Annotated in this window: 102 protein-coding genes and 1 pseudogene (2 of these 103 cut by a window edge); 54 read left to right on the top strand and 49 right to left on the bottom strand. The window is 62.4% G+C overall.

The genetic code is table 11. The annotated features are described in order from the left end of the window. A protein-coding gene (locus M0D64_RS03765; RefSeq protein WP_266256670.1) for an NAD(P)(+) transhydrogenase (Re/Si-specific) subunit beta crosses the window boundary here: on the top strand, positions 1 to 616 show its 3' portion. Its footprint begins 32 nt before the window's first position; the window shows 616 of its 648 coding nt (coding positions 33-648); the start codon falls outside the window, past its left edge; its stop codon occupies positions 614 to 616. Between the two features lie 59 nt (positions 617 to 675). Here the strand turns inward: M0D64_RS03765 and M0D64_RS03760 are convergent, their stop codons facing one another. Continuing rightward, positions 676 to 981, bottom strand: coding sequence for a hypothetical protein (locus M0D64_RS03760; protein ID WP_266238787.1), 306 nt, complete (start codon positions 979 to 981; stop codon positions 676 to 678). Positions 982 to 1,077: 96 nt separating this feature from the next. Then, positions 1,078 to 2,025, bottom strand: a complete 948-nt coding sequence (locus tag M0D64_RS03755) for a LysR family transcriptional regulator (protein WP_154563573.1) — start codon at positions 2,023 to 2,025, stop codon at positions 1,078 to 1,080. A 385-nt stretch (positions 2,026 to 2,410) separates the two neighbouring features. Here M0D64_RS03755 and oxlT point away from each other — a divergent pair, with 385 nt between their 5' ends. From oxlT to M0D64_RS03740, 3 genes are read left to right on the top strand one after another with little or no spacing between them, the layout of a single operon-like run. Beyond that, complete coding sequence (gene oxlT / locus M0D64_RS03750) at positions 2,411 to 3,751, top strand: oxalate/formate MFS antiporter (protein ID WP_266256669.1); 1,341 nt, start codon at positions 2,411 to 2,413, stop codon at positions 3,749 to 3,751. A gap of 30 nt (positions 3,752 to 3,781) precedes the next feature. Continuing rightward, a complete protein-coding gene (locus M0D64_RS03745; protein WP_266256668.1) occupies positions 3,782 to 4,762 on the top strand; it encodes a LysR family transcriptional regulator in 981 nt (326 codons plus the stop codon). Then, positions 4,752 to 6,203 carry an aldehyde dehydrogenase family protein gene (locus M0D64_RS03740; protein ID WP_266256769.1) on the top strand — a complete coding sequence of 484 codons (1,452 nt, stop codon included), beginning with the start codon at positions 4,752 to 4,754 and terminating at the stop codon, positions 6,201 to 6,203. The genes M0D64_RS03745 and M0D64_RS03740 overlap by 11 nt, the downstream gene beginning before the upstream one ends. 90 nt (positions 6,204 to 6,293) lie before the next feature. On the opposite strand, the gene M0D64_RS03735 is transcribed toward M0D64_RS03740, so the two are convergent. From M0D64_RS03735 to M0D64_RS03720, 4 genes are all read right to left on the bottom strand, one after another. Then, complete coding sequence (locus M0D64_RS03735; RefSeq protein ID WP_154563581.1) at positions 6,294 to 7,271, bottom strand: 2-dehydropantoate 2-reductase; 978 nt, start codon at positions 7,269 to 7,271, stop codon at positions 6,294 to 6,296. A gap of 266 nt (positions 7,272 to 7,537) precedes the next feature. Beyond that, positions 7,538 to 8,158, bottom strand: a complete 621-nt coding sequence (locus tag M0D64_RS03730) for a LysE family translocator (RefSeq protein WP_266256667.1) — start codon at positions 8,156 to 8,158, stop codon at positions 7,538 to 7,540. A gap of 153 nt (positions 8,159 to 8,311) precedes the next feature. Beyond that, positions 8,312 to 8,875 carry a hypothetical protein gene (locus tag M0D64_RS03725; protein WP_266238791.1) on the bottom strand — a complete coding sequence of 188 codons (564 nt, stop codon included), beginning with the start codon at positions 8,873 to 8,875 and terminating at the stop codon, positions 8,312 to 8,314. A gap of 255 nt (positions 8,876 to 9,130) precedes the next feature. After that, positions 9,131 to 9,715, bottom strand: a complete 585-nt coding sequence (locus tag M0D64_RS03720) for a YigZ family protein (protein WP_266256666.1) — start codon at positions 9,713 to 9,715, stop codon at positions 9,131 to 9,133. A gap of 165 nt (positions 9,716 to 9,880) precedes the next feature. Here M0D64_RS03720 and M0D64_RS03715 point away from each other — a divergent pair, with 165 nt between their 5' ends. Then, complete coding sequence (locus tag M0D64_RS03715; protein WP_266256665.1) at positions 9,881 to 10,507, top strand: LysE family translocator; 627 nt, start codon at positions 9,881 to 9,883, stop codon at positions 10,505 to 10,507. A 71-nt stretch (positions 10,508 to 10,578) separates the two neighbouring features. Here M0D64_RS03715 and M0D64_RS03710 read toward each other — a convergent pair whose 3' ends face one another. Both M0D64_RS03710 and M0D64_RS03705 read right to left on the bottom strand, forming a co-directional pair. Next, positions 10,579 to 10,947 (bottom strand): hypothetical protein, encoded by a 369-nt coding sequence (locus M0D64_RS03710; protein WP_266256664.1) that lies wholly within the window; start codon positions 10,945 to 10,947, stop codon positions 10,579 to 10,581. Between the two features lie 342 nt (positions 10,948 to 11,289). After that, entirely contained in the window at positions 11,290 to 11,970 is a 681-nt protein-coding gene (locus M0D64_RS03705; protein WP_266256663.1) for a TetR/AcrR family transcriptional regulator, read from the bottom strand. Between the two features lie 65 nt (positions 11,971 to 12,035). Here M0D64_RS03705 and M0D64_RS03700 point away from each other — a divergent pair, with 65 nt between their 5' ends. Beyond that, complete coding sequence (locus M0D64_RS03700) at positions 12,036 to 12,674, top strand: glutathione binding-like protein (protein WP_266256662.1); 639 nt, start codon at positions 12,036 to 12,038, stop codon at positions 12,672 to 12,674. 22 nt (positions 12,675 to 12,696) lie between these two features. On the opposite strand, the gene M0D64_RS03695 is transcribed toward M0D64_RS03700, so the two are convergent. Then, a complete protein-coding gene (locus M0D64_RS03695; protein WP_093632986.1) occupies positions 12,697 to 12,954 on the bottom strand; it encodes a DUF2866 domain-containing protein in 258 nt (85 codons plus the stop codon). A gap of 310 nt (positions 12,955 to 13,264) precedes the next feature. Between M0D64_RS03695 and M0D64_RS03690 the strand changes: the two genes are divergently transcribed. Next, positions 13,265 to 14,380 carry a diguanylate cyclase gene (locus M0D64_RS03690; RefSeq protein WP_266256661.1) on the top strand — a complete coding sequence of 372 codons (1,116 nt, stop codon included), beginning with the start codon at positions 13,265 to 13,267 and terminating at the stop codon, positions 14,378 to 14,380. Positions 14,381 to 14,427: 47 nt separating this feature from the next. On the opposite strand, the gene M0D64_RS03685 is transcribed toward M0D64_RS03690, so the two are convergent. The 3 genes from M0D64_RS03685 to M0D64_RS03675 all read right to left on the bottom strand — a co-directional run bounded on the left by M0D64_RS03685 (position 14,428) and on the right by M0D64_RS03675 (position 18,901). Continuing rightward, positions 14,428 to 16,176, bottom strand: a complete 1,749-nt coding sequence (locus M0D64_RS03685; RefSeq protein WP_266256660.1) for a penicillin-binding protein 2 — start codon at positions 16,174 to 16,176, stop codon at positions 14,428 to 14,430. A 120-nt stretch (positions 16,177 to 16,296) separates the two neighbouring features. Beyond that, positions 16,297 to 16,920 carry a trimeric intracellular cation channel family protein gene (locus M0D64_RS03680; protein WP_266256659.1) on the bottom strand — a complete coding sequence of 208 codons (624 nt, stop codon included), beginning with the start codon at positions 16,918 to 16,920 and terminating at the stop codon, positions 16,297 to 16,299. Positions 16,921 to 17,356: 436 nt separating this feature from the next. Then, the gene (locus tag M0D64_RS03675) at positions 17,357 to 18,901 is read right to left on the bottom strand and encodes a methyl-accepting chemotaxis protein (protein ID WP_266256658.1); all 1,545 of its coding nucleotides are present in this window, start codon (positions 18,899 to 18,901) and stop codon (positions 17,357 to 17,359) included. Between the two features lie 1,342 nt (positions 18,902 to 20,243). On the opposite strand from M0D64_RS03675, the gene aepX reads away from it, so the two are divergent. The 3 genes from aepX to M0D64_RS03660 are packed head-to-tail and all read left to right on the top strand — an operon-like array spanning position 20,244 to position 24,208. Further along, complete coding sequence (gene aepX, locus M0D64_RS03670) at positions 20,244 to 21,965, top strand: phosphoenolpyruvate mutase (RefSeq protein WP_266256657.1); 1,722 nt, start codon at positions 20,244 to 20,246, stop codon at positions 21,963 to 21,965. Continuing rightward, positions 21,962 to 23,128, top strand: a complete 1,167-nt coding sequence (gene aepY / locus M0D64_RS03665; protein WP_266256656.1) for a phosphonopyruvate decarboxylase — start codon at positions 21,962 to 21,964, stop codon at positions 23,126 to 23,128. The genes aepX and aepY overlap by 4 nt, the downstream gene beginning before the upstream one ends. A 12-nt stretch (positions 23,129 to 23,140) precedes the next feature. After that, the gene (locus tag M0D64_RS03660) at positions 23,141 to 24,208 is read left to right on the top strand and encodes a 2-aminoethylphosphonate aminotransferase (RefSeq protein ID WP_266256655.1); all 1,068 of its coding nucleotides are present in this window, start codon (positions 23,141 to 23,143) and stop codon (positions 24,206 to 24,208) included. Between the two features lie 66 nt (positions 24,209 to 24,274). On the opposite strand, the gene M0D64_RS03655 is transcribed toward M0D64_RS03660, so the two are convergent. From M0D64_RS03655 to M0D64_RS03640, 4 genes are all read right to left on the bottom strand, one after another. Continuing rightward, complete coding sequence (locus tag M0D64_RS03655) at positions 24,275 to 24,427, bottom strand: hypothetical protein (protein WP_166618176.1); 153 nt, start codon at positions 24,425 to 24,427, stop codon at positions 24,275 to 24,277. A gap of 122 nt (positions 24,428 to 24,549) precedes the next feature. Beyond that, positions 24,550 to 25,254, bottom strand: a complete 705-nt coding sequence (locus M0D64_RS03650; protein ID WP_266256654.1) for a PIG-L family deacetylase — start codon at positions 25,252 to 25,254, stop codon at positions 24,550 to 24,552. Between the two features lie 185 nt (positions 25,255 to 25,439). Beyond that, the gene (locus M0D64_RS03645; RefSeq protein WP_266256653.1) at positions 25,440 to 26,957 is read right to left on the bottom strand and encodes a UdgX family uracil-DNA binding protein; all 1,518 of its coding nucleotides are present in this window, start codon (positions 26,955 to 26,957) and stop codon (positions 25,440 to 25,442) included. A gap of 199 nt (positions 26,958 to 27,156) precedes the next feature. After that, positions 27,157 to 27,861 (bottom strand): SDR family NAD(P)-dependent oxidoreductase, encoded by a 705-nt coding sequence (locus M0D64_RS03640; RefSeq protein WP_266256652.1) that lies wholly within the window; start codon positions 27,859 to 27,861, stop codon positions 27,157 to 27,159. A 173-nt stretch (positions 27,862 to 28,034) separates the two neighbouring features. Here M0D64_RS03640 and M0D64_RS03635 point away from each other — a divergent pair. Then, positions 28,035 to 28,184: pseudogene (locus tag M0D64_RS03635) on the top strand (LysR family transcriptional regulator); the annotation flags it as partial. A 163-nt stretch (positions 28,185 to 28,347) separates the two neighbouring features. Here M0D64_RS03635 and M0D64_RS03630 read toward each other — a convergent pair. Next, on the bottom strand, positions 28,348 to 28,935 hold the full coding sequence (locus M0D64_RS03630) for an NTP transferase domain-containing protein (protein ID WP_266256651.1): 588 nt from the start codon (positions 28,933 to 28,935) through the stop codon (positions 28,348 to 28,350). Between the two features lie 150 nt (positions 28,936 to 29,085). Between M0D64_RS03630 and M0D64_RS03625 the strand changes: the two genes are divergently transcribed. Beyond that, entirely contained in the window at positions 29,086 to 29,655 is a 570-nt protein-coding gene (locus M0D64_RS03625; RefSeq protein ID WP_266256650.1) for a cysteine hydrolase family protein, read from the top strand. Between the two features lie 83 nt (positions 29,656 to 29,738). Here M0D64_RS03625 and M0D64_RS03620 read toward each other — a convergent pair whose 3' ends face one another. The 7 genes from M0D64_RS03620 to M0D64_RS03590 form a co-directional block, all read right to left on the bottom strand. After that, positions 29,739 to 31,961 (bottom strand): xanthine dehydrogenase family protein molybdopterin-binding subunit, encoded by a 2,223-nt coding sequence (locus M0D64_RS03620; RefSeq protein WP_266256649.1) that lies wholly within the window; start codon positions 31,959 to 31,961, stop codon positions 29,739 to 29,741. Further along, on the bottom strand, positions 31,958 to 32,971 hold the full coding sequence (locus M0D64_RS03615; RefSeq protein WP_266256648.1) for a xanthine dehydrogenase family protein subunit M: 1,014 nt from the start codon (positions 32,969 to 32,971) through the stop codon (positions 31,958 to 31,960). The genes M0D64_RS03620 and M0D64_RS03615 overlap by 4 nt, the downstream gene beginning before the upstream one ends. Before the next feature lie 13 nt (positions 32,972 to 32,984). Continuing rightward, on the bottom strand, positions 32,985 to 33,746 hold the full coding sequence (locus tag M0D64_RS03610; protein WP_266256647.1) for a (2Fe-2S)-binding protein: 762 nt from the start codon (positions 33,744 to 33,746) through the stop codon (positions 32,985 to 32,987). Between the two features lie 370 nt (positions 33,747 to 34,116). After that, positions 34,117 to 34,800: a Fe2+-dependent dioxygenase gene (locus tag M0D64_RS03605; protein WP_266256645.1), complete on the bottom strand. Its 684-nt coding sequence runs from the start codon at positions 34,798 to 34,800 to the stop codon at positions 34,117 to 34,119. Beyond that, entirely contained in the window at positions 34,797 to 35,558 is a 762-nt protein-coding gene (locus M0D64_RS03600; protein ID WP_266256644.1) for a tetratricopeptide repeat protein, read from the bottom strand. Before M0D64_RS03600 ends, M0D64_RS03605 begins: the two co-directional genes overlap by 4 nt. A gap of 8 nt (positions 35,559 to 35,566) precedes the next feature. Then, positions 35,567 to 37,816 carry a TonB-dependent siderophore receptor gene (locus tag M0D64_RS03595; protein WP_266256643.1) on the bottom strand — a complete coding sequence of 750 codons (2,250 nt, stop codon included), beginning with the start codon at positions 37,814 to 37,816 and terminating at the stop codon, positions 35,567 to 35,569. A gap of 333 nt (positions 37,817 to 38,149) precedes the next feature. After that, positions 38,150 to 39,061 carry a LysR family transcriptional regulator gene (locus tag M0D64_RS03590; RefSeq protein WP_266256642.1) on the bottom strand — a complete coding sequence of 304 codons (912 nt, stop codon included), beginning with the start codon at positions 39,059 to 39,061 and terminating at the stop codon, positions 38,150 to 38,152. Positions 39,062 to 39,151: 90 nt separating this feature from the next. Here M0D64_RS03590 and M0D64_RS03585 point away from each other — a divergent pair, with 90 nt between their 5' ends. Further along, a complete protein-coding gene (locus tag M0D64_RS03585; RefSeq protein WP_266256641.1) occupies positions 39,152 to 40,240 on the top strand; it encodes a zinc-binding dehydrogenase in 1,089 nt (362 codons plus the stop codon). Positions 40,241 to 40,378: 138 nt separating this feature from the next. Here M0D64_RS03585 and M0D64_RS03580 read toward each other — a convergent pair whose 3' ends face one another. Together M0D64_RS03580 and M0D64_RS03575 are read right to left on the bottom strand one after the other, a co-directional pair. Beyond that, positions 40,379 to 41,842 (bottom strand): amino acid permease, encoded by a 1,464-nt coding sequence (locus M0D64_RS03580; protein ID WP_266256640.1) that lies wholly within the window; start codon positions 41,840 to 41,842, stop codon positions 40,379 to 40,381. A gap of 237 nt (positions 41,843 to 42,079) precedes the next feature. Next, positions 42,080 to 43,372 carry an aspartate carbamoyltransferase gene (locus tag M0D64_RS03575; protein WP_054038849.1) on the bottom strand — a complete coding sequence of 431 codons (1,293 nt, stop codon included), beginning with the start codon at positions 43,370 to 43,372 and terminating at the stop codon, positions 42,080 to 42,082. 409 nt (positions 43,373 to 43,781) lie between these two features. On the opposite strand from M0D64_RS03575, the gene dapA reads away from it, so the two are divergent. The 4 genes from dapA (at position 43,782) to M0D64_RS03555 (ending at position 46,956) form a co-directional block, all read left to right on the top strand. Continuing rightward, the gene (dapA, locus tag M0D64_RS03570; protein ID WP_266256639.1) at positions 43,782 to 44,711 is read left to right on the top strand and encodes a 4-hydroxy-tetrahydrodipicolinate synthase; all 930 of its coding nucleotides are present in this window, start codon (positions 43,782 to 43,784) and stop codon (positions 44,709 to 44,711) included. A 261-nt stretch (positions 44,712 to 44,972) separates the two neighbouring features. After that, entirely contained in the window at positions 44,973 to 45,953 is a 981-nt protein-coding gene (locus M0D64_RS03565) for a M23 family metallopeptidase (RefSeq protein WP_266256638.1), read from the top strand. After that, positions 45,946 to 46,344, top strand: coding sequence for a hypothetical protein (locus M0D64_RS03560; RefSeq protein ID WP_266256637.1), 399 nt, complete (start codon positions 45,946 to 45,948; stop codon positions 46,342 to 46,344). The genes M0D64_RS03565 and M0D64_RS03560 overlap by 8 nt, the downstream gene beginning before the upstream one ends. Positions 46,345 to 46,521: 177 nt before the next feature. Further along, positions 46,522 to 46,956 (top strand): polymer-forming cytoskeletal protein, encoded by a 435-nt coding sequence (locus tag M0D64_RS03555; protein WP_154560046.1) that lies wholly within the window; start codon positions 46,522 to 46,524, stop codon positions 46,954 to 46,956. Positions 46,957 to 46,988: 32 nt separating this feature from the next. On the opposite strand, the gene M0D64_RS03550 is transcribed toward M0D64_RS03555, so the two are convergent. The 3 genes from M0D64_RS03550 to M0D64_RS03540 form a co-directional block, all read right to left on the bottom strand. Next, entirely contained in the window at positions 46,989 to 47,795 is an 807-nt protein-coding gene (locus M0D64_RS03550) for a hypothetical protein (protein ID WP_266256636.1), read from the bottom strand. Between the two features lie 122 nt (positions 47,796 to 47,917). Further along, positions 47,918 to 49,987 carry a bifunctional diguanylate cyclase/phosphodiesterase gene (locus M0D64_RS03545; protein ID WP_266256635.1) on the bottom strand — a complete coding sequence of 690 codons (2,070 nt, stop codon included), beginning with the start codon at positions 49,985 to 49,987 and terminating at the stop codon, positions 47,918 to 47,920. Between the two features lie 100 nt (positions 49,988 to 50,087). Beyond that, positions 50,088 to 50,519 (bottom strand): rhodanese-like domain-containing protein, encoded by a 432-nt coding sequence (locus M0D64_RS03540; RefSeq protein ID WP_266256634.1) that lies wholly within the window; start codon positions 50,517 to 50,519, stop codon positions 50,088 to 50,090. 124 nt (positions 50,520 to 50,643) lie between these two features. On the opposite strand from M0D64_RS03540, the gene ftrA reads away from it, so the two are divergent. The 12 genes from ftrA (at position 50,644) to M0D64_RS03480 (ending at position 63,624) form a co-directional block, all read left to right on the top strand. After that, the gene (gene ftrA, locus M0D64_RS03535; protein WP_266256633.1) at positions 50,644 to 51,621 is read left to right on the top strand and encodes a transcriptional regulator FtrA; all 978 of its coding nucleotides are present in this window, start codon (positions 50,644 to 50,646) and stop codon (positions 51,619 to 51,621) included. A 428-nt stretch (positions 51,622 to 52,049) separates the two neighbouring features. Further along, a complete protein-coding gene (locus M0D64_RS03530) occupies positions 52,050 to 52,943 on the top strand; it encodes a hypothetical protein (protein WP_266256632.1) in 894 nt (297 codons plus the stop codon). A gap of 152 nt (positions 52,944 to 53,095) precedes the next feature. Next, a complete protein-coding gene (locus M0D64_RS03525) occupies positions 53,096 to 53,863 on the top strand; it encodes a hypothetical protein (RefSeq protein ID WP_266256631.1) in 768 nt (255 codons plus the stop codon). A gap of 42 nt (positions 53,864 to 53,905) precedes the next feature. Further along, positions 53,906 to 55,123 (top strand): DUF2252 domain-containing protein, encoded by a 1,218-nt coding sequence (locus M0D64_RS03520; RefSeq protein WP_266256630.1) that lies wholly within the window; start codon positions 53,906 to 53,908, stop codon positions 55,121 to 55,123. A 378-nt stretch (positions 55,124 to 55,501) separates the two neighbouring features. Further along, entirely contained in the window at positions 55,502 to 55,945 is a 444-nt protein-coding gene (locus M0D64_RS03515) for a hypothetical protein (protein ID WP_154560038.1), read from the top strand. Between the two features lie 17 nt (positions 55,946 to 55,962). Continuing rightward, the gene (locus M0D64_RS03510) at positions 55,963 to 56,388 is read left to right on the top strand and encodes a hypothetical protein (protein ID WP_154560037.1); all 426 of its coding nucleotides are present in this window, start codon (positions 55,963 to 55,965) and stop codon (positions 56,386 to 56,388) included. 356 nt (positions 56,389 to 56,744) lie between these two features. Further along, on the top strand, positions 56,745 to 58,103 hold the full coding sequence (locus tag M0D64_RS03505) for a GH1 family beta-glucosidase (protein ID WP_266256768.1): 1,359 nt from the start codon (positions 56,745 to 56,747) through the stop codon (positions 58,101 to 58,103). Positions 58,104 to 58,166: 63 nt separating this feature from the next. After that, positions 58,167 to 59,408: an ABC transporter substrate-binding protein gene (locus M0D64_RS03500; RefSeq protein ID WP_266256629.1), complete on the top strand. Its 1,242-nt coding sequence runs from the start codon at positions 58,167 to 58,169 to the stop codon at positions 59,406 to 59,408. A 9-nt stretch (positions 59,409 to 59,417) separates the two neighbouring features. Next, positions 59,418 to 60,359 (top strand): carbohydrate ABC transporter permease, encoded by a 942-nt coding sequence (locus M0D64_RS03495; protein ID WP_266256628.1) that lies wholly within the window; start codon positions 59,418 to 59,420, stop codon positions 60,357 to 60,359. Continuing rightward, positions 60,359 to 61,270, top strand: a complete 912-nt coding sequence (locus M0D64_RS03490; RefSeq protein WP_266256627.1) for a carbohydrate ABC transporter permease — start codon at positions 60,359 to 60,361, stop codon at positions 61,268 to 61,270. The genes M0D64_RS03495 and M0D64_RS03490 overlap by 1 nt, the downstream gene beginning before the upstream one ends. A 41-nt stretch (positions 61,271 to 61,311) precedes the next feature. Next, positions 61,312 to 62,520: an ABC transporter ATP-binding protein gene (locus M0D64_RS03485; RefSeq protein ID WP_266256767.1), complete on the top strand. Its 1,209-nt coding sequence runs from the start codon at positions 61,312 to 61,314 to the stop codon at positions 62,518 to 62,520. A 48-nt stretch (positions 62,521 to 62,568) separates the two neighbouring features. Continuing rightward, a complete protein-coding gene (locus tag M0D64_RS03480; RefSeq protein WP_168435663.1) occupies positions 62,569 to 63,624 on the top strand; it encodes a substrate-binding domain-containing protein in 1,056 nt (351 codons plus the stop codon). Positions 63,625 to 63,698: 74 nt separating this feature from the next. Here the strand turns inward: M0D64_RS03480 and M0D64_RS03475 are convergent, their stop codons facing one another. The 5 genes from M0D64_RS03475 to M0D64_RS03455 form a co-directional block, all read right to left on the bottom strand. Beyond that, positions 63,699 to 64,556 carry a PA4780 family RIO1-like protein kinase gene (locus M0D64_RS03475; protein ID WP_266256626.1) on the bottom strand — a complete coding sequence of 286 codons (858 nt, stop codon included), beginning with the start codon at positions 64,554 to 64,556 and terminating at the stop codon, positions 63,699 to 63,701. Between the two features lie 177 nt (positions 64,557 to 64,733). After that, positions 64,734 to 65,048 (bottom strand): HipA domain-containing protein, encoded by a 315-nt coding sequence (locus tag M0D64_RS03470; protein ID WP_266256625.1) that lies wholly within the window; start codon positions 65,046 to 65,048, stop codon positions 64,734 to 64,736. Next, on the bottom strand, positions 64,964 to 65,701 hold the full coding sequence (locus M0D64_RS03465; RefSeq protein ID WP_266256624.1) for a HipA N-terminal domain-containing protein: 738 nt from the start codon (positions 65,699 to 65,701) through the stop codon (positions 64,964 to 64,966). Before M0D64_RS03465 ends, M0D64_RS03470 begins: the two co-directional genes overlap by 85 nt. Then, positions 65,688 to 66,161 (bottom strand): helix-turn-helix domain-containing protein, encoded by a 474-nt coding sequence (locus tag M0D64_RS03460; protein WP_266256623.1) that lies wholly within the window; start codon positions 66,159 to 66,161, stop codon positions 65,688 to 65,690. The genes M0D64_RS03465 and M0D64_RS03460 overlap by 14 nt, the downstream gene beginning before the upstream one ends. Before the next feature lie 107 nt (positions 66,162 to 66,268). Then, positions 66,269 to 67,177 carry a LysR family transcriptional regulator gene (locus M0D64_RS03455; protein ID WP_266256622.1) on the bottom strand — a complete coding sequence of 303 codons (909 nt, stop codon included), beginning with the start codon at positions 67,175 to 67,177 and terminating at the stop codon, positions 66,269 to 66,271. Between the two features lie 124 nt (positions 67,178 to 67,301). Here M0D64_RS03455 and M0D64_RS03450 point away from each other — a divergent pair, with 124 nt between their 5' ends. From M0D64_RS03450 to M0D64_RS03440, 3 genes are all read left to right on the top strand, one after another. After that, complete coding sequence (locus M0D64_RS03450; protein ID WP_266256621.1) at positions 67,302 to 68,489, top strand: M20 aminoacylase family protein; 1,188 nt, start codon at positions 67,302 to 67,304, stop codon at positions 68,487 to 68,489. 121 nt (positions 68,490 to 68,610) lie between these two features. Then, a complete protein-coding gene (locus M0D64_RS03445) occupies positions 68,611 to 69,789 on the top strand; it encodes a porin (RefSeq protein WP_154560026.1) in 1,179 nt (392 codons plus the stop codon). Positions 69,790 to 69,803: 14 nt separating this feature from the next. Beyond that, the gene (locus M0D64_RS03440; RefSeq protein ID WP_266256620.1) at positions 69,804 to 71,111 is read left to right on the top strand and encodes an MFS transporter; all 1,308 of its coding nucleotides are present in this window, start codon (positions 69,804 to 69,806) and stop codon (positions 71,109 to 71,111) included. A 10-nt stretch (positions 71,112 to 71,121) separates the two neighbouring features. On the opposite strand, the gene M0D64_RS03435 is transcribed toward M0D64_RS03440, so the two are convergent. Continuing rightward, positions 71,122 to 71,487, bottom strand: coding sequence for an antibiotic biosynthesis monooxygenase (locus M0D64_RS03435; RefSeq protein WP_266256766.1), 366 nt, complete (start codon positions 71,485 to 71,487; stop codon positions 71,122 to 71,124). Between the two features lie 475 nt (positions 71,488 to 71,962). Between M0D64_RS03435 and M0D64_RS03430 the strand changes: the two genes are divergently transcribed. After that, positions 71,963 to 73,675, top strand: coding sequence for a SulP family inorganic anion transporter (locus M0D64_RS03430; RefSeq protein ID WP_266256619.1), 1,713 nt, complete (start codon positions 71,963 to 71,965; stop codon positions 73,673 to 73,675). 49 nt (positions 73,676 to 73,724) lie between these two features. Here the strand turns inward: M0D64_RS03430 and M0D64_RS03425 are convergent, their stop codons facing one another. The 3 genes from M0D64_RS03425 to M0D64_RS03415 form a co-directional block, all read right to left on the bottom strand. After that, positions 73,725 to 74,084: a hypothetical protein gene (locus M0D64_RS03425; protein ID WP_266256618.1), complete on the bottom strand. Its 360-nt coding sequence runs from the start codon at positions 74,082 to 74,084 to the stop codon at positions 73,725 to 73,727. 69 nt (positions 74,085 to 74,153) lie between these two features. Beyond that, complete coding sequence (locus tag M0D64_RS03420) at positions 74,154 to 74,792, bottom strand: LysE family translocator (RefSeq protein ID WP_266256617.1); 639 nt, start codon at positions 74,790 to 74,792, stop codon at positions 74,154 to 74,156. Between the two features lie 228 nt (positions 74,793 to 75,020). Beyond that, positions 75,021 to 75,896 (bottom strand): LysR family transcriptional regulator, encoded by an 876-nt coding sequence (locus M0D64_RS03415; RefSeq protein ID WP_266256616.1) that lies wholly within the window; start codon positions 75,894 to 75,896, stop codon positions 75,021 to 75,023. Positions 75,897 to 76,051: 155 nt separating this feature from the next. Between M0D64_RS03415 and M0D64_RS03410 the strand changes: the two genes are divergently transcribed. From M0D64_RS03410 to M0D64_RS03385, 6 genes are all read left to right on the top strand, one after another. Then, positions 76,052 to 76,486 carry a VOC family protein gene (locus tag M0D64_RS03410; RefSeq protein ID WP_266256615.1) on the top strand — a complete coding sequence of 145 codons (435 nt, stop codon included), beginning with the start codon at positions 76,052 to 76,054 and terminating at the stop codon, positions 76,484 to 76,486. Between the two features lie 426 nt (positions 76,487 to 76,912). Further along, complete coding sequence (locus M0D64_RS03405; protein ID WP_266256614.1) at positions 76,913 to 80,137, top strand: efflux RND transporter permease subunit; 3,225 nt, start codon at positions 76,913 to 76,915, stop codon at positions 80,135 to 80,137. Positions 80,138 to 80,178: 41 nt separating this feature from the next. Next, positions 80,179 to 81,402, top strand: coding sequence for an efflux RND transporter periplasmic adaptor subunit (locus M0D64_RS03400; RefSeq protein WP_266256613.1), 1,224 nt, complete (start codon positions 80,179 to 80,181; stop codon positions 81,400 to 81,402). Between the two features lie 59 nt (positions 81,403 to 81,461). Further along, the gene (locus M0D64_RS03395) at positions 81,462 to 82,973 is read left to right on the top strand and encodes an efflux transporter outer membrane subunit (RefSeq protein WP_266256612.1); all 1,512 of its coding nucleotides are present in this window, start codon (positions 81,462 to 81,464) and stop codon (positions 82,971 to 82,973) included. A 79-nt stretch (positions 82,974 to 83,052) separates the two neighbouring features. Beyond that, on the top strand, positions 83,053 to 83,739 hold the full coding sequence (locus M0D64_RS03390) for a heavy metal response regulator transcription factor (RefSeq protein ID WP_007176723.1): 687 nt from the start codon (positions 83,053 to 83,055) through the stop codon (positions 83,737 to 83,739). Then, the gene (locus tag M0D64_RS03385; RefSeq protein ID WP_171927522.1) at positions 83,736 to 85,160 is read left to right on the top strand and encodes a heavy metal sensor histidine kinase; all 1,425 of its coding nucleotides are present in this window, start codon (positions 83,736 to 83,738) and stop codon (positions 85,158 to 85,160) included. The genes M0D64_RS03390 and M0D64_RS03385 overlap by 4 nt, the downstream gene beginning before the upstream one ends. On the opposite strand, the gene dinB is transcribed toward M0D64_RS03385, so the two are convergent. The 4 genes from dinB to M0D64_RS03365 form a co-directional block, all read right to left on the bottom strand. After that, positions 85,157 to 86,323, bottom strand: coding sequence for a DNA polymerase IV (gene dinB, locus M0D64_RS03380; RefSeq protein ID WP_266256611.1), 1,167 nt, complete (start codon positions 86,321 to 86,323; stop codon positions 85,157 to 85,159). The genes M0D64_RS03385 and dinB overlap by 4 nt on opposite strands. Positions 86,324 to 86,604: 281 nt before the next feature. Next, positions 86,605 to 87,750: a substrate-binding domain-containing protein gene (locus M0D64_RS03375; RefSeq protein WP_154560015.1), complete on the bottom strand. Its 1,146-nt coding sequence runs from the start codon at positions 87,748 to 87,750 to the stop codon at positions 86,605 to 86,607. Positions 87,751 to 87,869: 119 nt separating this feature from the next. Then, complete coding sequence (locus tag M0D64_RS03370; RefSeq protein ID WP_154560014.1) at positions 87,870 to 88,871, bottom strand: ABC transporter permease; 1,002 nt, start codon at positions 88,869 to 88,871, stop codon at positions 87,870 to 87,872. Further along, complete coding sequence (locus M0D64_RS03365; protein ID WP_266256610.1) at positions 88,868 to 90,526, bottom strand: sugar ABC transporter ATP-binding protein; 1,659 nt, start codon at positions 90,524 to 90,526, stop codon at positions 88,868 to 88,870. The genes M0D64_RS03370 and M0D64_RS03365 overlap by 4 nt, the downstream gene beginning before the upstream one ends. 250 nt (positions 90,527 to 90,776) lie before the next feature. Here M0D64_RS03365 and deoC point away from each other — a divergent pair, with 250 nt between their 5' ends. The 7 genes from deoC to M0D64_RS03330 all read left to right on the top strand — a co-directional run bounded on the left by deoC (position 90,777) and on the right by M0D64_RS03330 (position 100,283). Beyond that, complete coding sequence (deoC, locus tag M0D64_RS03360; protein ID WP_266256609.1) at positions 90,777 to 91,787, top strand: deoxyribose-phosphate aldolase; 1,011 nt, start codon at positions 90,777 to 90,779, stop codon at positions 91,785 to 91,787. 16 nt (positions 91,788 to 91,803) lie between these two features. Further along, positions 91,804 to 94,197, top strand: coding sequence for an aldehyde dehydrogenase family protein (locus M0D64_RS03355; protein ID WP_266256608.1), 2,394 nt, complete (start codon positions 91,804 to 91,806; stop codon positions 94,195 to 94,197). 162 nt (positions 94,198 to 94,359) lie between these two features. Further along, entirely contained in the window at positions 94,360 to 95,325 is a 966-nt protein-coding gene (gene rbsK, locus M0D64_RS03350) for a ribokinase (protein WP_266256607.1), read from the top strand. Positions 95,326 to 95,359: 34 nt separating this feature from the next. Beyond that, a complete protein-coding gene (locus M0D64_RS03345) occupies positions 95,360 to 96,424 on the top strand; it encodes an ABC transporter permease (protein ID WP_266256606.1) in 1,065 nt (354 codons plus the stop codon). A gap of 124 nt (positions 96,425 to 96,548) precedes the next feature. After that, positions 96,549 to 97,553, top strand: a complete 1,005-nt coding sequence (locus tag M0D64_RS03340) for an autoinducer 2 ABC transporter substrate-binding protein (protein WP_171927515.1) — start codon at positions 96,549 to 96,551, stop codon at positions 97,551 to 97,553. A gap of 96 nt (positions 97,554 to 97,649) precedes the next feature. Next, positions 97,650 to 99,206, top strand: coding sequence for a sugar ABC transporter ATP-binding protein (locus tag M0D64_RS03335; RefSeq protein WP_266256605.1), 1,557 nt, complete (start codon positions 97,650 to 97,652; stop codon positions 99,204 to 99,206). 15 nt (positions 99,207 to 99,221) lie between these two features. Next, on the top strand, positions 99,222 to 100,283 hold the full coding sequence (locus M0D64_RS03330; RefSeq protein WP_266256604.1) for an ABC transporter permease: 1,062 nt from the start codon (positions 99,222 to 99,224) through the stop codon (positions 100,281 to 100,283). Positions 100,284 to 100,346: 63 nt separating this feature from the next. On the opposite strand, the gene M0D64_RS03325 is transcribed toward M0D64_RS03330, so the two are convergent. After that, positions 100,347 to 101,072 (bottom strand): DeoR/GlpR family DNA-binding transcription regulator, encoded by a 726-nt coding sequence (locus M0D64_RS03325; protein ID WP_266256603.1) that lies wholly within the window; start codon positions 101,070 to 101,072, stop codon positions 100,347 to 100,349. Positions 101,073 to 101,319: 247 nt separating this feature from the next. Between M0D64_RS03325 and M0D64_RS03320 the strand changes: the two genes are divergently transcribed. The 4 genes from M0D64_RS03320 to M0D64_RS03305 all read left to right on the top strand — a co-directional run bounded on the left by M0D64_RS03320 (position 101,320) and on the right by M0D64_RS03305 (position 106,404). Further along, positions 101,320 to 102,228, top strand: coding sequence for a LysR family transcriptional regulator (locus tag M0D64_RS03320; RefSeq protein WP_266256602.1), 909 nt, complete (start codon positions 101,320 to 101,322; stop codon positions 102,226 to 102,228). A gap of 157 nt (positions 102,229 to 102,385) precedes the next feature. After that, positions 102,386 to 103,726 carry an MFS transporter gene (locus M0D64_RS03315; RefSeq protein WP_266256601.1) on the top strand — a complete coding sequence of 447 codons (1,341 nt, stop codon included), beginning with the start codon at positions 102,386 to 102,388 and terminating at the stop codon, positions 103,724 to 103,726. Continuing rightward, a complete protein-coding gene (locus M0D64_RS03310; RefSeq protein ID WP_266256600.1) occupies positions 103,719 to 105,041 on the top strand; it encodes a DUF1254 domain-containing protein in 1,323 nt (440 codons plus the stop codon). The genes M0D64_RS03315 and M0D64_RS03310 overlap by 8 nt, the downstream gene beginning before the upstream one ends. 13 nt (positions 105,042 to 105,054) lie before the next feature. Beyond that, the gene (locus M0D64_RS03305; protein ID WP_266256599.1) at positions 105,055 to 106,404 is read left to right on the top strand and encodes a DUF1254 domain-containing protein; all 1,350 of its coding nucleotides are present in this window, start codon (positions 105,055 to 105,057) and stop codon (positions 106,402 to 106,404) included. A gap of 76 nt (positions 106,405 to 106,480) precedes the next feature. Here M0D64_RS03305 and M0D64_RS03300 read toward each other — a convergent pair whose 3' ends face one another. The 3 genes from M0D64_RS03300 to M0D64_RS03290 form a co-directional block, all read right to left on the bottom strand. Continuing rightward, positions 106,481 to 107,059: a YceI family protein gene (locus tag M0D64_RS03300; RefSeq protein ID WP_154560000.1), complete on the bottom strand. Its 579-nt coding sequence runs from the start codon at positions 107,057 to 107,059 to the stop codon at positions 106,481 to 106,483. A gap of 48 nt (positions 107,060 to 107,107) precedes the next feature. Then, a complete protein-coding gene (locus M0D64_RS03295; protein WP_266256598.1) occupies positions 107,108 to 107,671 on the bottom strand; it encodes a YceI family protein in 564 nt (187 codons plus the stop codon). Between the two features lie 96 nt (positions 107,672 to 107,767). Then, the gene (locus M0D64_RS03290; protein ID WP_154559998.1) at positions 107,768 to 108,322 is read right to left on the bottom strand and encodes a cytochrome b; all 555 of its coding nucleotides are present in this window, start codon (positions 108,320 to 108,322) and stop codon (positions 107,768 to 107,770) included. Between the two features lie 456 nt (positions 108,323 to 108,778). Here M0D64_RS03290 and M0D64_RS03285 point away from each other — a divergent pair, with 456 nt between their 5' ends. Next, positions 108,779 to 110,029: an arsenic transporter gene (locus tag M0D64_RS03285; protein ID WP_171927506.1), complete on the top strand. Its 1,251-nt coding sequence runs from the start codon at positions 108,779 to 108,781 to the stop codon at positions 110,027 to 110,029. A 21-nt stretch (positions 110,030 to 110,050) separates the two neighbouring features. Here the strand turns inward: M0D64_RS03285 and M0D64_RS03280 are convergent, their stop codons facing one another. From M0D64_RS03280 to M0D64_RS03270, 3 genes are all read right to left on the bottom strand, one after another. After that, on the bottom strand, positions 110,051 to 110,296 hold the full coding sequence (locus M0D64_RS03280; protein WP_266256597.1) for a hypothetical protein: 246 nt from the start codon (positions 110,294 to 110,296) through the stop codon (positions 110,051 to 110,053). A gap of 589 nt (positions 110,297 to 110,885) precedes the next feature. Then, the gene (locus M0D64_RS03275) at positions 110,886 to 111,224 is read right to left on the bottom strand and encodes a hypothetical protein (protein WP_171927505.1); all 339 of its coding nucleotides are present in this window, start codon (positions 111,222 to 111,224) and stop codon (positions 110,886 to 110,888) included. Positions 111,225 to 111,418: 194 nt separating this feature from the next. After that, positions 111,419 to 111,658 (bottom strand): hypothetical protein, encoded by a 240-nt coding sequence (locus M0D64_RS03270; protein WP_266256596.1) that lies wholly within the window; start codon positions 111,656 to 111,658, stop codon positions 111,419 to 111,421. Here M0D64_RS03270 and M0D64_RS03265 point away from each other — a divergent pair. The 3 genes from M0D64_RS03265 to M0D64_RS03255 form a co-directional block, all read left to right on the top strand. Then, positions 111,657 to 111,950, top strand: a complete 294-nt coding sequence (locus M0D64_RS03265) for a hypothetical protein (protein WP_097393818.1) — start codon at positions 111,657 to 111,659, stop codon at positions 111,948 to 111,950. The genes M0D64_RS03270 and M0D64_RS03265 overlap by 2 nt on opposite strands. Before the next feature lie 50 nt (positions 111,951 to 112,000). After that, a complete protein-coding gene (locus M0D64_RS03260; RefSeq protein WP_266256595.1) occupies positions 112,001 to 113,569 on the top strand; it encodes an efflux transporter outer membrane subunit in 1,569 nt (522 codons plus the stop codon). 100 nt (positions 113,570 to 113,669) lie between these two features. Continuing rightward, positions 113,670 to 114,608 carry the 5' portion of an efflux RND transporter periplasmic adaptor subunit gene (locus M0D64_RS03255; RefSeq protein WP_233464821.1) on the top strand. Its footprint extends 162 nt past the window's final position, so 939 of the gene's 1,101 nt are visible here — the first part of the coding sequence; its start codon is at positions 113,670 to 113,672; its stop codon lies off the right edge, out of view.

Genomic DNA, 114,608 nt, shown 5'->3' with positions numbered 1-114,608 from the left:
TGGCAGTGGCATGGGGCTCGCCGTCATGGTGGGCGGGTTTGCGTGCTACCTGTCGGCAGCGGCTCAGGCGAATGTCGAGCGTATCGAGCTCTGCGCCGCGGTCTTCATCGGTGCGCTGGTCTTCGCCACCTCCGCCATCGCATTCTGCAAACTGCGTGGCGTGCTGGACCTGAGTAAAGTCGCGCGTCCGGGGCATGGCATCGTCAACGTCTCGGCGCTTCTACTGTGTGGCTGGCTGGGCTACGGCTTCGTCACTGAGCAGGCGCAGCCGTTCGGGCTTGCCGCGCTACTTGCGATGAGCGTGCTGGCCGTTGCGCTAGGCACGCATCTGATGACCAGCCGCGAGTACTCGACGAACGATCGCGATTCACACTGTCATGCGCTTGCCGGACGTTGCGATGGATTTGCGCTGGAGCGGCGCGGGTTGTTGGCGCGCATCGAATGGCATGGCGGCGAAGAGCAGGCGTGGGCGCTGCGCGAGATAACGCCCGGCATGGTGCGCGCGGCAGCATACCGGCACCGTCGCGGCTGGCATGACACTGGGACGGTGAGCGTACAAAAACGCGGATCTGTCCGCCAACGCGCCACTCACCGCTCAATGTGCCGTCAAAGATGAATACACCGATGCGTCGGGCGGCGAGCAGAGCGAACGGCGGAATCGTCCCGCCGAAGCCCTTATTCGCCGGTCGCCGCGAATTCGCTGTAGTACCAGGCTTTCTTGCTCAGGATCATCTGGGCAAGAAACTCGGCGTCGTACGCGCTGTGAAGATGCGCGTGAAATCGCTCGATGTAGGCGGTGATGCGCGCCGCTTCGCTGTTGAATTCCTTCAGCACATCGAGTGTGGCCTGGTCCCAGCGGAACCGCAGGCCAAGGTCGCTGAAGGCCGCGTTGAACGCGCTCAGATGGGCGTCGTCCGGATTGTTCGCGGTGGCGCGTGCAGTACGTGTGCTGGCGTGAGACTCAACCGCAGCGTGGTTCATGATCGGCCTCCTGGGCTGACAAGTAAGGAAACTCACTTGCAGCATAGGGATACTGACCAATCCGCAATAGTTAAAGTTTCATTGGCTTTCCATAGCCTACTGTTTATAGACGCTCAATTCCTTCACGCGCGTGATCTTCTCGATGAGACCCGCGCCTTCCTCCATCAGGAAGCGTTTGAAGGCGACTGCAACCGGTGGCAGGCGCTTGTTCTTCCGATGTACGACGTACCAGTTGAGCATGACAGGAAAGCTCTCGACGTCGAGCACGACCAGATGGCCGAGCTGCAACTCGAGACTGATCGTATGCGCGGACAGGAACGCGATGCCCATGCCGGCGATCACGGCCTGTTTGATCGTCTCGGTGCTCTTGATCTCCATCGCGATCTTGAGATTGGAGAGACGGCCGGCGAAGCCTTCTTCCATCGAATTCCAGGTGTCCGAGCCGCGTTCGCGCACGATGAAGGCCTCGCTCGCCAACTGACTCATCTTGATGTTGCGTTTGTGCGCGAGCGGATGCGTGGGCGCCGCCACGATCACATAAGGGTGCGGCGCGAACGGTTCGTTGGTCGCGTCGGTTTCGTGCGGCGGCCGCACCATCACCGCGAGATCGGTCTGGTTGGTCGCGAGTTGATGCAACAGTTCTGCGCGATTGTGCACGGCGAGATTGAGCACGACGCCCGCGTAACGCTGCGTGAATTCGGCCAGCAGGCGCGGGAAAAAGTAGTCGCCGGCGCTGATCACCGCGACGTTCAGCTTGCCGCCGGAGACGCCCTTGAGCTGACTCATCGCCTCGTCGACTTCGTGGAACTGCTGAATGATCGCGCGGCTGTAGTGAAGCATCTCGGTGCCGGCCGGCGTCAGATAGATTTTTTTGCCGAGCTGCTCGAACAGCGGCAGCCCTGCGTGTTCCTCGAGTTGCCGGACCTGGGTGGAGACGGCGGGCTGCGTCAGATGCAATTCTTCCGCGGCACGCGAGAAGCTGAGGTGGCGCGCTACCGTTTCAAAGACCTTCAATTGCCGCAGAGTGGCATTGCGCATCGTCATGGCCGATGTATAAGCAAATATGAATCGACATAATAACAAACTTTAATTATTAGTTATTCAGCAATGACCCTAGCATGGGGCTGCATAAGAAGCAGAATTGGCGGTGCAGCACTCGGCGCAGTACTCGGGTTAACGCTTGGATTCGAGGCGTAGCAAGGAAGACGGCGAAACGTCGATGCAGTGCCGATACTTAATTGATCGGAATAAAGAAATCGTCTGAAAAACGATGATTCAGGCAGGAACAGGCCTTAAAGAATTCGAATTAAAGACGCAAATATTAAATATTCCCGAATGGCAAGGCTGTTCGGGTCATAAGCATAAGGTGAGACGCATACAGTGCGGCGTGACGGCCGGCCGCACTCAATAAATAGCGGAGACAAGGCTCATGGACGATATCACTCGACAGACCACGACTCGCGCATTCTGGGCGAACCGCTGGTGGCAGCTCGTCATCGGCATGATGTGCATGGCATTGGTGGCCAATCTGCAATACGCATGGACGTTGTTCGTCACGCCGATGAATTCGCGGCATCACTGGGGCGAAGCATCCATTCAGCTCGCGTTCGCTATTTTCATCCTCACAGAAACGTGGCTCGTGCCGGTGGAGGGCTGGCTGGTCGACAAGTTCGGACCGCGCCCCGTGGTTGCCGGCGGTGCGGTATGCGCCGGCCTCGCGTGGGTCATCAATTCGTATGCGACGACCTTGCCGATGCTGTATGTGTCGGCGGTCATTGCCGGGATCGGCGCAGGCGGCGTGTACGGTACCTGTGTCGGCAACGCGTTGAAGTGGTTTCCGGATCGCCGGGGTCTTGCGGCCGGTTTGACTGCTGCAGGTTTTGGCGCGGGCGCGGCCGTCACGGTCATTCCGATCGCCAACATGATCACGCGCTCGGGCTACGAGCACACCTTCTTTTTCTTCGGCATTCTGCAGGGCGTCAGCATACTTTTGCTCGCGCTGCTGTTGAAGAAGCCAAACTTGCGCCAGCAAGCCGCACCGAAGAAGAAGTTCGCGGTCACCAAGGTCGATTACACGCCGGGGCAGATGATCAAGACACCGGTGTTCTGGGTGATCTACGTGTCGTTTGTCGCGGTGGCGGCGGGCGGCCTGATGGCGACCGCGCAAATCGGTCCGATCGCCAAAGACTGGGGGCTCGCACGCATTCCTATGACGATCTTCGGCATGACCCTGCCACTGCTCACGGCCACGCTTTCCATCGACAATATCTGCAACGGCTTCACCCGTCCGCTGTGCGGTTTCATCTCCGACAAACTCGGCCGTGAGAACACGATGTTCGTGATCTTCATCGGCGAGGGCCTCGCATTGCTCGGCCTCATGCAGTACGGCACCAACCCGTATGCGTTCATGACGTTCGCCGCGTTGATCTTCCTGTTCTGGGGCGAAATTTTCTCGATCTTCCCGGCGATTTGCGCCGATACCTTCGGCAGCAAGTATGCGGCGGCCAATGCGGGCACGTTGTACACCGCGAAGGGCACGGCCTCGCTGCTCGTGCCGATTGCTTCGGTACTGTCGGCCACAGGCGGCTGGAGTCTCGTGTTTATCGTTTCCGCCGCCGTCACGATCGCCGCTGGCATCTCGGCGAAGTTCATTCTTGCGCCAATGCGTTCGCGCTGGATCGAGGCGCACAACGAGCCCCAGGGTGTGCTGGCCGTCGCCGGCAGCAAGGCCTCGCGGCTTAGCCACTGGCCTGAGCAATCGGGGGAATAGGGTGACCCATCCACACCCGGCAGTAACGTTATGAATGTTTCGCTGCAGCAACTCAAGGTGTTTGTCGCCGTCGCGCGGGAACGGAGCTTTACGCGCGCGGCGCGCGAGTTCGATCTGACGCAGTCGGCGGTGAGCCGTTGCGTGCGCGAACTGGAAGACGCCGTTGAATTGAAGCTGTTCGACCGCACCACGCGGCAGGTAGAACTGACTCATGCGGGCGCGAGTCTCGAGCGCAGAATCGGCCGCCTGCTCGACGAAATCGAATTGACGCTGCGCGAGGAGCGTGCCGCTTACGACGGACACACTGGCGTGGTCGTGCTGGCGAGCAATCCCGTGTTGTCGTCGAGTTGGGTGGCGCAGGGGCTGGCGCGTTGCGCGTCAGCGTTTCCCGAGCTGAACGTGTCCGTCAAGGATCAATCGCAAAGCAGCGTGCTCGCGAGCGTCGAGCAGGGGGAAGTGGACTTCGGCGTGGTCTCCGTGGCGGAACCCCTGGCCAGCGATCAGTTGCACGCGCAAGTGGTGTTCACGACGCCGCTGCATGTGGTGATGCCATCCGCGCATCCGCTCGCGCGGCAAGCCAGCGTCGCATGGCATGCATTACACGAGTGGGCGCTCGTCACGTTGAATGCCGACGCGGGTGTGCGCGCCGCGCTCGATCTTGCCTTCAATTCGCACGGCCTGAAGCGACGGCCCGTGCAGGAACTCGGCCATGTTGCGGCAGTGTCGCGCATGGTCGAATTGGGCCTTGGCGTCGGCGTTTTACCCGTCGATGGACATTGGCCCACGCCCGGCGCGTCACTGGTGAGCAGGCCGCTCGCTCCCGAGATAAATCTGACGACGCTGCTCGTGCATCGCCGCAATCGCTCCCTCAGACCCAACGCTGCAGCGGCCTGGGCGCAGTTTGCCGCGCTCGCCGGTGTGGCTTCGCCTGCCTCCGGCGCGGCGCCGGCCGATCCGCTGCCGGTCAGCTCACGCAACATCCCAAGCAAGGAGCTTCATGATGGAAACTGAAACCGACCTCAGGCGCCATGATTTGCTGATCGACGGCAAGCGTTTGCCGCCTGGCACCGGCGAATATTCCATCGACATCAACCCGGCGACCGAAGAGCCGATTGCGCTGGTTGCACAAGGCAGTGCAGCCGATGTCGATACCGCGGTGCACGCGGCGCGCGCCGCGTTGAAAGTGTGGAACGCGATACGGGCAGCCGAGCGTGGCCGCATACTGATGCGTCTTGCCGGCCTGATGCGCGCGAATCTGGACGAACTCGCGGCGCTCGAAAGTCTCGACGCCGGCAAACCCATCTCGGCGGTGATGCGCCAGGATATTCCGGCAGCGATCGATACGCTCGAATACTACGCAGGCTGGTGCGACAAGATCAATGGGCAGGTGGTGCCGGTACGTCCCGATGCCTTGACGTACACGCTGCGCGAACCGGTCGGCGTGGTCGCCGCGATCGTGCCGTGGAATTTCCCGCTGATGATCGGCATGTGGAAAATCGCGCCCGCGCTGGCATGCGGTTGCACGCTGATCGTCAAGCCTGCGGAGATTACGCCGCTGACCGCGTTGCGCCTCGGCGAACTCGCGCTCGAGGCGGGTGTGCCGCCGGGAGTACTGAACATCGTCACCGGCAAGGGGCGGGTGGTCGGCGATGCGCTGGTGGCGCATCCCGGCATCGACAAGGTGACCTTCACGGGCTCGCCTTCCGTGGGGCGCGGCATTCTGCAGGGCGCGGCCAGCAACTTTAAGCGCGTCACGCTTGAACTCGGCGGCAAGTCGGCGAACCTGATCTTCCCGGATGCGAATCTCGACAATGCGGTGCGAGCCGCGGCGTCGGGGATTTTCTTCAACACCGGCCAGGTATGTTCGGCAGGCTCGCGCATTCTGGCTCACCGTGACGTCTACGACGAAGTGGTCGAGCGTCTCGCGGCACGTGCGAAGGCGATCAAGGTCGGCGATCCGGCGGCGCGTGAAACGTCGATGGGGCCGCTTATCTCCGCGGCGCAGATGAAAACCGTGCTCGGCTATGTCGAGACAGGGCGCGCCGAGGGGGCATCGCTCGTGACCGGCGGCGTGCGGGTGGGCGAGCGCGGCTTCTTCGTCGAGCCGACGGTGTTCGCCAATGTCGAGCATGAAATGCGCATTTCGCAGGAGGAGATCTTCGGCCCGGTGGCCAGCGTGATTCGCTTCAATGACGAAGCCGATGCGATCCGTATCGCCAACGGCACGTTGTATAGCCTTGCAGCCGGCGTATGGAGCGCGGATATCGGTCGCGTGCATCGGGTCGCGCGTGACCTGAAGGCGGGCACCGTGTGGATCAACACCTACGGCTATACCGATGTGCGCTTGCCTTGGGGCGGTTCCGGCGATTCGGGCTTTGGCCGCGAGCACGGCGACGTGGCGATTGAAAACTTCACCGAGCCCAAGGCAGTGTGGCTCGCGATCGATCAATAGCGATGTAAAAAAAGGATCGAACGCGTGGCGTTCGATCCTTTTCTGAAGCTTGTGAGAGAGGTTAGCTGCAGCGTGCGTTGGCGCTCAATCTCAATCGCCCTGCAATGCCATCCGTTCGCGCAGCTTGATGAGGGCAAGCACGACGTCGATAGTCGGCGTGGGCTCGGCAACGAGACGGCCCATTTCCTGCACCACCGTCAGCAGCGGATCGATCTCCATCGGACGGCGATTCTCCAGATCGACCAGCGTCGAGGTCTTATGCGCGCCGACCGCACCCGCACCGTCGATGCGCTTTTCCACATCCACGCGAAAATGCACGCCGAACTGATCCGCAATGCGCTTGGCTTCCAGCATCATCGTGCGTGATACCGCACGCGTGCCGGGGTCGCTAGTGAGAATGTCGAGCGTGGCGTGGGTCAATGCGCTGATGGGGTTGAAGCAAAGATTTCCCCACAGCTTGAGCCAGATTTCGTCACGGATATTGTCGCGAATCGGTGCGTCGAATCCTGCTGCCTGCATGATCTCGTGCAACTGCTGAATGCGCGGCGTGCGTTCACCGCTCGGCTCGCCGATCGGGAATTTCTTGCCGTACACGTGCTTGATGACGCCCGGCTCGACGATCTCTGCAGCGGGATACAGCACGCAGCCGATCGCGCGTTCTGGTCCGAGTTTGGTCCATTGGCTGCCGTCCGGGTCGATGCTGGCGAGGCGCGTGCCGGCGAATTTTCCGCCGTGCTGATAAAAGTACCAGTAGGGAATGCCGTTGACGCCGGTAACGATGGCCGTGTGCTTGCCGAGGAGCGGCTGCATCGCGTCGACTACGCCGGGCAGCGAGTGCGCCTTCAGCGTGATGATCACGAAGTCTTGCACGCCGAGTTCGCGCGGGTCGGACGTGCAGCGTACCGGCGTGCTGATCGTCTCGCCGTCCATGATCAGGCGCGCGCCGTGTTCGCGCATTGCAGCAAGATGCGCGCCGCGCGCGACGAAACTCACATCCGCGCCGGCACGCGCCAGTTGCACGCCCATCAAACCGCCAATCGCTCCTGCTCCGAAGATACAGATCTTCATGATGCCGCCCCTATGACTATGAGAAGTCGCTTGTCCGATGCCGCGCATGGTTCTGCCGAGGCGGCGGGTCATTCTTCGAGCATAAGGGTGCAGGACGATTACTGACAGTTAAAGTTTCTGCGATCGTGCATTAGCTATTGTTTATGGTTGCAGGAACAGGCCGACTGCCACTCGGGTTTCAACGGAGCTAGAAGGCGTCGTACAGCCGAGGTGTTGCTGGACAGATAATTCGGAAAGCTGAATATCAAGCTTTGAGTTCAAGCGCTTTATGTCCGCCGAACCAGCAGAAAGCTCACGCCGATAGCCGCCAGAAACGTCCCGCAGCAGCGATTGAACCACCGGCGAACCTTGGCGCGAACGAGCCACTTGCCAAGGTGCATGCCGGCCCACGAATACAGCGCGATCGCCACCCATTCGAGGACCAGAAAGCTCGCGCCGAGTACCGCGAACTGCGGCAGCATCGGTTTGGCGATATCGACGAACTGCGGCAAAAAGGCGGTGAAAACCAGAATTGCCTTCGGATTGCCCGCGGCCACGAGACACTCCTGCCGCGCAATCCGCCAGAGCGACGCGTCGTCCTGCTGGATCGCATCGATAGCGGGCGCGTCGCTGCGCCACAACTGAATGGCAAGCCAGATCAGATACGCGGCGCCGGCCAGTTTAATCGCGAGAAAGAACCACTCGGATGCGTGCAGCACGACGGCGAGGCCAGTCGCAGCCAACACCAGCATCAACGCGAACGCGACCAGCCGGCCGGTGCCGCCGACGAAAGCCGTCATGAAGCCGTGACGCGCAGCAACGTTGATCGATAGAAGATTGTTCGGGCCGGGCGCGAGGTTGATCGCGAAGCAGGCGGGCAGGAAGAACAGCCAGGTGGTGATAGACATGACGGCTCGCACGGGGAAGGGGGCAGGGTTGCCGAATCGGGCACGCGAGGCGGCAGGCGCCAGCGGCGCTTCGATTCTGCGCGATTTTCGCGTTTTCCTCGATATTTCCCGATTGTAGCGAATCGGCGGATGGCGCCGATTCAGTCCGTCCACTCAATTCACCGAATTCACGAAGCCTGGGTCGCTGATCAACGCTTCGACACTCAGCTTGACCGTGTCTTCGATAGCGATGGTATTGCTCGTGAATTTAGGCGATTTCTGCCGGACCGTCTTGGTGGTTGAGAACACAACCTTCTGGGTCGCGGCGTCGGTCACGATGTAGCGCATTTTCAGCGTCCAGAACGCCGGCGACCGCGCGTCGTCCACCGTGAACTTCTCGATGCTGCCGCTCAGCACCTTCTTGTCTTCGGTGAGATGAAAGCCCGCGACCTGCAAGCTGCTGGCAATGCTGTTGCGCACGGCCTCGTTGATATCGCTCTTTAGCACGATGCCGGTCATCGCCGTGTTTTCGATCCGGTTCGGCGAAACCTGGCCGTTGCGAGCCGGCATGTAGGCGAAATCGCTGGCGGGCGCGACGCTGAGCCAGCCGGTTGGATGGGCGGCTGCGCGCGGTGCGCAATTCAGGCCGAACCACGACCAGGAGCAGGCGGACAGCATCAACGGCAGTGCGACGACGCCGCAACCCTTGAGCACAGCGGATCTCAGGGCCGGACGCATGGGACCGAGCGACGGCCGCAGAGACTGACTCTGTTGCGGCGACTCGGGCGCTGTGCTGGAAAAAGCGGCGGTCGAGGTCAGAGGAATTGCCTTTTAAGTGGAGTCATTCCGGTACAGAGCAGCATGGTAACAGCGAGCCGATCCCGTGCATCTTCTTAGTTGGGTCCTTAGTTGGGTCCTTAGTTGGGTCATTACCTGGATCAGGGTCCGGAATTCTCTAACGATTGAAGCAGCCCCGCTCGGAGGGCAACGTGATCAAAAAAACCCGGCTTTCCCCTGGGTCATATCCACCAGAGCTAGCCGGGCATCATCTACCGCATTGACGGGCAGGCGGACAGTCATCTTCACCAGCATCCCGTAAGCACTGTCCACAAGTCCATAACCCTCAGCCTCGATCCATCTGCGCACCTTCGCTTCATCGGCATAGCCCACTTCGACGATCAGCGTTACCTGCGCAATCCTCTCCACCCGCGGCGCGTCCAATAGAACCGAGGCAATCGCGTCGGTATACGCTCGCACCAACCCGCCGGCGCCCAGCTTCACGCCGCCGTAATACCGCACGACGGCCGCCAGCACGCCGTCCAGATCATGATGCCGCAGCACTTCGAGAATCGGCCGGCCCGCGGTGCCGGACGGCTCGCCGTCGTCGGACATGCCTGACTGGCCACCTGCCAGCAGCGCCCAGCAGACATGCGTCGCGCCGGGATGCTCATCGCGCAGACGCCGCAACTCGGCCATCGCGGCGTCGCGGTCGGCGACCGGTATCGCGTGCGCGATGAAACGGCTCTTGCGAATCTCGAGTTCCGCGGAGAGCGGCGCGGGCAAGGTGTAGGTGGGCAAGGCAAGGACTTCAGTGGATGAAAAAATGCGCGCCGCATGTGGAGCGTATGCGGCCCTGTGCCCGCAATGGTAACGGATCGTCGGCGGGGAATCGTCGAACGATCTACAATCGTCGGCTGAACGCGCGCCTGTCCGCTGAACCGGGCGCGCCACCCAGGAGACGACATGCTTGATCTTTCTACGCTAGGAACCTTCGTTGCCGTTGTACTAGGGCTCTTTCTGATTCCCGGTCCGGCCGTGCTGCTGGTTTTGACCCGCACGGTGCATGGTGGGCGCAAGGCCGGCATACTCACCGGTCTCGGCATCGCCGTTGGCGATTTCATCCACACGCTAGCTGCATCGATTGGCCTGTCGGCCTTGCTGATGACGTCGGCACTCGCCTTCAATGCCGTGAAATTCGTCGGCGCCGCCTATCTCGTCTATCTTGGCATTCGCGCCTTGCGCGAAAAGCAGGCGAGCGCGCATGTGCCGGCAGTCGCGCCGGTGTCCGCTTCCAAGGCCTTCTTTCAGGCGATCCCTGCCGAAGTGTTGAATCCCAAGACCGCGCTGTTTTTCCTCGCGTTTTTGCCGCAGTTCGTTCGCCCCGAGCATGGTTCTTCGTTCCTGCAGTTCACGACGCTCGGACTGATCTTCGTCGGCATGAGCGCGCTTTATACAACGCTGATCGTGCTGACGATTCGTCCGTTGGGCAAACTCGTCAAGCGCCTGACATGGCTTAGCCGGTGGCAAAACAAGATTATCGGCGTGTTGTTCATTTCGCTCGGCCTGCGCGTCGCCACGCAAACGCGCTGACCCTGCGGCATTGACCCGGGCCGCGCACCGTTTTTCGTTCGAGTGCGCGGAAACACGCTGCGACACTCGAACTAGATATTCCGGCGCTGCCGCCTCAGGCGGCCTTCGCGCGCGTATTCCATCTGGCTCTCGGTGCGCACGGCGAGCTTTTCCTGTTCGGCGCGGCTCATCTGCCGCGTATCGTCGATATCACCCACACGCAGCACTTCCTGCGCGATCCGTATGCGTAACGTCATTAATGGTTCGCCGCGTTCGACCAGCGTGCGGTCGGCGGCGCGCGCCTGCTGGACGCCGCTGTCGATCAGGTTGCGCAACTCCAGCAGCGTGAGCCGCTGCCGTTGAATCTCAAGGATGAGGCGCTGGATGGCCTGCTCGTCGCGCGTGCGCCACCAGGCGCGCAGTTCGGCGAGCGTGGGAGGTTCGAAGGGAGGGAGGCGCATTGTTCAGACGAAAAGTACTGTATATATGTACAGTATATCCTGTCTTTTTACGGAACCGCGTAGCGCGCGTTGACCTGCTCGCAGCCCCTACAGCAGGGGGCGTTACAACGCTCGCTCAGGTGAGCGCGAGCATGATGGAGCTGGAGATCACGATGATGAAAAGACAGGCAGCGGTCAGTACGTCGTACGGATAATTCATGTCGAAACCATGACGTGTCGGGCGAATCAACGCATCATAGGCATAAACATTCCCCGTGACTGTCAAGCATTGCAAAGGCGCGGCGACCCTCGGCCGCCTGTGATCTGAACGGAAATCGAATAACGCGAGCGAACTCCTTCCGCCTAGCGTCCACGTCCCTTCGCTGCAGTTTTGCCCGTTGCCGGCACAGGTAACGCTCCCGCGTTGCCACATATCAACGCCACCCCCGCAACCGCCGTCGCCCGCAGCGACGCGCGCGAATCGCCTGCGCGGGCGCGTAACGCGAGGCTGTGCAAAATCGCCGATGCGATCTTTGCGAGAAGAGGCGGTTGCGCATCGGCGGCCAGTTCGCCTGCGGCCTGCGCCAGCTTGAAGCGTTTCTCGAAGGCCTTGTCGTAGGTGCGCAGTCCCTCGGCTAGCGCTGCGCGGACTTCGGCGTCATCCACCGCTTCGACCGCGGCCGTGCCGATCATGAAGCAGCCGAGCGGATCGCCGTCGGCGGGCAGGTACCACGCGAGCGCGCCGTCATAAACGCGCAGCAGGGCCTGCGGCAATGGCAGGTCTTCGCCGAGTGCATGAACCATCGCGAGCCGGCCGGCCTCGATATAACGTTCGAGCGTGGTCAGATACAACGCATGTTTGTCGCCGAATGCACCGTACAGACTCGGGCGGTTCATACCGGTCGCGGTGCTCAGTTGATCCAGCGAGGTGCCCGCATAGCCGCTGCGCCAGAACACGTCTCTTGCGTCGGCGAGCGCCTGGTCGGAATCATAGGCACGCGGACGGCCGCGCGGGCGAACTTCTTTTTTTGTACTGGTCTGCATAAAAATATGGCGGAAGTGATTTATATGCAATATAGTACAAAAACACCAACGACAGGGGATTCCCCATGGATCTGTACTTCTCGCCGCTCGCTTGTTCACTGGCCACCCGAATCGCGTTGTACGAGGCGGGGGCGCAGGCTGGGTTCATTCAGGTCGACACGAAGTCGAAACAGTTGTCGGACGGCTCGGACTTCTATCCGATCAGTCCGCTCGGACAGGTGCCGGTGCTGCGTACGGACGAAGGCTGGCTATTGACCGAAAACACGGCGATCCTGCCGTATGTGGCCGATCATTTTCCGGCCGCACGGCTCGCGCCTGCTGCGGGCACGGCACAGCGCGCGCGCTTGCAGCAATGGCTGGGTTTTATCAGTACGGAGTTGCACAAGGCGGTGTTCGTGCCGCTGCTGGATGCGCGCGCGCCCGAAGACGTGAAGCGCTATGCGCGCGACAAGGCCGCGTTGCGGCTAGGCGTTCTGCAGGATCATCTGGCGCAAAGCGAGTATCTGCTCGACGCGTTCAGCGTGGGCGACGCGTATCTGGTCACCGTGCTGAACTGGGCGTCGCATGGCGGCATCGATCTGTCGCAATGGCCGGCGGTGGCGGCTTACTACAAGCGGTTGATGCAGCGGCCGAGTGTCGCAAAAGCCGCAGGGGAAGAATTCGCCCTGTTTGAGGAAGAAATGGCGAAGCGCGCGAAAAACTGAGGGCAGGTTGCCGGCAACGGGATTAATCGTCGCCGTGCTGGCAGAAGCGGCGCCCCGGAATGTGCGACACAACCGCCTGGGCGATTTCGAGTGGGGTGCTTTCCGCGGGCACCACGCGGCGGCTCGATTCGGGGGTGTGCTTCATGGTCCATTCGACGAGTCTGTACGAGCGTCCCCAAGGGGGCTGCAAGGGATCCGAGACCTTGCACGAGTGGATCTGGCGCACCCATTCGTTGCCGGGCATCGCGCGCAAATGCTCGAATACCGTGTCTTCCACCATCGTTTGACTCCTTCTTCGCAGGCATGCTGTCCATCTATCGGCGCGTCGGCGACATCCCTTGAGAAAAAAAGCGCCGCCGATGTTCTGGCGGCTCAACAGGGGATGTTGGATGCCATAGTTACAGGTAAGAATTAAGCCAAACTTAAGATCACGCTCAAAATTCCCGCGCTTGATTCCTCTGCCTGATCGCCCCGTTAAAGCGCTGATTTGCGTACCTGGCGATCCAACCCTCAAGACCTCGCGGAATTGGCCGTTATTACAGCGGTTGGGGCCGCCGACCCCGCTTCGCCTCCGGGCCCGCATCAATAACGTGACGAATCTCGCTCAAACGCCGCTTTCAGACCGACTGCGCTCGCTCGTCGATACCGTGCAGCACAACGAGCGCACGCTGCGCCGCTTCCAGAACGTCGAGTTGAGGTTGATCGGCGCGCAGGATTTCGCGTCGTTTCTCGACACGCTGTTCAGCCATCTGCCGAAGGAGTTCTCGTTGGCGAGCGTGACATTGTGGCTCGACGACCGCGCGCCGATGCTGCTCGAACTGCTCGATCCGGGCGCTCTGGATGCGCTCGACCAGACCAATCTGAGAACGTCACGCGAAGGAGGGCTTGCGGCCCAAGGTTTGTGCGACGAGGGACGACCATGGCTGGGCAAGCTTGGCCAACTGGATGAAACGGTGCGCCGCGCATTCTTCGGCGACGCCGACACGCCGGCGAGCGCGATCTTGCTGCCGCTTGCCGCGGGCGACACTGTCAGCGGCTATCTATGCCTGTGCAGCGACGACCCGGCGCGTTTCGCTGAAGGCATGGCTACGGATATTCTGGAGCGCTTTGCGAGCATCGTCACGGCGAGTCTCGACAATGTCGCGCATCGCGAGCGGCTCAAGCAACTCGGTATGACCGATTCGCTGACCGGCCTCGCCAATCGCCGCTACTTCGATGAACGGCTGCGCGAGGAAATCATGCGTGCGGTCCGGTATGGCGTGCCGGTCGCGTGTCTTTTCATCGATATCGACAGCTTCAAGCGGATCAACGACACCTACGGCCATCAGACCGGCGACCGCGCGCTGGCGGCAGTGGCGGCGTGCGTGCGGCAGCAGGTGCGCTTGGGCGACACCGTGGCGCGCTACGGCGGCGAAGAGTTCACCGCGCTGCTGCAAGGCGATCGGGCCGATGCGCTGACGGTCGCCGAGCGCGTGCGGCTGGCTGTCGAAAGGCTGGATTTGCAGGACGACCATGGCGAGCGCATCGCGTTGACCGTGTCGATCGGCGTGGCGGCGCGCACGATTACGGGTGCGCCTGCCGACGCGCCCGCGCTCGGCCACGCGATGATGGAAGAAGCCGATCGGGCGATGTACCAGGCCAAACGCAATGGCCGTAACCGCATCGAGGCCTTGGCGAAAACGGGCAGCGATAACGCGCCACGCTAACCGTCGCTGCTGGAACGGCGCGGCGCGATTCACGGCGTAGCGGATCCTCACGCGTCCGGCGGCACCCCCAGCAATTGCAGCGCTCCACCCGTTACCGCGCCGAACACCGGCCCGGCCACCGTCCCACCATAAAACGCCTTGCCGGCCGGGTCGTCGATCATCACGGCGACGATCAGCCGCGGGTCGCTCATCGGCGCCATGCCGACAAACAGCGCGCGGTAACGGTTTTTCGCGTAAGTCGCGCCGACCTGCTTACGCGCCGTGCCGGTTTTGCCGCCGATCCGGTAGCCTTCCACCGCCGCAGCGCGCCCTGTGCCGCCAGCGCCGGTGGCCATTTCAAGCATCGAACGGATCGCGCGCGCGGTGGCGGGCGTTGTGACTGCATGGCCCTTATCCATGGCCTGCGTCGCGCTACTCGCGCTCGCGGTCCCGTCCGCGTTTTTGTCTGTCCGCAACAGACTCACGTGATGCATGGTGCCGTCGCCGGCATAGGCGGTATAGACCTGCGCGATCTGCAGTAGCGAAGTGGACAGGCCGTAGCCATACGCCATGGTCGCCTGTTCGATCGGACGCCAGCGTTTGTACGGACGCACCTTGCCCGACGCGACGCCCGGAAAGGTCAGCTCGGGCCTCAACCCAAGCCCGTACTCCTGATACTTGTTCCAGATCTTTTCAGCGGGTAGATTCAGGGCGAGCTTGGCGAGCGCGATATTGCTCGACTTCTGCACGGCTTCGGCGACGGTCATCGCGCCGTGATTCGACGTGTCGTGAATCACTGCCGGGCCGATCTTGTACCACCCCGGTGCGGTATCGATGATGCTTTGCGGCCGCACCTTGCCCTCGTCGATCGACAGCGCGACGACGACCGGCTTGATCGTCGAGCCCGGCTCGAAGGTGTCGACGACCGCGCGATTGCGCAGTTGCCGCCCGGTGAGCCGCGCGCGGTCGTTCGGATCGAAGCTCGGATAGTTGGCGAGCGCGAGAATCTCGCCGTTGCGCGCATCGAGCACGACCACGCTGCCGGCCTCGGCGTGATGTTTGGCGATGGCGTCCTTGAGTTGCGCGTAGGCGAGTTGCTGGATGCGCCGGTCGATCGTCAGGTGGATGGTGTCGCCGTTCTGCGCGGGCACGAGCGGCCGGGTCTCGGACACCACCCGGCCCAGGCGGTCGCGAATCACTTCGCGTTGGCCCGGCACGCCGAGCAGTTGCTCGTTGGCGGCGAGCTCGACGCCTTCCTGGCCGTTGTCCTCGATATCCGTGAAGCCGACCACGTGCGCCGCCGATTCGCCTTCGGGATAAAAGCGCTTTGAATCCGCGATCTGCGTGATGCCGGCGAGACCCAGTTTGTTGAGATGATCGGCGGTGTCGGCATCCACCTGGCGCTTGAGCAGCACGAAGGTTTTGTCGCCGTTCAGACGCCGGCGCAGTTCCGCCAGCGGCAGGTCGAGCAGCTTCGAAAGCGGCGCGAACGAGGCTTCGTCGAGCAGCTTGGGCGAGGCCCAGATCTCGTAGGTCGCGAGGCTGACGGCGAGCATCGAGCCGTTACGGTCGACGATTCGCCCACGCGTTGCGTCGAGTTCGAGCGTGCGCTGATAGCGCTTTTGCCCCTGATCGACGTAGAAGTCCTGATTGACCACCTGCACCCAGAACGCGCGCGCCGCCAGCGACGCGAACGCGCCGAACACCAGCAGGACGACAAGTTTCGAACGCCACATGGGCAGGCGCGCGGCCAGCAACTGGTTCTTCGCGACGGGCGCGTACGGATCGTGCGACTGCGATTTCTTCTTTTGGATCATGGGTGCGGATAACGAACAGCAGTGCGAAGGCGAGAAACCGGCGACGCCGGTGGCCCGTTGCGCGTGACTGTCGAGCGTGCTCCTCGAGCGAAAGCCACACGCGCGTGGCGTGCAGCGGGATTAGCCTGCGCCGCCGGAATCGGCGGCGGTGAATACCTTGAATTGCCAACGAAACCGCACGGCCAGCATGCGCACTGCGAAACCGACTGCCAGCACCACGATGGAAGCCTGCGCCGGCGCCACGTCGCAGGCTTGTAGTGCGACGTACAGCGCGCCTGCGCCGAGTGCGATGCTGGCGTACAACTCCTCACGCAACACGAGCGGCATCTGGTTGCACAGCAGGTCGCGCAGCATGCCGCCGCACACGCCGGTAATCGCGCCGGCCAGCACGACGATCGCCGGGCTCACGTCCAGCGTCGCGGCGACGTCGCAACCGATAACCGTGAACGCGATCAGGCCGATCGCGTCGACCGTGACGAACAGCCGTTGCCAGTTGCGCAGCCATTTGGCACTGGCCGCGGCAACCGACGCTGCCCCGATTGTAATCAGAACGTAATCTGGATGCGAGATCCATGTAAGGGGATAGTGGCCGAGCAGCACGTCGCGCACCGTGCCGCCGCCGAGCGCGGTGACGGTGCCGACGAGGCACAGGCCGAAGCGGTCCATGCCGCGGCGCATGCCCATCAATGCGCCGGACATGGCTTCGGCGACGATCGCAACGAGGTAGAGGAGGTGGAGCAACATGACGGCGAGCCTTGGTGGGACGGCGCTCGCGAGAGGGGAGGCCCACATGGGAGCTTGCCGCGAGGCGCGCGTTGAAAAAGCGGCCATTATCGGAAGCGGCGGGTCATGATGAAAATGCCTTAAGCCGAATTCGGCGATGCCAAATTCGGCTTAACCTGGTTGCGGGATCGGGCGGGGTAAGCGTTCGTTGAACGGGGCGCCGTCGCAGACACGGGCATAGCCGTAGCCGCGAGACGAAGCCGGCGCATGCACAGGCGCAAACGCAGGCGGCCACAAAAAAGCCGCGTGGACTTGAAAATCCGCGCGGCTGGCTCGTTCGATTAATGCGTCGACTCCGACGCGGCGTGTTAAAGAGGCGCTCTCTGCCTGTTGAGCGCCTTCTTTTTGTGCGCCTCTTTTCTGCTCGTGTCCCGCTGCCTGAAAAGAGCCGGCGGCCTCAGGCCGGCAAAGCGAAGCTCGAGATTGCCTCGCGCAACACACCCACCTGATCCTTCAGCGAATGGGCCGCGGCGGCGGCTTCTTCGACCAGCGCGGCATTTTGCTGCGTAACCTGATCCATTTCGCCGACTGCGCGATTGACCTGTTCGATGCCCGCGCTCTGTTCGCGCGACGCGTTGCTGATTTCCTCGAGGATTTCGTTCACGCGGCGCACCGACTGCACGATCTCGCCCATGGTCGAACCGGCGTTAGCGACCAGCGACGCACCCGCTTCGACGGTATGGGTGGACGTTTCGATCAACGCCTTGATTTCCTTCGCGGCCGTGGCCGAGCGCTGCGCGAGGCTGCGCACTTCCGCGGCGACCACAGCGAAACCGCGACCCTGTTCGCCCGCGCGAGCCGCTTCAACCGCGGCGTTAAGCGCGAGGATGTTGGTCTGGAACGCGATGCCGTCGATCACGCCGATGATGTCGCCGATCTGCCGCGAGCTGCTGGTGATTTCGCCCATCGTGCGGACCACGTCGTCGACGACGCGGCTGCCGCGCGTGGCCACATCCGCCGCCTGACCGGCGAGTTGTGCCGCTTGCAGGGCGCTGTCCGCGTTCTGCTTCACGTTGACCGTCATCTGATCCATGCTCGACGCCGTTTCGACGAGCGCCGCAGCCTGTTCCTCGGTGCGTTGCGACAGATCCGTGTTGCCGGCGGCGATTTCGGTTGCGCCGATATTGATGTTGTCGGTACCGAGACGCACGCGCGAAACTGTATCGACGAGACCGGCCTGCATGGTGTGGAGCGCGTGCAACAGACTGCCGCCGGTGTCGTTCGCTTGCAGCGGCACGCGCGTGGAGAGGTTGCCGCTCGCCATCAGTTGAGCCGCTTCGACCGCGACTTCGAGGTCGCCGCCGAGCGTGCGGCGGATGCTTCGCAACACCAGCAGCATGACGGTTGTGGCGATCGCGCCGAGCGTCAGGGTGATGACGAGCCAGCGCAGCAGGTTGGTGTAGAACGCGCGCTGCACGTCGTCCATGTACATGCCGGTGACGAGATACCAGTCCCACGGCTCGAAGTGGCGCGAGAAGCTGGTTTTCGCCACGGGTTTGTCGCTGCCGGGTTTGGCCCAGAGATAGTCGACATAGCCACCGCCCTCGTGATTGCCTGCGGTGACGATATCCGTGAACAGATGATTACCGGCCGGATCGGTGAATTGCGCCATGTTCTTGCCGACCAGTTCCGGCTTGATCGGGTGCATCAGCATGACCGATTGCGAGTTGTTGACGGAGATATAGCCGTCCTTGCCGTAGCGCATGGCGGCGATCGTTTCGAGCGCCTGCTTTTTGGCTTCGTCTTCGGTGATCGTGTGCTGCTGGGCGAAGGTGTAGTAGCGGTTGACGATGTGATTGGCCTGGTCGATCAGCGCGACGAGTTGATCGCGGCGATCCGAGATCATCGAGGCGCGGTTTTGCCATGCGCCGAAGCCGCCGATCAGGATCAGGCCGGTCCAGAGGACCGCGATCATTGAGGCTAGTTTTTTGTTCAGAGTCATAGCAATGGGCTTTTTGCTTTCGCTTTTGCTTTCGCTTTCGCGAGGTGGTCGGTCAGGGTGGGCACTTCGCTTTTCGCTCTTTGCTTTTTCGCTTGCAGCGAGTGGCTTGTTGCTGACTGTGTTTACGGCTTGTTTTGCTTTGCTCCGCAGGGGAGGGGAAACCCGTTGTTTTTTGTCTGACTATATGGGGGTTTTGGGTTTTTTTGCCTGCGCGGCGCTTTTGTCAGTGTTCTTGGGGCGTTGGCCTTTCCTTGATTTGCTAGTGGTCTATTAGCGTTGCCCCTGTGCGGGGCGGCACCTACTTCTCTTTGCCGGCTGCAAAGAGAAGTAGGCAAGAGAAAGCAGCTCAAACCGCTACTGCTAAGTGGGCACCGTGGTTTGCTGCGGGTAGTGGTGCATCTGGAATCTGTGTTCGTGCCCCTGCATAGGCTTGTGACAAGGGCGTCATACTTCCGGCGGCGCTGCGCGCGCCGACGAGTACTTCTTAAAACCACCCGCTACGTTTTGGTGCCTCGTCTCGCCACCGGGCCGTGGCCCATCATTGCTCCACCTCCGCCTCCGCGATTGTGATTGGAACTGCAACTGTGATTGTCACTACGGCATCGCGAAACTTGATTCGAGGCGGGTTTCGCCTATGAGTGCTGTGGCGCTTCGCCGAGGCGAAGCCGACGGCCCCCACCGCGCCTAACCGAAGCCCCCGGTTTCCCATGCATACCCGTCCGCGACGCACGTAGTGCGGAGTGGGAGCTGATGACACCTTTGTCACTAACGCGGAATGTGCGAGAACACGGATTCCAGATGCACCACTACCCGCAGCAGACCACGGTGCCCACTTAGCATGAGCGGTTTAAGCCGCTTTCTTTTGCCTACTTTTCTTTGCGGCATGCAAAGAAAAGTAGGTGCCGCCCCGCACAGGGGCAACGCTAATAAACCACTACCAATTCAAGGAAAGGCCAACGCCATAAGAACACGGACAAAAGCGCTGCCCCGCGCAGGGGCAAACGCTAATAGCCAAATAACTTAATTAATAAAGGATCAGAATAAGCAAAGACAATATAAAAAATCAAAATAAAAATCAAATAAGAAAAACAAAAAAACCACCCCAAACCCCAAGCCCCGCAGGGCCAAATCACATTCCTCCACATAACGCCAAAAAAATCCAAACCCAATCACCACTGCATGAAATACAAAAAACAACACATTTCCCCACTTAACAGCAACATCAAAAAACCCCAATACCACTTCAACGCCGAATAAAAACGATTTCAGCTATAGTCGCCATTTTCCAGCACCAGCCGGGCAAAAAAGAGCCCCAATAAGCCCGCCAACAGGAGTCAAAAAAATGAACGCCCGCGAACCCGCTTTCATCTCCGCTTCGCGCAGCGCACGCCTGCGCCAGATGCTCATCAGCAACGAACTCGAATTCATGATGGAGGCCCACAACGGTCTCTCCGCCCGTATCGTCCGCGAAGCCGGCTTCAAGGCGATCTGGGGTTCGGGTCTCGCGATCTCCGCCCAATTCGGCGTGCGCGACAACAACGAAGCCAGTTGGACGCAAGTCGTCGACAACCTCGAATTCATGGCCGACGCCAGTGATCTGCCCATCCTCCTCGATGGCGACACCGGCTACGGTAACTTCAACAACGTGCGACGTCTCGTGCGCAAGCTCGAACAACGCGGCATCGCCGGCGTCTGCATCGAAGACAAACAATTCCCGAAAACGAATAGCTTCATCAACGGCGAAGCGCAGCCGCTCGCCGATATGGACGAGTTCTGCGGCAAGATCAAAGCCGGTAAAGACTCGCAGTCGGATGAAAATTTCTCGATCGTCGCGCGCGTCGAAGCACTCATCGCCGGCTGGGGGATGGACGAGGCACTGCGTCGTGCGGAAGCCTATCGGCAAGCAGGCGCCGATGCGATCCTGATTCACAGCAAGCTCTCGCGTCCCGATGAAATCCTCGAGTTCGCGCGCGAGTGGGCCGGCCGCGGGCCGCTCGTCATCGTGCCGACCAAGTACTACAGCACGCCCACCGAAGTGTTCCGCGAAGCCGGCATCAGCACGGTCATCTGGGCGAATCATCTGATCCGCGCGGCGACCTCGGCCATGCAAGCCGTCGCCAAGGAAATTCACTCGAGCGAAACGCTCGTCAACGTCGAAGACAGCATCGCGGCCGTCAACGAAATCTTCCGTCTGCAAGACGCCGACGAATACTCGGAAGCCGAAGATCGCTATCTGTCGAGCGGACGCTCGGCGGGCTCCGCCATCGTGCTCGCGGCGAGCCGCGGCAAGGGCCTCGAAGCCGTCACCGAAGATCGTCCGAAAGTCATGCTGCCGATCGCGGGCAAGCCGCTGTTGCGCTGGCTCATCGATGCGTTCAAGAAGCAGAGCGTCAACGACATCACCGTGGTCGGCGGTTATCGCGCCGATGCGATCGATACGGCCGGCATCAAGCTGGTCGTCAACGAACGTCACGCGCAAACCGGCGAACTGGCGTCGCTCGCCTGCGCAGTCGACAAGCTCGCGGGCGATACGGTCATCTCCTACGGCGATCTGCTGTTCCGCAGCTACATTCTGCGCGACCTGGTCGAGAGCGAAGCCGCGTTCAGCGTGGTGGTCGATTCGTCATTGACCGATGCGGAAAACGCCAGCGTGCGCGACTTCGCATGGTGCTCGGCAGCCGACGATCGCGGGCTGTTCGGCAACAAGGTCACGCTGCGTCATGTGTCGAGCGGGCAGGAGGCCTCGTCGGCCATCGCTTCGCAAACGCCGCATGGCCGCTGGGTCGGTCTGCTGAATGTACGCGGCGAAGGACGTGAGCGTTTGCAAGCGGTACTCGGCAAACTGCAGGCGCGTCCGGATTTCGATTCGCTCGATATGCCCGCGCTGCTGAACGCGCTGATCGAAGCGGGTGAATCGATCGAAGTGCAATACGTGCACGGCCACTGGCGCGGTGTGAACGATCTGGAAGATTTCCGTCGTGCCGGCGATTTCGCGCATGCACAAGCGCCGTTCGCGGCGGCGGCCGACAACCGCAAGGGCGCAGCCAGCGGAGCCGCGCAATGATCGAGGCAGCACAGTTCGTCGAGGCGGCGCGTGAACGCGGCTTCGATTGGTATGCAGGTGTACCGTGCTCGTATCTGACGCCGTTCATCAACTACGTGTTGCAGGATGAGTCGCTGCATTACGTCTCGGCCGCCAATGAAGGCGATGCGGTCGCGTTGATCGCGGGCGTCACGCTCGGCGCGCAGAACGGCCGGCGCGGCATCACGATGATGCAGAACTCTGGCCTCGGCAATGCCGTGAGTCCGTTGACCTCGCTCACGTGGACCTTCCGTCTGCCGCAGTTGCTGATCGTGACGTGGCGCGGGCAACCCGGCGTCGCGGACGAACCGCAGCACGCGCTGATGGGCCCGGTCACGCCCGCGATGCTCGATACGATGGAGATTCCGTGGGAGACTTTCCCGACCGAAGCCGACGCGATCGGCCCGGCGCTGGATCGCGCGATTGCTCATATGGATGAAACCGGCCGGCCGTACGCGCTCGTGATGCAAAAAGGCAGCGTGGCGCCGTACGAGTTGAAAGAAGGCGCCGCCAGCGCTCGCCGCGTGCCGGTCGCGCCGCGTTCGCAATTCAGGAACGTCGCGGCGAGTGAATTGGCTTCGCGTCACGACGCGCTGCAGAAAGTCATCGCGCACACGCCGCTCGAATCGACGGTGGTGCTCGCGTCGACCGGTTTTTGCGGCCGCGAGCTCTATGCCATCGACGACCGTCCCAACCAGTTGTACATGGTCGGCTCGATGGGTTGCGTGACGCCGTTCGCGCTGGGTCTGGCGCTTGTGCGTCCGGATCTGCACGTGATCGCGCTCGACGGCGACGGCGCCGCGCTGATGCGCATGGGCGCGTTCGCGACGCTCGGCGCGTACGGCCCGTCGAATCTCACGCACGTGCTGCTCGATAACGGCGCGCACGACTCGACCGGCGGCCAGGCGACGGTGTCGTCGCAAGTCTCGTTTGCGGGTGTGGCCGCGGCTTGCGGTTACGCGTCGGCGGTCGAAAGCGACGACGTCAACGTGATCGACGAGCTGTTCGAAACCGCGCCGTCGCCTCATGGTCCGCGCTTCGCACGACTGGCGATTCGCCGCGGTACGCCCGATGGCCTGCCGCGTCCCACTATCACCCCGCCCGATGTGAAGACGCGCCTTATGCGCCACATCGGCGCCGCTTAAGGAGTGCGCTCGATGCTGCTGCTCAATCCCGGCCCGGTGACGCTCACCGAACGCGTCCGCAACAGCCTGTTGCAAACGGATCTGTGCCACCGTGAAAGCGAGTTTTTCGATTTGCAGGAAGAGGCGCGCACGCGTCTGGTCGATCTATACGATCTCGACGCAAGCGAATGGCAAGCGGTCTTGATGACCGGTTCCGGCACGGCCGCCGTTGAAAGCATGACCGCCGCGCTGGTGCCGCAAAACGGCAAGCTGCTGGTCGTGGAAAACGGCGTGTACGGCGAGCGTATTTCGCAGATCGCCACGCAATACGGCATCGCGCACGAGTCGCTGAAACACGACTGGATGCAGGCGCCGGATCTTGCGAAGATCGCCGAACGCCTCGACGCGGACAAAGCGTTCACCCACGTCGCCGTGATTCATCACGAAACGACGACCGGCCGTCTGAACGATCTGCAGGCGCTCGGCGCGCTGTGCCGCGAACGCGGTCTGCGTCTGCTGGTGGATGGCGTCAGCAGCTTCGGCGCTGAAGCGATCAATTTCGCCGACGCCAGTCTCGACGCCGTTGCGGCGACCGCGAACAAGTGCCTGCATGGCGTGCCGGGCGCGTCGTTCGTGCTGGTGCGGCGCGCGGCGCTCGCGCAGGCGGCGAGTCGCACCTACTACCTGGACCTCGGGCGCCTCGCGCGTTTGCAGGATCAGCGCAATACGCCGTTCACGCCGTCGGTCCATGCGTATTACGCGCTGGTCGAAGCGCTGCGCGAACTCGCCGACGAAGGCGGCTGGCAAGCGCGCCACGCGCGTTACGCGGCGCTCGCCGAGCAGGCTCGCGCGGGCCTGGCGGAGCGGGGCATCGGCAGCGTGTTGCCGCCGGAGCAGTCGTCGGTGGTGCTGCGCGCGTATCGTTTGCCGGACGGCGTGGCGTATCCGCAACTGCACGACGCGCTGAAGGCACGCGGCTTCGTCATTTATGCCGGTCAAGGCGGGTTGTCGGCCGAACTGTTCCGCATCTCGACGATGGGCAACATCCACGCCGCCGACATCGACCGTCTGCTGCAAGGTTTTAGCGAGCTGACGCGCTAAAGCACGCGATCAGTCGCGCGTGCTGTCATGGTCCGGTAGTGATCCGGTAATACGCGCGCAGTGCCGTCACACCGGGTCTTTGTCCGGCGGCCCATCGGGCCGCTGGGGCTCCTCGGCGTGATGACCCGGCGACGGCGGGACGAGCGGATCGGCTTCCGGGTCCCGGTTCGGATCGGCGTTCGGGTCGGGAATCGGGCTGGTATGCATGTCGTAGCTCATTGCATCACCTTTGAGTTGAGAGGCGAACGGAAAGCGGGGGCGGTACGGCCGCTGGCGGTCGAACTCACCTGCACGCCGGCCGTTTCCTTCTAGCGTAGGCGATCCAGCACGCCGCGCACCCCTTACTTTTTCCTGCGGCGCCCCACGCTCAATTGCCAGTAGTGTTCGGTCGCGAAAACGTCGTCGTAATTGCCTGCGCCGAAGGCGCGTAGCTGGCTTGCGTAAGCGTTCACCGCTTCGCGTTTGAGCTGCGTGCGGCGCGGAAGATCAATCGTGTGGCCGACGCTCGGATAGGCCGGCGTCGCGACGATGCCGCGTTGCGCGAGGTCGGCGAGCCGCGCCTGCACGACGCCGGGCGTGCGGCGGTGGATCGCGTCCTCATAGGCAAACCACGTGAGATGCGACAGGCGCGGCAGGATTTCGCAGCAGGCTTCGAATACCAGCACATGATCGTCATGATGCAGGCCGAGCGGCATGAGCAGCGTGTTCGCGGTCGTGCGGTAGATGGTCTCTTCAAGCACGGCCGCCAATTTGCTGATCGACGGCGAGTCCATGTATTGGCTGCCGCGAAACGGCATGCGTAGCGGAATCGCGTCGAGCACTTCCAGCGCGAGGTTGTCTTCGAGCGTGCGGGCGTGGACGGCCTGATGGGCGCTCGCAAAACCCGATTTTTGATCCCATTCGGTATGCATTTCGTGCTCGGGCGAGGCGGCGAACACCGTGCAGACCGCGGCGTCAGGATGGGCGGCGAGTAATGCGCCGCAACTGAAGACGGCGTCGTCGAAATGGGGTGAGACGATGAAAAGGCGTGGACTGGTTTCGCTCATGGGACATGGGGTAGTTTCGAAACGCGCGGGCCGCATTCGAAGCTTCGATATTACGCGCGACAAACTTGCTGGATTGGCGGCGTCACATCAGCTTAGGCGGAATCGGCGCGGTTTGTGTAACCGGTGTGATCGACGCAAACTGCATGCCTGGGCGGGCCGGTTCTGCTGTGGGTTCCCGCAGAGGCTCACCGTTGTGCATCTAGCCTATCCCGAACATGCTCACCTTTAACGGGCGCGCTGTTTCCCGCCAGCGCCGCCGCGCGGCTGAACGCCGCCGCGATGGTCGCCACGATGTCGTCGCGCAACGTGGCGTCGGCCATTCCTAGTGCATACGACGGATGCCAGGTCGGCACGATCAGGCGGCCGCCGTGAGCGATGGTTTGCCCGAGGTATTCGGACAGATTGACGTGCGGGCCGGTCAGTGTTTGCAACGCCGTCGCGCCGAGTGCGACGATGACGCGTGGCGCGACCCGCGCCAGTTCTTTTTCCAGCCAGTACTGGCAAGCCTCGATTTCGCGCCACACGGGCGTGCGATGGACGCGCTGCTGGTCGAGCGTTTCCCATTTGTAATGCTTGATGGCATACGTCAGATACAGCGCCTCGCGCTCCAGCCCGGCGCGCGCCAGCACGGTGTCCAGCAGTTGACCGGCCGGCCCGGTGAAGGGCTCGCCGTGCTGGTTCTCGTGTTCGCCCGGCTGCTCGCCGATCACCATGATCGCGGCAGACGCGGGCCCGGCGCCCGCAACCGCCTGTTTCGCGTTGCGCCACAACGCGCAGCGCCGGCAGGTGGCGAGCGGGCCAGTGGGTTCCCGCAAGGGGGGCGTCACGGCCGAATACTCGATCGGCGGCATGGGCGGAACGGTGACGGCCGCGCTTTGCGCGCCGAGACGGCTGCGTTCGCGCGCGAGGTGTGCGGGCAGCGGTGGACCCGCGGGCGGCCTTCTCCAGTAGCGCAGCGGCACCGGCGACGGCTGGGCATTGAAGGCATGGCAGTAGTACGCGAGCCAGAGCGCTTCCGTGGGGGTGCTGGTGATGGCTTCGCCGGTCATGACGTTGGCCGCTAATACCGGCGCGGCTTGCTCGCACTCCGCCACCAGTGGCCGGTCGATGCGCAGCAGCATGCCGTTCCAGAACACCGCGCCGTGCGGCGTGGCCAGCATCCACGTGGAATTGCCCGTGCGTTTGGCGAACCGCTCGGCGGCACGCTCCAGCAAGTCGTGATGCGGCTCGTACCAGCCGACGAATTCGGGCGGCTCCATCGACGGATCACGCCGTCTGAACAAGGTGAGTGTCAGCAGATCCTCGGTTTCGCGCTCGATAGTCCGGATGCGTCGATCCAGCAGCGCGCCGTCGGGGTCGTCGAGATCGAGAACGTTGCGCTCGCCGCGCGTCCAGCGCCATAGGACGCGGTACAGCAGCGCCCAACGGTCCGGCGCACGGAAGCACGCCGCCGTTTTCAGCCAGGAGAGCAGTTCGCGGGGAATCGCAGGCGCGGCGAGGACTGGGGCAGGGCTGGCGGCGATTCCTGTCTCGGAGGCGCCTGCCGTGGCGAAGGCGGACTCAGTAGCCAGCACGCCCGGCGCGCCGGCTTTACCTTCAGACTCAACCCACTCGATCTGCGAGGGCTCGACACCTTGCTGCAACAGCACCCGCGCGGCGCGCCGCCATATGGCGAAAGACGGTTCGATCGAAATGCGTTTCATGCCGACGCGCCGTGGATGCGCGCATGGAGATGCGCGTACCTATGCGGCCAAAATACTGTATGGATATACAGTATGCGCTAAAACGCCGGCCTGGATCAAGTCGGCCGGATCAAGCCGATGCAACGGGCGCGCATTATTGCAGCAGGGGAAGAGACATGTCCGCAAGCAGACAGACAGGTATTGCGCGTTACGCGGCACATCACCAGGGAACGACCCTTCCGAGGTAGTCAAGGTAATGCAGGCCGGCGCGCCCTTCATAAGCCTCGATCGTATTGACCAGGTTCGGAATGCTTTCCTCGATGGTCAAGCGCGCCGTAGGACCGCCCATGTCTGTCTGGACCCATCCAGGCGCCATCAGCAGGAGGCTGCGCGGATACTCGGCGCTGCGCGCCGCGAAGGTCCGCATGAACATATTCAGTGCGGCCTTGCTCCCCCGGTAGACTTCGTAATTCGCGTTGGTGGCATTCGTGATGCTGCCTTGCCCCGAAGACATGACACCGATCGTTCCAGTCGGCGGGACGAGATCCTGAAACGCGTCAATGACTCTCATCGGACTCAGCGAGTTCGTTACCATCACTCGCACAAATTCCTCGGTCGAGACGTCCGCGATCGTTTCACCACCATCGTTTACGACGCCTGCGTTCACAAAGAGCACATCGATACGCCGATCTGCAAGGCGGGCGCGCAACGCTGCGATCTGTTCCGGAATCGTGATATCGACCGTTTCTACCTCGAGCGCGCCAGCGGAGGCTTCCGCGACCTGCCGAAGTTTGTCGGTCGATCCAGTTCGCACGGTGGCGATGACCTGATAGCCGCGCTTCAAATACTGCTCGATCATCGCAAACCCAAGGCCGCGGGAGGCGCCGATCAGGAGGACAGTTTTCTGCGAACGTGTGTTTTGCATTGGCATTCCCGGTAAACGAAGCCGCTCCCGAACCTGAACGTAACTAGAGCGATCCTCTTAGGTAAATCGTTCAAACCAATATAGCGATACGCAGGGAATGGCGGAAGCTGCGCTGAATGCAACTAATATCTGCATCAGACGCCCTATCTCATCTCTGCTGACTACGATTAAAAATGCCTGAACCGGACCTCAATCTGCTTTTCGCGCTCGATGCGTTGCTTGCCGAGAAAAACGTGACGCGCGCTGCCCGGTCGTTGCATTTGAGTGCGTCGGCAATGAGTCGCACGCTGACTCGCCTTCGTGCCGCGACCGGCGATCCATTGTGGCATCCTCGTTTGGAGAATGACCCGGTTCATCGTTGGCTTCGGCAGCTCGTTCTCAGAATGTGCCGTCAGCAGGTGTCACAAGGCATGTGATCAGCCTGGACGTTCGGTCCCACCCACTCAATTCCCGCGCCGGTTTGTCCACGGCACTGTCGCGCTCGAGCTAAACGTTGCGCAGATCTTCCGGCGTATCCACGTCGCGCAGAATCCCGGGATCGTCGACATCCAGCCGCATTACTCGCTGCGAGGTCAACAGCGCGCGTGCGCCGGTGTCGCCGTCGAGTGCGATCAATGCGTCCCGATGCTCGATGCCGAAGCCGACCGGATGGCCGCGCTGGCCCTGATAAAACGGCGCGACGATCGAAGCGCCGCTGTCGAGTGCACGGGCCACTTCTTCGATCGTCGGGGTGGCGATGCGCGGCATATCGGCAAGCGCGACGATCCAGCCCTCGGCGTCGTCGCTGGCTTCGATGCCGGCGGCGAGGCTTGCGCCCATGCCACGATTGGCGCTCTCGGCGAACACCACGTCGCAGCCGGCGTCGTTCAGCAGGCGCGCGAGGGCGTCCGAGCCCGGCCGCACCACGGCCAGCACACGTGAGACAACCCGTAGCAGCCGGTGCGCCGCTTCGTGCGCGACGGGCGTGCCGTCGGGCATCTGCGCGAGCAGCTTGTTGTGCAGGCCGTCCGGGTCGAAGCGGGAGCCGAAGCCGGCGGCGAGCAACACGCCAGTAGCGAGCGAGGCGTAGGCCATGGGCGGGCACCGATAGGAAGGACGTGCCCGATTGTGCGATGCAACGCATCGGCAGGCAAGCGCCAATGCATGGGCCGATGTGTGCCGTCATGCGCGGTAGTGCCCGTACAATGAGCCGCTTACCTCACATCAAAGCGAATCTTCATCGCCATGAAGCGACTCGACGACAATGCCGCGCTGATCCTGATCGACCTTCAAAAGGGCATTCAGTTTCCGAAGCTTGGCCGCCGCAACAATCCCGACGCCGAACACCATCTCGCGGCCTTGCTCGCCCATTGGCGCGACACCGCGAGGCCTGTCGTGCACGTGCGCCACATTTCCCGTGAGCCGGACTCGGTATTCTGGCCGGGGCAAAGCGGCGTCGAGTTTCAGACGGCCTTCGAGCCGCGCGATAGCGAGCATGTCGTCGAAAAAAACGTGCCGGATGCGTTCGTCGCGAGCGGGCTCGAACGCTGGTTGCGCGCACGGCAGATCGCTCAAGTGGCGATCGCGGGCGTGATCACGAACAATTCTGTCGAAGCTACCGCGCGTACGGCCGGTAACCTCGGCTTCACCACGCTGGTGGCGAGCGACGCAGCCTTTACGTTCGACATGCGCGATCTGAACGGCCGCTTGTGGGCGGCCGAGGATATTCACGCGCTGTCGCTCGCAAATCTCGCGATGGACTATGCGCAGATCGCGACCACCGCCGAGATCGTCGGCTGCGCGTCACGCATTTAGCACGCCCTCAGCGATTCGGTCCACGCATGCGGCGCAACCGTACCGCGTGCGTGGCGGTTCTTATCCACTGCCACGTACCCGCCTCACACCTGCATCGTCCCCATCACCTTGTCGAGCGTCACCGGCAGATCGCGCACGCGCACGCCGGTCGCGTGATACACCGCATTCGCGATGGCCGCCGGCACGCCGGTGATGCCGATCTCGCCGATGCCGCGCACGCCGAGCGAGTTGACGTACGGATCAGGCCGATCGATAAACGCAATGTCGAGCGAACCGATGTCGGCATTCACCGGCACGTGGTACTCGGCGAGATTCGCGTTGGTGAAGCGGCCATAGCGCGTGTCGAGCGAGGTCTCCTCCTGGAGCGCCGCTCCCACGCCCCACACGATGCCGCCCAGCATCTGGCTGCGCGCGGTTTTCTGGTTCAGCACGCGCCCCACGTCATAGACGCCGACCACGCGCGCCACGCGAATCGTGCCGAGGTCCGCATCGACATGGACTTCGGCAAAGACTGCGCCAAACGAGTGAAGCGAGTACTTCTGCCGTTCATCGCCGGGTTTGGCCGTCGCGGTGGCTTCGATCGGTTTGCCGCCTGAGCGCGCGATGATTGCCGCCGCCGGATCGCGCTTCGCCGGTTGTGAGCGGCTCATGACCCAACCGTTTTCCACCGTGATGTCGTCGGGCGCGATGCCGTGCACCGGCGAGGCTTCGTCGGCGAGCGCCAAGGCGATCAACTGGCTGCGCGCCTGGCTTGCGGCTTCGCGCACGGCGGGCGAAACGCTCGCCGCCGATTGCGAGCCGCCCGATCCCGGCGCTCTCGGCAGCGACGAATCGCCGAGCGCGAAGTGGATGTTTTCCGGCGCGAAGCCAAGTGCGTCGGCGGCCACTTGGGTCATCACCGTATAGGTGCCGGTGCCGAGGTCCTGGGTGCCGGAGGCGACCATGGCGCTGCCGTCCGGCAGAATCCGTGCGATGGCTGCGGCTTCGCTGCGGTTGGCCGGATAGGTGGCCGTTGCCATGCCCATGCCGATCAGCGTGTTGCCGTTGCGCATCGAGCGTGGAGCGGCGGTGCGCCGCGACCACCCGAATTTCTGCGCGCCGATCTGATAGCACTCGCGCAAGGACTTGCCTGACCACGGCTTGTTTTCCTGCGGATCGGCATCGGCGTAATTCTTCAGGCGCAGCGCTAGCGGGTCCATCTTCAACGCTACAGCGAGTTCGTCCATCGCCGATTCGAGCGCGAACGAGCCAGTTGTCTCTCCGGGCGCGCGCATGAAAGTCGGCGTGCCGAGATTCATCGGCACGATCCGGTGCGTCGTGATCTGATTGGGCACCGCGTACAACATGCGCGTGACCATGCAGCAGGTCTCGGTCCAGTCTTCGAACATCGACGTGTTCGAAACACTGTCATGGCGCATCGCGGTCAGTGTGCCGTCGTGCCGCGCGGCAAGTGTGAAATGCTGCTCGGTACGTGGCCGCGCGCCGACAGAGCCGAACATCTGCGGCCGTTCGAGCACGAGGCGCACCGGGCGCCCGGTCTGTTTCGCCGCCATCGCGCACAACGATACGTGCGACCACGACGAACCCTTGCAACCGAAGCCCCCGCCGATAAACGGCGAAATCACGCGCACGTCGCCGGGCGACATGCCGAAGGTTCTGGCGACCGCCTGCGCCGCATTGCTGACGCCTTGCGTCGAGTCGTAGAGCGTGAGTTGCGGGCCGTCCCAGTGCGCCATCGTGGCGTGCGGCTCCATCGGGTTGTGATGCTCGATCGGCGTTGTGTAAACGGCATCGACGTGGACTGGGCCGCTGCGCAACCCGTCCTCGAAGTCGCCGCGTTGCGTGTCGGTGGTGCGGCCTTGCGGTTTGTCGGGCGCATGTCCGTTCGGCTTCGCTTGCGTGAAATCGAGTACCGCGGCGCTGCTCTGATAAGTGATGCGCAACTGGCGCGCGGCGTCGGTGGCATGTTCCAGCGTATCGGCAACCACCACCGCGACCGGCTCGTTGTTGTAGTGAATCTGGTTGTCCTGCAGCAGCGACAGTCGCCTGCCTGCCGGCGACGCCAACGCGGGCTTGCCGCCGTTCGGCAGGCGTGGCGCGTTCTGATACGTCATCACCAGCAGCACGCCTGGCAGCGCCTGCGCGCGGCTTGCATCGATCGACGCAATCGTGCCGCTTGCAATCGTGCTGGTGACCAGCACCGCATGCGCGAGCCGCGCCTCGGGGAACTCGGCGGCGTAGCGTGCTTCGCCGGTGACTTTCAGCAGACCGTCGATGCGGTCGAGCGGTTGACCAATCAGATTCATGCGACACCTCCGGTGCGGCCCGCGGCCAGATTCACTGCGCGTAAGATCGCGCGTTGCGCGAGCTGCACCTTGAACGCATTCTCGTGCTGTGGTCTGGCATCACGTAGCGCGGCGGCTGCGGCCTCATGCAACCTCGCCTGCGTGAGCGGCTGGCCGTTGAGCATCTGCTCGGCCGCACTCGCGCGCCACGGTTTGTGCGCGACGCCGCCCAACGCGATGCGTGCGGTTTTCACGTGGCCGCCGTCCATCTGCAACGCGGCGGCCACCGAGACCAACGCAAATGCGTAACTGGCCCGGTCACGCACCTTCAGATAGTGAGCGTTCGCGCTGAACAAGGGTGGCGGCAAATCGACGGCGGTAATCAACTCGCCCGCCTGCAAAGTCGTATCGATATCGGGCCGGTCACCGGGAAGCCGATGAAAGTCAGCAAACGGAATCGTCCGCTCGCCTGCGGGTCCGCTTATGGGTCCGCTCACGCGCACGACGGCGTCGAGCGCAGCGAGCGCGACGCTCATATCCGACGGGTTCACGGCGATGCATTGCGGACTCGCACCGAGAATCGCGTGCGTGCGATTGTGGCCTTCGAGCGCCGCGCAACCACTGCCTGGTATGCGCTTATTGCACTGCGTGAAGGCGGTGTCGTAAAAGTAGCCGCAGCGCGTGCGCTGTAACAGATTGCCGCCCACGGTCGCCATATTGCGCAGTTGTGACGACGCACCCGCCAGAAATGCTTGCGTCAGCAACGGGTATTGTTCGCGCACCAGCGCATGATTGGCGGCATCGCTGTTGCGCACCAGAGCGCCGATGCGGATGCCGCCATTGGGCAGCGTGGTGACCGTATCGAGTCCGCTGATGTGCGTGATATCGATGAGCCGCAGCGGCCGCGCCACGCCGCCCTTCATCAGGTCGAGCAGATTGGTGCCGCCGCCGATGAACACCGCACCCGGTTGCTGCGCCGCGCGCACGGCGCCGGCGACGTCGCCGGCGCGTTCGTAAGAGATCGCATCCATGCTGGTCGCTCCGTCAGGCGTTGTGGCGGTTATCGCTGCCGCTGGCGGTGCTGCCACTGCCGTTTGCAACGTTCTGCCCACCGCCTTCATGCACGGCGCGCACCGCAGCGACGATATTCACGTACGCGCCGCAGCGACAAATATTGCCGCTCATGCGTTCGCGGATCTCGTCGTCGGAAAGTTGTGGAGGCCGGCTGCGGACATCGGCGGTCACGGTGCTGGCCGTGCCGTTACGGAATTCGTTCAGCAGGGCAGTCGCGGAACACAACTGCCCGGGCGTACAGTAGCCGCACTGGAACGCATCGTGTTCGATGAAGGCCCGCTGCAACGGACTCGGCACGCCGTTGCTGGCGAGTCCTTCCACCGTCGTGATGTTCTCGCCTTCATGCATCACGGCGAGCGTCAGGCAGGAATTGATGCGACGGCCGTCGGCGATCACCGTGCATGCGCCGCACTGTCCGCGGTCGCAGCCTTTCTTGGTGCCCATCAGGCCCGCGTACTCGCGCAGCGCATCGAGCAAGGTCACGCGCGGTTCGAGTTGCAGCGTGTAAGCGCGGCCGTTGATCGTCAGCGTGACCGGACGGCCCGGCACAGGTGAACGGACCTCCGCAGGCGGCGCGGCCGGGGTGGGTGTTTGTGTTTGCGCGCGCAGATGCGGCGCCGCGCCGACAGTGGCGGCCGCGGCCGCCGACTGCAGAAAGCGGCGGCGCGACGGTTGGGGTGGCGTGGTGGCGGGCGCGTCGCCCGAATCCTGACGTTCGTTCTTCGTGGACATGAAGGTCTGCTGGCTCCATTGAAAGGTCAATGCAGGCTGGCGACGTGCGGATGCCGACATGCGGGTAACCGACGCGCGGATACCCGCACGTTGGCATCCGAAGCATCGTGGCCTAACTCATCGTTCTCAGCAATTTCGGTGCCGTTGCGAATGCAACGATATGCGGACGCGGCGCAACGGGGTCCGCTGCGACCCGGCTATCGAGTCACGGCGAATCGGATCGAATCCTTGCGAGCGCAACCAGAAACGTAGCGACGCGCGTCAACCACGGACGTTGCGCTTAACGAACGGGAAAGTAAATATGCGGAAGTGCCTTCTTTCTGCGTGCAAAAAGAAAGACTGTTTTGCGTCGGACGACGAGTCCGCCAGATCAGGCGTCGGCCCAGCGGCGCAGCAGATTGTGATAGATGCCGGTGAGACTTACCACGGTTGCATCGTTCGAACCTTTCTCGGCTGCCAGACGTTGCACGTCGTTGTCGAGTTGAAACAGCATGGCGCGTTCGCCGTCGTCGCGCACCATGCTCTGGATCCAGAAGAAGGACGCGACCCGCACGCCACGCGTCACCGGGCTCACGTGATGCAGGCTCGAAGCGGGGTAGAGCACCATGTCGCCGGCCGGTAGCTTCGCGCGATGCACGCCGTAGGTGTCTTCGACGCAGAGTTCGCCGCCGTCGTAGGACTCCGGCTCGGCCAGAAAGAGCGTGGCCGACAGATCGCTGCGGATGCGGAAGTCGGTGCCGCGCAACTGGCGGATCGCGTTGTCCACGTGCGTGCCGAAACCATCGCCGCCTGCATAGCGGTTAAAGAGTGGCGGAAAGACTTTCAGCGGCAACGCGGCGGAAAAGAAGCGCGGACTTCGGCCGAGCGCGTCCTGAATCGCATCGCCAACCGCGCGCGCGGCGGGGGAGCCTTCGGGCAATTGCTGATTGCGCTTGGCCTGCGCCGACTGTTCGCCGGAAGTCGCATTGCCGTCGATCCATGGCGCCGCGTCGAGGATTTCGCGGCATTGCGCGACTTGTTGTTTGCTGAGTACGCCTTGCAGATGCAGCATCACGCGCGCACCTCTTCGTTGATCTCTTCATCGATCTCTTTGGCCAGCGCACGAAATGCGGCCACCGGCGAAGCGGCCAGCCACACTTGCATTTTCTCGACGAACGTTGGTGTTGCGGTATGCGGCACACGCCGCAACCATTGCAGCGCGGCATCGATCTCGCCGCGTTCAGCCAGTAGCCGCGCATAGTTGAACTGGCCGCGGAAGTCGCCGCCCACCGCTGCACGACGGTAATAGTCGAGCGCGATGCTTGCGTCGGCCTCGACTTCCCAGCCGTCCTCGTAAAAGCTGCCGATAAAGTTGATCGACTTAACGTGACCTATTTCGGCGGCACGCCGGAACCACACCAACGCTTGCGCACGATCGCACGCCACACCATTGCCGAGCGCCAGCGCTGAAGCATAGTTGTACATCCCCCAGTCGAGTCCGGCCTGCGCTGCGAGGCGGTACCAGTAGACCGCTACCGGCGCGCACGCGGTGGTTCCCCAACCGTGTTCATAGCAACGGCCCAACATGTTCATCGCCATCGGATGATCCTGCCGGGCCGCGTGCTTGAACCAGGTCAACGCTTCCTCGGCGTTCCGTTCCACGCCATGGCCGTCGAGCAGATATTGTCCGTACACCGCCTGCGCTTCGACGATGCCGTTATGCGCGGCCGCCGCCACCCACGCGGCAGCTTTGGCCGGCGGCCCGGAGAAAATCGCGGCGAGCTCGTCATGCGACACGCTCGCCAACGCCTTCAGCGTTACCTGTTCCGTCATGCCCGTGCTTAGTAATGCGCGTTGAGCGTCAGGAAGGCGGAACGGCCGGCTGCGATCGACGCGTAGTGCGCCGGATACGCCTGGTCGTAATACGTCCGGTTGAAGATGTTCTGCACGTTCAGTTGCAGATCGACCTTCTTGTTGATGCGGTACGTCGCCATCCCGTCGAAACGCCAGTACGACGGCACCGCACGCAGGTTCGCCGTGTCGCCGTACACCTGCGACATGTAGAACGCGCCGCCACCGATCGTAAACTTCGGCAGCACATCGTAGTTGGTCCACAGGCTGATGCTGTTCTTCGGCGTATTCGGGAACTGGTGGCCGTTATCCGAGGTGGTCTTGCCGTTGTCGCGCAACTGGCTCTTCATGTACGTGTAGCCGCCGAACACCTGCCACTTGTTCGTCAACTGACCGGCCACGCCGAATTCGAAGCCTTGCACGCGCTTGTTGCCGACCATCGCGTATTCGTTGTTCGGCAGCGTGACGCGGGCGTTGGTCGTATCGATCTGGAACAGCGCGCCCGTCAGCGAGAGGTGGTTGTCCAGCACATTCCACTTGGTGCCGAGTTCGACGCTACGGTTCTTTTCCGGGGCTAGCTGATCCGCGTTCGCACCGACACCGTTGCGACCCGGTGTCAACGATTGCGTTTCGCTGCCCTGGCCGAGCAGGGCGCCGGCCGGCGTCGACGAGGTTGCGATCGACGCATACACGCTGCCGTTCGAAGCCGGTTTGAAGACGAGCCCGAACTGGTAGTTGAACAGCGTGTCGTCGCGCGAGGTGCGCTTGCCGCCGTTGGCCACCGTGTTGCGGAAATCGGTGGAGTAATCGTCGACGCGCAAGCCGACGTTGGCCTGCCAGCGTTTGGTGAGTTCGATCGTATCGAACGCATACAGCGATTTGGTGGTGGTGCGCTGCTCGCTCGGATCGTTCGTTTGCTTGACCGAGCCGGCCCACGGGTCGTTCGGATTCGGTGACCACAGGCTCGTGCAGTTATAGCCCGACGCCGCGCCGATGCCCTTGGTCTTGCAGATCGCACCGGTGGCCGTTGCGACGGTGTACGAATCATTCACGCTGGTTTCGCGCGACAGTTCGATGCCGGTGGTGAAGCTGTGTTTCAGGAAGCCCGTCTTGAACTCGCCGAACAGTTCGGTCTGGTTCGCGAGGCTATAGACGTCGCTGGCACGCGTATTCGCGCGGCGCCACACCATGCCGTTCACGACGTTGCCCTGGCTGTCGTCCGGCTGCGTCCAGATGTAGTCCTGAGTGGACTTCGTATAACGCGTGGTGTTGCGGACCGTCAGATTGCTGTTGATGTCGTGCTCGATGCGCACGGTGCCGACGTCCGAGGTCGTCTTGCGGAAATCCCGGTCGATCAGGCCGTAAAAGTTATGCCGGTCCACATTGGCCGGATAGATCGTATTGACGTTGGCCGGCTTGTTGGTGGTCGTGTAGAAGTACGGAATACCGCTGTCGGGCAGGTCGTCGGTGGAGAGGTGGTAGTAGCTCGCCGTGACGCGGGTCGGCGTGCCGAGACCATAGGTGAACGACGGCGCGATGCCCCAGCGCTCGTTGTTGACCGCGTCGCGGCCGGCCACGTCGTTGTTGTGGCTCATCACATTCAGGCGGAAGGCCGCGTGATCGGCCATCTGCCAGTTGCCGTCGGCAGTGAAGCGGCGGTAGCGGTCGGTGCCGAGGCCCGCGCTGCCGTCGGCGGAATTGCCCAGATGCGGAGTCTTGGTGATTAGGTTGATGCTGCCGCCCGCGCCGCCGCGACCACCGTAGGCGCCGTCCGACCCCTTGGTCACTTCCACGCTTTCGATGTTGAACACTTCGCGAGTGGTCGCGCCGATGTCGCGCATGCCGTCGACGAAGGTGCTGCCCTGGGCGTCGTAGCCGCGAATGAACGGCCGGTCGCCGAGCGGGTTGCCGCCTTCGCCGGCGCCGAACGTGATGCCCGGCACCGTGCGCAGCGCTTCGGTCAGCGTCGAGGCGCCCGTGCTTTTGATCAACTCCTGCGGAATCACGGTCACCGACTTTGGCGTATCGACCAGCGGCGCGGTGAATTTGACCGACGCCGAGTGGTCGGTCTTGAAGCCGTCGTCCGCCTGGCCTTGCACGGCGATCGGCGCGAGCTGGCTTTCCTTGTCAGGCGGCGCCGTGCCGGCCGTGCCCTGCGCGAGCGCGGGACCTGCCGCCAGCATGCTGCACAGCGTCGTGCTGATTTTGCCGAGCTTCGGTTCGTCGGACCGCAACTTCATTTTTATCCCCGTCATGAGTGCTGGTGCCCGGATGAACAACGCATTCCTTACCCAGGCATTCCATATTTATTACAAAATGGTTTCGGCGTGCATTCTATGCAATCTGGCTGTAATTGAGAAGCGTTCTCATCAAAAATCTTTGGTCGTGGAATTGGGGTGCGTGCCAATTCGTGGAGTTGGCTGTCTGATAGACGATGATGGTTGCAGATGTAGTGGGTTTGACGGCTGCTACTGGCGCGGAGATGACTGCCTGTGCGTCAGTCTTGCGAGCGGCTTTTATAGCGCGTGATGCGCATTTTCTGATCGAACGGCGGACCGTGCCAGCCCGATTTCCTACTGTGTGGCCAACTCGGCCAGCATCTCCCGCAGCCACACGAGCGCCGGATCGGCCTGGTTACGCGGATGCCAGCCTGCGCACAACGTGAAGCCGCGCGCCTCGAAGGGCAGCGCAAAGGTGTCGAGCCGGTCGAGGTAGCGTGCTGCGAAGCGCGACGGCAGCGTCGAAACGTAGTCGGTTTTCGACAGCAACTCCGGCACCAGCGCGAAGTGCTGGAGCGACAGCGCGACGCGCCGTTCACGGCCGAGTTCGTCGAGATGCTCGTCCATGAAGCCGTGAAAACTGCCGCCGCTGGTCGACACCAGCACGTGATCGAGCGCGCAGTAGGTGTCGAGATCGAGTGGGGCGTCGCCGCGCGGGTGGCCCTTGCGCTGCACGAACACGAAATGCTCGTCGTAGAGCTTGCGGACTTTCATCGACGGCGGAATCATCCGGTCGGAACCGAGCAGCAGGTCGATCTCGCCGCTTTCGAGCCGGGACGCGGCGGTGGGCTGATCGCCGATCACGAACGCCACGCGCACGCCCGGCCCCGCCGACGCCGGCAAGCACTCCATCAGGCGCATGCCGAGTACCGCGGTGGCGTTGTCGTGCGCGGCAATCACGAAGCGCCGCGTATCGGTATGAGGATCGAAGGCAGGCTGGTGGCGCACCACCGCTTCGAGATTCTTCAACGCGGCATGAAGCGGCTCCATCAACTCCAGCGCCCTGGCCGTGCGCGTCATGCCGCGGCCGGTTTCGGCGGGCAGCAGCAGCGGATCGCCGAAGATCTGCCGCAAACGCGAAAGCTGCGTGGAGACGGCCGGTTGCGTCAGATGCAGCCGCTCGGCCGCACGCGTGACGTTCGACTCGGCGAGCAGGGCGTCGAGCGAAACCAGCAGATTCAAATCGATACCGCGGAGATCAATCATGTTGATAGGTCGCATATGAGTAATTGATTTCCAGAATACGTACCGCGCTACTACAGTTCAAGCACCGAAACGAACTGAAGGAAGCTCAACATGAAAGCCTGGATGCTCGACGAACCCGGCAAGCCGCTGGCCTTGCGCGACGTGAGCCAACCGCAACCGCGCAGGAACGCCGTGCTGGTGCGGATGGAGGCGGTGCCTCTGCTCAGTTACACGCGTGAATATGTCGAAGGGAAGTTGCCCTACGCGTATCCGCCGACGCCGTTTTCGCCCGGCACCAATGGTGTTGGCCGGGTCGTTGCTGTCGGCGAGGGCGTGGTGGCATTTCGCGCCGGTCAACGCGTTGCCGTGAATCCTTACTGGATTGCCGACGAAACGGTGCGCGAGCCGGCGCAAGCGCTGTTAGGGCTCACCGCTATTAGCGCCGACAGCGGGGCGCTGCTGGCTGAGTTTCCGCACGGCACCTTACGCGAAGTAGCCGAATTCCCTGCGTCAACGCTGATTGCACTGGACGGTCTGGATGGAATCGATGCCGCACGTCTCGCGGTCCTGGCGAAGTTCGCGGTGCCCTTCGGGGGTTTGCGACGCGGCCGTCTGTCGGCGGGCGAGACGGTGGCGGTCAACGGCGCAAGCGGTTACTTCGGCTCGGCGGCCGTGCTTGCGGCGCTGGCCCTCGGCGCGAGCAAGGTCGTCGCGCTCGGCCGGCGTCCGGAACCGCTGCAAGCGCTGGTCGAGCAAGGCCGCGGGCGGGTGGTCCCCGTCGTACTGAGCGGCGATGCCGCGCAAGACATAGCGGCGATTCGCGCCGCAAGCGGTGGCGGCGCGGACCTCGCGTTCGACATGGTGGGGCAGGCCACGGACGCAAACGCAACCCTGGTCGCATTGCGCAGCCTGCGCCGCGGCGGGCGACTCGTGCTGATGGGCAGCATGCAAGTGGACCTGCCGATTACCTACAGGGAGATGCTGCTGAACAACTGGGAATTGATCGGCCACTTCATGTACACGCGCGCTGACTATCGCGCGCTGGTTTCGCTCGTCACGTCCGGGCAGATTCCGCTCGCGGCGGTCGAGTTGAAGTCGTATCCGTTTGCTGAACTGGAGGCGGCCATCGACGCCGCCGGCCGTATGTCCGGTCTGCAATGCACGGTCGTGGACGCCAAGTCGCCGCAAGCGTGGAGTTGAGTGTGTAGCGGCTTAACCGCGGCGGCATAAAAAAGCGGCCTTGCTGATTCACAGCAAGGCCGCTTTATATATGGGCAAATCGTAATCGGTTAGTCAGTCGTTCAATCGATGCCGTGAAATGCCGCATCGTCTGTGATATCAGTCGCGCTTGCGCTCCGGATAGCGAAGCCGCGAATGATTGCGACCGTAGATCCCATAGATGATGAGCCCGATCACGAGCCAGACGAAGAGCCGTAACCACGTGACGAGCGGCAGCCCGGCCATCAGCAGCAGGCAAAACAGAATCCCGAGGATCGGGATCACAGGCACGCCAGGCGCGCGAAACGGCCTCGCGGCGTCTGCGTCGCTGCGGCGCAGATAGATCACGGCACCGCAGACGAGAATGAACGCGAACAGGGTGCCGATGCTGACCATCTCGCCCAACACGTTGATCGGCGTAAACGCCGCCACAACCGCGACGATGGCACCGATCATCATCTGGCTCAAATGAGGTGTGTGCAGACGCGGGTGAACTTGCGCGAACAGTTGCGGCAGCAGGCCGTCCTGTGACATCGTGAAGAAGATGCGGCTCTGGCCATACAGCAGCACGAGTATCACGGTCGTCAAGCCGGTCAGCGCGCCGATCTTGATGAGCACGGAAAACCAGGTGACGCCGATCACATCGACACCTTTCGCGATCGGATCCGGGACGTTGAGCTCGGCATACGGAACGAGTCCTGTCAGCACGCCGGCGACCGCAATGTAGAGCAGCGTGCAGATCACCAGCGAGCCCAGAATGCCGATCGGCATGTCGATCTGCGGCTTGCGTGCCTCCTGGGCCGCAGTGGACACCGCATCGAAGCCGATGAAAGCGAAGAAGACGACGGCCGATCCGCGCAGAATGCCGCTCGCGCCGAAGTTGCCGAATTCGCCAGTATTCTGCGGAATGAACGGATGCCAGTTGGCCGGATGGACAAAGAAGGCGCCGATGACGATGAACGCGAACACCACTGTCAATTTGATCGCCACCATGATGTTGTTGAGCCGCGCCGACTCCTTGGTACCGAGCACGAGCATGGTGGTCAGCACGGCGATAATGAAGACCGCCGGCAAATTGACGATACCGGCCACCGTGCTGCCGTCGGCGAGCGTCACCGTGGTGCCGGGCGCGGGCGCCATGGTGGGCGGAATGTTGATCCCGACGTTGTGCAACAGGCTCACGATGTAGCCTGACCAGCCGACTGCAACGGTCGCCGCGCCCATCGCATATTCGAGGATCAAATCCCAGCCGATGACCCACGCGAATAATTCGCCGAGCGTGGCATAGGTGTAGGTATAACTGCTGCCGCAGACCGGCAGCATGGCAGCCAGCTCGGAGTAGCAGAGTCCGACAAAAGCGCAGGCAATCCCGCCGAGGACAAACGAAAGAATGATGCTCGGCCCCGCGTAATGGGCCGCGGCCGTGCCGGTCAGAACAAAGATGCCGGCGCCAATAATCGCGCCGATACCCATCGCCGTAATGCTGAGCGCGCCCAACGATTTCGACAGGTGGCGTTCACCGCCCTCCGCGCTTGCGACAATATCCGCGACGGATTTGCGCGCCATATAACCCGTGTCAGCCATGATGAGTCGTCCTGTTCGTATGTGGGTGAATCCGGGATCGAATCGATCCGTGACGCACTGCAATAAGCGACTTCTTTAAAGGCGACTGACACGGTTGATGCTGCGATTGAGGAGGGGACTGACGAATCCAGTCTAGTCCGGATTTAATCGGGTGGGTACTGAAGATCGGTGTTGCGCTTGCGGAAACGGCCTTGCGGTTGAGCCGCAAGGCCGTCTCTTTCAATCATCGAATCCTGATCAATCGATGCCGTGAAACACCGCATCGTCCGGACCGAGATAAACGGGCGGGCGCCACGCGGCGTCGCGCATCGAATGCTGGACCAGCTTTTCGACACCTAGCAGCACCGCGAAAATCGCCATCCGCACCGGGATGCCGTTATCGGTCTGGCGGAAAATCGCCAGGCGCGAATCGTGATTCAGGTCGACGCTCAGATCGTTCGCACCCGGCCGGCTGTCGCGCGGCAGCGGGTGCATGATCAGCGTGTCGGGGCCGCACACGCTGTCCATCAGCGCCTGATTGATCTGGAAGTCCGGTGTATAGCCTTCGAAGGATTCGTCGGTGAAGCGCTCTTTCTGGATGCGTGTGGCGTACACCACGTCTGCGCCGCGCAGCCCGGCGGGCAGATCGTGGGTCTGTTCGATCACGTGATCGTTGCGCGAAATCTGCTCGATGATGTAGCTCGGCATTTCGAGCATGGGCGGCGAAATCAGCGTGAACTTGATGCCGCGATACAGCGCCAGCAGTTTGACCAGCGAATGCACCGTGCGGCCATATTTCAGGTCGCCGACCAGCGCAATATGCGCACCGTCGACGATCTTGCCGAGCCGCGAGAACTCGCGCTGGATCGTGTACAGGTCGAGCAGCGCCTGGCTCGGGTGCTCGCCCGGGCCGTCGCCGCCGTTGATCACCGGCACGTTGGTGGCGCGCGCGAATTCGGCTACCGAGCCTTGCTCCGGATGGCGGATCACCAGCGCATCCACATAGCCGCTCATCACGCGGCTGGTGTCGTAGATCGACTCACCCTTGGCCATCGACGAAAACGTGAAGCCGGTGGTGTCGCACACCGAACCGCCGAGGCGGCAGAATGCCGCGCCGAAGCTCACGCGGGTCCGCGTACTGGCCTCGAAAAACAGATTGCCGAGCACCGCGCCTTCGAGCACGCGGGAGATTTTCCGGCGCCGCGCGATCGGCTGCATGATGTCGGCGACGCGAAACAGCGCCTCGACCGAGTCGCGCGAGAACTGATCGACCGACAGCAGCTGCGGCTTGCCCTCGAACAGCATCTGGCTCGCCAGCGACTGTGAGTCTACGCTTTGCGTATAGTTTTCACCGGGCTCGCCATGCACCACGATTTCCGACACGAAACGCTCCACGATCTCCGGCATGGCCCGCGATTCCTGCGAATCGTCCGGCAGCAGCCATGTGTCGAGCGCGCGGCGCGACACGCCAATACGGCTCGCGAACGTCTCGCGGGTCATGTTCATGCGACGCATCGCGTCGCGCAGGAAAGCTTGTTGTGGGACGCTCATGCGGGCACCTGTCGGGAAAGGGCTGCGTATCGGCTATGTACGCGGTGCGTATATTAGTTTCCCTGTCGCAGAAGTCAAGCAATTTTGCGGGTTTGGCAAACCCGTTTGCCAAACCCGCTTTGCAAACTCGCCCTAGACGCGGTTACACTGCGTTTCATGCATCCCGGCCAAACGCTCCGACTCCGTCCGTCAACCATCGCCCGTCTCGCTTTTGCGAGCGTCGTGGTTGCACGCGCGGGTTTCCCGAGCGTTAGCGCCAAAGCCAAAAAACAGCCGCTCATCTGACCGGAGCTGCTGTTCCGTCAGATGTTGCGACGGAACAGCCGGTCAACGCCCCTTGCGGCATTCCCTGTTTTTCCTCCCTCGCACCGCTGATCGGAATCGATACGGTCGTCATCGAGGTAAAGACATGTCTATTTTTTCGGGTATCTGGGTTCCGCTCATCACACCGTTCGCCGACGGCGAGGTGGATCACGCCGCGCTGCGCGCGCTGGTGCGCCGCTATGCCGATGCAGGCATCGCCGGGCTGGTCGCGCTTGGCACCACTGGCGAGCCGGCCGCGCTCGACGCCGCCGAACAGGACGCCGTGCTGGCGACGATTCTCGACGAAGCGCGAGCCGCCGCTCACGGCGCGGACGGCGCAGACGCACAGGCGCTGCCGGTGCTGGTCGGCGTGTCGGGCAATCACACGGCGAGCATGAAGGAGCGCATCGAGCAATTGAACGCACTGCCGATCGCCGGTGTGCTGATGGCCGCGCCGTACTACGTCCGGCCTTCGCAAGCGGGCATCGTCGGGCATTTCATGGCGCTTGCCGATGCGAGCGACAAGCCGGTCGTGCTGTACGACATTCCTTATCGAACCGGCGTGCGGCTCGAACTCGACACGCTGCTGACGCTCGCCGCGCATCCGCGGATTCAGGCGGTGAAGGATTGCGCCGGTTCGCTCGAGACTACGCTCGCGCTGATACGCGATGGGCGCTTGCAGGTGCTGACCGGCGAAGACATCACCATCTTCAACACTTTGTGTCTGGGTGGGAGAGGAGCGATCGCGGCCTCGGCGCATCTGAGGCCGGAACGGTTCGTCGCGCTGTATCGTGCGCTGTCAGCGGGACGGCTCGACGAAGGACGGCGTATTTTTCACGAGCTCGTGCCGCTGATCCACGCGCTGTTCGCCGAACCGAATCCGGCGCCGGTGAAGGCCCTGCTCGCCGCGCAAGGCCTGATTCGCGACGAATTACGCATGCCGATGACGCGTGCCGGCGATGCACTGGTTGCGCGGCTCAGGGAACTGGAAGGGCTTGACCGGATAGAGGCGCACGCGGCGGCGGCGTCGGCTTGAGTGCGGATTCGCTTGCGGCCATCTGTATTTGAGATGATGGTTCGTGATGCCAGGCGATAATCGGCGCCCTTTGTCCATTATCGCCGCCGGCATGTTGTCCGGCAGATGCCGCATGCCGTTAGCCTTGTCCGCCGATTTCCTCTCCCGCTTCAGCACGCTCAGTGCGTTCATCACGTTCAATAAGCCGAACACGATGAACGTGCCTTGTGCGGCCCGTGCGCAGCCTCGCGCGGACCGCATGGCGCGCGCCGGGAACCGCTGATGTCCTCCGTGTTTCGCGCCGGCAGTCAGCTTTCCAGCGGCTCAGTCAGCTTCGTCACACGCCGCACCGCGCTGACCATTGCGGTGGCCACGGCGTGCGGCGCAGCAGCGCTGGCGCTCGCCGCGGGCATCGCGATCGGCATGCATTGGCCGGCGCACGGCTCCGGCGATCAGACGACGAACCGTGTCGAGCACGACTACGCGATCGATCAACTCGGCAAGCTGAATGCATCCGTGGCGCAGATCGAACCGCGCATCGCGCGCCTGACGGCGCAGGTCGGCGCCTTGCGCGATTTCGAGGCACGTCTGAATACACCTCGACCGGCGCCGCGCGCACCGGTTGCACCAGCGACCTCGGGCTCTGCCTCTGCCTCTGAACCGGACACTTCCGCTACCGATAGCGAAGGCGAGGGTGGCCCGTCATTACCGCCGCGTCGCTGTACGGACGTCATGCCGCAACCGGCCGGTCATGCCGATGCCACGCGCACCCGGCAACAACTGGATTGCATCGCCGCGACGCTGTCCGCGCTCGAGCAACAAACCGCCGACCACGCTGTCGCGTACACCGCCTTTCCCGGCCGCATGCCCGCCGACAGCGCACGCTTCGGCTCGCCGTTCGGCAATCGCACCGATCCGTTCACGCAGCGTTTGAGTTTTCATCCGGGCCTCGACCTGGTCGCCAAAACCGGTACGCCGATTCTTGCGGCAGCGGGCGGCCGGGTGATCTTCGCCGGCGAAAAATCGGGCTATGGCAACGCGGTCGAAATCGATCATGGCAACGGCCTCGTGACCCGTTACGGCCACGCGTCGCGCATCGTCGTGCACGTCGGCGATCTGGTGCTGCCGCGCCAGTATGTCGCCGATGTCGGCTCGACTGGCCGCTCCACCGGCCCGCATCTGCATTTCGAAGTGCTGGTCAATGGCGCGCCGGTCGATCCGGCTGCCTACCTCGCGCTCTTCGCGCCCACACCCCATGGTTGAACGACGTTTTTCCCGCGATGCGGGCAGTCTGACCCATCGTGCCTATACGTTGCAGCCCACGCGGCCGCTCGTTCTGCGCGTCGCCCTGTGGGGGCTGGTGTGCGCGCTCAGTGCGGCGGGTGGCGCGGCGTCCGTTGTGGCGTGGCAAGCGCAGCGCGCCGGCACACCGGCCGAACAATGCAACGCCGCGCCCGTCGATGTAGACGGCGAGCAGACGGAACTCGCCCGCGCGCGGCTTGCGCTGGCGCAGGAATCCGCGGCGCGCGCCGCGGTGCAGAAAACCGCGGACGGCGCCGCCGCCGACGTCGCGCGATTGAATGCCGAATTGCAGTTTCTACGCGGCCAAAGCAAGACGAAGCCACCGGCACAAACGGGGGCGCCGCGCCGCTAACTGTGGGTGAGCGCGACACGGTATGCGGCAACCCCGCGTCGCACCACAGCGAGCGCCGTACTAACCCGAGGCAGGTGACACCGCAACGCGGCAAGCGCAGCACCTGAGCAACCCACCTCCCGGCTCGTCGCCCGGAAAGCATCACGCGACGAACATTTTCATTTCCAGGAAATACTTATGTTCAGCAAGAAAAAACACGCGGGCATCCAGCAGACCAAGCTTGCCACCCTCATCGCACAGGACGTGCGGATCACGGGCGACCTCGTATTCAGCGACGGCCTGCGCATGGACGGCCATGTGAAAGGCAACGTCAGCGGCGAGTCCGGCACCCAGACGCTGCTGGTATTGAGCGACCGCGGCTCGATCGAGGGCAACGTGCATGGCTATGACGTGGTGGTCAATGGCCGGATCGTCGGGGACGTGATCGCCGATCACTTCGTCGAGCTGCAGAGCAATGCGCACGTGACCGGCAACATCTACTACCAGCAGTTGCGGATGGATTGTGGCGCCTCGGTGGATGGCAAGCTCACCAAGCGCGAAGCCGCGCAGGCGGCGACGCCGATTCTCGTGTCGGTGGCCGATTCCGCACGCGAGGCGCGCAAGGCCGGCTAAGCGGCGGACCGGCTAGGCGGCCGCGCGCTGCGTCAAACCGGCCCCGGCAGCGACTGGCATTGCGCGGGCGTGTCGTGGCCGAGCGCATCGCAGTGCGGCGACCGCGATTCGCGCAGTCCGCGCATTTCCCGTGACTCGGCGAGACGCTCCAGCGCGCCGCGGTCGAGCGTGGCGAGCATGTCGCGTTCGACGATCAGATGGTGCAGGGCCAGCACGATCAGGCCGATGGTCAGCAGCAGATCGCCTGCAAACACGACGGCGTAAAGCGCCGAGGTGGTGCGAGGATTGCCGTACAGCAGCGTCATGTTGGAGCGGTCGAGCAATACCAGCACGAGCGGCACGATGGCATTGAGCGTCGCGATGCCGCTACCCACCGCCACCAGCATACGTGCCGGCCCAAGTTGCGGACGGCGCCGCCGGTAGACTTCATACAGCGTTGCCGCGCGGCATGGCGCGAAAAACAGCGCCAGCAAGCCGGCGCGGACCGCCAGCGGCGCATTCCACGCCAGCACGCTCCCATATAGCACGCAGAACACGGCAGTGACGACGAGGCCGGCGCGCCACGGCGCCGATTCACCGAACAGATCGCGCGTGCCGGTCCAGATCAGAATGCGGCTTTGCAACGCCAGCGTCGCGGTGGCCAGCAACAGCAGATCGCTGGGCCAGATCTTGTGCAACGCGAAGCATGCCGTGGCGGTGGCAAGCAGATAAAAGCCGACGGCCCAGAAGCGGAAGGCGCCCACCTGCGCAAACATCCGCGAAAGCGCTGTCGTGATGAGGGCGCTGCACAGGAACGTGATCAGCCACACCGTTTGGAACGTCGCTACGTCAATTTTCATGAAGTCTCCAGCAACCAATCTGTTTGTTCCTGCTTATAGGTAAAACGAGGCGACGCAGCGGGCGCGCCATGATAGGCGAACCGAGTCGCAAAGGTACACGTCTTTCAAACAGATCCGGATGCTCATGCCGACACCATTCTTGCCCGTAGCAGTTCGCCGAAGTCGTCGGCGGTGAGCGGCTTGCCTAGCAGGAAGCCTTGCATCTCGTCGCACATCATCGACTTGAGCATGTCGAGCTGCGATTCGGTTTCGACGCCTTCGGCCACCACGTCCATTTCCAGCGAGTGGGCGAGCGCAATGATCGCGGAAACGATCGCGCTGCCTTCCGGTCCGTGCTCGTCGAGTCCGTTGGTGAAGAAGCGGTCGATCTTCAACTGCTTGACCCGAAAACGTTGCAGATAGGCGAGGCTGGAATAGCCGGTGCCGAAATCGTCGATGGCGATTTCAAAGCCGCTTGCCTGGAACGCGCGGATCATTTCGATGGTTTTCGGCGCGTCCTGCATCGCGACGGTTTCGGTGATTTCGAACATGATCTGTTCGCATTGCACGCCTTCGGCTTGCACGATCTCGAGCATCGTCGCAACGAGGTTCGGTTGCGACAACTGGCGCGGCGACAGGTTGATCGCCACTTTCATCGACGGCAGGCCTTGCTCGACCCAGCGGCGAATCTGCCGGCACGTCTCGCGCAGGACCCAGTAGCCGATCTGCACGATCTGGCCCGAGCGCTCGGCAATCGGAATGAACTCGAGCGGCGCCAGTGCGCCGAGTTGCGGATGATTCAGGCGGATCAGCGCTTCGGCACCCGCCAGCGAGTCGCCGCTGCCGTGGAACTTCGGCTGGAAGTGCAGCGAGAAATGGCCGGCGGTGAGCGCTTCGTGCAGCGCACTTTGAATTTGCAGCGTGCGCGTCGCGGCTTCGTTCATGCTTTGTTCGAAGAAGCGATAGGTGCTGCGGCCCGCGCGCTTGGCTTCGTACATGGCTGCATCCGCATGCTTGAGCAGCGTCTCGACGGTATCGCCGTCGTAGGGAAAGAGCGCGATGCCGATGCTCGGCATCACCTGTAGCGGCTGCGAATCGGTCCATACGCCCTGGCGCATCCGGTCGAGCACGTCTTCGGCCATCGTGCCGGCGTCTTCGCGTGACGCCAGGTTCTCGGACAGCACGACGAACTCGTCGCCGCCGAGACGCGCGACGGTGTCGCTCGCGCGCACACACAGCAGAAGGCGCTGGGCGAACGCGGACAGCACTTCGTCGCCGGCCGAGTGGCCGAGTGAATCGTTGATGGTCTTGAAGCCGTCGAGATCCATGAACAGGATGGCGAACAGCGTACGCTGCCGGCGCGCGCTATGGATGGCGCGGTCGATGCGTTCGGTCAGCGTGCTGCGGTTGGGCAGGCCCGTCAGCGTGTCGAGTGTGGCGAGCCGCACGATCTGGCCGTTCAGCTTCGACACCGCACCGACCAGAAAGCTGGTGCGCGCATCGAAACGCGACAGTATCAGCGTGACGATCAGAATCGCAAACGTGAACAGGATCACCGAAGTCGCGAGCCATGCGGCGTTCACGCCCTTGGCCGCGCCGCACACGGCGCCGGGCGGAAATTCGGCGGCGGCCATGCCGGCGTAGTGCATGCCGCTGATCGCGACGCCCATTACCAGCGCCGCGATGAAACGTTTGCGCAAGACGTAGCGCTCGTCGTCGTTACTGAGTGCGCGCGCCATCCACAGCGCGGCGGTCGAAGCGCCGATCGCGATCGCCAGCGAGCCTGCGAACCAGGCCGGCTGATAGTGGATGCCCGGCTCCATTTGCATCGCCGCCATGCCGGTGTAGTGTATGCCGGCAATGCCGAAGCCCATCAGTACGCCGCCGGCCACGAGCCGAAGCAGCGTGAGCCGCGCGTGGGTCGCCACGACCAGCGCCAGATACGACACGCCGATCGCGAGCCCAAGCGAATAAGCGGTTGTCGCGAAGTCGTAGCCGAGCGGAATCGGCAGCGAGAAGGCGAGCATGGCGATGAAGTGCATCGACCAGATGCCGACACCGAGCGCGGCGGCGCCGCCGAGACGCCACGCGTGCCGCAGACCGGCCGACGCCAGCAGAAAGATACGGCCCGTCAAATCGAGCGCCGTGTACGACGCCAGCGTCGCGACGACGAACGAGATTGCAACCAGCCAAAAATTGTATGAGCTCTGCATGTTAAGTCCAACCGCGAGAGGGAAGCGGCTGAACTTGTTATCGACAGTTGGTGGCGTTTATTTAATTGATTTTCAACATGTTAGTCATCGGACTTGAGCATCACGCGGCTGGCGTGGTGTGTACCAGGGTTAATCCTTCGTCGAGCCAGCCCGTAATGCCGCCGATCATCAGTTTGACGGGGCGCCCCAGTTGCGCGAGACGCAGTGCGCCGCGTGCGGCGCCGTTGCAGTGCGGGCCTGCGCAGTAGGTGACGAACAGCGTGTCCTGCGGGTACCCGGCGAGCTTCGATGCCACGATCTTGCCGTGCGGCAGGTTCAGCGCACCCGGCACGTGGCCCTGTTCGAACAGCGCCGGGCTGCGCACGTCAAGCAGCACGAAGCCGGGCGTGCCGCTCGCGAGTGCCGCGGACACGTCCGAGCAGTCGGTTTCGAATTGCAACGACGCCTGGAAGTGAGCAAGGGCGGCGGCGCTATCGGCAGCAGGGATGGCGGTGACGGCGTTGTGGGCGGTGAGGGTGTTGAGCGTCGACATGGCGAGGTTCCGGTTGGACAGTGAGCGTGGTTGTGTGGCTAAGCAATTCATGGAGCCTTCATTGTCGCGACGCCGTAAGCGCCGGGTAAGTGGCGTAATCGTCAATCTCCGGTAACATTACGCCATGCTCAATCACCTTGTCGTCGCGCTGGCTTACGACCGGCTCTGTACATTCGAATTCGGCTGCGTGACCGAACTGTTCGCGCTCGAACGTCCTGAACTCGGCGTGGACTGGTATCGCTTCGCGGTATGCGCGAGCGAACCCGGTCCGATTCGCGCGGCCGGCGGCATCACCGTCGCTGCGCCGTACACGCTCAGGCTGCTCGATCGCGCTGACACGATCGTGATTCCCGGCTGGCGCGACGCCGACGAATTGCCGCCCGAGCCGCTCTTGAAAAAGATTCGCGCCGCCTACGAACGCGGCGCGCGCCTTTGCTCAATCTGCTCCGGCGTGTTCGTGCTGGCCGCGTCAGGTGTGCTCGACGGCAAGGCCGTCACGACACACTGGCGCTACGCCGACAAATTGCAGCAGCGCTATCCGCAATTACGCGTGCAGCCGGATGCGTTATATGTCGACGAAGGACAGATCATCACCTCGGCCGGATCGGCGGCAGGGCTCGACATGCTGCTGCATCTGGTGCGGCGCGATCACGGCAGCGCGATCGCCAACCGGGTCGCGCAGCGGCTCGTGGTGCCGCCGCATCGCGAGGGCGGTCAGGCGCAGTTCGTGCCGCGGCCGATGCCGCAAGACGAAGGCGGGCGCCTCGCGAAGCTGATGGACTGGGTGCGCCGCCATCCCGCGTTGCCGCACACCTTGCGCTCGCTGGCCGAACGGGTGGCGATGAGCCCGCGTACGCTGCAGCGACAGTTTCACGACGCTACGGGCATGGCGCCCTACGAATGGTTGGTGCGTGAACGCGTGGCGATCGCGCGAGAACTGCTTGAGGCGCCGGCTCCTTTGCCGATGGCGCGCGTGGCTGGGCTGGCGGGCTTCGGTTCCGAAGAATCGCTGCGGCGGCATTTCCGGCGTATCGCGTTGACGAGCCCAGGCGCGTATCGTAAGAAGTTCGGGGTGCAGGCCGGGGTGCAGACACCCGGATAGAGGCGCGTCGCTTTTCGTTCTGCTGTTCCCTCATAGGGGAACAGTTTCAAACGAACGCTTGCCAATGCGCAAAATCATCTAGGGCTCGGGTATGACAGGCGACTTGATGCGTGCCGCATGACCGGTCGAATGCGTTTCATGCAAGCATCTGTGCATGCTCAAAAGTCACGGAATGCCGCGTGCCGGGCGTTGCGACCGAATCGCGCGATTGGCCGCCCGCTTCGCCGCCATGCAAGGGTTCGCGCAATCGCCGGTTTTCTGTCAGCATCACGGCCAGCGTCCGTGGCAACCCACGTCAACAAACGTGCGGTGCATACGGCTACTTGAAGCGCGTGTTCGAAACGCGTCATCGCCACCGTCCTCTCTTGCTCATGAACGTCAAAACCGCCGCTGCTGCCGTTGTCGTTTCTGCTGCAATTGCAGCGCTCATGCCCGCGCTCGTCGCGGCGCAAACGGGAGCCGCCGATTCGCGCGCCGAACTTTATCGCCGCAACCTGCTGGCGGGCAAGGACGTGCCGTGCCGCACGAACGCGTCGTGCGCGGCGTTGGGCGTGGCCGCGCTCGAAGCAGGGCGCCTCAAGGACGCGCAAACGCTGGTCGCGATGGAAGCCGCGCTCGCCGAGGCCACCGCCATGCAGGCGAACGAAGAGAACTCGCCGAAAGCGACCAGTTCTGCGCGGGCTCGCGTGGCAATGGCGCTGGTTCATCAGGGTGACGTGCAAGTGAGGCTGGGCGCGCTGCCGGGCGCGCGCGCGTATTACCGCACCGCGGTGAGCCGCGGCAACGACTATCCCAACGACGCGCTGCTCGGTCGCGCGGTAGCGGCCGCGCGTCAACGTCTCGAAGCGATTGCTGACAAAGCGGTGGTGGCCGGTGTGCCGCCGAACGGCGCGCGCTTTGCCAGTTACATGTTTTTTGGCGCGTGGAACAGTATCGAGGTGAAGCCGGTGAAAGGGCGGCACGGCGTCTACCGGATCGATGGCGACTTCGTGTATCCGACTGTCGGCGCCGACGGTCAACCGAGCGCGAACATGGGCAGCCTGTCGGCCTACGTGCGGTTCTACGGTGGCGTGGCGCGCGTGCCGGTGACTGATGACGGAGGCCGTGCGCCGCTCGACGCAACCGCGAGGATCACCAATCTCGCGCCTTATGACAAACATGAGGACAAGCCAACGGACAAACGTGCGGACAGATGCCTGATCGAGTTCAAACTCTCCGCACCGGAAACGCTCGATGTAGCGACGCACGGCTCGCTAACCGAATGCGGATTCGGCTTCAACGTCAGCGCGGACGGACGTTACTATTTGATGACAGGCTCCTGACAGTCGGCATGCTGCAGGTTGCGAGCCTGTCCACCTGCTGCCTGCATGCTTTCCCATCCGCGCTGCGTCTTTTATGATGCAGTGGCCGTGCACGTTTTACCGCTGTCCAAAGCGTTCCCGCCAACAAAACTCTGATAAGAAAAACGCTCGCCATGCAGAACCTCCTCGACTATCCGGCACTTGTCTTCCTCATTTGCTTTGTTGCGATGTGGCTGTCGGCGCGCATCGGCGCGTCGCTGCTGCGGCGTTTCAGAAAGATCGAAGAGGACGCACGCGACGACTTCAGCGTGATTCAGGCCGCCACGTTGACGCTGCTTGCGCTGATCATCGGTTTCACTTTTTCTATGGCGGTAGGCCGCTACGATCAACGCAAGAACTACGAGGAAGAAGAGGCGAATGCGATCGGCACCGAATACGTCCGCGCCGATCTGTTGCCCACCGCCGATGCGGCGACTGTCCGCGGCTTGCTGAAAACCTATCTCGACGAACGCGTGCTGTTTTACACGACGCGCGACGCCGATGAACTCGCCAAAGTCAACGCCGAGACGTCGCGCCTGCAGGGCGCAATGTGGACTGCAGTGAAGAATGCCGCTGTCGTGCAGCCCACGCCAGTGGCCGCGCTCGCTGTCGCCGGAATGAACGACGTGCTCAATACGCAGGGTTACACGCAGGCGGCGTGGTGGAATCGCATTCCTGTCGCGGCGTGGACACTGATGGTGTTGATCGCGGTGTGCGCCAATGTGCTGGTCGGCTACGGCGCACGTGGTTTGAAAGCGGGAGCCGGGTTGTTGCTGACCGTTCCGCTGATCGTGTCGCTGTCGTTCATGCTGGTCGCCGATATAGACAGCCCGCGCGGCGGCGTGATTCGTGTGAAGCCACTCAATCTCCATGCGCTGGCGGATTCGTTCCGCTCGCGTTGAACCTGTACTGAACCCGCATCGAGTCGTATGAAGGAGAATCACATGTCCGATATCGCACAGACCATCGCCAGCTTCAATACCGGCCGCGATCCTGAACGGCTCGCGATGAAATACAAGCTCATGCGTGGCTCGCCGTTCGTGTTTCTACGCGGCACCTGCCATCTGTTTTACGCGCGTCTGCCGCGCGACAAGGTGCTCGACGAAGCGCCCCCGGTGTGGATTTGCGGCGATATGCACGTGGAAAATTTCGGCAGCTACAAAGGCGACAACCGCCTCGTCTATTTCGACAACAACGATTTCGACGAAGCCTGTCTCGCGCCGAGTCTTTACGAACTGGTGCGGCTCCTCACGAGCGTGCTGGTCGGCGCGAGCGACCTCAAGCTGAGCCGCGCGCAGGCACTCGCGCTTTGTCATACCGCGGTCGATGCTTACAGCGCGGCGCTCGCCTTCGGCAAAGCGCGCTGGATCGAAGCGGAGACATCGACCGGCATGGTGCGCGATTTGTTCGACGCATTGGCGACTCGCAAGCGTGCCGAGTATCTCGACCGGCGCACCACGCTCAAGGGCAAGATCCGCGTGTTGAAAGTGGACGGCAAGAAAGCGCTGCCGGTCAGCGACAAAGCGCGCGCTGCAGTCACGGAGTTCATGCGTCAGTTCGCCGCCGGTCAACCCAATCCGGACTTCTATCGGATCATCGACGTGACGCGACGGATTGCCGGCACCGGTAGTCTGGGGGTGGACCGCTACGCGATCCTCGTCGAAGGCAAGGGCTCACCGGACGGCAACTATCTGCTCGATCTGAAAGAGGCGCTGCCTTCCTCGGTAACGCCGCATGTACGCACACCGCAGCCGAAGTGGCAGAGCGAGGCGCAGCGTGTGGTTGAAGTTCAGCGGCGCAATCAGGCGGTTTCGCAGGCGTTCCTGCATGCAGTCGATTTCAATCAGCGCTCGTATGTGCTGCGCAGCTTGCAGCCTTCGGAAGACCGTGTGGCATTGAGCGACTGGGACGGCAAGCTACCGCGGCTCGAAGAAGTGGTCAACAGCATGGCCCAATTGAGCGCGTGGGCGCAGTTGCGCAGCGGCGGCCGGGAGAAGTCGTCGATTGCGGACGAGCTGATCGCGTTCGGCAATCGCAAGGATTGGCAATTGCCGTTGATTGAACTCGCGACGCAGTGTGAGGCTCTCGTGAACGCCGACTGGAAAGCGTATTGCGAAGCTTATGATGGTGGTGCGTTTAATTTGCCGGCACAGAAGTCTTAATGGTGGCGTCACGCTGGGCACTTAACGCGGTGCCCGGCGCGTTGTATCGCTTCTTTGGGGCGGCTGCCGCCGCACCCCGTCTTTTTCCTTCTGGCTGTCTCTGACCGGACCCCTCGGTCCCCGTCCATCTTCATGCAGGTTTGTCTCGCGTCACTGGACCCGTGTGCGGCCCTTCCACGTCCGGCGTTCCGATTTTCGTCGCGGGGATGTGGCAAAGGCTCACAGACTCTTGCGTGGTTCCTTACGGACCTTGATGTCCACGTTGAAAGTGCCTGTTGCGTAGGCGCATGGATATCGCAATTTTAGGAATTGTCGGATAGTTGGGGTGGAATGCTCCTTATAGGGTGCTTGGGATTCAAACAAGTACAACCGCTAATCATGCAACGGCCATTGGTAAGCCACGAGCGTCTGCTTCTGCAGTTTCTTCTTACAGCGAACGAATCTTTTTATGGCGCTTACGTACTAAGGTGGAAAAATCAGGTTGAACGGTGCACGGTCCATGAGGTCAATGTGCCCTACTGTCTGGCCATCAGCCACGATGAAATCAGACTTTCAGGAGGCGGCTTCATTACGCTCGCGCGCGAGCTGGTTTGCGTTGACGAGGGCGTACCAGTGCTGATTTATGCTTGCGCGGTGGAGACGCAGTCAGGTTATGTCCTCAACTCTTTCGACATCGATCGTCTCGATGGGGAGCCTCTTGTGGCTTATCCCGACCCAGGCGATGGCCTCATGATCATGGAAGCCGGTAAACGCATAGGTGGGGCAGATTTGCGACATGTGTACAAGGAGTCGGATCTGCCACCGCGCTTTAAGCTTCCCTGAGATCGCAGGGAATATTGATGCGACGAACTCTTAAACCTCAAGAACGCCAACTGCTTGAGTTTCTTATATCCGTCAATGCGCCGCTCTACAGGACCGACGTAGCTCGCTGGATGGAGCAGATTCGAACCTGTACTGTTCGCGAAGTCAACGTTCAGTATTGCCTGTCGATCAGTCACGACGAGAAAAGCTATGGGGGTTGGGAAAACTCCAAGACGCTGGCACATGAATTGATAGCCGTCGACGAGGGAGTGCCGGTGCTTATTTACGCAATCGTCCATAACACCCAGGCAGGTTTCGTTTTGCACTCATTCAACATTGATCGCCTCGATGGAGAACCGCTTGTTAACTATCCTGAGGCAGGCGACGGGTTAATGATTGTCGAGCGAAACAAGAGGGTCGGTGGGGCAGATTTGTGCCATCTATATGGCGGATCGGGTTCGTAACTTGCCCCGTCATGTGACCAGTCAGCGTAACACCTGACTGTCGCAGCACAATTCACTTTAAATTGCTGGGCAGCACCAACAGCCTGTTGATTTAGGTTCACGCAATACCCGTATGCGCGGCGCATCGCTGCGCCGCGCATGCCAGCAAGTTCTCCAGACAAACCCTGATTGCTGCGTTCAATCCGCCACTGCTATCGTTCGCTGGTCCTTGTGGAAGCGCTTCCACTTTAGCTGCCGGGCAGCATCCACATCAAGTTTCGCCGTACCCGATTCAACGACCTCAGCGCAGGAGAGAATCCGTGGCAAACGACGCATCCGCTGTATTCGACACCCTATCCCCAGCAGTTTCCCAGGGCTTGCTCGCCGATCCCTTCACCCCGCCCGCGGACTCTACGCTGTGGCGCAAGAACTTCCTGCTTGGCGCCGCCACGGCTTCGTATCAGATCGAAGGCGCGGTGAATGAAGACGGCCGCCTGCCGTCGATCTGGGACACCTTCTCGGCGATACCCGGCAAGGTGCTGGCCGGCGACACCGGCGCCGTTGCCTGCGATCACTACCACCGCTGGGAAGCGGACGTCGAGATGCTGGTCTCGCTCGGTCTCGAAGGCTATCGGCTCTCGATTGCGTGGCCACGCGTCATGGACGCGGCAGGCGTGCCCAATCGCAAAGGGCTCGACTTCTACAAGCGCCTCCTGAACCGCCTGAAAGAGAAGGGCATCACGACCTTCGCGACGCTCTATCACTGGGACCTTCCGCAGCATCTGGAAGATCGCGGCGGCTGGCTCAATCGCGAAACCGCTTACCGTTTCGCTGACTACGCCGACCTGATGAGCCGCGAACTGGCCGGCACGGTCGACGCATGGGCGACGCTCAACGAGCCGTGGTGCTCGGCGTATCTCGGCTACGGCAACGGCCACCACGCGCCGGGCCTCGCCGACGACCGCTTCGCGACGCAGGCGATGCATCACCTATTGCTCGCACACGGCCTTGCGATTCCGGTATTGCGCGCCAACGATCCGGCTTCGCAGAAAGGTATCGTCGCCAACATCGGCCGCGGCACGCCCAATAGCGACAGCGCGGCGGATCAGCGCGCGGCGCATCTGTTCGAAGTCCAGCACAATGCGTGGATTCTCGATCCGTTGCTCAAGGGTTCGTATCCGCAAGACCTGTTCGAACTGTGGCCGGGCACCGAGCCGCTGGTGCTCGACGGCGACATGCAGACCATTTCCGCGCCGCTCGATTTCCTCGGCATCAACTATTACTTCCGCACCAACGTCGCGAGCGACGGCGCGCATGGATTCCGGGACGTGCCGCTCGAAGGCGTCGAGCGCACGCAGATGGGTTGGGAGGTGTATCCCGATGGCTTGCGCGATCTGCTGACCGGTTTCAAGAGGACGTATCACAACCTGCCGCCGATCTACATCACCGAAAACGGCATGGCCTCGGATGATCAAGTGACCGACGGTCATGTGGAGGATACGCAGCGCATCTCGTTCCTCAAGCGCCATCTCGCAGCGGTCGATCAGGCGGTCAAGGCCGGCGTGGATATTCGCGGTTATTTTCTGTGGTCGTTGATGGATAACTTCGAGTGGGCGTTTGGGTATGAGCGTCGCTTTGGTGTCGTACACGTCGACTACAGTACGCAGAAGCGCACGGTCAAACGTAGTGCGGAGTGGGTGGCGAAATTCCTGAAGGAGCGTAAAGCAAGGGCTTAACGACAGGTGAAGCTGGTTGGTATGTCGACTTGGAACACGGGCGCAAAGCCCGGGGGAGACGGAATGCACAGCAGAAAAATGGTCTTGCGAGGCGTGGTTGCGGCACTGGCGTTATACGGCATCGTCGCGCACGCGGCGGAACCCTTGAAGGCCAACGTAATCCACTGGTGGACCTCCGGCGGCGAATCCGCCGCGATCCGCCAGTTCGCCGATGCGTACAACAAGTCCGGTGGCCAGTGGGTCGACAACGCAGTGGCCGGCGCCGATCAGGCGCGCTCCACTGCGATCAACCGGATCGTCGGCGGCGATCCACCCACCGCCGCGCAGTTCAATACGTCCAAGCAGTTTCACGACCTGATCGATCAGGGTCTGCTGAACAACGTCGATGACGTCGCCGCGAAAGAAAACTGGAACGGCGTGTTCCCGCAATCGATCATCGACACCATCCGGGTGAAGGGCCATTACTACGCCGCGCCAGTCGATATTCACATGCCGGCCTGGTTCTTCTACTCGAAGCCGGTGTTCCAGAAGGCCGGCATTGCCGCCGAGCCGAAGAGCTATGACGAATTCCTCGCCGATCTCGGCAAGCTGAAAGCGGCAGGCGTGATTCCGCTCGCGCTCGGTGGTCAGCCGTGGCAGGAAAAGATCACGTTCGACGCGGTATTCGCCGACGTCGGCGGTCCCGATCTTTATCTGAAGGTGTACCGCGATCGCGACATGAACGCGGTCAAGTCGGATGCGTTCAAGAAAGTGCTCGCATCGTTCAAGCGCTTGCATGATTTCGTCGATGCGGGCTCGCCTGGCCGCAACTGGAACGACGCCACCGCGCTGGTGATTTCCGGCAAGGCGGGCGTGCAGATCATGGGCGACTGGGCCAAGGGTGAATTCTCCGCGGCCAATCAGACGGCGGGCAAGGACTTCGGCTGCTTCCCGGGTTTCGGTCCGCACTCGCCGTATCTGGTCGCGGGCGACGTATTCGTATTCCCGAAAACCGACAACGCCAACGCGATCAAGGCGCAAAATCTGCTTGCCACGGTGATGACCTCGCCGGCCGCGCAAGTCGCATTCAGCGCAAAGAAAGGTTCGATTCCGATTCGCCCCGATGTGGATGCGAGCAGTCTCGACATCTGCGCGAAGGAGGGCATGGCGATCATGAAGGACAAGTCGCGTCAGTTGCCGAATCCGGAGATGCTGCTCTCGCCTGACACGCAGGGCGCGTTGATCGACGTCATCACGAACTTCTGGAATAAGAATCAGTCGGTCGACGACGCGCAGAAGGCGTTTGCCAGTGCATTGAAGAGCTAGGCGCTCGTCATGCACGCGCTCAAGCTGCAAGCCGCCGGCTCCAGGCATGGCAAAGGGCCGCTGAAAAAGCCGCTAAAAAAGCGCTTGCCGATAGCGGCATGGCTAGCCTTGCTGCCGATGGTCCTGACCGTCGTGTTCGCGTATCTCGGCACGATGGTCTGGACCGCGCGCGTGTCCCTCAGCAACTCGCGTACGTTTCCTTCCGGCGACTTCGCGGGCCTCACGCAGTACACGCGGCTCTTCAATAACGACCGTTGGTTGCTGTCGCTGCAAAACATCGTGATCTACGGTGCGTGCTTTATTGTTGCGTGCATGGTGATCGGCTTGCTGCTGGCGATCTTCATCGACCAACGCGTAGTGGCCGAAGGCGCGTTGCGCACGGTGTTTCTCTATCCGTATGCGATGTCGTTTGTCGCAACCGGTCTGGTCTGGCAGTGGATTCTGAATCCTGAGTTGGGCGCGCAGGCCGTGTTGCACAAGCTCGGTTTCGTGCATGCGCGCTTCGACTGGATCGTCGATCAGGACTGGGTGATCTACACCATCGTCATCGCGACGGTGTGGCAGGCGTCCGGCCTCGTGATGGCGCTGCTGCTGGCCGGCTTGCGCGGTATCGACGACGAACTGTGGAAAGCCGCGCGTATCGACGGGATTCCGCGTTGGCGGGTGTATGCGAGCATCGTCGTGCCGATGCTCGGGCCTTCCATGTCCACCGCCTTCGTGCTGCTCTTCGTGATGGTCGTGAAGCTTTACGACGCCGTGGTCGCGATGACGCGAGGCGGCCCCGGCACCGCGAGCGAAGTGCCGGCGAAGTTCATCATGGACTACCTGTTCGGTCGGGCCAATATCGGCCTCGCGTCGGCTGCGTCGATCGTGCTGCTGGCCACGGTGCTGGCGATTCTCGCGCCGTTCTTCTATGCCCGCAGCCGCGCTGCGTTGCGCAAGGAGGTGTGATGAACACGCTCAGTCCGCCACTCAAAGGCGGCACGCCGAGCCGCACACGCCGGCGCCGCCGTGCGTTTACACCCGCACGCCTCGGCGTCTACGCGTTTCTGCTCACAGCGGCGTTGTTCTTCCTGTTGCCGCTGTACGTGATGCTCGTCACATCGGTGAAGCCGATGAGCGAGATTCGCCTCGGCAATCTGCTCGCTTTCCCCGCGCATTTCACGCTCGATGCATGGAGCGCCGCGTGGCAATCCGCCTGCACGGGGCTCGATTGCAACGGCATCCAGGTCGGCTTCTGGAATTCGGTGCGCATTGTCGTGCCCAGCACGGTGTTGTCGATCATGATCGGCGCGGTGAACGGCTATGCGCTATCGTTCTGGCGGCCGCGCGGGGCAGGGCTGCTGTTCGGCGTGCTGCTGATGGGCGCCTTCATTCCCGTGCAGGTGATGGTCTATCCGCTCGTGCGCGTGCTCGCGAGTGTGCATCTGTTCAGTTCGCTGCCGGGCATTGTGGTGATTCACACCATCTTCGGCATGCCGGTGATGACGCTGCTGTTTCGCAACTTTTACGCGTCGATTCCGCAGGAGCTGTTCAAGGCGGCGCGCATCGACGGCGGTGGTTTCTGGCGCATCTTTTTGCAACTGATGCTGCCGATGTCCACGCCGATCATCGTCGTCGCGGTCATCATGCAGGTGACGGGCATCTGGAACGACTTCATTCTCGGCCTCGTGTTCGCCGGCACGAAAAACCTGCCGATGACGGTGCAATTGAACAACATCATCAATACGACGACTGGCGAGCGGCTCTATAACGTCAATATGGCGGCGACCATTCTGACCTCCATGGTGCCGCTTGCGGTCTACTTCATTTCGGGCCGCTGGTTTGTACGCGGCATTGCGTCCGGCGCCGTCAAGGGGTAGGGCGATAAAGCATGGCAAACCTGGCGAATGTGGAAAACGCGATGGCAAATGTGGCGGTAGGTGCGACGGTAAATGCGGCAGACTTGGCTACCCCGGCAGATGCGGCGAATGTCGGCCACGTGGCGGACACCGCGGGTCTGTCGAATCCGGCCAACGTATCGGTGCGCAATCTGAAGATCCGGCTCGGCGCGAATACGGTGATCGAGAATCTCGATCTCGATGTGCGAGCGGGTGAGTTCGTCGTGCTGCTTGGCCCATCGGGCTGCGGCAAATCCACCTTGCTACACAGCATCGCTGGTCTGATCGACGTGACCGACGGCAGCATCGAAATTGCGGGCGTTGACATGACCTGGGCCGACCCGAAAGATCGTCGTATCGCGCTGGTGTTTCAGTCGTATGCGTTGTATCCGACCATGAGTGTCGAGCGCAATCTGTCGTTTGCGTTACGTATCAACGGCACGCCGAAGGCGGAAATCGAGCGGCGTGTGGCGCGGGCGTCCGACATGCTGCAACTTGGCCCGCTGCTCAAGCGCAAGCCGGCGCAACTCTCCGGCGGGCAGCGGCAGCGTGTGGCGATCGGCCGTGCAATCGTGCGCGAGGCCGACGTGTTCCTGTTCGACGAGCCGCTCTCGAATCTCGACGCCAAATTGCGCACCGAATTGCGTCGCGAACTCAAGCAACTGCACCAGCGTCTGGGCGCGACGATGATCTACGTGACCCATGATCAGGTCGAAGCGATGACGCTTGCCACGCGTATGGCGGTGATGCGCGGCGGCGTGATCCAGCAGTTCGGCACGCCCGCCGAAGTCTATGCGCGGCCGAACAATCTGTTTGTCGCGACGTTTTTGGGCTCGCCCGCAATGAATGTGCTCAAGGGCACACTTGAGCCGCGCGACGGCGCGCTACACTTTTGTACAGCGCATTTGCGGCTCGATGTGTCGCACTATCCTTTCAAGAACCTGCCGACGGATCGTCTGTCTTGCGTACTCGGCTTGCGGGCCGAAGACGTGCACGTGGAGGAAGGTTCAAGCGGTTCAAGCGGTTCAAACACAAAAATGAGGGAGCGCGCGAACATTTCACTGGTCGAGCCGATGGGCAACCACCGTGTCATCTGGCTCGACTATCATGGAGTGCAAATCGCGTCGATCGACCAGACGAAGACACCGGTGGCGATAGGGGATGCCGCGGCGTTTTCGTTCGATGGCGCACATATTTCGCTGTTCGAGGAAGAAGGCGGTGCGCGTCTGTAGTGACGGGACGCAGCGTCGTTGAATACAGCAAGCTTGACGGAGAACCGCTTGGCAACACTCAAGGATGTCGCGGCACTGGCCGGCGTCGGCATGTCGACTGCCTCACGAGCCATTTCCGGTAAGGGACCCATTTCAGCCGATGCCGCCGCGCGCGTGAAGGCCGCGATCGAAGCGCTGAATTTCCGGCCGTCGTCCATCGGCCGGGCAATGGCGACGCAATCGCTCGGCATGATCGGCATTTTCGTGCCGACTTTCTTCGGCTCCTACTACGGCACGATTCTCAAGCAGACCGACACCGAACTGCGCGCGGTGCGCCGCCACGTGGTGGTGGCGACGGGTTGCGGAGAAGTGTCGCCGCGCGAGCAGGCCATCGAGGCGGTGCGTTTTCTGATCGGCCGTGATTGCGATGGCGTGGTGGTGATCAGCCACGATCTGCACGACGAAGATCTGGACATGCTGCATCGCATGCATCCGAAGATGGTGTTTCTGAATCGCGCGTTCGATCAGTTGCCGGAAGCGTCGTTTTGCGCGGATCATCGGCGCGGCGGTGAACTGGCGGCACGCACGCTGCTCGATTATGGGCATCGGGACATTGCGGTGATTTCCGGGCCGTTCAGCGCCTCGGACAATCACACTCGGCTCGAAGGCTTCTTTGCCGAATTGTCGCGTGAGGGCATTGCACGTGAAGACGTCACGCTGATCGAATCGGACTTCTCGCCGGAAGGCGGTTACGTTGCCGCGCAGAAGCTGCTCGATTCCAAGCGGCGCTTCACTGGCCTCTTTTGCGCGAACGACACGATGGCGGTGAGCGCGCTGGCGCGCTTCCACCAGGTGGGGATTTCCGTACCCGACGAAGTCTCGGTGATCGGCTACGACGATGATTATTCGGCCGCGTATGCTGCGCCTGGGCTCACCTCGGTGCATATCCCGACAGCGGAGTTGACGCAGAACGCCGTGCGCTGGCTGGTCAATCAGTGCTACCGGACCTCGTGGGAGATCATCCGTGAGTTTCCGGTGAGCGTGACGATGCGGGAATCGGTGGGGCCGGCACCGGGGGCTTCGTCGACCAGGATCAAGGCGGCCAGTTGCCGTATCGCGTCGTAGCCTCTTCGCGAAGCGGCACGCAGGTGCCGCTTATTGGTCGCTTACGTGTTGCGTAGGGGTTGCTTTGGCCCCGCTTACGTCCCGCTGCGCAGCGACTGTTCGTAGCGCAGGCGCGCTTCTTCGTCGAGGCGCGTGTCTTCAAGTTCCTGTAGTACGGCTTCGAGATCGATCGGCGTAGTGTCGAGTTCGACACGGCCGGTCAATTTGGCATCCACGTGCAAGGCGCCTGCTTCGTACAGCGACCAGATTTCCTTGCCGTAGCTCGTATCGAGCAATGCGGGCGCGAACTGGCCAAAATACGTGGCGAGGTTGTTCACGTCGCGCTCGAGCATGGCCGGCGCTTCCAGATTGCCGGCGGCATCCACGGCTTGCGGCAGGTCGATGATCACCGGGCCGTCTGCCGCGAGCAGGATGTTGTATTCGGACAGGTCACCGTGAATCATGCCGGCGCACAGCATGCGCACTACCTGGTTGAGCAGCAGCGTGTGCAGTTCGAACGCGCGCGCCTCGGTCATCTCGACATCGTTCAGACGCGGCGCGACGTTGCCGTCCGCATCGGTCACCAATTCCATCAGCAACACGCCGTCGGTGCAGATAAAGGGCTGCGGCACGCGCACGCCGGCGTTGGCGAGTTGGAACAGCGCATCGACTTCCGCGTTCTGCCACGCCTGTTCCTGCACTTCGCGGCCATAGCGGCTGCCTTTTTCCATGGCGCGCTGCTGGCGGCTGTTCTTGACCTTGCGGCCCTGCTGATAGGACGCGGCCTGGCGGAAACTGCGCTGTTTGGCGTCCTTATAGACCTTCGCGCAGCGCGTGGACTCGCCGCTGCGGACCACGTAGACGGTGGCTTCCTTGCCGCTCATCAACTGCGAGATGACTTCGTCGATCAGGCCCTCTTCGACCAGCGGGAGCAGACGTTTGGGTGTTTTCATGCGGCCACCGGAGCGCGGTGGGGGGCTGATCGGCCATGTGCGGCCGATTGCGAGGGGAGGTGCGGGATTCGGATCATGCCGGATTATAAAGGGTATGGAGACATGTGCCGGAACACGAGCGTCCAGGTGCCGGATGTGACTGGCACGGCTCGAACGTGTGGCCGCTATGCGAAGACATCACGCCTGAAATACAGACTCCATTCGCTGTATTTCGGGCCGGGACAGATTCAGCGCGGTGGCTTCTTCCCGCCACGTGTTGACGGCGTCTTGAACTTCCACAACGACGCGGCGCGCGTCTGAGTCGTCGAGTCGATAAAACTCAGCGGTGTCGATCGCGGTTTCAAGATCCGGCAGGGCGCTCATACCGTCCAGCGTGAGCGCGTGTTCCCGCTTGCTCGGGTTTGGATTCATATCGAACGCTGGCGAGAGCCGCCAGCCCGAAGCCTCGCGAATGAAGCCGTGATTGCGCAGATGATCGTCCCGGTTTCCCACGCGCCGATGTCATAACGGTCGTCTTTCGCGGGGAATTTGGCGATCCAGAGATCATTACCCAGGCTGGTGAAGTTGGCTTTCGGGCGAGCGCCGCCGAGCGAGGTGCCAGGCGCGATCAGCATCGCGAGCCACTGCTCGTACTCGGGCAGTTTTTCGATATCTGCCTCTTCAATGCGCAGGCTGATATAGGCCAGGGTCGCGAGGTCGGTGACCGGCGGCGCGGCATCGGCGCTGTTGTCGAGAAAATGTCCGTCCACGTTCTGAAACCGCAGCGCGCCGACTCGTGTCAGGTCATGCACGCCCAGCAGGAAATCGATCTCCTGCAAATTACGCATGGGCCGGTCTTCGCGATCTGCCGCCGCGGCCTCGCGGCGCTCCATCAGCACGCGGCCCCAGCGATCCGGCGCCGAGTCCATGAAGACGCCGAATGCAGCGGACTTCGCAGACGGATATTGCTCGTCGGTCCATAACTCGAGGCGCGGGTCGAGCATGAATGCGTTACGCCCATCTACCCAGTTCTTCGCATAGGCAAAGGATGCCGGCAAGTCAGTGCGTGCAGTCTGGCGATACAAGGTGCCGACCTGCTGCCGGCTGCTCAGTTCGGTTGCGTCGAGGAATACCTTGAACGCATCGCGAGGTTTATTGCTGACCATCAGATTTCTTCGGGGGTTTTTTTGCCGGTTGCCCGGTTTTGACAGGAGCGGCACCGGGCGTGTTCGTGCGCGGTATGCGCTGACCCGGCAACTTGAGATCCTGCAGCTTGCGGCCGAGTTCGTCGTCGCGGGCGATGGCGTCCATGTCCTTGTCGAGACCCAACACGCGAAGCGCCCGCATATAGGTGCCGAGCGCAATATTCGGATCGCCTTTCTCGAGGCGGCTCAGCGTGTCGCGCGAAATGCCCAGCCTTTCAGCGAACAGAACGGTCGTGAGTTCACGTCGCAGGCGGGCGAGTTTCAGCCGTTCGCCGAGCGCACGCACCTGCTTCTCGACCGACGGAAAGGGACGTTGAAAGGTACGGGGCATGTCCGATAGATTAGGCAAATATGAAGAGTATGTCAAAAGTATCGGACAAATTTGCTGAATCAGGGGGCTAGGTGTATTGATCTGGTCCAAAATTTCTGAGATTCGTACGATACTTTAGGCAGTTAATGTAATTTAGCCTGAAGTATCGTACAAAATAGGGCGGTCAATGGTCGGTGCAACCGCTCCAAACCCGCTCCCTACGCCACTGGCCTCTTCAACAACGGCTCGATCGCCTGCTCGATGCAGTGGACGAAATATTCCGCCGGCCGCGTCAGTTGGGACTCCTGCGGCGACAGCAGATACAACTGCAACGGCGGCGGCGCGACCGGCAGCGCGAGACGCACGAAGCTCTGCCCGAGCGCGGTTTCTTCGAGCGAATGCGTGGTCCACGCGAAGATCGCGTCGGTGCTGATGGTCAGGCTGTAAAACAGCGCGTACGACGTGCAGCGCGTGATTCGCCGGGGTGGCGTGAGCCCGGCGCATTCGAACATCGCGCGGATAAAGCCCGGGTACTTGTCCGTCACGTCAGTGTGAATCCACTCGGCTTCCTGTACCACCTCGAGCGACGCCGCGTCCGCATAGGGACTCTGCGCGCGCGTCACGAATACGGTTTCGAACGAGACCATCCGCTTTACGCTGCCCAGATCGCTCACCGGTCGCGCGAACGCGGCGAACGCCAGATCCAGCGTGCGATTGCGGAGTTGCTCATGCAACTGGTTGAAACCCAGCTCGCGAAACTCCAGCGTCACCATCGGCCAGCGTTTGCGAAATTCGACGAAGGCCTCGGCAAGTCCCGTGGTGCCGACAATCGGCGTGATGCCGATCACCAGGCTGCCGTCGCGCAGCCCCTTCAGATGCGCCATATCCTCCTCGGCGCGCTCCATCTCGCGCACCACGGTGCGCGCCCGGCTCACCAGCGCCGCGCCTTCGGCCGTGGGCACGACGCCCCACGGGTTGCGCTCCAGCAGCCGCACGCCGAATTCCGTTTCCAGTTCCCGCACCGCCTTCGTGATGGCCGGTTGCGTCACGAACAGCGCTTTGGCCGCGCCGTTGATGCTGCCGGTCGAGGCAATCGCAACCAGTGCTCGCAGATGATGGATTTTCATGATGCGGAATATAGCACTGGCAGTTATGCACATCAAAATTTGTGCTTATTTGTTTTCGGGCCGGATCTTTACGCTTTGCTTCGACGGTTGCGAAACGACAGCCGGCTTAATCGGAGCACAACGAATGACGCAATCTTTTCCCCAGCTTCTCGCCGAACTGCGCGAGACCGAACACGAATTCATTGCGATTCGCCGCGACATCCATGCGCATCCTGAACTCGGCTTTGCTGAAACGCGCACCGCCGAACTGGTCGCACGCAAGCTCGCGGAGTGGGGCTATGAAGTGACAACGGGTGTCGGCGGCACGGGCGTGGTCGGCCAACTGCGGCGCGGCACATCGAGCCGAACGCTCGGACTGCGCGCCGACATGGACGCGCTGCCGATCCAGGAAGCCACCGGCCTGCCGTACGCGAGCACCGTCGCGCAGACCATGCATGCGTGCGGCCACGACGGCCACACCGCGATCCTGCTGGCCGCCGCGCACCGCGTCGCTAGCCGGGGCAAAATCGACGGCACGCTGAACGTGATCTTCCAGCCCGCGGAAGAGGGCCTGGGCGGCGCCTCGAAGATGATCGAGGACGGTCTTTTCGCGCGCTTTCCCTGCGACCAGGTGTTCGCGCTGCACAACGCGCCCGGCCTGCCGGTCGGCCATTTCGCACTGCGCCACGGCTGCATGATGGCGTCGTCCGATTCGGTGACGATCACCGTGACCGGCAAAGGTACGCACGGCGCGATGCCGCAGTTGGGCTGCGATCCGATCGTCGCGGCGGCCAGCATCGTGCTGGCCTTGCAATCGATCGTCGCGCGCAACATCGAGCCGACCCGTGCGGCCGTGGTGACGGTCGGTGCGATCCACGCCGGCAGCGCACCCAACGTGATCCCCGAAACGGCGACGCTGAAACTCTCGGTGCGCGCGCTCGATTCGCAAACGCGCGACCTGGTCGAAGCGCGGATCCGCAGCATCGCGCAGTTACAGGCGCAAACCTACGGCGCCACGGCTGAAGTCGACTACCAGCAGATCTCCCGCCCGCTCGTCAATCATCGCGGCGCGGCCGACCTCTCGATCGAAACCATCGAGGCCCTGGCCGGCCCGGCGGGCTACACGCTCATGCCCGATGCGGTAATGGGCAGCGAAGACTTTTCGTGGATGACCGAAATGGTGCCGGGCTGTTACGTGGTGCTCGGCAACGGCGTCGACTCGAAGGGCGGCTGCGCGGTCCACAACCCGGCATACGACTTCAACGACGCGGCGATCAGTTGGGGGGCCGCTTACTTCGTCGGACTTGCCGAGCGCTGTTTGAGCATGCTCTGAGCGCTGCCTGAGCACGGTCCACTCGCCGGGTTTCGATCCGGCGTCCAGTGCGCTGGAATCTTCAGTTCCGTCTTGCACTTCATTTCTAGACATCATTTGCACGCGAGGAGTAGGGAGACCCATGAAAAAATGCATCGCAATGAGCGCGGCACTGCTGACGCTCGGAACGGGGACAGCGGACGCCGAGCCGTATCAGATGACTTTGCTGAGCGCACTGCCGGAGTTCAACGGCAGCCTGCGCGAAGGCGTGGCGCTGTATGGGTCGGTCGATATGGGCATCAACTATCAGACCGTGGGCGGCAAGTCGCTGGTGCAGACCCAGAGCGGTGGCGAATGGACGTCGAAATTCGGCCTCTTCGGACGGGAAGATCTGGGCGGAGGCCTGCGTGCCGAATTCAATCTGGAAAGCGGCTTTCTCGCCAATAGCGGCGCCATGCAGGACAACACCTCGTTCCTCAATCGGCAGGCATGGGTGGGGCTGAACTCGTCGACTTATGGGCGAGTGCGTTTCGGCAAACAGATCGGCACGGGCTTGCCGCTCTTCGTCGACGTGTTCGGCACGGTGGGCACCAATTCGGCCTACACGTGGCTCGGCACCGCTGTCGTGCAAACGTCGAAGGGTTTCGGTTACAACAGCGACCTCGGCGCCGGCGCGACGCAACTGCCCGCGCGGGTGAATAACGCGATCACGTACCTGTCGCCGAGTTTTGCGGGCTTCAGCACGGAACTGATGTATGCGCCGAGCAATGTGGCCGGGCAGTCGCCGACAGCGGCGGCGCAGGGCGCGCTGCTGCAGTGGTATGACGGCACGACTTACGTGACGGGCACCTACAACCAGGTGTGGGGCGCGACCGGAACAGGCGGCACGAGCACCGTGCGTAACGATCTGTACGGTTTTGGCGTGGTGTATGACACCGGCAAGATCGTGCTGTCCGGCGCGTTCAACCAGTACGCGCCGAAGCTCGCCAACGACGGCATCGCGCGCGTCTATACGCTCGGCACGATCTGGCCGGTCGGGCGCAATGCGTTCCGCGCTTCGGTGGTGTATCGCGATACGTCCGGCGTGCATGACCCGGCAAATAATCCCGCGAAAGATTCGGCATTCGGCGTAATGCTCGGGTACGACTACACCCTTTCCAAACGCACAGGGCTCTACGCGCGCGCCGGCTTCATCCGTAACTACGGTATTTCCACCGTACTGCTGAACAATAATCCGCTGCCGACGCAAACCGGTAGCACCGCACCGGAACTCGGCACGACGCCGGTCACCGTGTCGCTGGGCATGTATCACAACTTCTAGGCGTGAGTCTCCCGATGAATGCAATCCAACACACCGCTAGTGCTGTCGCGACCGAGGCGACCGACGTGAAAGAGCGGCACGCGTCGCGCCGGACTGTCTTCGCCGCGGCGCTCGGCAACGGCCTGGAGTTCTTCGACTTCACGGTCTATAGCTTCTTCGCCGCGCTGATCGGCAAGCTGTTCTTTCCGGCCGGCGGCGACGTGGGCGCGCTGATGATGTCGCTCGCAACCTTCGGCGTCGGCTTCGTCGTGCGGCCGCTCGGCAGCATCGTGATCGGCGCGTATGCCGACCGCGCGGGCCGCAAGCAGGCCCTCGTGCTCACCGTTTCGCTGATGGCGCTCGGCACGGGCATGATCGGCCTTGCGCCGACTTACGCGACGATCGGTCTGGCGGCGCCGGCGATCATCGTGCTGGGCCGTTTGCTGCAAGGCTTTTCGGCGGGCGGAGAAGTGGGCGCGGCGACCACCTTGCTGATGGAGTCGGGCAGCGCGGGGCAGCGAGGTTCGCTGGTGAGCTGGCAGATGGCCTCGCAGGGCGGCGCGGCGCTTGCCGGCGCGCTGGTGGCGGCGACGCTCTCGCGCAGCCTCTCGCACGAGGCATTGCTTGCCTGGGGATGGCGTGTGCCGTTTCTGATCGGGCTTTTGATCGGTCCGGTCGGTTTCTATCTGCGCAAACATCTGGACGAGACCTTGCCTGCCGCGCAATCAGCGAAAACGGCCCGGCCTGACGCGGCCCGGCCGAAGGCTCGCATCGAATGGCGGCAGATCGTGGCAGGTACGATGCTGGTGATCGGCGGCACTTCGTCGATGTACGTGATTGTGTTTTTCCTGCCGTCGTTCCTGACGATGACGACCGGCATGCCGGCCGCTGTTTCGCTACTGGCCGGTTGCACGGCGGGCCTCGTGTTGCTGATCGGCTCGCCGTTCGCCGGCCGTCTCGCCGACCGCATGCCGCGTCGCAAGACTTTGCTGTACGCGGTGTCGGTGGTGTCGCTGATGGTGCTGCTGCCGGCGTTTTACGCGATCAAAACCTGGCCGTCGATCTACACGGTGGTACTGGTCGTGTTCGTGCTGATCGGTTTGATGACGCTTTCGAGTCCAGCGGGTTTCGTGCTGATTCTCGAAGCATTCAAACCGGACGTGCGGGCGACCTCGCTCGGCATCATCTACGCGTTGGGCGTGACGATTTTCGGCGGCTTCGCACAGTTGATCGTCAGCGCGTTGTGGCGCATGTCCGGTAGTTTTTACGCGCCGGCATGGTACGTACTGGCGTGCGGACTGGTGAGTTTCGCCGGCGTGGTGCTGTTCAAGGAAGCGAAATAGGGCTGCACTTTCATGGTGCGGGCGATGTGGCTTGGGCAAGCGGTCCATCTTGGACCTGATGGACCGCTGCAGGATGTGCAAACCCTGCATCGCCGTAAGTGCGCAGCACCTCGGAGATGATCACCTGATAACCATCGAGCCAGTTCGCCTGCGCCGCTTTCGCTTCCAGATGCGCGGGGTGCTGCATCAACGCCTGCAATGCGTCGAGCGAGGCCCAGTAGTACACATTCGACGTCAGTCCAGTCGACGCGTTTTCCCACGCCTCTTCGCCGAGATAACCGGGAATGGCCTTGGCGGCGGTGGCAATGGTCTCGTCGAGCCGGTAGAAGCGTTCGTCTAATTGTCTCGTCGCGAAGATGAAAGTTGACGTGTACATGGCGTAATCGGTTTGTAGGTGGGCGAACGTTTGCGCATCATAGCGCACGGTATCGAGCGCGTATTTTTTCACATTATTTGCCGCGTTTTCAGGGGTTTTTTCACGCGCCACCTACCGCCCGGCAGTAACGGTGTTGTAATAGTCCGCAACAGTGTTTTGCGTTTTCCCTCATTCATTTCGCACGGCAATCGCTTAAACTTGGCAGTAACAATTTGTTACGGGGTGCGAGATGTTGGCCGTGTTCATCATCGCCTGTCCGATCTGCATCGCCGCGCTGTTCGGTTTCGCGCGGCACGTGGATCCGCTGACAGGGCAGTTCAGGCGTTAGACCCAAAATGGGGCAGTTTCGGCAGGGGTGTTCAAGCCATTGCTGGTTTTAACCATTCTCTTTCGCCGATCAAAGCCTCAACCCTTGCCTTGGCATGCCGAGTCACGGCACGATGCGCGATAACCTAAGTTTGGGGCACTATCGCGTATGCGAGATTTTCTGACAAACATCACGACGCGCCTTGGCGTTTTGAAGGGCGTGCTTCCTTTGAGCCGTGCCGCGGCGGCGCGCGATGCGCTGGCCGGCGTGCAGCTTGCGTCGATGGATATTCCGCAAGTGCTCGGCTATGCGCGCATTGCCGGCATGCCGGCCGTTACCGGTCTTTACACTGTCTTTCTGCCGCTTATCGCGTTTGCGTTCTTCGGCGCCTCGCGGCACCTCGTCGTGGCAGCCGACTCCGCCACCGCAACCATTTTTGCGAGCCGCCTCTCGACCATGGCGCCGGCGTCGAGCGCGGAATATGCGGCGCTCGCCGGGATGGTCGCCTTGCTCACTGCCGCGCTTCTGCTTATCGCGCGGATCTTCAAGCTCGGTTTTCTCGCTGACTTTCTCTCGCGCACGGTGCTGGTCGGCTTCCTCGCCGGTGTCGGCGTGCAGGTCGGCATCGCCATGCTGGGCGACATGTTCGGAGTCCCCGGACATGCCGCACGCAGCATCGATCAACTCGCGCTCGTGGTGCGCGAGTCGGCGCAGATCAATCTGCCGACGCTCGCTATTTCCGCGCTGGTGGTGATCTCCATTCTGGTTTTCAAGCGTTTTTCGCCACGCCTGCCGGTGCCGTTGATCGCGGTGGTGGCGGGTATTGCCGCAAGCGATATTTACGGTTTCGCTGCCCACGGCATTTCTGTGTTGGGGCCGGTCGCAGGGGGACTGCCGCCGCTCCGTATGCCGTCGGTCACGTGGCAGCAATTACTCGAACTGCTGCCGGTCTCCGCCTCGTGCTTCGTGATGATCGTCGCGCAAAGCGCCGCTGCGAGCCGCGTATTTGCCGAGCGCTATCACGAGACGGTCGATACCAATGCCGACCTGCTGGGTATCGCCGCCGCCAACGCCGCGGCGGCATTTTCCGGCGCCTTCGTGGTGAACGGCAGTCCGACGCAAACCGCCATGGCCGATCGCGCCGGCACGCGCAGCCAGTTCGCGCAGGTCGTATTCGCGGTGGTGGTGGTCGTGGTGCTGCTGTTTTTCAGCGGTTATTTGCAGTACCTGCCGCACTGCATTCTGGCCAGCATTGTGTTTACGATCGCCATCGGCCTGATCAATCTGAAGACGTTGTTTTCGATCCGCCACGAAAGTCCCGGTGAATTCACGCTGGCCGTGTTTACCGCAGCGGCGGTGGTGCTGATCGGTGTCGAGCACGGCATTCTGGTGGCGGTGGCGTTATCGCTGCTGCGGCATGTGCGGCATAGTTACCGGCCGCACACCATGGTCCTCGTGCCCGGCGAAGGCGGCATCTGGGTGCCGGTGCCGGCCGCGCCCGGAATCCAGACCGAGCCGGGACTGATCGTCTATCGCTTCGGCGCCGATCTGTTCTACGCGAACGACCACTTTTTCGTCGACGATGCCCGCAGCCTGATCGATCATGCGCCGAGCGCGGTGCGCTGGTTCGTGATCGATTCCGGCGCGATCACCGACCTCGACTACTCGGCGGCGCGTTCGGTCGGCGAGTTGTGCGAGATGCTCAAGCGTAGCGGCGTCGAAGTGATTTTTGCGCGCGTGAATCAGTATCTGCGCTCGGATATGGACCGGCATGGCATCACGCCGATCGTCGGCGCAAACTGCATTTTCAGCACCTTGCATGACGCGCTGCGCCTGGCAGGCGTGGAGCAGCCTGGTACGCAGGTCAAAGCCGCGTCGTAGTCGTCATTTGGGTCTGTTTGGTCTGTTTGGCCAGACGTGGTGGATTGCTTCAGACCTGCGGCTCTTCATCGGCAAAGAAGTAGCCGATAAAAAAGCACGCGCCCGCGAGCAGGGCGCTGAGTACGGCCACCGTGTAGGCGAGCGCGGTACCGTGCCAAAGACTGTCGAACCACTGATGAAGCTGCGCCATCACCACCGCCGCGTTGCCGCCAATGCGCTGCAATTCGATCTGATAGCGCGGGTCCGCGATGCTGTACATCGAGACGGCATTGTCTGGCGCCGGCGCCATGGCATAGATGATCGCCGCGGCGATCAAACCGGCGAGCAGCACGACGGCGCCCGCCAGATAAAGCCGTTTTTGCAAGGACGAGCGCTTTGCTGCCGGATTCAGGTCATTGCCACCGCTCATCGTGTTCGTGTGTCCGCTCGTGTCATCAGGGTGACAGTATCGCAGAGCGGGCACACCCCAAAGGCGAGGCTAGCTTTTCGAAGTCAGCAGCTTGATCCCGGCAATGCTGAACATGATCGCGAGCGACCCGTCCAGCCAGCGACGGATCGCGACGTAAATGCGCCGTGCGGACACGGTTGAAAACAGCACCGCGTAGCTGCTGAACACGGATACGCCGATAACCATGCAGCCGAGTACCACCGGCGCGGTGTGCGACGCGCCGCCTGTGGGCGACATAGCCAGCGAAACGATCGAGAGCCACACCAGAATCGCTTTCGGATTGGTGAGATGCAGCAGCAGGCCGCGCAGATAGAGCCGTTTGAGCGGCTCGTCTTCGCGTGCGGTAGTCGGGGGCAACTGTTCCGCGCTGAATGCCGAGCGCGCGGATTTGAAGCCGAGCCACAGCAGATAAAGTCCGCCGGCAATCTTGATCGCCACCAGACATTCGGAGTAAGTGGCGAGTACCGCCGACAAACCCAGCGACGCCAGCAACGCCCAGAAGAACGAACCGGACACCACGCCAAGCGCGAAGGTGAGCGCGGATTTTCTGCCGGCGCTCATCGCCAGCGACATGATCGCGAGATTGCTCGGCCCCGGACTCGCCGTGCCGACGAAGTAGGCGCTGTAAGCGATCAGGACATCGGCGGTGAGGAAGGAGCTGGCGGTCATGGGCGTGTGAACCTCGGCGGCGGGCAAACTGCGCCGCTCGTTGCGGCACGGGGGAATCGCATGGATCGATGCGCGAACAACGATTCTGCTCGCCCGCGCGCGAATCTGATTCTGCTCGCCCGCGCGCGAATCTCACAGATACAGTTGATGGCCTGTGCGGCGGCACAATCGGGTGTTTGTGGGGCAACTCCGGCCGGGCAGTGAGCCGCCGCAGCCAACTCAGCCAGCTCACGACTCCGCCGCCGTTTCAATGCAATTCGCCAGAGCCCCCGCCACCGCCTGCCGGCTATGCCGTGGACGCTGCACGAGCCCGATTTCACGGTGAAACGTCGCGTCGCCGAGTTCGAGCGCGGTGACATTGGCGGGCCACTTGCCCAATCCCGCCGTATTCGGAATCAGTGCCACGCCGATGCCGCGCGCGACGAGTTGCGCGATACCCTGCAACTCGTCGAGTTCAATCACGTCGTGCACGTTCAGCCGCGCGCGCCGCAGAAAACGATCCACCAGCCTGCCGCCGAACGATCCACGGTCGTAGCGGATGAACGGTTCGCTCCTGAGCAGCTCGCGCCAGGACGGCGTGCCACGCGCGAGCGCCTTGGGCACCAGCAGCACGAACGGTTCGGTGACGAGCGTGCGCCATTCGAGTTCGGACGGCAGCGCGAACGGCGGTTTGATGATAACGGCGAGATCGAGCTCACCCGAGTCCACCTGCCCGAGCAGTCCCAGCGACACGCCAGGCACCACGCGAATCCGCCAGCCCGGCCGGTCGTCGCGAAAGCGGGCCAGCGCGTCGGCGAGAAACGACACCTGCGCGGACGCGATCGCGCCGACCCGCAGCATCCCGCTTTCGGCGGCACCCGCGCCGCGTTCCGAGAGCCGTGCATAGAGCGTCATCATTTCTTCGGCGAGCGCGAGCGTTTCGCGGCCGGCGTCGTTGAGCGTGGCGGAGCGGCCCGTGCGGTCGAACAGCGCGAAACCGAGTTCCTCTTCGAGCCGCTGCATTTGCGCGCTCACGGCGGATTGCGTCAGGCCGATGCGCGCGCCGGCACCGGAAAACGTGCCGTACTGGCTGACGGCGATAAAGGTTCTAAGTTCGCTGAGCATCGTCGATTGATCAATTTTGGTGTTGGTCAGATCAAATATATATCGTTTTTCACCATTTTTAGTCATGGTTAAAATTTGCCTCACGCGTGCGCCTTTTCGGGCCGCTTCATTGACCGACACACGAGCCCCCTTTACTTTCTGCGAGTTTTCCAACCATGAGCGTTGCCGACACCGTTTTGCCGCCGTTCCATCTGGCGTTTCCCGTGCATAGCCTCGCCGAGGCCCGCGAGTTCTATGGCGAGCTGCTCGGCTGTCCGGAAGGGCGTAGCTCTCCGGATTGGGTCGACTTCAACTTCTATGGCCATCAGATTGTCGCGCACCTCGCACCCGAGGAAATCGGCCACCGTCAGACCAGCAAGGTCGACGGCGACGCGGTGCCGGTGCGCCACTTTGGCGCGGTGCTCTCGATGGCGCAATGGCAGGCCGCCGCGGACAAGCTGCAAAAGGCCGGCATCGACTTCATCATCGAGCCGCATGTGCGCTTCAAGGGCGAGGTCGGCGAACAGGCGACGATGTTCTTCCTCGATCCGTCGGGCAACGCGTTGGAGTTCAAGGCGTTTGCCGATATGTCGTCGTTGTTTGCGAAGTGAAGTGATGTAGGTGCGAGGGCGCCGGTGGCACACGGCGGCGCTTCGAAACGAAAAGGCCGGTCAACAATCGTGTTGACCGGCCTTTTTTTGCCTGGCGCCAAAGCTCGGCAATTCACCCGCCGCGCCGGAATGAACCCCAGAATCGCCGCCGGAGCGTAGCGTATTTGCTTTGCGCAATTTATTCTGAAGGCATGTCTCGCGGCAGTTCGGCGAGACATGCATTTAGCAATACCCTTAAAAGAGCTTATCTACCGCTCATCAAACGTTTGCGCATCATGATGTTGCGGACGTTTGAAGCGCTACCTATCCTTACATTAGCCTTCCTGACAATTTAGCCATTTTGGCGCCATGCAGGCGTTGGTGCTATCGATCTAGCATAGGTACGGATTCACCCATCCCTTACCTGCATTCTCTCGGGCGCGTTTCATGTGGATCGTCAACGTTGCGCTTAAGCGGCCATACACGTTCATCGTGATGGCCATTCTGATCTTGCTGGCGACGCCATTCGTGCTGTTGACCACGCCGGTCGACGTGCTGCCGGAAATCAACATTCCGGTGGTCAGTATCATCTGGAATTACACGGGCTTGTCGGCCGAAGACATGGCCAACCGCATCACGTCCGTCAACGAGCGCAGTCTGACCACCACGGTCAACGACATCGAGCACATTGAATCGCAGTCGCTCGCGGGCATCACGATTCTCAAGGTGTTCCTGCAGCCGAACGCGAACATCCAGACCGCGATCGCGCAAACCGTAGCCGTTGAACAGGCGCAGCTCAAGCAGATGCCGCCAGGCGCGACGCCGCCTCTGGTGATCAGCTACTCGGCCTCCAGCATTCCGGTGATCCAGCTCGGCTTGTCGAGCCCGAAGCTCTCCGAGCAGGCACTCAACGACACGGCACTGAACTTCCTGCGCCCGCAACTGGTGACGATTCCCGGCGCGGCCGTACCGTACCCGTACGGCGGCAAATCGCGGTTGATCTCGGTCGACCTCGACACGCGCGCCTTGCTCGCAAAAGGCCTGACGCCTTCGGATGTGGTCAGCGCGTTCAACGCGCAAAACCTGATTCTGCCGACCGGTACGGCCAAGATCGGGCCGAAGGAATACACGATCAATATGAACGGCTCGCCCGCCACGGTGGAAGGGCTCAACGACATTCCGGTGCGCACGCTCAACGGCGCGACGACGTACCTGCGTGAAGTCGCTCACGTGCGCGACGGCTTCTCGCCGCAGACCAATATCGTGCGGCAGGACGGACACCGCGGCGTGCTGATGTCGGTGCTGAAGAACGGCAGCGCGTCGACGCTTTCGATCGTCAATACACTGCAAGGCATTCTGCCGGCCGCGCGCGCCGCGTTGCCGCCGGACCTGAGCATCACGGCCTTGTTCGATCAGTCCGTGTTTGTGAAGGCTGCGGTGCAGGGCGTGGTGCGTGAAGCGCTGGTCGCCGCGGCATTGACCGCCGCGATGATCCTGCTGTTCCTCGGCAATTGGCGCAGCACCTGCATCATCGCGATCTCGATTCCGCTGTCGATTCTGTCCTCGCTGATCGCCCTGCACGCGCTCGGGCAAACCATCAACATCATGACGCTGGGCGGCCTTGCACTCGCGGTCGGGATTCTGGTCGACGATGCGACGGTGACGATCGAGAACATCGAACGGCACCTGCATATGGGCACGAATCTGCACGATGCGATTCTCGACGGCGCCGGCGAAATCGCGATCCCGGCGCTCGTCTCGACGCTGTGTATCTGTATCGTGTTCGTGCCGATGTTTTTCCTGACCGGCGTCGCGCGTTATCTGTTCGTGCCGCTTGCTGAAGCGGTGGTGTTCGCGATGCTCGCCTCGTACGTTCTGTCGCGTACGCTGGTGCCGACGCTGGCCATGCTGCTGATGGGTCATGCGCACAAGCCCAAGGCCGATGCCAGGCCGAGTGTGTTCCGGCGCATCTACCTGCGTTTCGATCACGGCTTCGAGCGCATGCGGTCCACCTACATCGTGATTCTCAGCAGCGTGCTGGTGCGGCGCGGCATGTTCGGCAGCCTGTTCCTCGGTTTCTGCGTGGTGTCGATGGGTCTGGTTTTCGTGCTCGGTGAAGACTTCTTTCCGAGCGTCGACGCCGGTGACATTCGTCTCCACATGCGTGCGCCGACCGGTACGCGCATCGAGGAAACCGCGCGTCTCGCGGACGAGGTCGAGAAGGTGATCCGCGAGGTCGTGCCGGCCGACGAACTCGGCACGATCCTCGACAACCTCGGTTTGCCGTATAGCGGTATCAATCTTTCGTATAGCAACGCGGGCACGATCGGCACGCTCGACGGCGAAATTCAGGTGGCCCTGAATCAAGACCACCACCCGACGCAAATCTACATGGACAAACTGCGCGCGATCCTGCCGCAGCGTTTTCCGGGCGTCGAGTTCTTCTTTCAGCCGGCCGACATCGTTACGCAGATTCTCAACTTCGGCTTGCCCGCCGCTGTGGACGTGCAGATTTCCGGCACGGATCAGCAGGGCAACTTCGACGTTGCGCGCAAGCTGCTGAAACAGGTGCGGATGATTCCCGGCACCGTCGACACCCACATTCAGCAGAAACTGGACGAGCCGGCGATCAATCTTCAGATGGATCGCACGCGCCTGCAACAACTCAATCTGAGCGCGAGCAATGTGGCGCAAAATGTACTGATTTCCTTGTCGGGCAGTTCGCAGACTTCGCCGGGTTTCTGGTTCAACAACAAGAACGGTGTCGAATACAGCGTCGCGGTGCAAACGCCGCAGTATCAGATCTCGTCGATCGATGAGTTGTTGCGCACACCCGTCTCGGGTTCGGCCAACGGTCCGACGCAACTGCTCGGCAACCTCGTGCGGGTCGCGCCGCAGAATCAGTTCGCGGTAGTCACGCACTACAACATCAGGCCGGTGATCGACCTGTACGTGAGCGTCGAAAAGCGCGACCTGGGCAGCGTGGCCACGCAGGTCGACAAACTGGTGAACAACGTGCGGGCCTCGTTGCCGCGCGGTAGCCAGATCACTTTGCGCGGGCAGGTGCAGACCATGCGCAGTTCCTTCTTCGGTCTCGGGATCGGCGTGGCGATGGCCATCGTGCTGGTGTACCTGCTGATCGTGGTGAATTTCCAGTCGTGGGTCGATCCGCTGATCATTATCAGCGCGTTGCCCGCGGCACTGGCGGGCATCGTATGGATGCTGTTCCTGACCGGCACGCATTTGAGCGTGCCCGCCTTGACCGGCGCGATCATGACGATGGGCGTCGCTACCGCCAACAGTATTTTGATGGTGTCGTTCGCACGCCAGCGGCTCTCCTCTGGTGCGCCGCCGCTCACCGCCGCGCTCGAAGCCGGCGCAAGCCGGATCAGGCCGGTGCTGATGACGGCGTTCGCAATGATCATCGGCATGATTCCGATGGCGTTGGGTCTCGGCGAGGGCGCCGAGCAGAACGCGCCGCTGGGCCGCGCGGTGATCGGTGGTTTGCTGTTCGCCACCGTGTCCACGCTGTTTTTCGTGCCACTGGTGTTCGCAGGCATTCATACCCGCCTCGCGCGGCACCATCGCGACGATGACGACACGGATACCACGGGCGGCCACGGCAACGACGGCCCCGCGCCGGACCACGGCGGCGCAGGCAAGCCCGCGTAACGTTCAATGTAAATGACGGCTGACTGAGATGGCTGACTGAGATGACCGAAAAAACCCATGCATCGCTGGCGATTCCCGCGCGAGAGACCGAAGGCGGCCACGCCTTGCCGCCGCGCAATCGCGAATGGAAGCGCGCCAAAATCGCCATCTGGATCGTGCTGGCGCTGCTCGCTGTGGGCGCGTTGCGCACCGTGATCGCGAATGTTCTGCAAAGCCGCTCGGTCGCCGAGACGACGAAGCAGAACGCCACGCAGTATGTGAACGTGGTCAGTCCGACGCAAACGGAGGGAGGAGGCAACACCTTGTTGCCGGGCACGTTGCGCGGCTTTGTCGAGTCGCCGATCTATGCGCGCTCCACCGGTTATCTGCTGCACTGGTACGCCGATATCGGCGCGCGCGTGAAGCAGGGGCAACTGCTTGCCGATCTGGATACCCCTGAGATCGATCAGGAACTCGCGCAGGCATTGGCGCAGCGCGAGCAAACCAGTTCGAGTCTCGGCCTCGCCAAAAGCTCGATGGAGCGCTGGCAGCAACTGCGGCAACGCGATGCGGTTTCGCAGCAGGAACTCGACGAACGGCAGAGCACCTACACGCAGGACGTCGCCAATCTCGCCGCCGCCGATGCCAACGTGAAACGCCTGCAGCAACTCGAATCGTTCAAGCGCATCGTCGCGCCGTTTTCGGGCGTGGTCACGCAGCGCAATGTCGATGTCGGCGATCTGATCGACGCGGGCAGTGGCACGAGCCGCGCGCTGTTCGCGCTGGCGCAATCGGATCCGTTGCGGGTCTATGTGCAACTGCCGCAGGCGTACGCACAAAACGTGTCGGTTGGGCAGAAGGTGGTGGTCACGCAGGCCGAATTGCCGGGGCGGCAGTTCCACGGCACGATCACGCACATCTCTGGCGCGATCGACGTGCCGACCCGTTCATTGCAAGTCGAAGTGACCTTGCCGAATCCTGACAACAAGCTACGGCCCGGCGCGTATGTCCAGGTGGCCGTGCCGGCGGCAGCCCATGCGCAACTGATGGTGCCCGGCAATGCGCTGCTGTTCCGCGCCGAAGGTCCGCGGCTCGCGGTGGTCGATGCGAATGGCAATGTGGCTTTGCACAAGGTCGTGATCGCGCAGGATTTGGGGCAGTCGCTCGAAATCGAAAGCGGGATCGAGGCGAACGACAAGATCATCATCAACCCAAGTGATTCGATCGCGGACGGCGACCACGTGCGGATCACGCAGCCGCAGAAAAGCGGCAAGGGGGCGTCGTGATCGTGAAGCAGGCGGGCGCTTATCGGGCACGAACGACGCGAGCGTCACGAACGTCACTCATGGCGCGGGCCGCTACCGCGAGCGCGGCCTTGCTGGCCGCGTGCACAGTCGGCCCGGATTATCAGCGGCCGCAAGCCGAGGTGCCGCCGACCTGGCAAACCGATTCGTACTGGCGCGTCGCGGCGCCTTCGCATGCGCCGATTTCGCTGGACTGGTGGAGCGCCTTCGGCGATCAGACGCTCGGTACGCTGGAAACGCAGGCGCTCGCGCAGAATCAGACCCTGGCCGCGGCGAGTGCGCACTACGCGCAGGCCAAAGCGACGCTGGCGAACACCCGTGCGCAGCAGATTCCTGAAGTCGATCTGGGAGCGTCCGGGTCGCGCTTCAGAATTTCGCATGATCGCCCGCTGACCAATTACGGCACACCGACCACGTCGACAGTACAGAACAACCTGCAACTCGGCCCGACGATCAACTACGACACCGATCTATTCGGCCGGATACGTCGTGAAGTGGAAGGCGCCGCGGCCTCCGCGCAACAGTCAGCCGACGATCTTGCCAACGCACGGCTCGTCCTCACCACCGATCTCGCCACCGACTATTTCTCGCTGCGTGAGCTCGACGCCGAGATCGACGTGCTGAATCAATCGGTGAAACTGCAGCAAAAGGCGCTCGATTACGTCACGACCGAGCACGATCTCGGTTCGGTGTCCGGGCTCGACGTGTTGCAGCAGAAGTCGCTGCTCGATTCGACGCGCGTGCAGGCGCAACTCCTGCTGAATCAGCGCGCGCAGTTTGAACATGCGATTGCCGCCTTGGTCGGCGTGCCCGCGCCGCAATTCGCGATCGAGCCCAAAGTGCTTGACACGCAGGTGCCGACGATTCCGCTCGGTTTGCCGAGCGACGTCTTGCAACGCCGCCCGGATATCGCCTCGGCGGAGCGCGCGATGGCCGCGGCGAACGCGCAGATCGGCGTCGCCAAGGCGGCGTTCTTTCCGAGCCTGACGCTGACGCCGAGCATCGGCTGGGAAAGCGCACAGTTCGCGAGCCTGTTTAGCGCGCCGACGCTGATGTGGACGCTCGGCGCGACAGTGGGCCAGGTGCTGTTCGACGGCGGCCGCCGGGCGGCGAACGTGCAATTTGCGAGCGAAGGCTACAAGGCCACCGAGGCGAACTACCGGCAAACCGTGCTCAACGCATTCCAGCAAGTGCAGGACGGCATCACGGGTCTTTCCGTTCTGGATGGCGCGTCGAAGCAGTCGCGTGAGGCGGTGACCGATGCGCAGCATCTTCTGGCGCTCGCCAACGACCGTTATTCGGGCGGCCTGGTCGCCTACCTCGACGTCATCACCGCGCAGCAGTCGTTGCTCACCAGCGAGCGTCAGGACGTGCAGATCCACGGCCAGCAGATGACCCTCTCGGTTTCATTGGTGAAGGCGCTGGGCGGCGGCTGGGATGCCGGCACGGACCTGGCGGGCGCACAGCCGCCGAGCAATGCACCGAACACGGCAGACGCAGCGAACACAGCAAACACAGCGGACACGAAGGAGGCGATGGCTCCCGCGAAGTGAGCCGCCCGACAATGACACAGCCAGACAGGAAAAAGGAAAAACGAGGCGTTTCGTATAATGCAGATACAAGGGGACGCGCATGAAATTGCTGATCGTTGAAGACGAGCATAAGGTGGTGGACTACCTGCGCTCCGGTTTGACAGAGCAGGGCTGGGTCGTCGACGTCGCGCTCGATGGCGAAGAGGGCATGCATCTGGCCACCGAATTCGATTACGACGTGATCGTCCTCGACGTCATGCTGCCTAAACGCGACGGCTTCAGCGTGCTGAAGGCGCTGCGCATGCGCAAGTCGACGCCGGTCATCATGCTGACCGCCCGCGATCACGTGAACGACCGCGTGCGGGGCTTGCGCGAAGGCGCCGACGACTACCTCACCAAGCCCTTTTCCTTTCTCGAGCTGGTCGAGCGGCTGCATGCGCTGGCGCGCCGCACGCGTTCGCAGGAGTCGACGCTGATTTCCGTCGGCGATCTGTTCGTCGATCTGATCGGCCGACGCGCCACCCGCGACGGCGTACGGCTTGATCTGACCGCCAAGGAATTCCAGTTGCTGAGCGTGCTGGCGCGCCGGCAAGGCGACATCCTCTCGAAGACCGCCATTACTGAACTCGTGTGGGACGTCAACTTCGACAGCCATACGAACGTGGTCGAAACCGCGATCAAACGATTGCGCGCCAAGCTCGACGGCCCGTTTCCCTCGAAGCTGCTGCACACCGTGCGCGGCATGGGCTACGTGCTCGAAGTGCGTGAAGAGGCCGAGCAATCATGAACCGTTCAATCGCGCGCCGCCTTGCGTTGATGTTCGCACTCGTGGCGCTACTGGTGTTCACGCTGGTCGGCACCGGGCTGTTTCTGGTGCTGCGCACGCAACTCGAACACCATTTGCGCGAATCGCTCGACGATCGCACCGAGATCGCGCGCATCATCGTCTATCACGCGGTGACGCCGGAGAAGTGGCGCATGGCGCGCGAAAAGCTCACGGACATGATGCCGCACGACGGCAGCACCGTGTATGCGGTGTCGAGCACCGATCCGTATTTCCACTATGGCAAGCCCATCGAGGGGCCCGTGGTGTCGAACTGGCCGGGTGGCTACACGAGGGTTTCGCCGATCGGCGGCGGCGCGGACATGCTGACCATCACGGTGACAATACCGGCTTACGGGGCTCGCCCGCCTGTGCAATTGCAGGTCGCCGCCAGTTGTTCGCCGAATACCCGCACCATGCGCGTGTTCGGGGCGGCGCTCGCCGCGCTGTCCGCGTTGGGTAGTCTCGCTGTGCTGTTGCTGAGTTACTCGGTGACGCGACTCGGGCTCGCTCCGTTGACGCGTCTGACGCGAGACGCATCCGCTGTGAGCCCGAATAACCGCTCACAGCGTCTGAATACGGCCTCGCTGCCGCTCGAATTGAGCGATCTGGCCAACTCGTTCAACGGCGCGCTCGAACGTCTGGACGGCGCATACGGCCGCCTCGAATCGTTCAACGCGGACGTCGCCCATGAACTGCGTACGCCGGTGACGATTCTGATCGGCCAGACCGAAGTAGCGTTGACACGTAACCGTTCGGTCGACGATTTGCGCCATACGCTGCAATCGAATCTCGAAGAGTTCGAACGCATGCGCGCGATCATCAACGACATGCTGTTTCTCGCTCGCGCCGACCAGGGCGAACGCGCGACGGGTCTCGTTGAGGTGTCGCTGGCCGCGGAAGTTGCGCATACGCTGGAATTCTTGGAGATTCCGCTGGAAGAAGCGCGCGTGCATGCGCAGTTGCGCGGCGATGCGGTGGCGCGTGTGAACCGCTCGCTGTTCGGCCGCGCCTGCACGAATCTGCTGATGAACGCGATCCAGCACTGCGCGCCCGGCGCGGCGATTACCGTGACGATCTCGGAAGCAGCGGATCAGTTGCGCGTAGCGGTGGCCAACCCGGGCGAGCCGATCGAGCCGGCCGTGCTCGAACACCTGTTCGACCGGTTCTTTCGCGCGGAAGTGTCTCGCACCAATAGCCGCGAAAACCACGGCCTGGGTCTTGCGATCGTGAAGGCGATTGCCGAGATGCATCGCGGCACGGTGTCGGTGGAAAGCGCGAACGGCGTCAACACGTTTGCGTTTTCGATTGCAGCGTCGAGTGTGGAAGCCAGCCTGCCGGCGGCGCGCACGAAGGCCGGTGTCCCGGCCGAAGCCGCGGGTTAATCGTCACTGGTAAAAGGCAAATCTGCCTGAACCGGTACGCGCCGCTTCGCCGGTTGCGCGTTGGCCGGCGTCAAGGCGCTCACACGCACGCCCAGCAGCCGCAGCTTGCGGTTCAATTCCACTCGTCGCAGACATTCGGTTGCGGCACGCCGGATCTCGGTGGCGTCGGCGGTCGGTTCGTCGAGCGTCAGGTCGCGTGTGACCGTGCGAAAGTCGTCGTAGCGCAGCTTGATGCCCACGGTGCGGCCCACATAGCCCTTCCTCACCAGATCTTCCGCGACCCGCACGCACAAGCTGGTAAACGAACTGGATAGGGCCGGGCGATCATGACGTGGATGCAGATCGCGCTCGAAGGTCGTCTCACGGCTCATCGACTTGGGCTCCGATTCGACCACGACCGGCCGCTCGTCGTAGCCTTGCGCGACCTGCATGAGCCACGCCGAGTAGCTGCGTCCGAAGTGGTCCTGCAACAAACCCGCGTCCGCTGCCGCCAGATCGCCGACCGTAGCGAGGCCGAGCGCGGTGAGTTTTTCCGCGGCCTTCGGGCCGATCCCGTTGACCTTGCGCACCGGTAACGGCCAGACGCGCAACGGCACATCCGCGGATGTGAGGATCGTGAGGCCGTCGGGTTTGTCGAGTTCGGAACCGATCTTCGCCAGCAGCTTGTTCGGCGCCACGCAAATGGAGCAGGTGAGGCCGGTCGCCTGATTGACGGCCTGCTTGATGCGCGCGGCGATCTCACGCGGCTCGCCCGGCAATTCGGTGAGGTCGATATAGATTTCGTCGATGCCGCGGTCTTCGATCCGGTCCGTGAATGCAGCGACCGCTGCTTTGAACAGGCGCGAGTAGTGGCGATACGACTCGAAATCGGTGGGCAGCAGAATCGCGTCCGGCGCGAGCACGGCGGCTTTCATCATGCCCATCGCGGAGAACACGCCGAGCGCGCGGGCTTCATAGGTGGAGGTGGTCACCACGCCGCGGCCGGCATAATCGCGCAGCTTCGCAAAGCGAAGGCTGCCGTCTTCAAGCGTTTGCGGCACAGCATTGCGGCCGCCGCCGATCACCACCGCCTTGCCGCGCAGTTCCGGATAGCGCAAGAGTTCAACGGATGCGTAGAACGCGTCCATGTCCAGGTGCGCGATGTGGCGGCTTGCAGAACTCATGGTTGGCGGAAACGGGTGACGGTGCGGGCAGCGAGCATAACAGTCGATGCGCTTCCCGTGCTGCCCTGTCGTATGGCGGCTTGCTGCGTCGGGTGTCCGCATTCGCACAATCGGCGCGCGGCACGGCGGACTTCAAACCGTAATAGTACCTTGCTCCGCCGGGCCAGGTGTCGCGCCTGAGGGCCTCATAACCCCTCACACGCGGCCATGCTCATCCGGGCGCTGGAATGGCGCCCGGATCACCCATACCTGGTGTTACCCGCAAGCATCACCCACAGGCATCACCCACAAGCCGGCTTGGCTTTCTTGCATGCGTCCGCAAGCTGGGGCGGCGGGTCTTTCTTGAACACCGTCTTATAAGACTCGAGCACGTTCGACTGAACCACCGGCAGAGACTGCACGCCGATCCACGCCGGCGGCGTCTGGCCGATCAGCGCCTTCATCATCGCCGTGGCTTCGGCCACGCCTTGATCATACGGGCGTTGCGAGCCGGTTGCCTTGAGCGGTCCGCCCTTGGCGATCTCGATAGCGGACTGAAGGCCCAGGTCGACCGTCGTGACGGGAATGGTCACGCCTTGCGCGCGCATTGAAGTCAGCGTGTCGAGCGCCGGTTGATCCCAGACGGCGAACAGCCCCTTGACGTCCGGATTCCCGGTGAGGAAATCGCCAGCGATCTGGCCCACTTTCGACGGGTCCGTAAACGCGACCTGTTTGACCTTGATGTCCGGACGATTCTTCTTGATCCAGTCGTTGACGGCCTTGGTGCGTTCCGTCGTGCTGAAGTAATCCACGCCGAAATTCACCAGCCCGATCGTGGCGCCCTGCGGGACGCACGAAGCGAGCACTTTCGCCGCGATCTGGCCGTTGCCTTCGCTGTCGGCGGAAATCATCGACGCGTATTGTTCAGGATGCTTCAGGCCAGTCGGCACGTTGTCCATGAACACGAGTTTGATCCCGGCCTCGGACACTTTCTTGTAGGTGGCGGCCGTGGCCGTCCCGTCGACCGGAATGGAGATGATGCCGTCCGGGTGACGCTGGATGGTGTTCTCGATATCCGCGATCTGCTTGTCGACCTGGTATTCCGCCGAAGCCGTGCCGATCACTTCCACGCCGTATTTTTTGAGGGTGTCCGTGATGCCTTGCACCTGCAGTTGCGACCAGTCGAGATTCATGGTCTGCATCGAAATGCCGACCTTGAACTTGCCTGCCTTGATTTTGGCGATGTCGGCGTCGCTCAGCTTCACTGCATCCACCGAGGCCGCTTTTTCGCCGTTCGGCCCTTGTCCGACAATCGTCTTCGGTCCGATCGAACCGGCCGGCAGGCTGGTCACGCATTGCGCGTAGGCGCCCGACGACGCCAGCGCCACGACGGCGGCCGCCGCCATGAGAGTGGGTAGAACACTTCCTGAGCCACGACGATGTTTCATGATTCTTCTCCGTTGGTCTTCATGTTTGTGTTACGTCTCCTGCCATTCACGAACAACGCGGGCACGTGACATCTCGCGTGATCGACGTGCTTTCCTTATTTCCCTGGTTACTTCCTGGGTCACTTCCTGGTAAAGGCCACAGCCGCGACGATGATGGCGCCCTTGATCACCAGTTGCAGCGACGAACTGACGCCCAGCAGGACCAGCCCGTTATTGAGCGTGCCGATGATGAGACTGCCGAGCAGCGTGCCAAGTACGAAGCCGCGGCCACCGAACAGGCTGCAACCGCCGAGCGTCACGGAAGCAATCACATCGAGCTCCAGCCCTTGCACGACATCGGGCCGCGCCGCATGCGAGCGCGCGGCGAGCACGAGCGCGGCGAGCCCGGCCAGCGCGCCGGTGAGAATGAAGGCGAGGGTGGTCACGCGTCGCGTGTTGATGCCGGAGTAGAGCGCCGCAGTCGGATTGCCGCCGGCCGCATAAATCTGCCGGCCGAACACGCTGTAATGCAGCAGCAGGATGCCGGCGATCACGGTCAGCACAGTCCAGATGATCGGCACCGGCACACCGGCAATGTCGCCCTCGCCGAAGATCGAGATGAATGAGTCGTTAGTGATGATCTCGGGCCGCGTTGTCGTCACCATCAGGGCGAGTCCGCGTGCCGCGCTCAAGGTGCCGAGCGTCACGAGGAACGAGGGAATGTTCAGCCGCGTGGTCACGACGCCGTTGATCGCGCCGACGATCGCACCGGTGCCGATGCCGGCAATCGCACCGATGATCCAGCTGTCGCCGACATGCGCCATGGCGAGCGCCGCGGACATGCCTGACAGCGCCAATGTCGACCCCACAGAGAGATCGATCTGCCGCGCAATGATCACGAAGGTCATGCCGATCGCGACGATCGACACGAGTGCGGTTTGCCGGCCGATATTCAGGAAGTTGTCGATGGAGAGAAACCACGGCGAGGCGAAGCTGAACACCACCAGCAGGATCGCGAACGCGCCGTAGAGCGCATAGGGCCGGTCGCCTTGCAGGAGGAGTTGCGCGAGGCGCCGCATACGGCTCTTCTGCGGTGGCGATGCCTGCCGTTTAGCCGTCAGCGGCGAGACAGAGTCGTTCATTTTGTGTGCGCCCCGAAGGAAGTCCCCTTGGGGGACTCGAAGGAAGTCCCCTCGGGGGACTCGATGGAAGAACGGGACAGTTGGATCAGGTGATGAAGCGCTTCGGCGTTGGCGAGTTCGGCGCGCTCGACGGTCTTGACGATGGAGCCATCCGCGACGATCGAAATCCGGCCGCACAGGCGCAACAGTTCATCGAGGTCCGAGGACACGACGAGCACGGCGGTGCCCGCTCGCGCGGCGTCATGGACCACGCCGTAGATCTCCTCGCGTGCACCGACGTCGACGCCGACAGTCGGTTCGTCGAGTAAAAGAAGCGTGGGGCGCGGATGGTTCCACTTGGCAAAGACCACTTTCTGCTGGTTGCCGCCGGATAAAAACTTGACCGCGGTCGAGGAACCGGGGGCCTTGACGGCCAGCTCTTTCATCGAGCGCTTCGCCTGGTTGACGGCCGCCTGGCTGCGCAGCCACCCCCAGCGAGAAAACTGCGGCAGCCGCGGCAAGGTCAGGTTGCGTTCGATCGAATGATCGAGGACGAGCCCTTCGAGATGACGATCCTCCGGCACCAGCGCTACGCCGAGCTGGATGGCTTCTGCAGGCGTGATACGCGAGCGGGATTGACCGCCGATCTCGATGGCGCCTGCGTCGATTTTGCGAATGCCGAAGATGGTTTGCAGAATTTCCGTGCGCCCGCTGCCGATCAATCCCGCAAGCCCGTGGATCTCGCCAGGACGAACCGTGAGGTCGACGTCGTGAAGCCTGTCATTGCTCACGTTCGACAACTTGAGAACGGGGACAGTGGGGGCATTGGGCGTGGCCGATGTTTGCGGTCCAACAGCGGATTCATCACCGGTAGCGCCGACAGCCGTCCTCTCCCGCGCCTGCAGCGCGGCATGACCGGGACCGACGATCGCCGCGACCAGCTCTTTCATATCGGTTTCCGCCGTCGAGAACGTGCCGGCATTGGCGCCATCGCGGAATACGGTGACGCGCTGCGAAATCCGAAACACCTCATTTAACCGATGCGTCACGTAGATCACACCCACGCCGCGATTCGTGACCGCGCGAATCGCGGCGAACAGAATCTGCTCTTCACCGCCCGTCAGTGCCGACGTGGGTTCGTCGAGGATCAGAACCCGCACGTCGCCCATCAGCGCTTTGCAGATCTCGGTCATTTGCCGGTACGCGAACGGCAACGCGCCAACGGCGGTGCGCGGGTCGAGCGGGATGCCGTGCGAGCGGAGAAACTCGCTGACCGTTGCCATGAGCTGGCGGTTTTTCACAAAGCCGAGACGTGTGCGAGGCTCGCGCCCCAGCATCAGATTGGCGCCGACCGACAGCGATTCGACGAGGCTCAGATCCTGGTAGACCACGGCAACACCCGCCTCACGCGATCGCGCCGGCGAGTCGAACGCCACTTTCTGGCCATCGATCTCGATGACGCCGTCGTCGTAGGTGTGAACGCCGCTGAGGATCTTGATTAGCGTGGATTTGCCCGCGCCGTTTTCGCCGAGCAAGGCGTGCACTTCGCCGGGCAACACGTCAAGGCTGACGCCGCGCAGCGCCTGCACGCCGCCAAATCGCTTGGTGACGCCCGCAACACGGATCAATGGAACCTGAGGCGATGACGCGGCCGCGACCGCAACCGGCTCACTCATCTGGCATGTCTCCTTCGTCAAGACGACGACATTCTTTTCTTTGTATGGTGCTATCGGCCAAAGCCGAGTTGTGATCTTCGCATCATGAATATGGTGCGTCAATAACATTGGCGGCGCTGACAGGGCTTAGATGCCCGCTTATGTGATGATTGAATCGGAAAGCTTGTTATGATTCTATCAATCGTTGTAGCATAAGTGGGAACAAATTGTCGGCGGCCGTTGTGCGCCGCATCAAATTTTCGGATGTCTTATGCCTGAAGCCCCTGCGCTTTCTTCTTCGGTCGTCGCGCTGCGCGGCGGTCCGCTCATTCACCCGGCGCGCAACCCGGGCATGCCGTTCGACGCGTCCTGGCTGGACGGCTTGCGCGTCAACCAGTCGGCGGTCGAACGGCGTACGGCAACGCTTGCCACGCGCCGTACCGTCAAGAAAGATGCGCAGGCAGCCTGGCTGCTGAAAGCCGTCACCTGCATCGACCTCACTACGCTCAACGGCGACGACACCGAAGGCCGCGTGCGCCGCCTGTGTGCAAAGGCGCGTCAACCCGTGCGGGCCGATCTGCTCGAAGCGCTCGGCATCGCGCCGCAAGGCATCACGACGGGCGCGGTCTGCGTCTATCACCGTTTCGTCGCGGCGGCGGTGGACGCGCTGCAGGGCAGCGGCATTCCGGTCGCGGCGGTGTCGACAGGATTTCCCGCCGGGCTGATTCCGCATCCATTGAAGCTGAAAGAGATCGAGGCTTCGGTCGCGGATGGGGCGCAGGAAATCGACATCGTTGTCACGCGTGAATATGTGCTGACCGGCAACTGGCAGGCGCTGTACGACGAAGTGCGCGACTTCCGCGCGGCCTGCGGCCCGGCGCACCTGAAGACGATTCTGGCGACCGGCGACATCCGCACGCTCTCTAACGTGGCGCGCGCCTCGATGGTCTGCATGATGGCCGGCGCCGACTTCATCAAGACGTCGACCGGCAAGGAAGGCGTCAACGCCACGCTGGATGTCTCGCTGGTGATGGTGCGCATGATCCGCGAATACCAGGAGCGCACTGGCGTGCCGATCGGCTTCAAACCGGCGGGCGGCGTGTCGAGCGCGAAGTCGGTGCTGTCCTATCAGATCCTCATGAAGGAAGAACTCGGTCGCCCGTGGCTCGAACCGGAGCTGTTCCGTATCGGCGCATCGAGCCTGCTGGCCGATATCGAACGACAGCTCGAACATCACGTGAGCGGTCGTTACTCCGCTTTCAACCGTCACCCCGTAGCCTGAACAGAAGATCGATCCCATGAGCGTAGCCGAGTATTTTTCATCGATGGAGTACGGTCCCGCACCCGAGGACGATCAGCCCGCGCGCGCCTGGCTCGCGCAGCATGAGGCGCGCTTCGGGCATTTCATCGGCGGGGCGTGGCATGCGCCGGCCGCCGGTGAGCACTTCGTTTCGCACGCACCTGCCACGGGCGGGCGGCTCGCCGAGGTCGCCCAGGGCGATGCGGCCGACGTCGACGCGGCGGTAGCGGCCGCACGTGCCGCGCAGCCGGGCTGGCTCGCGCTTGGCGGCGCCGGACGGGCGCGGCATCTGTATGCGCTCGCGCGCATGGTCCAGCGTCATAGCCGTCTCTTTGCCGTGCTCGAAGCGCTCGACAACGGCAAGCCGATCCGCGAGACACGCGATATCGACGTGCCTCTGGTCGCGCGGCACTTCCTGCATCACGCGGGTTGGGCGCAGTTGCAGGAGAACGAATTCGCCGATTACGCGCCACTCGGTGTGGTCGGGCAGATCGTGCCGTGGAATTTTCCGCTGCTGATGCTCGCGTGGAAGATCGCACCGGCGATTGCAACGGGCAACTGCGTCGTGTTGAAGCCGGCCGAATACACGCCGCTCACCGCGTTGCTGTTCGCCGAACTCGCTCATCGAGCGGGTTTGCCGGCGGGCGTGCTGAACGTCGTCACCGGTGATGGTCGCACCGGCGCGGCGCTCGTCGAACATCCGCGGGTGGACAAGATCGCATTTACGGGTTCGACGGAAGTCGGGCGCCTGATCCGCGCGGCTACGGCCGGCACGGGCAAATCGCTGACGCTCGAACTCGGTGGCAAGTCGCCCTTTATCGTGTTCGACGATGCCGATCTCGACGGCGCCGTCGAAGGTGTCGTCGACGCGATCTGGTTCAACCAGGGGCAGGTCTGCTGTGCGGGCTCGCGCCTGCTCGTGCAGGAGGGGATCGAAGCGCGCTTCATCGCGAAGCTGAAGCGCCGCATGGAAACGCTGCGCGTCGGCACGTCGCTCGATAAAAGTATCGATATCGGTGCGATCGTCGATCCGGTGCAGCTCGAACGTATCGAGTCGTTGGTGGAAACCGGGCGGCGCGAAGGTTGTGCGGTGTGGCAGTCGCCCGATACGACGATGCCCACCGGCGGCTGCTTCTATCCGCCCACGCTCGTCACCGGCGTGGCGCCGGCGTCTACTCTCGCGCAGGAAGAAATCTTCGGACCGGTGCTGGTCACGATGAGCTTTCGCACGCCGGATGAAGCGATTGCGCTCGCCAACAATTCGCGCTACGGACTCGCCGCGAGCGTGTGGAGCGAAACCATCGGCCGCGCGCTCGATATCGCGCCGCGCTTGGCGTGTGGCGTCGTGTGGATCAATGCGACCAATCTGTTCGATGCGGCGGTCGGCTTCGGTGGGTACCGCGAGTCGGGCTATGGTCGCGAAGGCGGCCGTGAGGGCATCTACGAATATCTGAAACCGCGAGCGTGGCTCAATCTTGCTGTCCGTCAGGCCGCGCGCGCTGAACAGACGGCAGGCGTAGGCGAGCGCGATCCGTTGTCGAACGTCGCGCTGATCGACCGCACCGCGAAGCTCTTTATCGGCGGCAAGCAGGTGCGTCCGGACAGCGGCTATTCGTTGCCGGTTCACGCGCCGGATGGGACGCTGGTCGGTGAAGTAGGCGAGGGCAACCGCAAGGACATTCGCAACGCGGTCGAAGCGGCGCGCGCGGCGCAGAAGTGGTCGCAGGCGAGCACGCACAATCGTGCTCAGGTTCTGTTCTATCTCGCGGAGAACCTGGCCATTCGCGCGGACGAGTTCGCGCGGCAACTCGTGACGAGAAACGGTGCGACGGAAGCGGCAGCGCATGCGGAAGTCGAGGCGACGGTAGCGCGTCTCTTCACTTACGCGGCGTGGGCCGACAAGTTCGACGGCGCCGTGCATACGCCGCCGCTGCGCGGCGTCGCGCTGGCAATGCATGAGCCGCTCGGCGTGATCGGCATTGCCTGTCCGGACGAAGCGCCGTTGCTCGGTTTCGTGTCGCTGGCGGCGCCCGCGCTGGCCATGGGCAATCGTGTGGTGGTGCTGCCGAGCGCGGCGTGTCCGCTCACGGTGACTGACTTTTATCAGGTAGCCGAAACCTCGGATGTGCCGGCCGGTGTGCTGAACATCGTCACGGGTGAACGTAGCGCGCTGCTGCCGGCGCTCGCCAAACACGACGACGTCGATGCCGTCTGGTGTTTCGGCAACGCGGCGGATTCGACGCTGGTCGAGCGCGAGTCGATCGGCAATCTGAAGCGTACCTTTGTCGATCACGGCCGCCAGTTCGACTGGTTCGACCGTTCGAGCGAAGGCCGGCCGTTTCTGCGTCAGGCCGTGCAGGTGAAGAACATCTGGATACCTTACGGCGACTGATTGAAAGTCGGCGCTCACGCCTGAACACCCTGCACGCCAACCAGAAAATGGAGGAGACAACGTGCTGAAGCATCTGGATCTGCAATTGAACACCGCGGTGCTGCGCGCAACGCATACCCCGCACGCATGCTTCACGATCAACGCGCCTCAAGGGGAACGCGAATGAACACGTCTTTGCAACGAAACGGGCGTGTCGTCATTCTCGGCATCTACGTCACCGACCTGACGTTTCGCGCCGGGCGTATGCCGCTGATCGGCGAGACGATCGCCGGCACGGCGTTCGCGATGGGGCCGGGCGGCAAGGGCTCGAATCAGGCGGTGGCGGCGGCGCGCGCCGGCGCCGAGGTGGTGTTCTGCACGCGCATCGGCAACGACGCGTTCGGTGAGATCGCGCGCGCCACATGGGCCGCTGAAGGCATCACGGCACGCGCCTCGGTGGTCGAAGGCGTGTCCACGGGCGCGGCGCATATCTTCGTCGACGACAACACCGGTATGAACGCGATCATCGTCGCCTCCGGCGCGGCCGGCACGATGGAGGCAGCCGACGTCGACGCGATCGAAACCGATATCGCCGCCGCGCGCGTGTTCGTCACGCAACTCGAACAGCCGCTTGCTGCCGCGCGCCGCGGGCTCGAAGTGGCGCGCCGGCACGGTGTCATTACCGTGTTCAATCCGGCGCCCGCCTTGCCGCTCGACGACGACATCTTTCCGTTGTGCGACTACATCACCCCGAACGAAACCGAGGCCACCGTGCTCACCGGCGTGCCGATCGCGAATGCCGACGACGCGCGCCGTGCCGCCGACGTACTGCTCGCCAAAGGTGTAGGCGCGGTGATCGTCACGCTGGGGGAAGGCGGCGCGCTGCTGCACTCGGCAAGCCAATCGATACTCGTGCCGGCCTATCACTGCGGCCGCGTGGTGGAGACCGCCGGCGCCGGCGACGGCTTTACGGGAGGTTTCGCGGCGGCCCTCGCACGCGGCGACGACGCCGTCTCGGCGCTGCGCTTCGGCTGCGCGCTCGCGGGCATTTCCGTCACGCGTCCGGGCACGGCGCCTTCCATGCCGACGCTCGACGAAGTGAACCGCGTGTTGAGCCAGCCGGCCGAGGCTTCCTCGTCGCTGTCCTGACCGTTCGCGAAGACTGAAGGAGATCGTGCTCACCATGAAGTCCTCGTTCACCGCTGGAAAAATGTTCGGCGACCGGCAACTGAATTTTCTGCTGATCGTCAATGTACTCGTCGTGCTGGTCGCGACGTGGCTTTCGCACGGGCAATTCGTCGACATCGACAACCTGCAGTCGATGGGCGGGCAGTTGCCCGAACTCGGCCTGCTTGCGCTCGGCATCATGTTGTCGATGGTCTCGGGCAACGGCGGGATCGATCTGTCAGGTGTCGGGCTCGCGAACCTGTCCGGGATGGTTGCCGCGCTCGTCGTGCCGCGCTTCGTCAACGGCGACGATTCGCCGGCGCTCTACACGTCGCTCTTCTGCGTGATCGTGGTGGCGATGGGGTTGCTCGGCGGACTCCTGAACGGCGTGGTGATCGCGCGCCTCAGGCTCACGCCGATTCTCTGCACGCTCGGCACGCAGTTGCTGTTCACGGGCTTTGCCGTGGTGCTCAGCAACGGCGCCTCGGTGCATGTCGATTATGTCGACCCGTTGTCGAATATCGGCAACGGTACCGTGTTTCAGGTGCCGATCGCATTCTGCATCTTTATCGCGGCCGTGATCGTGCTCGGCTGGTTGCTCAGACGCAGCCCGTTCGGCCTGCGTCTCTATCTGATGGGCACCAACCCCAAAGCGGCGTTCTATGCGGGCATTCCGCGCGCGCGGATGCTGATCACGACCTACGCGATGTGCGGCGTGCTGGCGTCGCTCGCGGGACTGATCAGCGCGACCCATACGTCCAGTGCGAAATGGGACTACGGCAATTCCTATCTGCTGATCGCCATCCTGATCGCGGTGATGGGCGGTGTGAATCCCGCCGGCGGCCACGGCCGAATCATCTGCGTGTTCTTTGCCGCAACCGTGCTGCAATTCCTCTCGAGTCTGTTCAATCTGCTGGGCGTGTCGCAGTTTTTCGGCGATTGCGCGTGGGGATTTTTGTTGTTGCTGTCGCTCGCGTTCGCTGGCGGCGAGCGAGTGCGCGCGATCTTCGGTTTTGGCGGCGGTGGCGGTGGAAGTGCTAGTGCTAGTGCCGCAAGCTCCGGCTCAGTCCCGAAACGTTAGCGCGTCAAACAGACTTAGCAGGCACAACCCAGGTTTCAGTACGCGGCGGACAACGAGCCCTGACTGTCCGTGATGGTGAAGTGGGGCGACATCGAACTACATCGAACGATACAGGAGACATCGCATGAAATTGACTCGACTGGGTGCCGCGCTTGCAGCAGGCGCTCTTACCGTAGGCGTGATCGCCGCTGCACAGGCTGCAATCAACGAGACGATCGTCACGGTCGTCAAGGTGACCGGCATCAACTGGTTCAACCGCATGGACGACGGCGTCAAGCAATTCGCAAAGGACAACCCGGGCGTGAACGCGTATCAGACCGGTCCGGGCCGCGCGGATGCGGCACAGCAACTGAAGATCATCGAAGACCTGATCGCGAAGAAGGTCACCGCGATTGCCGTGGTGCCCTACGATCCGCCGACGCTCGAACCGGCGCTGAAGAAGGCGATGGATCGCGGCATCAAGGTGGTGACCCACGAGGCCGACAACGCGAAGAACACGATGGTCGACATCGAAGCATTCGACAACACGGCCTACGGCGCCGGCCTGAACGAACGTCTCGCCTCGTGCATGCACGACGACGGCAAGTGGGTGGCGCTGGTCGGTTCGCTCGGCAGCCGCTCGCAGGTGCAATGGGCCGACGGCGGGATCGGCAACGCCAAGGCCAAATATCCGAAGATGGATCTGGTCGAACCGAAACTCGAAACCAATAATGACGGCGAGCGCGCCTATGAAGTTGCGAAGGAAGTGCTGCGCAAGCATCCGGATCTGAAGGGCTTCCAGGGTTCGTCCTCGCTCGACGTGATCGGCATCGGCCGCGCGGTGGAAGAAGCCGGCATGCAGGGCAAGATCTGCGTCTACGGTACGGGCCTGCCGACGGAAGCCGGCAAGTTCCTCGAGAGCGGCGCGATCAACGGCATTGCGTTCTGGGATCCGAAGCTCGCGGGCATCGCGATGAATAAGGTCGCGCAGATGCTGATCGATGGCAAGACGGTCGAGAACGGCGCCGATCTCGGCATTCCGGGCTACACCAAAGTCACCGTCGCCAAGGGGCCGGGCAAAGGAATCATCGTGCGCGGTCAGGGCTGGGTGAACGTCGACAAATCGAACTACAAGCAGTATCCGTTCTGATCGGGCTGTTTTGCTTCATGTGTCACGGCGTCTCCCTCGGGGGACTTCCTTCAAGGCGTGCCCGTGTGGGCACGCCTTAACTTGCGACTCGCCATCATGAATCAAGACGTATCGTCTCCGCAGCCGCAGTCCGACACCTCGCAGCCGTTTCTGCAGGTGGTCGGCGTGCACAAGCGTTTCACCGGCGTACATGCATTGCGCGGCGTGAGCCTGTCGTTCGAGCGTGGTCAGATCTATCACCTGCTCGGCGAGAACGGCTGCGGCAAGAGCACGCTGATCAAGATCATCTCCGGCGCGCAGCCGCCCGACGAAGGCGAACTCGTGATCGAAGGCGTTCGGCATGCACGGCTGTCCGCCCTGGAATCGCTGGCCGCAGGCATCGAAACGGTCTATCAGGATCTCTCGCTGTTGCCCAACATGAACGTGGCGGAAAACGTCGCGCTTACCGCCGAGCTGGCCACGCACGAAGGCCGGCTTGCACGGACGTTCGACCGGCGCGCGCTCGCGCGCACGGCTGCGCGTGCGCTGGAATCGGTCGGCCTGCCCGGCGACGCCGAGTTTCAGGCGATCTTGATCGAGCAGTTGCCGCTCGCCACGCGCCAACTCGTCGCTATTGCTCGCGCGATTGCCAGCGAGGCAAAGTTCGTAATCATGGACGAGCCCACCACGTCGCTCACGCAGAAAGAAGTCGACAATCTGATCGCCGTGCTCGCGAACCTGCGCTCGCAGGGCGTGACGGTGCTGTTCGTGAGCCACAAGCTCGATGAGTGTTATGCGATCGGCGGCGAAGTCATCGTGCTGCGCGATGGCCAGAAGATGGCGCAGGGACCGATCGCGCAATTCACCAAAGCGCAGATCAGCGAACTGATGACAGGACGCCATCTGACGAACGAGCGCTATCGTGAAGGCACGTTGGGCCAGGATGTCGTACTCGACGTGCGCGGCTTCACGCGTGCGGGCCAGTTCAGTGACGTGTCGTTTGCGCTGCATCGAGGTGAAATTCTCGGCGTCACTGGTTTGCTCGATTCGGGGCGCAACGAACTCGCGCGCGCACTCGCGGGCGTTGCGGCGGCGCAATCGGGGCAGGTGTTGCTCGACGGCAAGGCGATTGCATTGCGCACGCCCTCGGACGCGAAACATCATCGCATTGGCTATGTGCCCGAAGACCGCCTGAACGAAGGGCTGTTTCTCGACAAGTCGATCCGCGACAACGTGATCACGGCAATGATCTCCAGCTTGCGGGATCGCTTTGGCCAGATCGATCGCACGCGCGCGCAGGCGCTCGCGGAACAGACGGTGAAAGACTTGCAGATCGCGACGCCCGGTGTCGACAAACCCGTGCAATCGCTCTCGGGCGGCAACCAGCAGCGCGTGCTGATCGGCCGCTGGCTCGCCATCGATCCGCGCGTGCTGATTCTGCATGGACCGACGGTCGGTGTCGACGTTGGATCGAAAGACATCATCTACCGCATCATGCAGCGCCTGTCGCAAAGCGGCATCGGCATCATTCTGATCAGCGACGATCTGCCCGAGTTGCTGCAGAACTGCGATCGCATCCTGATGATGAAGAAGGGGCGTGTGGCCAAGGAGTATCAAGCCGACACGTTGAGCGAAGCCGACCTGTATCACGCGCTGCTGTCGGAAGCTGCATAAAGGACGCCGATACCCATGAACTCGCGGATCCCTTCGCGCATGAACCAGACCATGACCACCCCGACCATTGTCGAAGTTGCACCCGAGGTCAAGCCGCCCACCTTGTGGGCCAGGCTCTCGCGCAACCCCGAATGGTTCACCGTCGCGCTGATCGCGGCGACGTGCCTGATTGTCGGCGCGATCAACCCACGCTTCTTTCAACTGGCGACGCTATTCGATCTGCTGCATTCGGCCACCACGATGTCGCTTTTCGCGCTGGGCACGCTCGTTGTGCTGGCGTCCGGCGGCATCGACGTCTCGTTCACGGCGATCGCCGCGCTGACGATGTACGGCATTACCAAGGCGGTGTTTGCCTGGTGGCCGGACGCGCCGTTCGCGTTGATCCTGATCACCGGCGCGCTGGGCGGCGTGCTGCTCGGTCTCATCAACGGCCTGCTGGTGCATCGCTTGAAAGCGCCTTCGCTGATCGTCACGATCGGCACGCAGTACTTGTATCGCGGCCTGCTGTTGACGTTCATCGGCACGACGTTCTTCATGAACATTCCGCACAGCATGGATCACTTCGGCCGGATTCCGCTGTTTTTCTATCACACCAGCGAAGGCCTGCGCGCGGTGCTGCCTGTTTCGGTGCTGGCGCTGGTGGCGGCCGCCGGTGTCACGTGGTGGCTGTTGAACCGGACCATGATGGGACGCGGCGTCTATGCAATGGGCGGCAGCCTCGCGATTGCCGAGCGGCTCGGCTATAACCTGCGTGCGATCCATCTGTTTGTGTTCGGCTATACCGGCATGCTCGCCGGCATAGCGGGCATTCTGCATGTATCGAACAACCGGCTCGCGAATCCGTTCGATCTGGTGGGCTCGGAACTCGATGTGATCGCCGCGGTGATCCTGGGCGGCGCGCGCATTACGGGGGGAACGGGTACGGTGGCCGGCACGTTGCTTGGTGTGGTGCTGGTCACGCTGATCAACAGTGTGCTGATTCTGGTGGGTGTGCCGAGCACCTGGCAGAAGGTGATCATCGGCGCGTTTATTCTGATCGCCGGGACGCTGTTCGCATTGCAGCGCAAAAACGGATAACTGAAGGCCGGTCACGCCGGCTGCCCGACAGCGCAACCGCGCTACAGTGCGCCGCTAGCGCATTCATTTGCGCTTGCAAAGCTCCTGGCCTTTCTCGGTGATGATGGAATCGAAGTCGTCGATTTGCGAGAAGCGCACCGCCTTGACGACGCCGAACTTGCTCTGGTCCACGACCAGATGCCGTTCGACGGCACTTGCCATGGCCGCCTGCTTGAGCGCGACTTCGTGAAAGTTCCAGCACGTCACGCCGCGCGCGTTATCCACACCGCCTGCGGAAATGAATGCCTTGTTGATGCCCATGCGGCGCAGCATCTCCAGACTCTCTTCGCCCGCAAACGAATCTGAAGAAGGTACATAGACGCCGCCCAGCAGAATCATCCGTACATTCGGCTTGCGACGCAGAATCTCCGCCACATTCAGGGAATAGCAGACCACGGTGACGTGACGTTCGAGCGGAATCAGGCGCGCAAGCGTGGTGAGCGTCGTACCGCAATCGATGAAGATCGTTTCGTGGTCGACGACAAGTTTCGCCGCAATCGCGGAGGCTTCCGCCTTGGCCTGCGCGAAATGATCCTTCTCTTCTTCGAGTGAATAGCCGGCGTTGTTGGGTACGTCGGTCGCGCTGACGATGTAGCCGCCGAGATACGTGAATCGTTCCGGACTGCCTGCGATATCGCGCCGGACAGTCATCTCCGATACATCCAGCAGGCTGGCGGCGTCGCGCAGGCGCATCACGTTCTGCTTGGCCAGCGCATCGGCGAGGGCGCGGAGGCGGTCGGGTTTCAGCATGGAGGTCCTGTCGCGTAGTGTGGAGCGCAGTGTGGAGGCGCGTTATGTTTTGTTCGCGTTGATGAGAGAATTATAACAAGAGGTTGTCTGGGCGGCGAGCCTGTTTGAGCCTCGGTTTGAGTCTCGAAAACGGGGCGTGTTGCGAAGAACGGGGTCTGCCGCCGAGCCGAACTATGTGACACTCCGATGCATCGTCACGCCGCACCTGAACGAGCGCGGCTGAAATCCAATTATTCTTCCCGATCCCATGAATCTTCGCCAACTCGAACACGTCGTTGCGCTCGCAGAAGAGGGCAGCTTTGCGCGAGCCGCCGTGCGCGTCCATCTGAGTCAGCCGGCGCTGAGCAGAAGTATTCAGGCCATCGAAGAGCATCTGGACATGGTGCTGTTTGACCGCAGCACCCGCGAAGTACGCATCACGCCCGCCGGCCAGACGGTCGTGCAGCGCGCGCGGAAGGTCCTGTTCGAAGCACGCTGCCTGTTGCGCGACGTGGATTTGCTGAAAAGCCACGATCTCGGTTCGGTGAACTTTGGCTCCGGGCCTTATCCGGCTGCGATGCTGTTGCCCGCTGCGCTGGACGAACTCGCCCAAAGCCATCCGAATCTGCGCATCAACGCCGCCGTCGACAACTGGAAGAATCTGCTGGAGTTGTTACACGCGGAGCAACTGGATTTTCTGATCGTCGACATTCGCGGCGTGCCGTCGAGCAGCAAGCTCGAGGTCATTGCATTGCCGAGGCATCGAGCGGCCTGGTTTGTTCGCGAGGGTCACCCACTGACCCAGCACGATCCGATCGAGGTACAGCAACTCTCAGGTTATCCCGTCGTATCGGTTCCGCTGCCGGAGGCGATGCGCGAGTCGCTGCGCAAGTGGCTGCGCTTTCCGCCCAAACAGGAAATGGAGTTTCATCTGACCTGCAACGACGTCAACGTGCTGCGTGAGTACGCCCGCAAGACGGATGCGCTGCTGCTGCTCACCGAGCAGACGGATTGGGAACGGGAGCGCTCAGCCGGTCTGGTGGCGCTATCGGTGCCATCCCGGTCGCATCTGTGGCTACAGTTCGCAATCGTCCATCTGGCTGGACGTACGCTTTCGCCGGCAGCCGAGCAGGCGATCATGGCCATCAAGCGTGTGGCGGCGGTGAAACCTGCGTGAACGCGGCACCCAGTCGAATAAATGTTGAAAACACATTAATTCGATGAAAACTATGCAATTGTCTTATTGATCAAGGTTCGTTCAATGTCTTCCACGCGGCAACGAGGTCGCCTTCAGCTTGAGGGCGACGTCCCGGATAGCCGCGACTGGAGACATGATGCAACTCTCGACGCACGACATCCGTCACCGGTGGATCGTGGTGACCGGTCTGTTTTTTTTCCTTGCGATCAACTTTGCCGATAAGGCGCTGATGGGGCTTGCAGCCGAGCCAATCATGCGTGAACTCGGCCTGACGCATACCCAGTTCGGGCGTATCGCCGCCAGCTTTTTCCTGCTGTTTTCGCTTTCGTCTCTGCTGGTCGGGCTGTTGTCGGACCGCGTGAAAACCCGCTGGCTGTTGCTGGCCATGGCCGTCGTCTGGTCCGTGTCGCAGGCGCCGCTGCTCCTCGCCGCGGTGCCCACCACGCTTGTGATGTCGCGAATACTGCTCGGCGCGAGCGAAGGTCCCGCTTATCCAGTCGCGATTCACTCGCTCTACAAATGGTTTCCGGACGCGGAGCGGACCTTGCCGACCGCGCTGCTGACGATCGGCGCGGCGTTCGGGGCCGGGTTCATCGCGCCCGTCATTACCGCAATCATTCTGAATTTTGGCTGGCGCGCGGCTTTCCTGACCCTCGCGGTGGTGGGTCTCGTCTGGAGCATCGTCTGGCTCGCTATCGGCCGTGAAGGACCGCTCGAATCGGCCGGCGATCGTGCGCCCGGCGCCCTGGTCGCGCAGGCCGCATCGCTGGAGGAAAAGATACCGCTACGCGTATTGCTGCTATCGCGCACATGCCTTGGCTGCAATCTGTCCGGATTTGCGGCGTACGTCGTGCTCGCGCTCTCGACGATCTGGCTGCCAAGTTATCTGGTCAGAGTAGCGGGCTATTCGCTGATGCAAGTGGGATGGATTGTTGTATTGCCCGCGTTCGGCCAGATGGTGATGGCACCGCTGCTCGGCTGGTGGTCTCAACGCTTGATGAAGCGCGGCATCGCCAGCCGTCATGCGCGGGGCACGCTGGGTGCGGCGGCCGTCGTGGTGTCGGGCAGCGCACTCCTTCTGATGCCGGTATTGCCGCCTGGTGCGGCGCTGATCGCCGCCGTGACGGTCGGTTTCTCGCTCGCGTCGTTTGCCTTCACGACGGGTGTCGCGTTGGCGGGAGAGGTGGTGCCCGCCCGTCAGCGCGGGGGCGTGCTCGGCATCAATATCTGCGTGACCACCCTGGCGGGACTCATTACACCGGCTGTCATGGGCCAGATCATCGACGTGGCTGGCGACGCCTTAACGGGCTATCGCCTGGGCATCGCACTGGCCGGCGGGTTCGCCGTGGTCGCGGGCGTCGCGTCGGCGTGTCTGGTAGACCCGGCCGGAGACCGGCGGCGCTTTGCGGGTCTGGCGTCGACCTGCGCGCAGATCGGCTCGATCCCGACCACTTTTGTACGGAACACTCATGAATAGCAATGTGAAAGAGACACGCGAGGCAATTTCGACGCAGGACGACGACCCCAGGGTGGCATTCGTCAGGATGGCCGCGGCGCCAGTTGCCATTTATGGGTATCCGCTTGTCGAGGTGATACGTACGTGTGCAATGCATACGTCTCCCGTCTCGACGAGCCCTCTGCGTGCGCCGTTCAATTCGATCCACGCAAGCATGCGCCGCTGGACACATCAGGATCGCGACATCGTTACGCCAGCGAACGACTTTCTTTATCTGAACGCGTGGATCGATCTCACTGACGGTCCGGTCGTGCTCGACATTCCCGCAGTGGACGAGGACCGGTATTACGTCATCGAGTTGCTTGATGCGTTCACCAACAATTTCGTCAATTTGAGTCCGCTTAACGCGGGCGCTTCCGGCAAACGGTACGTGCTGCATCGCGCGAGCGAGGCAGCACCGGCGAGCCTGAACGCAGAGCCGATCGCTTGCCCGACGCCCCTCGTGTGGATGCTGGGGCGCGTGCTTGTCAAGGGAGACGATGACTTGCCTGAGGCTCAGCAGGCAGCGTCAGGATTTGCTCTCGGCGGGCGTGACGCAGTGGGATTCGCCTGCGTGCGAGACTGGCGCGTGAGCACCGAGCCTGCGCTTGATTTTTTCCAGAACCTGTTCAATGCGCTTCAAGATGTGCCACCACGCGCTGACGAAACCGCTTTGTTCGGCCTCCTCGCACGCGCCGACCTGTACCCCGGCAAGCCGGTCGACGTTGCGACGCTTTCGCCCTTCGTGCGACGCGGTTTGCAACTCGCCTATGAGGACGCTCACCGGCTGATCGCCGCTCACACCGAAAGCCGTGGGCGGCGCAGTTGGGGCTACAACCTGAAGCTCGGCCGCTATGGCAGCGACTATCTGCTGCGCGCCTGCACGGCCATGAAGGGACTAGGCGCGCTCAGCGCGACTGAGGCCGTCTACGCCGTAGCCGATTTCGATGGCGCGGGCGAGCACCTGAACGGGCGCCATCGCTACGAGTTGTATTTCCCGCCGGATGGCCTGCCGCCGGTGCGCGCCTTGTGGTCGATCTCGCTTTACGGCGCGGATCGCTTCTTCGTCGAGAATCCGCTCGCGCGTCACGCGATTGGCGATCGAACCGAGGGCCTGCGCTACGAAGCGGACGGTGGCCTGCGCATTCTCATTCAGCACGACGCGCCAGCAGTTGAAGCGAACTGGCTTCCCGCTCCCTCGGCGCGGTTCTATCTGATCCTTCGGCTCTATCAGCCTGGTGCAGCGTTCCTTGAAAACCGCTACGAGATTCCGGCTGTCCGCAATCTGAACTGCTAACTGAAACCAACCTATGTCTACGTTCGATACCCACGCTCAAGCCACGCTCGCGGAAAACCGGGACCTCGCCGCCGCCGCGCGTGCAGCCGTGCTCTTCACCTTGCCGCTTTACGAAATGTCGCGCATGCGATCCGCGACCTCGGCGCGGCGCGACAGCGCGGGGCACTTTGCCGGCGGCTCGCCGGAATCAACCTGGCGATGGGCCAATCAATGGGTTCACACGCGAGAACCGCTGGGTCCCCGGAATCGGGAAGTGGTCACGCCGAATAACGACACCCTTTACTCGAGCACCTGGCTCGATGTTGCTCATGGACCGTTGCTGCTGGATGTGCCACCCATGCCGGGGCGTTATTTCGTGCTGGGCCTGCTGGATTTCTATACCAACCCGTTTGCCTATGTTGGCACCCGGACCACCGGAAACGACGGTGGGGTATTTCTGCTGCACGGTCCCGACTGGGACGGTACGGTGCCGGACGGCGTACAGGCGATTGCCTGCCCGACGGACAGTACGTGGTTGATCGGACGCATTCTGGTGGATGGCGCGGACGATGTCGCGCAAGTGGTTGCACTACAGGATCGTCTGAAATTACGGCCACTGCCGGGTTCCGGCGCGAGGGTGCCCAGCCTGATCGATGCGGGTATGCAACCGGGTGATAGGCCAGGGGACACCACGCTATTCGTGCGCGTGGTCAATCGTGCGCTGGCGGAATGCCCTCCGCCTGCTGAAGCCGCGGACGATCTCGCGAACTTTGCCATCTGTGGCATCGGCCCGGGTCTGGATGCGGACGCGTTGAGTCATCAGCAACACGATGCGATCGAAAGGGCGCTGACGGAAGTGCTTGATGAATTGAGCGGGGCGTTGCCGTCCGCGCTGGGGGGCGGGTGGGCACTTCCTGTCGCTGTGAGAGATTCGTTCGGTACCCGGTATCGCGAACGGGCGCAGGTTGCGCTCAACTATATTGGCGCGCTTGGGGTCGAAGAAGCCATGTACATCATCGCCGATCGCGACGCCGCGGACGCGCCGCTCGACGGACGCATGCAATACCTGCTCCACTTCCTGCCGGAGGCGCTGCCGCAAACTGACGCGTTCTGGTCAATTACGATGTACGACAAGACGACGCGAATGCTCGTCGAAAATCCGCTTCAGCGCTATTCGATTGGCGACCGTACGCAGGGACTGCGCTATGACAGCGACGGAGGTTTGCGCATCGCCATTTCTGCAAAGGAGCCTGTGGACCCCGCGCTGCGTAGCAACTGGTTACCGGCGCCGTCTGCAGGGTTCTATCTGGCGTTGCGTCTCTACGTGCCGCGGGCCCCGCATCTTTCGCTCACGTTCGCCTATCCGCCTGTTGAGCGACAGTAAATGGTCACGTCGTGACGTCGAACGGGCAGGCGGGGAGTTATTCCGCCGCCTGCCGCAAGCTACAGGGGAGCAGCTATTACTGCTTGATGCCTTCAGCCTGAATATTCAGCGTGGTCAGCATCTTGAAGCCATAGGTCTTGCCGAAGTCGACGCCGAAATCGTCGCGATTGAACGTCAGGGTCGATTCGGTGCCGCACACTTCGCGCTTGAGCATCGGGTTCATGATGCACTTGAACGATTCGATCTTCAGGTTGGCCGGCTTGGTCACGCCATGCATGGTCAGCGTGCCGATCACTTCCACGGGCTTGTCGCCGTCGAAGCGGATCTGCGTGCCCTTGTAGGTCGCGGTCGGGTACTTGGCGGCGTCGAAGAACTTGTCCGTGACCAGTTCCGAGTCGAGCTTGTCGTTACCGATATCCACCGAGCTCATATCGATCGTCACGTCCACCGTGCCGGTTTTCGCCGCGCGATCCAGCACCACGGTGCCGCTGCTCTTCTTGAACTTGCCGCGCCAGTTCGACAGTCCGCCGAAGTGGTCGGTTTCGAAGCTCGGGTAGGTGTGCATCGGGTCAAGCTGATACGTATCGGCGGCCATAGCGTTGAACGACATGGCTGCGGTCAGCGCGCCCGCGGCGAGCAAAAGTTGTTTCTTCAAGTTATTCTCCAGGTTTCAGAAAGTGCTGTGACGCTTAGGTGTGTTCCGTTACTTCTTCGAAGCAACGATGTGAAATTTGATGACGACTTCGTCGGCGACCACCGACGTGTCTTTCCATTCGCCCGTCCCGACATCGAACTGCGAACGCTTGATCGGCAATGCGCCGTCGAAGGTCTGCGTGTTGCCCTGGCTGGCGATGGTGACCGGCACCACGACAGTCTGCGATTTGCCCTTGATGGTGAGCTTGCCGGTGATCTTGTACTGATTGCCGCCGGCCGGCGCGATTGCGCTCGAGACGAACGTCGCGGCCGGATAGGTCGCGCTATCGAACCATTCCTTGCCCTGGGCCTGCTTGTTGTAGTCGTCGGCACCGAGGTCGTAGCTGCCGGTGTCGATTGACACATTGGCGTTGCCGGCGGTCGGCTTGGCCGGATCGAAATTCAGTTGCGCCGAGAATTTTTTGAATTTGCCGTCCACCGGCACGTTCATCTGCTTCGTCGTGGCGACGACAGTGCTTTTGCTCGTGTCGACATCGGCGTGCGCAAGGCCTGCGCCGAAGAATGAAAAGGCGGCGACGCCGGCCAGAATGGAGTGGTAAAAGTTTGATTTCATGGTGGTACGCATCCTATCGAACCCACGCGCGCTGATTGCGCACCGCTGGGAATTAGATTGCCAACAGGCTGTAGCCAATCGGCCGTTGCTCGTGTGTTATTTGAGGAACGGAATCATCCGTGCGAGTAATCCGTCGCGGTCGACAAATTGATGCTTGAGTGCCGCGAGTACGTGCATCCCAACGAGTGCCAACAGCGTGTAGTTGAGCAGCACATGGACCGTGCGCAGGCTTGCCTTGAGCGCCTGGTCCGGGCCGATGAAGGTGGGCAGCGGCACGATGCCGAGGTACACCACCTGAATGCCCGCGGCCGAGCTATAGAAGTAGCCGGACAGCGGAATTGCCAGCATCAGAACGTAGAGCACGCCGTGCACGAGATGGGCCGCAGCCTTCTGCCATGCGGGTGTAGCGCTGTCGAGCGCCGGCGCGCGGTGAGTGGTGCGCCACAGCACGCGCGCCACGGCCAGCACGAAGACCGTCACGCCGATCCACTTGTGCCACGAGAAGTACTTCAGCTTGGTAGGCGTGAAGCCAGGGATATCGGTCATGATCCAGCCGATATAGAACCCGCAGATGATCAGCAATGCGATTAGCCAGTGCAATGCGACGGCAGGGCCGCTGTAGTGCTTGACGTCTGAAGGACGGGGATTCATGGGTTCATGCTCACTATTCGTGGTGCGAGCCGCGTGCCGCGTGCGGTGTGTCGCGTGTAAATGCGGATAGTAGGGATGCCAATGAAAATTGAATAGACCAGGAGAAGAGAACAGATTGTTCTAGCCGTGACGCTAATGGGGATGAAATAAAGCCGGACGGCGGTCTGATTTGACGAAAAGACGTGGCACTGTGTTAATTTTCCGGGTCAATCGCTTCAAAAGGTTCGACCCATGAATGGCAATGAGAAGAACAGCTTCGCGCCCGGCGCAGTTGTACCACGGCAAGGATAACGGACGGAATTGTATTGCCGTCGTGAATCGGGGGGATAGCGAGGCAGACACGGCGGTATTGCGTGGCACACAACTTGCACCGCGACCGCCTGCAGCATCCCGGCCATGGGTTATGCTGCGCTCCCATTCCGCGCTCGCGCACAATCAGAATCAAGGACCTGCTTGGTGAATTCCGTCTTCCTGTCTTGGGGTATTGCCATAGCCGCCACGGCTGGCGTCATCACCCGCCCGTTCAAATGGCCCGAGGCCGTGTGGGCCGTCGCCGGCGCGCTTTTACTCGTATCGCTGGGCCTGCTTCCCGTCGATCTGGCCGTCGAGGCAGTCGGCAAAGGCACGGACGTCTACCTCTTCCTGGTCGGCATGATGCTGCTATCCGAAGTCGGGCGCCGCGAAGGTCTGTTCGATTGGGTCGCCGTTTTCGCGGTCAACCACGCCAAAGGATCGCCGCGAAAGCTCTTTCTGCTGGTCTACCTGGTCGGCGTGGTCATCACCGCTTTCCTTTCCAATGACGCCACCGCGGTCGTGCTCACGCCTGCCGTTTTTGCTGCCGCCAAAAAAGCGAAGACGCCTCCGCTGCCCTTGCTCTTCGTCTGCGCGTTCATTGCGAATGCCGCGAGCTTCGTGCTGCCGATCTCGAATCCGGCCAACATCGTACTGTACGGCAATCACACGCCCGCGCTCGGCGCCTGGCTGATCCGCTTCACGCTGCCTTCGCTGCTGTCGATCGTCGCGACCTATGTGCTGTTGCGCTGGACTCAGCGCGACGCGCTCGCCGGCACCTGCGAGGCCGATCTCGAACCACTCGAGTTGTCGTCGAGTGGGCGCGTTGCGCTTGCGGGTATCGCGGTGACGGCCGTCGTGCTGCTGGCAGTGTCCGCCTTCGATGTCCCGCTCGGCCTGCCCACCGCAATACTCGGCGCGCTGACCGCCGCGGTCGTGCTGATCCAGGAGCGCAAATCGCCGCTGCCGATGATCCGGGAAATATCGTGGAGCGTGCTGCCGTTGGTCGCCGCGTTGTTTGTGCTGGTCGAGATGCTCGATCACACCGGCGTCATCAAGACATTCGTCCATCTGCTGCAAGATGCGACGCAACACAGTGAAGCCACGACGGCTGGCTGGGCGGGCAGCGTCATCGCGATCGGCAGCAATCTGATGAACAACCTGCCGGCGGGTCTGGTCGCCAGTTCGACCGTGATGCAGGCGCATAGTCCTGAGCGCGTGATCGACGCGCTCCTGATTGGCGTGGATCTGGGGCCAAACCTGTCGATCACCGGTTCGCTCGCAACGATCCTCTGGCTCAACGCAATTCGCCGCGAAGGCGAAGACGTGAGCTTCATGAAGTTTTTCAAAGTGGGCGTGGTGGTGATGCTGCCCGCCCTCGCGCTAGCGCTCGCCGCGCGGATCCTGATCGGTTAAGGGTAAATAAAGGGCAACGCGTCATGACCGGGTGCCCGTCGCTCGCATGGGCCGCTCGGCTGCCGGCGTTAGCGCGGACTGCTCGAGTGAGCGCAGGGCGGCTTCGAGCCGCGCGAGGCGGGCGCGCTGTGTCGTCATCAGCAACGTTTTGGGAAACATGCCCAGCCGATTGCGCCAATACGACAGTGGAATGCGATCGTTGGTGGAAATCTTCCCGAAGACGAGTTCGAGATGGGCGATTTCTTTGTCTATGTCGTGATAGCTCATCTAACTAAAGTTCCAGAAGAAGAAGTGGACGGGCGATCAAGCGCGTGCGAGCCAGACGCCGGTAGCTGGACAGATAGGTCCGACTAATGGGCGCGCCTGACGGTGGTGAAGAGTGCAGCAAGCGCCGTACCACGCGTCCACGATGTCGAGCTAACATAGAGCTTTCAAACGCCGTACATTTGTATGGCGTATCGGCGCCGCCCAGTCAGGCAGGCCTTTGGAGAAGACTGGTCTTTCTCCTGTTTCAATCCACGCAATACGTCGCGGGACAGCCAAAAGAGCGAGTCCATCTCACGTCTCTGCTTGTAAAAATCGTGTCGGAGAGCACAAGCTACCGATCGCCGGGATTCCAGCGCGCCGACGTACTGGTTCAGTGCGCGATCAATACGCGACTCAGCACGCCGCGCAAGCGGAACAACCTGTTCTCGCGCGGCGCGCCGGTCATTCTTCAGGACAACGGGAATTCACCAGGCATTCTTGCGTACTGCATGTCCTATGCTGGTTCAACGGCGATTTATGTAATCAATACGTTGGATACGTTCACGCTGACAGTGCGGGGATGGTCTGTCGGGACTCGCATCCGGCACATTCAGCGCGGCACCACCATCACGGGTTGCGCATAGGTGACGGCAGGGGCGGGCACGATTGCATAGTTGGTCGGCGCGGGAACCACGACCGTCGTGTACAGGGTGACGGGTTTCGGAGGCAACGGCACGGGCGTGCCGACCGCTACGGCAACGGGAATCGGAGCCGGCGGCGGCGCTACCACATAGACCGGCTTGACCGGCGCGTAGTAATAGACCGGGCGCGGCGGCGGCGCGTAGACCACGGCAGCCGGCATATAGACGACCACCCGGGCGAACGCCGTCGACGAACAGGCGAGACCGATGGCGGTGAAGGTAGAGGCGCAGACGAGACGAATACTCACTTGATACTCCTGAGACGTTGAGCGGTGCGGAGCGTCTTCCGGTGAAGAAGCCGTGCGACTGATTCGGATTGCTTGAGAACCCTTCCGAACCGTTGAGGCGCCGCGCTTGATGCACTTAAGGCACTTGCGGCACTGGTAGCGCCGGCAGACGAAAGATACGCAAACCGCCCTGAAAACGGCAGCGCGAACTTATTTCATTCAATGTCGCGCGAAAGTGGGCCATGAGATAAGCATGCAGGTGTATGAAGCGCATGCTGTGTTGCGACGACAGCGAGAACATCTGCTGCGCCGGCGCCGCGAAAAGCCATGACATAAGGCGACATGATTCTCAAATTGCCTTCCGGCGGCACATCCTCAAGAATTCGGCCTGTCATCGAACGGATCGCGGCGGTTAGCAGGCGACGCACGATGGCTCGATCCAAGGAGTCAGTCATGAAAAAGTTTCTCGCCGTCGTGCTGCTGTGCTGCGCATCCACCGTCACGTTCGCCCAAACGGCCGCACCGCAGGGCGGCAACCCTCAGCGCATGGAGCGCATGGCGCAGCAGTTGCAAACGCGCTTTGCGAATGCCAACACCACGCACGACGGCAAGCTCACCCGGGAACAGGCCGCCGCGGGCATGCCGATGGTCGCCAAGCATTTCGATGAAATCGACACGCAGAAGGCGGGCTACATCACCTTGCCGCAGATCGCGGCATTCATGCAGGAACGCGGGGCAGCGCACTGAGCCGCGCGGGCATCGGCGGGATCGTAGGATATTTGACGCCTCAATGCGCGATGAAATCAGCCACGTCCTGCCGCCTGTCCATCGCCTGCGCGCTCATCGTATCGATGAGTGTGGCACTGACGGGTTGTGTGACGGTCGGCCCCGACTTCAAACAGCCGGACGTGACGCTCGAAAACCAGTGGCTCGAGAGCCTGTCCGGCGAGGCGCAGACCGCGCCAAGTGCTCAGGCAGCCTGGTGGACCGCATTCAACGATCCGGTGCTGAGCGCGCTGGAACAGCGTGCGTACGAGCGCAATCTGTCGCTGCAGGTGGCGGGTTTGCATATCTTCAAGGCGCGCGCGCAACTCGCGGTCAGCGCCGAGAATCTGCTGCCACAATCCGGCAGCGTGTCCGTTGGCGCGGACCATATCAACACAAGCGGCGTCGGTCCGATTCCGCCCACGCATCTGTGGGCCGAGCATCTGCGTGTGAACGTGGGTTGGGAAATCGATTTCTGGGGCAAGTATCGCCGGCAGATCGAATCGGATCGCGCGCAATTGCGCGTGTCCGAAGCCGCGTATGACAACGCGCTCGTGTCGCTGTTCGCCGATGTCGCCAATGCGTACATCGATCTGCGCGCGCTCGAACAACGTATCGCGGTCGCGCAGCAAAACCTGAAGGCGGTGCAGCAGAGTCTCACGCTCACCCAGGCGCGCTACAAACGCGGCGCATCGAGCCAGCTCGACGTCGAACAGGCCGCCACGCTGGTGGCCGAAACCGAGGCGCAGATTCCGCCGCTCATCAAGGCACGCGCACAAGACCGCGACACGCTCGCCGTGCTGCTCGCCGATCCCCCCGACGCAGTCGATGCGCAACTCAAAGGCAGCAGCGCGATTCCGGTGCCGCCGACGCAGATCGATGTCGGTATTCCCGCCGATCTGCTGCGCCGCCGTCCCGACGTGCGTCAGGCCGCGCTCAACGCAGCGGCGCAATCGGCGCTGATCGGCGCGGCCAAGGCAAAGCTGTATCCGTCGCTGTCGTTGACGGGACTGTTCGGGCTTTCGTCGGGCGAACAGCATGGCATCGGATTGTCGCAGTGGGGTAGCAAGACGATCGGTCTCTTCTCAGCGGGCATCACGCTGCCGATCCTCGATCGCGGCCAGTTGAAGAACGCCGTACGGATTCAGGACGCCGCCTTCCAGGAGGCCGTGCTCGACTATCAGAACACGGTGCTGCAAGCGCAGAAAGAAGTGGAGGACGCGATTGCCGCACTGCGTACCTCACTCGATGCGCTGGCGGCGTCGTCGCGTGCGTCCGATGCGTCGCAACGCGCTTTGAAGCTCGCCAATATCCAGTACCGCGCGGGATCGGTCACGTATGACACGGTGCTCGATGCGTCGCGTTCGATGTTGCGCGATGGCGATTCGCTCGCGCAGAACCAGGGGATCGCCGCGCTTGCGGCGGTGTCCTTGTATCGCGCATTGGGCGGTGGCTGGGAAGTGGCAGAGGGGCAGCAGGTGGTGAGCGAACAGATCGCCGAACAGATGACGCAGCGCACGGACTGGGGCCGCTTGCTGAACCCGCCGGCGAATTCCGCGCTGGCGCGCGCCAGTGGAGGCCAGCTCGAGAATGGGAAATAACAACATGGCAGAGACGAGCACGAGCGGGGTATGCGGTAACGTGGCCAACAGGAATGAGCCAAGCCGGAACGAACCAGGCCGGAACGAACCAGGCCGGCACTTGGGAGCGACGCTTTGCATCGTGCTGGCAGCGGCAATGGCGCTCGCCGCGTGCCACGACGGCAGCGCGCCTGCCGCACAATCGGCACAATCGGCGCAAGCCGTGCCCCTGCCGCAAGTCAGCGTGACACGACCAGTGCCGCGCGAGGTGCGCGAACAACTTGATCTGAGCGGCACCGTCGCGCCCTCGGCGACCGTCACGCTAATCGCGCGCGTGCAGGGCGTGCTGAAGGAAATTGGCTTTGCCGATGGCGCTTACGTCAAGCAAGGGCAGGTGCTGTTTCGCATCGAGCCGGATACGTATCGCGCGCAACTGACCTACGACCAGTCCGCGCTCGACAATGCCAACCAGGAACTGGTCCGGCAAAAGCAACTCACGTCGGATAACGCCACCTCCGAATCGACGCTGCAAAAAGCCCAGACCACACGCGACCAGGCGCTCGCCAAACGTGACATGTCGCGCATCAATCTCGCTTACACGGAAATACGCGCACCGTTCGCGGGCCGCATCGGTGCACGTGCATTCGACGTCGGCAATCTGGTGGGCGCTTCCGACTCCACCAAGCTCGCCACGTTGGACCGCATCCAGCCGGTGTACGTGAATTTCACGCTCAACGAACGCGACGCTAACCGCATCGGACTTTTTACGCAGCCACCCCGCACAGTGCGCGTCAATGTGCTCGGCGCAGCAGTGGGCCAGGGTCAAGGGCAAGGTGAGGACGCCGCGCTCGAATTTGTCGACACACGCGTCGATCCGAATAGCGGGGCGGTCAAGCTGCGCGCCGATATCGCCAATCGGGACGCGCACCTGATTCCCGGCATGTCGGTTGAAGTGCATATTCCCGCTGGTGCGCCGCAAAACGTGCTGCTGGTGCCGGACACCGCGTTGCTGCGCGATCAGGCGGGTGCGTCGTTGCTGATCGTGAACGGCGCGGGCGTG

The sequence above is a fragment of the Paraburkholderia sp. WS6 genome (assembly GCF_030464835.1).
In the GTDB taxonomy this organism is placed as follows: Bacteria; Pseudomonadota; Gammaproteobacteria; order Burkholderiales; family Burkholderiaceae; genus Paraburkholderia; species Paraburkholderia madseniana.
The sequence above is the reverse complement of the archived record's forward strand: the minus strand, read 5'-3'. Positions and strand labels throughout refer to the sequence as shown.

Coding starts and splice junctions, on each gene's coding strand:
- M0D64_RS03760 (WP_266238787.1), bottom strand. CDS start 981: ATGAACCACGCTGCGGTTGAGTCTCACGCCAGCACACGTACTGCACGC.
- M0D64_RS03755 (WP_154563573.1), bottom strand. CDS start 2,025: ATGACGATGCGCAATGCCACTCTGCGGCAATTGAAGGTCTTTGAAACG.
- oxlT (WP_266256669.1), top strand. CDS start 2,411: ATGGACGATATCACTCGACAGACCACGACTCGCGCATTCTGGGCGAAC.
- M0D64_RS03745 (WP_266256668.1), top strand. CDS start 3,782: ATGAATGTTTCGCTGCAGCAACTCAAGGTGTTTGTCGCCGTCGCGCGG.
- M0D64_RS03740 (WP_266256769.1), top strand. CDS start 4,752: ATGGAAACTGAAACCGACCTCAGGCGCCATGATTTGCTGATCGACGGC.
- M0D64_RS03735 (WP_154563581.1), bottom strand. CDS start 7,271: ATGAAGATCTGTATCTTCGGAGCAGGAGCGATTGGCGGTTTGATGGGC.
- M0D64_RS03730 (WP_266256667.1), bottom strand. CDS start 8,158: ATGTCTATCACCACCTGGCTGTTCTTCCTGCCCGCCTGCTTCGCGATC.
- M0D64_RS03725 (WP_266238791.1), bottom strand. CDS start 8,875: ATGCGTCCGGCCCTGAGATCCGCTGTGCTCAAGGGTTGCGGCGTCGTC.
- M0D64_RS03715 (WP_266256665.1), top strand. CDS start 9,881: ATGCTTGATCTTTCTACGCTAGGAACCTTCGTTGCCGTTGTACTAGGG.
- M0D64_RS03710 (WP_266256664.1), bottom strand. CDS start 10,947: ATGCGCCTCCCTCCCTTCGAACCTCCCACGCTCGCCGAACTGCGCGCC.
- M0D64_RS03705 (WP_266256663.1), bottom strand. CDS start 11,970: ATGCAGACCAGTACAAAAAAAGAAGTTCGCCCGCGCGGCCGTCCGCGT.
- M0D64_RS03700 (WP_266256662.1), top strand. CDS start 12,036: ATGGATCTGTACTTCTCGCCGCTCGCTTGTTCACTGGCCACCCGAATC.
- M0D64_RS03695 (WP_093632986.1), bottom strand. CDS start 12,954: ATGGTGGAAGACACGGTATTCGAGCATTTGCGCGCGATGCCCGGCAAC.
- M0D64_RS03685 (WP_266256660.1), bottom strand. CDS start 16,176: ATGATCCAAAAGAAGAAATCGCAGTCGCACGATCCGTACGCGCCCGTC.
- M0D64_RS03680 (WP_266256659.1), bottom strand. CDS start 16,920: ATGTTGCTCCACCTCCTCTACCTCGTTGCGATCGTCGCCGAAGCCATG.
- M0D64_RS03675 (WP_266256658.1), bottom strand. CDS start 18,901: ATGACTCTGAACAAAAAACTAGCCTCAATGATCGCGGTCCTCTGGACC.
- aepX (WP_266256657.1), top strand. CDS start 20,244: ATGAACGCCCGCGAACCCGCTTTCATCTCCGCTTCGCGCAGCGCACGC.
- aepY (WP_266256656.1), top strand. CDS start 21,962: ATGATCGAGGCAGCACAGTTCGTCGAGGCGGCGCGTGAACGCGGCTTC.
- M0D64_RS03660 (WP_266256655.1), top strand. CDS start 23,141: ATGCTGCTGCTCAATCCCGGCCCGGTGACGCTCACCGAACGCGTCCGC.
- M0D64_RS03655 (WP_166618176.1), bottom strand. CDS start 24,427: ATGAGCTACGACATGCATACCAGCCCGATTCCCGACCCGAACGCCGAT.
- M0D64_RS03650 (WP_266256654.1), bottom strand. CDS start 25,254: ATGAGCGAAACCAGTCCACGCCTTTTCATCGTCTCACCCCATTTCGAC.
- M0D64_RS03645 (WP_266256653.1), bottom strand. CDS start 26,957: ATGAAACGCATTTCGATCGAACCGTCTTTCGCCATATGGCGGCGCGCC.
- M0D64_RS03640 (WP_266256652.1), bottom strand. CDS start 27,861: ATGCAAAACACACGTTCGCAGAAAACTGTCCTCCTGATCGGCGCCTCC.
- M0D64_RS03630 (WP_266256651.1), bottom strand. CDS start 28,935: ATGGCCTACGCCTCGCTCGCTACTGGCGTGTTGCTCGCCGCCGGCTTC.
- M0D64_RS03625 (WP_266256650.1), top strand. CDS start 29,086: ATGAAGCGACTCGACGACAATGCCGCGCTGATCCTGATCGACCTTCAA.
- M0D64_RS03620 (WP_266256649.1), bottom strand. CDS start 31,961: ATGAATCTGATTGGTCAACCGCTCGACCGCATCGACGGTCTGCTGAAA.
- M0D64_RS03615 (WP_266256648.1), bottom strand. CDS start 32,971: ATGGATGCGATCTCTTACGAACGCGCCGGCGACGTCGCCGGCGCCGTG.
- M0D64_RS03610 (WP_266256647.1), bottom strand. CDS start 33,746: ATGTCCACGAAGAACGAACGTCAGGATTCGGGCGACGCGCCCGCCACC.
- M0D64_RS03600 (WP_266256644.1), bottom strand. CDS start 35,558: ATGACGGAACAGGTAACGCTGAAGGCGTTGGCGAGCGTGTCGCATGAC.
- M0D64_RS03595 (WP_266256643.1), bottom strand. CDS start 37,816: ATGAAGTTGCGGTCCGACGAACCGAAGCTCGGCAAAATCAGCACGACG.
- M0D64_RS03590 (WP_266256642.1), bottom strand. CDS start 39,061: ATGATTGATCTCCGCGGTATCGATTTGAATCTGCTGGTTTCGCTCGAC.
- M0D64_RS03585 (WP_266256641.1), top strand. CDS start 39,152: ATGAAAGCCTGGATGCTCGACGAACCCGGCAAGCCGCTGGCCTTGCGC.
- M0D64_RS03580 (WP_266256640.1), bottom strand. CDS start 41,842: ATGGCTGACACGGGTTATATGGCGCGCAAATCCGTCGCGGATATTGTC.
- M0D64_RS03575 (WP_054038849.1), bottom strand. CDS start 43,372: ATGAGCGTCCCACAACAAGCTTTCCTGCGCGACGCGATGCGTCGCATG.
- dapA (WP_266256639.1), top strand. CDS start 43,782: ATGTCTATTTTTTCGGGTATCTGGGTTCCGCTCATCACACCGTTCGCC.
- M0D64_RS03565 (WP_266256638.1), top strand. CDS start 44,973: ATGTCCTCCGTGTTTCGCGCCGGCAGTCAGCTTTCCAGCGGCTCAGTC.
- M0D64_RS03560 (WP_266256637.1), top strand. CDS start 45,946: ATGGTTGAACGACGTTTTTCCCGCGATGCGGGCAGTCTGACCCATCGT.
- M0D64_RS03555 (WP_154560046.1), top strand. CDS start 46,522: ATGTTCAGCAAGAAAAAACACGCGGGCATCCAGCAGACCAAGCTTGCC.
- M0D64_RS03550 (WP_266256636.1), bottom strand. CDS start 47,795: ATGAAAATTGACGTAGCGACGTTCCAAACGGTGTGGCTGATCACGTTC.
- M0D64_RS03545 (WP_266256635.1), bottom strand. CDS start 49,987: ATGCAGAGCTCATACAATTTTTGGCTGGTTGCAATCTCGTTCGTCGTC.
- M0D64_RS03540 (WP_266256634.1), bottom strand. CDS start 50,519: ATGTCGACGCTCAACACCCTCACCGCCCACAACGCCGTCACCGCCATC.
- ftrA (WP_266256633.1), top strand. CDS start 50,644: ATGCTCAATCACCTTGTCGTCGCGCTGGCTTACGACCGGCTCTGTACA.
- M0D64_RS03530 (WP_266256632.1), top strand. CDS start 52,050: ATGCCCGCGCTCGTCGCGGCGCAAACGGGAGCCGCCGATTCGCGCGCC.
- M0D64_RS03525 (WP_266256631.1), top strand. CDS start 53,096: ATGCAGAACCTCCTCGACTATCCGGCACTTGTCTTCCTCATTTGCTTT.
- M0D64_RS03520 (WP_266256630.1), top strand. CDS start 53,906: ATGTCCGATATCGCACAGACCATCGCCAGCTTCAATACCGGCCGCGAT.
- M0D64_RS03515 (WP_154560038.1), top strand. CDS start 55,502: ATGCAACGGCCATTGGTAAGCCACGAGCGTCTGCTTCTGCAGTTTCTT.
- M0D64_RS03510 (WP_154560037.1), top strand. CDS start 55,963: ATGCGACGAACTCTTAAACCTCAAGAACGCCAACTGCTTGAGTTTCTT.
- M0D64_RS03500 (WP_266256629.1), top strand. CDS start 58,167: ATGCACAGCAGAAAAATGGTCTTGCGAGGCGTGGTTGCGGCACTGGCG.
- M0D64_RS03495 (WP_266256628.1), top strand. CDS start 59,418: ATGCACGCGCTCAAGCTGCAAGCCGCCGGCTCCAGGCATGGCAAAGGG.
- M0D64_RS03490 (WP_266256627.1), top strand. CDS start 60,359: ATGAACACGCTCAGTCCGCCACTCAAAGGCGGCACGCCGAGCCGCACA.
- M0D64_RS03485 (WP_266256767.1), top strand. CDS start 61,312: ATGGCAAATGTGGCGGTAGGTGCGACGGTAAATGCGGCAGACTTGGCT.
- M0D64_RS03475 (WP_266256626.1), bottom strand. CDS start 64,556: ATGAAAACACCCAAACGTCTGCTCCCGCTGGTCGAAGAGGGCCTGATC.
- M0D64_RS03465 (WP_266256624.1), bottom strand. CDS start 65,701: ATGGTCAGCAATAAACCTCGCGATGCGTTCAAGGTATTCCTCGACGCA.
- M0D64_RS03455 (WP_266256622.1), bottom strand. CDS start 67,177: ATGAAAATCCATCATCTGCGAGCACTGGTTGCGATTGCCTCGACCGGC.
- M0D64_RS03450 (WP_266256621.1), top strand. CDS start 67,302: ATGACGCAATCTTTTCCCCAGCTTCTCGCCGAACTGCGCGAGACCGAA.
- M0D64_RS03445 (WP_154560026.1), top strand. CDS start 68,611: ATGAAAAAATGCATCGCAATGAGCGCGGCACTGCTGACGCTCGGAACG.
- M0D64_RS03440 (WP_266256620.1), top strand. CDS start 69,804: ATGAATGCAATCCAACACACCGCTAGTGCTGTCGCGACCGAGGCGACC.
- M0D64_RS03435 (WP_266256766.1), bottom strand. CDS start 71,487: ATGTACACGTCAACTTTCATCTTCGCGACGAGACAATTAGACGAACGC.
- M0D64_RS03430 (WP_266256619.1), top strand. CDS start 71,963: ATGCGAGATTTTCTGACAAACATCACGACGCGCCTTGGCGTTTTGAAG.
- M0D64_RS03425 (WP_266256618.1), bottom strand. CDS start 74,084: ATGAGCGGTGGCAATGACCTGAATCCGGCAGCAAAGCGCTCGTCCTTG.
- M0D64_RS03420 (WP_266256617.1), bottom strand. CDS start 74,792: ATGACCGCCAGCTCCTTCCTCACCGCCGATGTCCTGATCGCTTACAGC.
- M0D64_RS03415 (WP_266256616.1), bottom strand. CDS start 75,896: ATGCTCAGCGAACTTAGAACCTTTATCGCCGTCAGCCAGTACGGCACG.
- M0D64_RS03410 (WP_266256615.1), top strand. CDS start 76,052: ATGAGCGTTGCCGACACCGTTTTGCCGCCGTTCCATCTGGCGTTTCCC.
- M0D64_RS03405 (WP_266256614.1), top strand. CDS start 76,913: ATGTGGATCGTCAACGTTGCGCTTAAGCGGCCATACACGTTCATCGTG.
- M0D64_RS03400 (WP_266256613.1), top strand. CDS start 80,179: ATGACCGAAAAAACCCATGCATCGCTGGCGATTCCCGCGCGAGAGACC.
- M0D64_RS03395 (WP_266256612.1), top strand. CDS start 81,462: ATGGCGCGGGCCGCTACCGCGAGCGCGGCCTTGCTGGCCGCGTGCACA.
- M0D64_RS03390 (WP_007176723.1), top strand. CDS start 83,053: ATGAAATTGCTGATCGTTGAAGACGAGCATAAGGTGGTGGACTACCTG.
- M0D64_RS03385 (WP_171927522.1), top strand. CDS start 83,736: ATGAACCGTTCAATCGCGCGCCGCCTTGCGTTGATGTTCGCACTCGTG.
- dinB (WP_266256611.1), bottom strand. CDS start 86,323: ATGAGTTCTGCAAGCCGCCACATCGCGCACCTGGACATGGACGCGTTC.
- M0D64_RS03375 (WP_154560015.1), bottom strand. CDS start 87,750: ATGAAACATCGTCGTGGCTCAGGAAGTGTTCTACCCACTCTCATGGCG.
- M0D64_RS03370 (WP_154560014.1), bottom strand. CDS start 88,871: ATGAACGACTCTGTCTCGCCGCTGACGGCTAAACGGCAGGCATCGCCA.
- M0D64_RS03365 (WP_266256610.1), bottom strand. CDS start 90,526: ATGAGTGAGCCGGTTGCGGTCGCGGCCGCGTCATCGCCTCAGGTTCCA.
- deoC (WP_266256609.1), top strand. CDS start 90,777: ATGCCTGAAGCCCCTGCGCTTTCTTCTTCGGTCGTCGCGCTGCGCGGC.
- M0D64_RS03355 (WP_266256608.1), top strand. CDS start 91,804: ATGAGCGTAGCCGAGTATTTTTCATCGATGGAGTACGGTCCCGCACCC.
- rbsK (WP_266256607.1), top strand. CDS start 94,360: ATGAACACGTCTTTGCAACGAAACGGGCGTGTCGTCATTCTCGGCATC.
- M0D64_RS03345 (WP_266256606.1), top strand. CDS start 95,360: ATGAAGTCCTCGTTCACCGCTGGAAAAATGTTCGGCGACCGGCAACTG.
- M0D64_RS03340 (WP_171927515.1), top strand. CDS start 96,549: ATGAAATTGACTCGACTGGGTGCCGCGCTTGCAGCAGGCGCTCTTACC.
- M0D64_RS03335 (WP_266256605.1), top strand. CDS start 97,650: ATGAATCAAGACGTATCGTCTCCGCAGCCGCAGTCCGACACCTCGCAG.
- M0D64_RS03330 (WP_266256604.1), top strand. CDS start 99,222: ATGAACTCGCGGATCCCTTCGCGCATGAACCAGACCATGACCACCCCG.
- M0D64_RS03325 (WP_266256603.1), bottom strand. CDS start 101,072: ATGCTGAAACCCGACCGCCTCCGCGCCCTCGCCGATGCGCTGGCCAAG.
- M0D64_RS03320 (WP_266256602.1), top strand. CDS start 101,320: ATGAATCTTCGCCAACTCGAACACGTCGTTGCGCTCGCAGAAGAGGGC.
- M0D64_RS03315 (WP_266256601.1), top strand. CDS start 102,386: ATGCAACTCTCGACGCACGACATCCGTCACCGGTGGATCGTGGTGACC.
- M0D64_RS03310 (WP_266256600.1), top strand. CDS start 103,719: ATGAATAGCAATGTGAAAGAGACACGCGAGGCAATTTCGACGCAGGAC.
- M0D64_RS03305 (WP_266256599.1), top strand. CDS start 105,055: ATGTCTACGTTCGATACCCACGCTCAAGCCACGCTCGCGGAAAACCGG.
- M0D64_RS03295 (WP_266256598.1), bottom strand. CDS start 107,671: ATGAAATCAAACTTTTACCACTCCATTCTGGCCGGCGTCGCCGCCTTT.
- M0D64_RS03290 (WP_154559998.1), bottom strand. CDS start 108,322: ATGAATCCCCGTCCTTCAGACGTCAAGCACTACAGCGGCCCTGCCGTC.
- M0D64_RS03280 (WP_266256597.1), bottom strand. CDS start 110,296: ATGAGCTATCACGACATAGACAAAGAAATCGCCCATCTCGAACTCGTC.
- M0D64_RS03265 (WP_097393818.1), top strand. CDS start 111,657: ATGAAAAAGTTTCTCGCCGTCGTGCTGCTGTGCTGCGCATCCACCGTC.
- M0D64_RS03270 (WP_266256596.1), bottom strand. CDS start 111,658: ATGACTGACTCCTTGGATCGAGCCATCGTGCGTCGCCTGCTAACCGCC.
- M0D64_RS03260 (WP_266256595.1), top strand. CDS start 112,001: ATGAAATCAGCCACGTCCTGCCGCCTGTCCATCGCCTGCGCGCTCATC.